Source organism: Bradyrhizobium sp. 2S1 (assembly GCF_011516625.5).
In the GTDB taxonomy this organism is placed as follows: domain Bacteria; phylum Pseudomonadota; class Alphaproteobacteria; order Rhizobiales; family Xanthobacteraceae; genus Bradyrhizobium; species Bradyrhizobium septentrionale.
The window spans coordinates 7152835-7268177 of record NZ_CP147717.1 but is presented as its reverse complement, the minus strand read 5'-3'; the positions used below and the strand labels follow the sequence as shown (position 1 = coordinate 7268177).

The window sequence follows — 115343 nt, the reverse complement described above, 5'->3', positions numbered from 1 at the left end:
CATCTAAGTGGGTGGTTTGGCAGAAAGGCGAAGCTAAAGACTATTCTCATTCTCCAAGATATCATAGCGCGCCTAAACACGATGCATTTAGCCCGTCTTATTCGTCAGAGGGCGCCAGAGAGGCTGGCGAGCGTGGTGTAAAGCGCTGATGCGGCGTAGGATTCGGTTGCAAAGCCAACCCCATCACCTCAACCGCGAACGCCACGCCCGCCATGACCGACGATACGATTCTGCCCTTCTCGTTTCCAGCCGTTCACGCCAAGAAAGTCACAGCTGCCTTCGATGGCGGTCGGCTGACCTCGAACGGGGGCGTGATGCTTCTGGCGATGGCCGAGCGGCGTCTCGGCTTGGCCGACAATCTGGCCCGGGTGTTCCCGGATCGGCGCGATCCGACGCGGGTCGTGCACAGCCTTGTCGATATGTTCCGCGCGCGCATGTTCGCGATCTGCTGCGGCTACGAGGACGCCGACGACCTCGATCATCTGCGGTCCGATCCCGCATTCAAGCTGGCCTGCGGACGGCTGCCGGACACGGGTCGCGATCTGTGTTCCCAACCGACGCTGTCGCGGCTGGAGAATGCTCCGCGCCTGCGCGACGTGATCCGACTGACCTACACTTTGGTCGACGCATGGATGGATAGCTACCCGCGCGAGCCGGCATCCGTCACGCTCGACATCGATGATACCTGCGATGTCGTCCACGGCCATCAGCAGCTCTCGCTGTTCAACGCTCATTATGACGAACGCTGCTTCCTGCCGATCCACGTCTACGACACGGAGAAGAGCCGGCCCGTGGCGGTCGTGCTGCGGCCCGGCAAGACGCCGGGCGGCGTCGAGGTGCGTGCCCATCTGCGCCGCCTGATACGGCATATCCGGACGCGGTGGCACAACACGCGAATCACGTTCCGTGGCGACGGGCACTATGCCCGGCCGGAGGCAATGGCGTGGTGCGAGACCAACGGCATCGACTACATCTTCGGTCTGTCCGGCACCAAGCCGCTCGCCAGAAAACTCGACGAGGCCGCCGACGACATCCGCACGCGACGCGCCATCGAGAACCTGCCGGTTCTGCGTGGCTATACCGAGACGCGCCACAAGGCCAAGTCCTGGGATCGCGAACGGCGTACCGTCGCCCGTATTGAGGCGACGATGCTCGGCCTCGACATCCGTTTCGTCGTCACCAGCCTCGATGTCGGCTCGGCCGAGTGGATCTACGACAGCCTGTATTGCGCGCGCGGCCAAGCCGAGAATCTGATCAAGCTGCATAAGACACAGCTCGCCTCCGATCGCACCAGCTGCCGTTCGGCGCTCGCCAATCAAGTCCGCCTCGTTCTCCACACCGCCGCTTATTGGCTGATGCTGACCGTGCGCGACGCGATTCCCAAAGCCCGGGAATTGGCCACAGCCGAGTTCGCGACGCTGCGTCTTCGTCTCTTGAAACTCGCTGCCCGTGTCGTCGAGACCACGAGCCGCATTCGCCTTGCGTTTGCCGCGGCATGTCCCGAAGCCGACCTGATCCGCGGCTTGCCAGGCGCGCTGCTGCCTCTCGGTCCTTGACCGGCGGGGCGTCCGCCCCCCGTTCGCCCAACCTACACCTCAAGCGCGTTGCAAAGTACGGGTCGGTCAGGCGGTGAAAAGCCGAAGGCAATCCCGCGCGCCTCGTCAGAGCAGATGTGCGGCCACATCAATCGGACTAAAAAAACGCACTCTCACGAATAGGACGGGTTAGCGCCCGACGAACAAGAAGAAGCGATAAAGCAAACCCAGTCGGGTGCATCCACTGAAGGGAATTCGTTCGAAGCAGAGACCGGCGCCGAGATCGCCCTACCCGGATCTGCGAAAGCGCAGGGGAAGACGAAATTCAAGATCGACGACTCGACGACAAGCAAGCAAGAAGTTGAACGAATCTACAAAACTCATCGCCAAAAGCTGCAGGAGCTCGACCTATGGTTACAGAATAATTCATCAGGCCGGTTCTGCGCTCACCCATAAGTCTACTCAAGGCAACTACCAAGCCTTTGCCATCGATATCGGCTGCTATGCACACTATCGAAAAATGGAAGGCCGATTTGTGGAGATCGACGTGTCGAGAGCCGAAGCGAAGGACAAGATGCGATCGGCGCCCATTCTCACGGAAACTGAGCTTGATCGATTGTTGAGAGGGGTTCCGCAGGACGCAGAAGACCAGCTTAAGCAGCCTCTCACTGAAATTGAGGACTAACTAGCCCGTCCTATTCGTGAGAGTGCTTTTTTTAGTCCGATTGATGTGGCCGCACATCTGCTCTGACGAGGCGCGCGGGATTGCCTTCGGCTTTTCACCGCCTGACCGACCCGTACTTTGCAACGCGCTTGAGGTGTAGGTTGGGCGAACGGGGGGCGGACGCCCCGCCGGTCAAGGACCGAGAGGCAGCAGCGCGCCTGGCAAGCCGCGGATCAGGTCGGCTTCGGGACATGCCGCGGCAAACGCAAGGCGAATGCGGCTCGTGGTCTCGACGACACGGGCAGCGAGTTTCAAGAGACGAAGACGCAGCGTCGCGAACTCGGCTGTGGCCAATTCCCGGGCTTTGGGAATCGCGTCGCGCACGGTCAGCATCAGCCAATAAGCGGCGGTGTGGAGAACGAGGCGGACTTGATTGGCGAGCGCCGAACGGCAGCTGGTGCGATCGGAGGCGAGCTGTGTCTTATGCAGCTTGATCAGATTCTCGGCTTGGCCGCGCGCGCAATACAGGCTGTCGTAGATCCACTCGGCCGAGCCGACATCGAGGCTGGTGACGACGAAACGGATGTCGAGGCCGAGCATCGTCGCCTCAATACGGGCGACGGTACGCCGTTCGCGATCCCAGGACTTGGCCTTGTGGCGCGTCTCGGTATAGCCACGCAGAACCGGCAGGTTCTCGATGGCGCGTCGCGTGCGGATGTCGTCGGCGGCCTCGTCGAGTTTTCTGGCGAGCGGCTTGGTGCCGGACAGACCGAAGATGTAGTCGATGCCGTTGGTCTCGCACCACGCCATTGCCTCCGGCCGGGCATAGTGCCCGTCGCCACGGAACGTAATTCGCGTGTTGTGCCACCGCGTCCGGATATGCCGTATCAGGCGGCGCAGATGGGCACGCACCTCGACGCCGCCCGGCGTCTTGCCGGGCCGCAACACGACCGCCACGGGCCGGCTCTTCTCCGTGTCGTAGACGTGGATCGGCAGGAAGCAGCGTTCGTCATAATGAGCGTTGAACAGCGAGAGCTGCTGATGGCCGTGGACGACATCGCAGGTATCATCGATGTCGAGCGTGACGGATGCCGGCTCGCGCGGGTAGCTATCCATCCATGCGTCGACCAAAGTGTAGGTCAGTCGGATCACGTCGCGCAGGCGCGGAGCATTCTCCAGCCGCGACAGCGTCGGTTGGGAACACAGATCGCGACCCGTGTCCGGCAGCCGTCCGCAGGCCAGCTTGAATGCGGGATCGGACCGCAGATGATCGAGGTCGTCGGCGTCCTCGTAGCCGCAGCAGATCGCGAACATGCGCGCGCGGAACATATCGACAAGGCTGTGCACGACCCGCGTCGGATCGCGCCGATCCGGGAACACCCGGGCCAAATTGTCGGCCAAGCCGAGACGCCGCTCGGCCATCGCCAGAAGCATCACGCCCCCGTTCGAGGTCAGCCGACCGCCATCGAAGGCAGCTGTGACTTTCTTGGCGTGAACGGCTGGAAACGAGAAGGGCAGAATCGTATCATCGGTCATGGCGGGCCTGGCGTTCGCGGTTGAGGTGATGGGGTTGGCTTTGCAACCGAATCCTACGCCGCATCAGCGCTTTACACCACGCTCGCCAGCCTCTCAGGCGCACTCTGACGAATAAGACGGGCTAGAGACCTGCGGAACGCCACCTTGGCACGAGAGGACCACTACGCCTTCTCCACCCCGCACCATTCCGCGATGAACAATGCGGTCGCCTTGGTCGACTTCCGCAGCGAGTCCAGCTCGACATATTCGTTGAAGCCATGCATCGCCGCGCCATTGGCGCCGAAGCAGAGGCTCGGGATGTTGTAGTTCAGGCCGTAGAAGCGCGTGTCGGTCAGCGCGGTGAAGGCGCGATCTTCCACCGCGCCGCCATAGACCGTCTGATGTGCCCTCGCGAAGGCGGCTTCCGGCGCTTCGGAATTCACCAGCTCATAGCCTTCCGACAGGAAGCCCGACCACTCGACCTGCGGCGGATTGTTGGAGAGGAAACGGTGGTCGCGCGCCGCGGCCGACACGCAGGCCAAAATCTCCTTCTGGCATTCGGCGATCGACCAGCCTGGCAGCACCGCGATGCGGCAGTCGACGTCGCACCAGGCCGGCACGCTGGAGGCCCAGTCGCCGCCCTTGATGATGCCGGGATTGAAGTTGATCGGATGATTGACGTCCTTGAAGTGGCGGTCGGCCTTGGCGCGCTCGTTCCAGGCGATCTCGAGCTTCTCCAGCGCATGCACCAGATGATACGCCGCCATGATCGCGTTCGAGCCGGCACCGGCCTCGAACACATGCACCGGGAAGCCGCGCACCTTCAGGCGGAACCAGATCACGCCGACCTGTGAACGGATCATCTTGCCGTTGGTCGGCTCGGGGATGAAGCAGGCATCGGCGCGATAGCCGCGCTGCAAGGTCGAGAGCGCGCCGACGCCGGTGCTCTCCTCCTCGATCACGGACTGGAAGTGGATCCGCGCCGTCGGCTTCAGGCCGGCCTTCCTGATCGCATCCAGCGCATAGAGCGCGCCGATCGTGCCGGACTTCATGTCGCAGGCGCCGCGGCCGTACATCTTGCCGTCCTTGATCACGGGCGAGAACGGCGGCGTCTCCCACATCTCGAGCGGACCGGTCGGCACCACGTCGCAGTGGCCCTGCAGGATCAGCGATTTGCCGGCATTGGTCGCCGGGCGGTAGGTGCCGACCACCGTGCGCGCCTTGGAGAAATCATGCTCGATCGGGCCGAAGCCGCGCAAATCCCTGAGCTCGTCGAGATTGATGTGCCAGTCGTCGACCTCATAGCCGCGCTCGCGCAAGAGATCGCCGATCATGTCCTGGCACGGCCCCTCGGCGCCGCGGGTCGAGGGGATCGCGACAAAGGCCTGCGTCGTCGCAAGCTGCGCATCGAATCCCTCGTCAACGGCAGCAAGGATTCGTTGTTGCGTCTCGGCAGTCATGCGGCAGCTCCATCGGGGAAATCAGACAGGCGGGAGCCGCACCGTAACCCGATTTCACTCCGCCTTGTATTGCGCAAAATAGGCATCCCGCAATGCATCTTCGAGCAGACGGCCTTCCGAATAGGCATCGAGTGTCGCAGGCCGCGACACGCCGTCGAGCAGCCGCGAACACGGCTCCGGCGCGCCGAGCACGGTGCGCACCGGAATACGCTCGGCATAGATCGGCAACTCGTAATCCTCGTCGTCATCGGCAACGCCCTTGGCGCGAACCTTGGCCGAGGCTTCGTCGATCTCCATCGCGATGAACGAGGTCGCCTTGATCTCCTGCTTGCTGCTGGCGCGCAGGCTCGCGGTGCGCTCGGGAAAGAAGCGGTCGACCATCGCAACGATGGCGCGCTCCTTCTCTTGCGGGTCGGTGACGAGATAGGCTGAGCCGAACGCCATCACCGCGCGATAATCGGCCGAGTGATTGAAGCCGCAGCGCGCCAGCACCAGGCTGTCGAGATGGGCGACCGTCAGGCACACGCGCTGCCCTTCCGACTGGTTCTCCAGCATCCGGCTCGCGCTCGAGCCGTGCCAGTAGAGCTTGGTGCCCTCGCGCCAGAAAAAGGTCGGCGTGCAATAGGGCTGGCCGTCGATCACGTATGAGACGTGGCACAGCATCGAGGCGTCCAGGATCTTGTGCACGGTGGCGTGGTCGTAGAAGCCGCGATCATGGCGGCGCTTCACTCGGTTGCGGGACGACATGGGGTAGGACGGAGTGGATGCGCCTTCGGTCACGGCAGTGCCTTTCGAAATCTGGAATCTGTCGAGAGTTGTAGCGGTCCATTTGGTCTGCGATAGTGCCAATTCCATGCGAAAAATTCCGACCAATTTGCGCAAGCCTTCGCCTGGCAAGGCCGAGCTGCCGCTCGACCTCGCCGGTCCCCACGTCGCGCAGGGCGCGGCCTCGCAGCAGCGGCTCTATCAGGCGCTGTGCCACACGATCGTCGGCGGCCTGGTCAAGCCGGGCGAGCCGCTGCCGCCCTCGCGCACGCTGGCAAAACAGACCGGCTTCCGACGCAACGCCGTCACCACGGCCTATGAGCGGCTGATCGCCGACGGATTTGCGGTGGCAACCACGGGCTCCGGCACCTTCGTCGCCGCGCGCATCCCGGCGCAGGCCACCGCACCGCGACGCGCGAAGATCGAGATCGAGTCGCCGCAGCACAACGCGCTGTCGCTCGGCTGCACGCATATCGACGAGCGCGCGCTGCAGCGCTTCCGCGCCTTCGCCGGCCGCAGGCTGCGCGCCTTCGGCTCCGAGCATCTGCATTACGGCGATCCCCGCGGAAACCGGGAGCTGCGCGCCGCCATATCAGATCATTTGCTGTCGGCGCGCGGGCTGCGCTGCGATCCCGACCAGATCATGCTGGCCTCGGGCACGCTGCATGCGCTGCGCATCGTGCTCGGCACGATCCTCAAGCCCGGCGATCAGGTCTGGTGCGAGGATCCCGGCTATCCGGCGGCGCGGCGCGCGATCGAGCATTGCGGCTATCGTCCGGTGTCGGTGCCGGTCGATGCCTCGGGCATGCGCGTCGACAAGGGCCGCGCATCGGCACCGCAGGCGCGCGCCGCCTATGTCACGCCGTCGCACCAATTTCCGCTCGGCGTGCAGATGTCGATGCCGCGCCGGCTCGAACTGCTCGACTGGGCCCGCGATGCCGGCGCCTTCGTGTTCGAGGACGATTACGACAGCGAGTTCCGCTATGACGGCGCGCCACTGTTGTCGCTCGCCGGCATCGATCATCTGCGCCGCGTGATCTACATGGGCACGTTTGCCAAGACGCTGTTTCCGGGCTTGCGGATCGGTTACTGCGCCCTGCCCGAAGCCTTGATCGGCCCGGTGACGGCGGCGCGCGCCGCGCTCGACCGCTTTCCCGCCACGTTGATGGAAGGCGCGGTCGCCGACATGCTGAACTCCGGCGCCTTCGCCGCCAATTTGCGCAAATCTCGAAAGCTCTATCGCGAGGCGCGCGATGTGCTGGCGTCGACGCTCGAGCGCACATCCGAGGGCGCGCTCACGGTTCCCGTGCCCTCGCAGGGCCTGCATCTCGTGGCCAGGCTCGATCCCGCGACCGATCCACTCATTGCCGCGGAGGCAAAAGCCGCCGCCGGCGTCGGCGGCTGGCTGCTCGCCGAGACCTATCATCGCGCGCGTCCATTGCCCGGCTTCGTGCTGGGATTTTCCGGTCATCCGGTTCCGCAACTCATCGCGTCGGCGGAACAGTTGGCGAAGGCAACGCTGATTGCGCTGCGCGCGACGCGCAAAGGACCAGTCAAGGGATCGATCAAGTCATCCGCCAAACCGCGGCGCGCTATGAGAATCGCAGCGACCTGACTAAGGTCGCGCGCGTTCAGTCAGTGCCAGCGTACGGAGATACCGGATGCCTGCCAATCGCAACGTCCTGTATCTCGTGATCGGCGGGTTGGTCCTGATCGTGGGCATGCTCGGCTACAATCTCTATCAGGCGAAGAAGCAGCCCGAAGGCCTGCAGATCAATGTCGGCCCCGACGGGGTCAAGATCCAGAACAAGTGAGGGAGGCCGCGATGCCGCGCATCGGATTCGTCGCGCTGATCGGCGCCGTCGCATGTGTCGCCCTGAGCGCCCCCGCCTCCGCGCAGCAGGCCTTGATGCGCGAGGGCGACATCGTCGACCTCCGGGTCGGTCAGCGCGTCCTGGTCGATGACGGCTCGTGCCCGGCCGGGCAGATCAAGCAGGTGATCGGCGCCAAGCTGAGCCAGAACGGCGTGGTGCGGACCCGCAGCTGCGTGCCGCGCCTCGCCAAAAAATAAACGCCCCGCTTCCGCGAGGCGCCTGCTTCTTCATTATTTGGCAACGCGCCGCTCAGTTCGAGATCGGCTCGAACATGCATTGCAGCGTCGGCTTGGCGATCTTGGTGAAGGTCGGGCCGATCTCGGCCTGCTTCGACGGCGGCACCCAATCGGTCTCGATGGTCGGCACGCCGGTCTCGCTGATCCCGCGCAGCAATGCCTGACGGAGGTCGGGATCATCCACCGTTGCTGCGGCGTGGTCGTGCAGGCAGCCGCAGACGGCTTCGGGATGCGCCCAGCGGCCAAGCATGTGCGGCGCGCACTGGCGAACGAATTCGTCGCGCGGCTCAGTTACCCGGTACAGCGACCGGATCTGCATCGATTCGAGTGGAAGCTGGGATTGGGCCTGCGCGGAACCCGCCAGGACGAGCAATGCGAACATCGCGGCGGAACAGATACGGAGCAACATGAGTGGCCTTTATCGGCTGTTCTGTTTTTCGCGTCGCGTTCAGTTGGCCTGCGCCATCACCATCGGGGCCACAGTGACCACCGACGAGCCGTTATAGGAGAAGGTGCCGATGCCGGGCAAACCGCTGTCCGGGGAACCAGCCATCGACGAACCGGCCATCACGAAGACGAAGGCGAGGATCAGGCTGATGGTCCGCATGTGACAGTCTCCGTTATTCCGGCCGGCGTCCGCGCCGTTGTGTTGACGGTTTGATAACGAACTGCCGTTTCCGGAGTTCTGCGGAACAAGTCGAAAATGGTTTCATCAACCGGAGAATTGTTTCGTCGGCTGGCGATCGACGAAACATTGGCCGGAAAACATCAATATTTTCAGTGATGGAGCGGCGGCGGAGCGCGTGTTCAAGATTTCGCGCGTCGAGGCCTGCCGTGGTGCCCGCCTTGGCGCCCGTCCTTGGCACCTGTTTTGGCCGCAGCCGGGGCGATGGCCGATTCTGCGTGCAAATTGAGCGGGCTACCGCGCTTTCTTAACTTTCCTCTGCTGAGACAGGAAGCAGCACAGCAGGTCGGCGGTGAACCGGGCGACGGTCCAGCCGACTCATATCGGCACCGTGCAACCATCTCCGCGGTGGCACGTTGTGGTGATTCCCTATCCAACGAAGGATGTCAGTCGTGGGCAATGGCAACATGGGCGTTGGCAATGAATCCGCGGCCACCAAATCCGGCCCGCAGAAGCAGATGACGGCCGCAATGTCGCAACAGGGCACCCATGTGATGGGCGACAATGAGTGCGCGCAGCAAAAGCTGGTCCGCCTCGTCGGCTGCCGCGACTCGAAGGTCAAGCCGGGCCTCAGCCTCGGCGCGAAGCAGTTCGGGCAAACCAACCGCTAGTTTACCCACCGCTTCAGCCGAACAGGCCAAGCCCATGCCGGGGCTATTGAATGAAGGCTGCCGAACAAAGCCTATTGAATAAACTCGCCGCACTTCTGGATGGCGGCGTCGGTCGGGCCCCACGGCATGATCGGCACCGACGAGGTCGAGTTCTTCGGCGAGCCCTCGATCAACCTGTCCGAATAGACCATGTAGACCAGCACGTTGCGCTTGGCGTCGCAGCCGCGCACGATCTGCATCTTCTTGAAGAACAGCGACCGGCGCTTGCTGAACATGTCGTCGCCCTGGCCGAGTTTGTTCTTGAAGCGGATCGGCCCGATCTGCCGGCAGGCCAGCGAGATATCGGAGACTTCCTCGGCAAGTCCAAGCCAGCCCTTGAAGCCGCCCTTCTCCGGCACCGTGAAGTGACAGGCAACACCTTCGACCTCGGGGTCGTCGACGCCATAGGTCGCGAGCTTGTCGTTGGGGCTCATCAATTTGAACACCGTGGAGCGGCGAAAGATCAGGTCCGGCTCATCCGCCGCGACCGCCGGACGGGCCAGCCCCAAACCCAGCACCATCAGCAGCATTGCGCACCCCGATCGAGACAACAGTCGCACGTCACACAAGCTCACACTTCTCGATGTCATTGAGGTCTCCGCGGGGTGGGTCCCGCCTATGTAGTGCGCAAACGCCGCACAGGAAGGCGCTGACGGCTCGGTGATCAGGCTGGGCGTTTAACCTCTTGTGAGGCTTTTTTGCTACGCTTTTGGCGAAAAATACGCGCCTCACGGAAGGGTTAATCGCATACGCTGGTGAACGCGTTCCACGTCTGCGACAACCAAGGAATAGTTTGGACTGGGATTCGGAATATGCACGGAACGGGACGGCGGATTTCGATTTTTGATTCTGCCAATAGGCGGTTCTGGCAGTTTGCAGTTTTGACTGCAGCCGGCACCGTCGCCGCCTCCTCACAGGCCGATGCTGCGCTGTTCTACTGGAACAGTGATTCCGGCTATTACGGTGATTACCAGCCGATGCCGCGGCCGGCCCGGCCGAAGCCGAAGCGCAATCTGACCAAGAAAAATCCGGCGCTCGAGAAGGAGGCCGGCGCCAAGCCGCAGGGTCCCCTGATCATCTCGGTCTCGATCGACCAGCAGCGCGTCAGCGTCTACGACGCCAACGGCCTCTATGCCGAGAGCCCGGTGTCGACGGGCATGAAGGGGCACTCGACCCCGATGGGTGTCTTCAGCGTCATCCAGAAGCAGAAGTATCACCAGTCCAACATCTATAGCGGCGCACCGATGCCGTACATGCAGCGCATCACCTGGTCGGGCATCGCCATGCACGCCGGTGTGCTGCCCGGCTATCCGGCCTCGCATGGCTGCATCCGCATGCCGATGTCGTTTGCGGTCAAGATGTACGGCTGGACGCGAATGGGCGCCCGCGTGTTCGTCACGCCGGGCACGATCACGCCGGAGAACTTCTCGCATCCATTGCTGGTGACGCAGAAGGTTGCACCGCAGCAGCCGGTTGCCGACGAGATCCTGAAGATGGATGCGCCGCTCGGCGTCAAGACCGACAAGGGCGCCGACAAGCAGTCCGGTCTCGATTTGCGCACCAGCGTCGGCCACGCCGCCCCGCCAGCTTCGCTGCGCGACAACACCCACACAGCCGACGCCAGCGGTGCGATGCCGGCGGCGAGCGCGTCGGTGACGATGTCCGACGCCTCCTCCTCGGCGACACGGGACGCGATCGCCGACAAGCTTGCAGCCGACAAGCCCGAGACGGTCCAAGCTGAGACCGCGACCGACCAGCCGCCCGAGACCAATTCCGCTACCGACGACAAGACGGTCGGCGAAACCACCGGCAGCACCGACACGCCGAAGACCGAGGTCTCCGCGAAAGCCCCGGTGAAGGCCGAAGGCAAAGCTGACGAGCCGAAAACGGACGCCGCCAAGCCCGGCATTGCCGAGGCTTCCAAGACCGATGCGAAGGCCGATGCGCCTAAGGCTGATGCCGGCAGGGACGCGAGCAAGGACGCGGCGAGCAAGGACGCTGCCAAGGCGGCGGATGCGGCCAAGACCGCTGACAAGCCCGCCGAGCCGGCAACCGCGGCCGACGCGCCCGATGCCAAGAAGGACGCTGCCAAGGATACGACACGGCTGCCGGGCGTCGCCAGGATCGACGTGTCGAAGCGCGCCGGCCAGATCGCGGTGTTCATCAGCCGCAAGGATTCCAAGCTCTATGTGCGGCAGAACTTTGCGCCGCTGTTCGACGTGCCGGTGACGATCGCCGCGAGCGACCGGCCGCTCGGCACGCATGTCTTCACCGCGGAAGCCGACAAGACCGATACCAACCTGCTGCGCTGGTCGGTGGTCACGCTGCCGACCCGCAATGCCGCCCGTGTCGACGCCGAGGAGCATGTCTCGCATCGCCGCAAGGTGGCGGCCGCACCGCCGGTCGAGGCCAAGCCGCAGCCAGCGACGAATACCCCCGCCGAGGCACTCGACCGCATCTCGATTCCATCAGACGTGATGGCGCGGATCAGCGAAGCGCTCGGCACCGGCGGCTCGATCATCGTCTCCGACCTCGGCGTCAACCAGGGCGAGACCGGCGAAGGCACCGACTTCATCCTGCCGCTGCGCTAAGCTTTCGGGCTGTACCTCTCCAACCCTCTTCCCGAGAGCGAAAGTCACTTTCCGTTGTGGCCGGGCGTAGCCGTCCGAAGGACGGCGTCGCTTCCGCTCGCCTATGTCCCGGCCATCCACGTCTTTCTCGCCCGTTGGAGCGAAGACGTGGATGCCCGGCACAAGGCCGGGCATGACGGCTAAGATGTTCCCTTCCGTAACGCCTTGTTGAAGGCTTGGGCCTGCGCTCTGGATTATCATGTCAGGCACATCCGATCCGGGGACATCATCATGATCAACCGCCGAACACTGATCGTGACGGCCTTGGCCGCGGCCGCGGGATCGCGTGCGCTGCATGCGGAGCAGCCCGCGATGAGCCGGATCACGGCCTACGCCTTCTCATTCCCCGCACTCTCGGGCGGCGATATCAGCCTTGCCGACTATGCCGGCCATCCCCTGATGATCGTGAACACGGCCTCGCTCTGTGGCTTCACGCCGCAATATGCCGGCCTGCAGCAATTGTGGACCGAATTCCGCGAGCGCGGCTTCGTCATCATCGGCGTGCCCTCGAATGATTTCGGCGGCCAGGAGCCCGGCGGCCCGACCGAGATCGCCGAGACCGCGCAGCATCAATACGGCGTCACCTTCCCGATCGCAGCGAAGGCTGTGGTCCGGGGCGCGACGCGCATCCTTTCTACCGCGCTGGGCGGCCGAGGCGCGGCCGAAGGACGTGCCGCGCTGGAATTTCCACAAATACCTGATCGGCCGCGACGGCTACATCGCCGACGTCTTCCCTGAGTCGGTCACGCCCGACGACACCCGCATCAAGACCGCAATCGCACGGACATTGGCGGCCGCCTGAGAAGCCAAGATAATCTCAAGATAATCCCCGGAATTAACTGATCCGACGAGGATTTTGGGCACGCGCCCGCCCACCTTCATTGCCTTGGCGTCGCGACTGCGACTAGGGTACGATCGGTTGGGGGTGAAGCGGTCCGGGTGCGGCAACGCCGGCACGGAAGCGCGATCAGCAGGGAACACGCCATGCGCATTGCGGCAGGTCTGATTTTCGCAGGGACCGTATCGTTGCTCGCGTCGAGCGCAGCTTGGTCGCAGACGCCGCCCGCCAAGGGCGCTGCGGCAGCGCCGGCCAAGGGCGCCGCCACAGCGCCGGCGGCAGCACCAGCGGCCGCAGCGCCAGCGCCCGCCACCGCAAACGCCGCACCAGTGCCGCCGAAGCAACCGCCGCAGCCGGCGCGCGCTGCCTGCAACAATCCGAACGCGCTCGGCGTCGGCCGCACCGTCGAGATCGACACCACCGGCGGGCCCGGCTTCGGCTTCGAGCATTTCAAGCAGCTCGACTTCCTGCGCGACCATGAAGTGGTGCTGACCTTCGACGACGGTCCGTGGCCGGCCAACACGCCCGCGGTGTTGAAGGCGCTCGCGGATGAATGCACCACGGGCATCTTCTTCCCGATCGGCAAGCACGCCACCTATCACCCTGAAATCCTGCGTCAGGTGTATGCCGCCGGCCACACGGTCGGCGCGCACACCTGGTCGCACGCCAATCTGAGCAACAAGAAGCTGACCGAGGATCAGAAGAAGGACGAGATCGAGCGCGGCTATGCCGCGGTCAAATGGGCGCTCGAGGTTTCACCCTCGCCGTTCTTCCGCTTCCCGGCGCTGCAGCACCCGCCGGAGATGGTGACCTATCTCGGCAACCGCAACATCGCGATCTTCTCCTGCGACCTCGACTCCTTCGACTTCAAATCGAGCAAGCCGCAGCAGGTGATCGACACGGTGATGAAGAAGCTGAACAAGCTCGGCAAGGGCATCATCCTGATGCACGACTTCCAGAAGCACACCGCGGAGGCGCTGCCCGCGCTGCTGCAGCAGCTCAAGGCCGGCGGTTACAAGGTGGTCGCGATGCGCGCCAAATTCCCCGTGACGGTGCTGCCGCAATACGAGCAGGGGCTCGCCAAGGACGTCAAGCTGCCGACCGTGAGCTCGCGGCCGGTGAACAGCGTCGTCACCACGGTCGATCAGCAATAGCGCGCGCGACAGTTCTAGCCCGTCCTATTCGTGAGAGTGCTTTTTTTAGTCCGATTGATGTGGCCGCACATCTGCTCTGACGAGGCGCGCGGGATTGCCTTCGGCTTTTCACCGCCTGACCGACCCGTACTTTGCAACGCGCTTGAGGTGTAGGTTGGGCGAACGGGGGGCGGACGCCCCGCCGGTCAAGGACCGAGCGGCAGCAGCGCGCCTGGCAAGCCGCGGATCAGGTCGGCTTCGGGACATGCCGCGGCAAACGCAAGGCGAATGCGGCTCGTGGTCTCGACGACACGGGCAGCGAGTTTCAAGAGACGAAGACGCAGCGTCGCGAACTCGGCTGTGGCCAATTCCCGGGCTTTGGGAATCGCGTCGCGCACGGTCAGCATCAGCCAATAAGCGGCGGTGTGGAGAACGAGGCGGACTTGATTGGCGAGCGCCGAACGGCAGCTGGTGCGATCGGAGGCGAGCTGTGTCTTATGCAGCTTGATCAGATTCTCGGCTTGGCCGCGCGCGCAATACAGGCTGTCGTAGATCCACTCGGCCGAGCCGACATCGAGGCTGGTGACGACGAAACGGATGTCGAGGCCGAGCATCGTCGCCTCAATACGGGCGACGGTACGCCGTTCGCGATCCCAGGACTTGGCCTTGTGGCGCGTCTCGGTATAGCCACGCAGAACCGGCAGGTTCTCGATGGCGCGTCGCGTGCGGATGTCGTCGGCGGCCTCGTCGAGTTTTCTGGCGAGCGGCTTGGTGCCGGACAGACCGAAGATGTAGTCGATGCCGTTGGTCTCGCACCACGCCATTGCCTCCGGCCGGGCATAGTGCTCGTCGCCACGGAACGTAATTCGCGTGTTGTGCCACCGCGTCCGGATATGCCGTATCAGGCGGCGCAGATGGGCACGCACCTCGACGCCGCCCGGCGTCTTGCCGGGCCGCAACACGACCGCCACGGGCCGGCTCTTCTCCGTGTCGTAGACGTGGATCGGCAGGAAGCAGCGTTCGTCATAATGAGCGTTGAACAGCGAGAGCTGCTGATGGCCGTGGACGACATCGCAGGTATCATCGATGTCGAGCGTGACGGATGCCGGCTCGCGCGGGTAGCTATCCATCCATGCGTCGACCAAAGTGTAGGTCAGTCGGATCACGTCGCGCAGGCGCGGAGCATTCTCCAGCCGCGACAGCGTCGGTTGGGAACACAGATCGCGACCCGTGTCCGGCAGCCGTCCGCAGGCCAGCTTGAATGCGGGATCGGACCGCAGATGATCGAGGTCGTCGGCGTCCTCGTAGCCGCAGCAGATCGCGAACATGCGCGCGCGGAACATATCGACAAGGCTGTGCACGACCCGCGTCGGATCGCGCCGATCCGGGAACACCCGGGCCAAATTGTCGGCCAAGCCGAGACGCCGCTCGGCCATCGCCAGAAGCATCACGCCCCCGTTCGAGGTCAGCCGACCGCCATCGAAGGCAGCTGTGACTTTCTTGGCGTGAACGGCTGGAAACGAGAAGGGCAGAATCGTATCATCGGTCATGGCGGGCCTGGCGTTCGCGGTTGAGGTGATGGGGTTGGCTTTGCAACCGAATCCTACGCCGCATCAGCGCTTTACACCACGCTCGCCAGCCTCTCAGGCGCACTCTGACGAATAAGACGGGCTAGGAGCTTGTCTGGATAGTCGCTGTTCAAATCTGGTCGGGTCAGATTCAACATTGGGCGATGAGCAAGTATTTTCGGCCTTGGAACATCGATCAGACGCTGCTTCTGCCGCCGAATGTGCAGGACTTCGTGCCGAAAGGCCATGTCTCGCGGTTTATGGTTGATCTGGTGCGGGAGAGCCTCGATCTCAGGGAGATCATGGGCAGCTATGTGAGCGGGCTTGGGCAGCCGCCGTTTGATCCGCGGATGATGGTGGCGCTGCTGCTGCATAGCTATGCGAGTGGGCTGTATTCGTCGCGTCGGATTGCCAAGGCCTGCCGGGAGCGGAACGATTTTGTGATGATCGTGGCGCTGGATGCGCCGGATTTTCGGACGATCAGCGACTTTCGCAAGCGACATTTGAAGGCGCTCGGCGCGCTATTCGTGCAGGTTCTGAAGTTGTGCGAGACGGCCGGGCTGGTCAAGCTCGGTCATGTCGCGCTGGATGGTACGAAGATCAAGGCGAACGCGTCGAAACACAAGGCGATGAGTTATGAGCGCATGAAGAAGCGCGAGGCGGAATTGAAGGCCGAGGTCGCTCGCATGCTGGCGGCCGCCGAGGCGGCGGATGCCTCGGAGGATGAGACTTTCGGCAACAGCGACGAACTGCCGGACTGGACCGTCGACAAGCAGAAACGGCTGGCGAAGATCCAGCAAGCGATGGCGGCGCTGGAAGCGGACGCCAAACTGGCGGCGGAGGAAGAGCGCCGCATCGAGGCCGAAAAGGAACAGCAGCGCCAGGCCGAAGGCCGCAAGAAGCCGGGCAAACCGGCGGCGCTGCCATCGGAGGAACCCAATCCCAAGGCGCAACGCAACTTCACCGATCCGGAAAGCCGCATCATGAAGTCGAAGGATGGCTTCGTTCAGGCCTATAATGCCCAGGCGGCCGTCGATGCACATGCCCAGATCATTGTCGCGCAAGAACTGACCCAGCACGGCAGCGATCAGGGCCAGTTGGTGCCCCTGATCGAGGCCATCGAGAGCAATCTTGGCCGCAAGCCGCGGCAGGCCTCAGCGGATTCCGGCTACTGCAGCGAAGCCAATCTCGAAGCGCTCGACACACGCAGCATCGATGGCTATGTCGCGCCCGGTCGCGCCAAGCACCCGACAGTAGCGAACGGAAAAGTCGGCGGCCCGCTGACACAGGCCATGCGAAAGAAGATCGACGATGGCGGCTTCGAAACACCCTACCGATTGCGAAAGCAAGTGGTGGAGCCGGTGTTCGGGCAGATCAAACAGGCAAGAGGCTTCCGCCAGTTCCTGTTGCGGGGCATCGAGAAAGTGCGCGCCGAGTGGACAATGATCTGCACCGTCCATAACCTCCTCAAGCTGTTCAACCTCGCAAACGCAGCCTGAGCCTGCTACTCTACAACAAATGCCCGTCACGAAAACATATCTGGACGGGCTCCTAGAGCGTTTTCGAGCGAAGTGGGTACCGGTTCGCGTGAAGAAAACGCGTCACAACAACAATCCAGAGCCCCGTTCCGATTCGATCGGAACGGAAATGGCTCTGGTGTCCGGGTTGCGTATCGAAGGGTTCGTCATCGTCTCCGCCGATGGCCGGCTGGCGAATGCTCACAATGTGATGCCCGACGATCTCAAGATCGAGGGCGACAAGCGGTTCTTCACCGCGGCTCTCGACCGCGCCGACCTCGTCGTGCATGGCCGTCACTCCCAGGAAGAGCAGCCGAACGCGCCGAAGCGGCGCCGCCTGATCCTGACCGGCAAGGTCGCGGCCACCGCACCCGATCCGGACAATCCGAAGGCGCTGTTGTGGAATCCGGCCGGCTGTCCGTTCGAGACCGCGAGCCGCGAGGCCGGCGTGACATCGGGCATGGTTGCCATCATCGGCGGCCCCGGCGTGTTCGGCATGTTCATGGACCGCTACGACACGTTCTGGCTGTCGGTCGCGCCAAGGGTGCGCATCCCCGACGGCGAGCCGTGCTTTCCGGGCGTCCCTGCCCGCACCCCGCAGCAGGTGCTTGCTGTGCACGGCCTTCACGCCGGCGCGCCGCAACTGATCGATGCCGCGCAGGATGTCAGCGTGACGCCGTGGCGGCGGGTGGGTTGATTGTTGCTGGTTAGATCGTAGGGCGGGTTAGCGTCAGCGTAACCCGCCGTCTTTCGTACCCGATGCTCAGATCGGCGGGTTACGCCTTCCGCCTTTGCTCGTTGAGCTACGGCGGACGTGGTCGGCTAACCCGCCCTACGCTACCGTCCTGTTTACACGTCCCCATACGCCGGCTCATCGCGGCGCGGGCCGCGGCCGTAGCCGGCGATGATGAACAATGCGCCGATCAGCGACAGGTTCTTCAGCGCCTCCATCAGGGTCTTGCCGTTGTCAGGCGCCGCCTGATTCCAGAAATCGTGGAAGTAGAAGGTCGTAAAGCAGACGAAGATGATCAAAAGGATCGCGAAGAACCGCGCCAGCACGTTCACAGCGATCATCAGGCCGGCGATGATCTCGAAGGCGCCGATCGTGATCGCCAGGAGCTGCATGAACGGCATGCCGGCGAAGGTTTCGATCTGCTGCGTATAGGGCGCGATCACGGCGGGAATGGTCACCTTGGCCATGAACAAATCCGCCGTCGCCTGGATGCCGAACAGCTTGGTCGCCCCCGAATACAGGAACAGCACGGCGAACAGAACGCGCCCGAAGGTGATCAACGCTGGCATGGGTCGGCCTCACTGGATGGCAGAATCGGACGAAGCAGGCGGAGCGATTATGGTCGCTCCACCTGCTTCGATCAAATCGAATCGGTCTCAGCCAAAGAGCGTCGGCTGCGCGCGGCCGGCGCGCTCCTGGGCTTCGACGGCGGCAACCGCCGTCATGTTGAGAATGCCGCGCGCCGTCACACCGGGGGTGAGGATGTGCGCCGGGCGCGCCGGACCGATCAGGATCGGCCCCACCGGCAGCGCGTTGGCGAGCGATTTGATCATCTGGTAGGCGATGTTGGCGGCGTCGAGGTTCGGCATGATCAGGATGTTGGCCTCGCCTTCCAGCCGCGATTGCGGCAGCACGAGCTTGCGCGCCACCGCCGACAGCGCGGTGTCGCCCTGCATTTCGCCGTCGGCCTCGATCTCCGGATGCTTGTCCTTCAGGAGCTGGGTGGCCCGCCGCATCTTGCGCGAGGAGTCCGTATCATAGCTGCCGAAGTCGGAATGTGACACGAAGGCGACCCTCGGCTTGAAGGCGAAGCGCTGGACATGGATCGCCGCGAGCGACGCCACTTCGGCGAGCTCCTCCGCACTCGGGTTCGGCCGCACCTGGGTGTCGGCGAGGAAATGCGCGCCGGTGGAGGTGATCATCAGCGCCAGCGCGGCATAGTCGCTGACCCCCGGCAGGAAGCCGATGATCTCGCGGACATGGCGCAGATGGCTCATGTAGCGGCCCTCGACACCGCACAGCATCGCATCGGCCTCGCCGCGCGACACCGCGAGCGCGGCGATGACCGTGTTGTTGGTGCGAACCACGGTCCGCGCGCCCTCGGGCGTCACCCCGCGCCGGCCGGCGACGTCGATATAGGACTGCACGTAGGAACGGTAGCGCGGATCGTCCTCGGGATTGACCAGGTCGAAATCGCGGCCGGCCTTGATCGACAGGCCGAAGCGCTTGATCCTCGTCTCGACCACCGATGGACGGCCGACCAGGATCGGCCGCGCCAGCTTCTCCTCGAGCACCACCTGGGTCGCGCGCAGCACGCGCTCATCCTCGCCTTCGGCGTAGATCACGCGCACCGGCTGGGTCTTCGCCTTGGCAAACACGGGCTTCATGGTGAGGCCGGAGCGGAACGAGAAGCGCTCGAGATTGGCCGCGTATTCGTCGAAATTGGTGATCGGCCGTGTCGCGACGCCGGACTCGATCGCGGCCTTGGCCACGGCCGGCGCAATGCGCAGGATCAGGCGCGGGTCGAACGGGCTCGGGATCAGCGAGCCCGGGCCGAACCCCTGCGTCTCGCCGGTCTCGAAGCCATGGGCCACCGCATCCGACGGCGGATCGCGCGCGAGCTGCGCGATCGCGTCGACCGCGGCGTGCTTCATCGCCTCGTTGATCGCGGTGGCGCCGACGTCGAGCGCGCCGCGGAAGATGAAGGGGAAGCAGAGCACGTTGTTGACCTGGTTCGGATAGTCCGACCGTCCCGTGCAGATCATCGCATCGGGTCGCGCCGCCCGCGCCTCTTCCGGCATGATCTCGGGCACCGGATTGGCGAGCGCCATCACCAGCGGCCCATCCCCCATCTGTTTGACCATCTCCGGCTTCAGCACGCCCGGCGCCGACAGCCCGATGAAGATGTCCGCGCCCGGAATCACGTCCGCCAGCACGCGCGCGTCGGTCTTCTGGACATAGACCGCCTTCCAGCGATCCATCGTGGTGTTGCGGCCTTCATAGACCACGCCGTCGATGTCGCAGACCCAGATGTTCTTGCGCTGCGCGCCCATCGAGACCAGCAGGTTGAGCGTCGCGATCGCCGCCGCGCCGGCACCCGAGCAGACGATCTTGACGTCGGGCAGCTTCTTGCCGTTCAGCAGCAGTGCGTTGACGATCGCGGCTGCGACGATGATGGCGGTGCCATGCTGGTCGTCGTGGAACACCGGGATATTCATGCGCTCCTTGAGCTGCGCCTCGATCTCGAAGCACTCCGGTCCGCGGATGTCTTCGAGATTGATGCCGCCGAAAGTCGGCTCCAGCGCGGCGACGGTCTCGACCACGCGCTCGATCGTGTCGGCCTTGATCTCGATATCGAACACGTCGATGCCGGCGAATTTCTTGAACAGCACCGCCTTGCCTTCCATGACGGGCTTGGAGGCAAGCGGACCGATATTGCCGAGACCGAGCACGGCCGTGCCGTTCGAGACCACGGCCACCAGATTGGCGCGGGCGGTCAGGGTCGCCGCCTCGGCGGGGTTCTTGGCGATCTCGGTGCAGGCGGCGGCGACGCCCGGCGAATAGGCCAGCGCCAGGTCGCGCTGGTTGGCAAGCGGCTTGATCGCCTGGATCTCGAGCTTGCCCGGCCGCGGCAGCCGGTGATAGGCGAGCGCCGCGTTATGGAGTTCTTCAGACGATGACGACATGCGTGCTCCCCGCGTTTCCGGCCCAAATTTCTTGTTTCTGTGCTAATCCAGGCGAAAGTCAGTTGTCCGGCAAACCGAGCCGGATGTGAAGCATGTCCAGCCGCTTGGATGCAACATCCGATAATATCCCCGTCAACAGGCCCGGGCGGGCCCGTTCAGTGATGCTGCACCTTCTGGCCGCGGATTGGCAATTTTTTTCCCTTGATGATCCGGAGTTGACCGAATGAAGAAAATTCTGCTCGGCCTGATCGCTGTCATTGTCATTGCGGTCGGCGGCTTCTTCGGCTTCGACCTCTATGCCCAGCGCCGGGTCACGCGCGAGGTCGAGGCCGCCTTCGAGCAGGTCCGCGCCACCGGCGCCAAGGCGAGCCACGGCAAGATCGCCTTCGACGTCAAGAGCCGCACCTTGACGATTGCAGACATCGCCACCGAGACGGGAGCGCAGTCCCCGGTCAGCGTCAAGATTGCCAGCCTCACGATGACAGGCCTCGGTCAAACGGAGGCGGCACGGGTCTCCGCCGACAAGCTCGAGTTCAGCGATGTCGAGATTGGCGTGGCGGGGCCGAGCCCGACGATCGCCTCCCTGACCTACAAGGCGCCGCGGATCACGGTGAAGGACTATTCCGCTCCCGCCGGCCTACCCCAGCTTCCGGCCTCGTCGTCCATCGTCGAGTTGTACCGGTTCGCGTTCGCCCAGCTCGCGAGCATCAATGCGTCGTCGGTGACCGCGCCCAGCTTGACCGGAGCGCTGACCTTCAGCGCCGCAGCACATGCCGGCGACGGCGCCGGCGGCACATTCGACTATTCGGGCCTTGCCATCGAAAACATGAAGGACGGAAAGATCGCGTCCAGCAAGACCGACAAGGTTGCGTTCAGGATCAATTCGCAGGCGGCAGGCAAGCCGGTCAAGATGACCGGCGACCTCGCCAATATCGCCGCGACCGATATCGACGTCGGTGCGATGGCAGCGATGTTCGATCCGGCCAAGGCCAATGACGACCGGGACTATCGGGTTCAGGGCCACGTTTCGGTCGGTCCCTATGTGATCACCGTGACGCCTGATGCCGTCGCCGCCACGCCCGGCCTGAACATGCGGATCGAGGGCGTCACGGTCGACGACGTCAGGATCAACCCGTCGCGGATGCAACTGCCGGCGCTGCTGGCGATGATCCCGCCGCCGGGCAGCGCGCCGCCGTCTCCGGCCCAGGCGCGCGAATTGCTTGAGAAGGTCGCCGGACTTTATTCGGGTGCCGGCATCGGAAATGCCGAGATACGTGGGCTCTCGGTTGAGACGCCGCAGGGCCCGCTCAAGCTGTCCTCGGTGCGCTTCAATTTCGAACACGGCAAGATCGGCGAGCTTGCCGTCGAGGGGCTCGATGGACGTGGACCACATGGTCCCATCAAGGTCGGACGCTTCGCGCTGAAGTCGCTCGACGTCGCCAACTTCATGCGGCTGTCGGCGCAGTTCTCCGCCGAGAAGCCGTCGGCGGAACAGGCGCTGGCGCTGTTTCCGCTGCTCGAGGGCATCGAGCTCAAGGGCGTCGCGACGCCGTACAAATCCACCGGCAAGCCGGTCAACATCGATGTGTTCAGCCTCGACTGGGGTCAGTTCGTCGGATCGATCCCGAGCAGACTGCGCCTGGTCGCGAAGTTGGCCGCACCGGTGGATGCCTCCGACCCGCGGCAGCAGCCGCTGATCGCGGCCGGGATCGACCGGATGGTCGTCGACGCCGATCTCGGCGCTGCCTGGACCGAGGCGTCGCGCTCGTTCGCGCTCGAGCCGGTCAAGTTCGACATGGCGGGGCTTGTGAAGGCGTCGGCGAAGGTCTCGCTCGGCAACGTGCCGCGCGAGGCATTTTCGGCCAACGCAGCCGAGGCCATGGGCGCGGCAGCGCAGATCGAGGCCAGCGCGATCGAGCTCACCGTCCATGACCTCGGCGTCATCGATCTCGCGGTCGCGCAGTACGCGCGCAGCCAGAATGTGGGCCGCGACGCTGCACGCAGCGCCATCCTCGAAACCATCAAGGCGCAGGGCGATGCAATCGGCGGCAGCAATCCCGACGCCACTGCCCTCATCACCGCCATCAGCCGGTTCATCGAGACGCCGGGGCAGACGCTGGTCGTCAAGCTGACGCCGCGCGCCAAAGCGCCGGCGCTTCAGCTGATGCAACTGCTCAAGATCGATCCGCAATCGGCGCTGGCGCAATTCCGGATCGAGGCCTCGACGGGGTTGTGATCTCCCTCGCTCCCCGTTCTCCCCGTTCTTACGGGGAGAGGGTCAGGGTGAGGGGCTGCCTCCGCGAATCCGAGAGATGAGTGTGCGCGGAGAGATGCCCCTCACCCGGCGCTTCGCGCCGACCTCTCCCCGCAAGAGCGGGGCGAGGTGACTTCGAAGGCTAGCTCTTGGCCGGCAGGTTGGTGCGGATGTGCAGCTCCTTGAGCTGCTTTGGCGTCGCTTCCGACGGCGCGCCCATCAGCAGATCCATGGCCTGCTGGTTCATCGGGAACAGCGAGATCTCGCGCAGATTGTTGGTGCCGCAGAGCAGCATCACGATGCGATCAAGACCGGCCGCCATGCCGCCATGCGGCGGCGCGCCATACTGGAACGCACGGTACATGCCGCCGAAGCGGTCGATGACCTCCTGCTCGCCATAGCCGGCGATCTCGAACGCCTTCACCATCGCTTCCGGCTTGTGGTTGCGGATGCCGCCGGAGGCGATCTCGTAGCCGTTGCAGGCGATGTCGTACTGGAACGCCTTGATGGTCAGCGGGTCCTGCGACTTCAGCGCATCGAGACCGCCCTGCGGCATCGAGAACGGGTTGTGCGAGAAGTCGACCTTCTTGTTCTCCTCGTCATACTCGTACATCGGGAAGTCGACGATCCAGGCGAGCTCGAACCGGTCCTTGTCGATCTGGTTCAGCTCCTCGCCGAGTTTCGTTCGGGCAAGGCCGGCGAATTTCCAGAACTTCTCCGGATCGCCGGCGACGAAGAACGCCGCGTCGCCCTCCTTGAGGCCGAGTTGGTCGCGGATCGCAGCGGTGCGTTCCGGGCCGATGTTGTTGGCAAGCGGACCCGCGCCCTCGCCGCCCTCGCGCCACATGATGTAGCCGAGGCCGGGCTGGCCCTCGCCCTGCGCCCACGAGTTCATGCGGTCGCAGAACGCGCGCGAGCCCCCGCCGGTGCCCGGGATCGCCCAGACCTGGTTCTTCGGGTCCTCGAGCATCCGCGCGAACACCTTGAAGCCGGAGCCGCGGAAGTGCTCGGAGACTTCCTGCATCACGATCTTGTTGCGCAGGTCGGGCTTGTCGGAACCGTATTTGCGCACGGCCTCGGCAAACGGAATCCGCGGCCAGTTCTTCGTCACCGGCTTGCCCTTGGCAAAGTCCTCGAACACGCCCGTGATCACGGGCTCCATCGCCGCGAACACGTCGTCCTGCTCGACGAAGCTCATCTCGACGTCGAGCTGATAGAACTCGCCCGGCAGGCGGTCGGCGCGCGGGTCCTCGTCGCGGAAGCACGGCGCGATCTGGAAGTAGCGGTCGAAGCCCGACATCATCAGCAGCTGCTTATACTGCTGCGGCGCCTGCGGCAGCGCGTAGAACTTGCCGGGATGGATCCGCGACGGCACCAGGAAGTCGCGCGCGCCTTCCGGCGAGGATGCCGTCAGGATCGGGGTCTGGAATTCGAAGAAGCCCTGCTCCTTCATCCGCTTGCGCATGGAATCGACCACCGCGCCGCGGGTCATGATGTTCTGGTGCAGCTTCTCGCGACGCAGGTCGAGGAAGCGGTACTTCAGCCTGATGTCCTCAGGATATTCCTGCTCGCCGAACACCGGCAGCGGCAGCTCGGCCGCCGGGCCAAGCACCTCGATCTCCTTGATGTAGACCTCGATCATGCCGGTCGGCAGTTCGGGATTGTCGGTGCCGGCGGGACGGCGGCGCACCTTGCCGTCGATCCGCACCACCCACTCCGAGCGGAACTTCTCGACCTCGGCGAACGCCGGCGAGTCCGGATCGGCCACGCATTGGGTGATGCCGTAATGGTCGCGCAAGTCGACGAACAGCACGCCGCCATGGTCTCGGACACGATGGACCCAGCCTGACAGCCTGGCCGTCTGTTCGATATCGCTCTCTCGGAGCGCGCCGCATGTGTGTGACCGGTAGCGATGCATATTCGTTCCAAAACTGATGTCGGAGGGTCGAATCGCGACAGGGCCAAAATGCCCTGTCCGAAGTTGCGGAGGGTTTACCCGACGGGGCCGGGTGCGGCAACCAATGGAACGGCCGGTTTTCGGGGCAAACGGCAGATTTTCCTGGCCGGAGCCGCCAATCGTTTGCCTATTCGGCCCGCAGGCCTATCTTCCCGACATGACCATCCATTTCCCGTTCCAGAACACCTATTCGGCGCTGCCGGCGAACTTTTTCGCCCGCGTCGCGCCGACCCCGGTGGCCTCCCCCCGGCTGATCAGGCTGAACCGGCCGCTCGCGCTCCAGCTCGGGCTGGACCCGGACCTGCTCTCGACGCCCGAGGGCGCCGAAATCCTCGCCGGCAAGCGCCTGCCTGACGGCGCCGACCCGATCGCGATGGCCTATGCCGGCCACCAGTTCGGGCACTTTGTTCCCCAGCTCGGCGACGGTCGCGCCATCCTGCTCGGCGAGGTCATCGACCGGGACGGCGTCCGCCGCGACATCCAGCTCAAGGGAAGTGGCCCGACCCCGTTCTCCCGCCGCGGCGACGGCCGCGCCGCGCTCGGCCCCGTGCTGCGCGAATACATCGTCAGCGAGGCGATGTTCGCATTGGGCATTCCGACCACCCGTTCGCTCGCCGCCGTCGTCACCGGCGAACCCGTGATGCGCGAGACCGCGCTGCCGGGCGCCGTGCTGACCCGCGTCGCCTCGAGCCACATCCGCGTCGGCACCTTCCAGTTCTTCGCCGCCCGCGGCGACACCGACGGCGTGCGTGCGCTGGCCGACCATGTCATCGTCAGGCACTATCCCGAGCTGAAGGACGCCGCCCAGCCCTATCACGCCCTGCTTGCGGGCGTCGTCGCGCGACAGGCCGCGCTGGTCGCGCGCTGGCTCCTCGTCGGCTTCATCCACGGCGTGATGAACACCGACAACACGTCGATCTCGGGCGAGACCATCGACTACGGCCCCTGCGCCTTCCTCGACGCCTACAACCCGGCGCAGGTGTTCTCCTCGATCGACGAGATGGGCCGCTACGCCTACGCCAACCAGCCGCGCATCGCTTTGTGGAATCTGACCCGGCTCGCCGAATGCCTGCTGCCGCTGTTCGCCGACGACCAGGAGAAGGCGATCGAACAGGCGCAAGTGATCCTCGGCGACTTCCCGGAAAAATTCACCGCGGCCTATCAGGCCGGGCTGCGTGCCAAGGTCGGCCTGTTCACCGCGCGCGACGGCGACGAGGCGCTGATCCAGGACCTGCTCGACGCGATGGCAAAGAACGGTGCCGACTTCACGCTGACCTTCCGCCATCTCGGCGAGGCGGCAAGCGACGACGCCGCCGACGTCCGCGCGCAGTTCCTCGAGCCCGCAGCGTTCGACGAATGGGCCCCCCGCTGGCGCGCCCGCCTCGCGCTGGAACAGCAGACGCCGGCGGAGCGCAAGGCCGCAATGCGCGCCGTCAACCCGGCCTTCATCCCGCGCAACCACCGCATCGAGGCGGTGATCCAGGCAGCCGTCACCAACGACGACTACGCGCCGTTCGAGGAGCTGCTGACGGTGCTGGCGAAGCCGTTCGAGGACCAACCACAGTTCGCGGCTTACGCCGATCCGCCGCTCCCCGAGCAGCGCGTGACGCAGACGTTCTGCGGGACGTGAGGTGCCCTCACACCGTCACGACGATCTTGCCGAACTGCACGTTTGACTCCAGGTACCGATGCGCCTCGACGATCTCCTCGAACGGAAACGTCCTGGCGATGATCGGCTTCAACGCACCGTCGGCAAGCCCATCGAGGGTGAACGCCTTTGCCGCGGCCAGCCGCGCCGGATCGCGGACGATCTCGTGCACGCGGTAGCCGCGCAGGATCAGGCTCTTGCTCAGCACGGTGAACAGCGGAAACGGCGTCGGCTCCGGACTGAGCCCGCCATACTCGATGAGGATGCCGCCGTGCGCCATCGCTGATGTCAGCGGCATGAAGGCGGGGCCACCGACTGCGTCGAGCACCACACGAACACCGTTCGGCCCCGCGATGCCCTCGAGCCGCAACTGTAAATCCTCCTCCGCCGACGCAATGACGTGGGCAGCGCCCGCCTCAAGCAGCGCCTGCTTCTTGATGGAGGTCCGCGTCACCGCGATCGGTATCGCACCAATACGATTGGCGATCTGGATCGCCGCTAGCCCGACGCTGCTCGAGGCCGCCGTGATCACGACGAACTCCGCACGGGCGAGCCTCGCAACATCGATCAAGGCGCCATATGCCGTGAGGTACTGCATCCACACTGCGGCCGCCGTCTCGAACCCCAGTGCCGGCGGATGCTTGACGACCAGTTCGGCCGGGAACGTCGCGAGTTCGCCATAAGCCGGCCAGCGCGCCATCGAGATCGGCGGCACGATGCTGACGGCATCCCCGGGCGCGAAACCGCCGGCGCCCTCGCCGATCGCCTCGACGATGCCGGCAGCTTCGAGGCCGAGGCCGGATGGCAGCGTCGGCGTCTCGATATAGGTCCCCGTACGCATCAAGGCCTCGGCGCGGTTCAGTTCGAGCGCCTTGATCCGGATCTGGATCTCGCCGCGCGCGGGTGGCGCGATCGCCACATCCTCGATCCGCAGCACCTCGGGACCACCATGTTGATGAAAACGAACGACGCGAGCCATTGGCAACACTCCAAAACAGTTGAATTGCAAAACCGCGCCAGCTGCTCACTCTTAGCGCATGTTCTTCGACGGCCGGCGCGCCGCCGGCATCGCCAGCACGACGAGGCACAGTATCAGCAAATAGGTCAGGTCCGGATGATCTGCGTAAGCTATGCCAAGGCAAATTCAGTAGATAAATCATCCCGCAGACTAAGCAGTCAAAACTGGGGGTTTCGAATGATGGACCGCTTGACCAGCATGGCCGTCTTTCTGTGGGCCACCAGCCTGCTGCCGGAATTTCTCACCGCGCTGTTGTTCTTCGCCGCGGTCGCGGTGTTTCGCGCCGCGCCGCCGGTCGTGCTGTTCTCCGGCTTCCAGTCGGAAGCGTTCTGGCTGGTGCTTGGCGGCTTCGTGATCGGCAGCGCAATCCGCAAGGTCGGGCTCGCCGACCGGATCGCGCGCGCCCTTGCCGGACATCTCACCGGCTCCTGGCTCCGGATGGTCGCCGGCGTCATTGTGCTGACCTATGCGCTGGCCTTCGTGATGCCCTCGAACATGGGCCGCATCGCGCTGTTGATGCCGATCATCCTGGCGCTGGCCGAGCGCGCCGGCCTCGCGGAGGGATCGCCGGGCCGTCATGCGCTCGCGCTCGCGGTGGGTTTTGGCACCTATCAGCTCTCGGCGTCGATCCTGCCGGCGAATGTGCCGAACCTGATCATGACCGGCGCCGCCGAGCGGGCCTATGGCGTGCGTTTCGATTACATGTCGTATCTCGTGCTGCACGCGCCCGTGATCGGCATCCTCAAGGGCATCGTGCTGATCGGCTGTCTGGTGTGGCTGTTTCCGGCATCGCCCAAGCCGATCGAGAGCAGCACCGAGACGACACCCATGAGCGCGGCGGAATGGCGGCTCTCGATCATCCTGCTTGCCACGCTCGCGTTCTGGATGACGGACAGCCTGCACGGCATCCGCCCGGCATGGGTCGGGCTTGTCTCCGCATGCCTCTGCCTGCTGCCGCGCGTGGGTTTCCTCAACGGCGAGGAATTCGCTGCCGGCGTCAACGTCCGCACCTGCATCTATCTCGGCGGCATCCTCGGGCTTGCCGCCGTCGTCGCCTGGTCCGGGCTCGGCACTGCGATCGGCGATCTCATCATTCCGCATCTGCCGCTCGATCCGGCGCGGCCGGCGGCGGATTTCGCATCGATGATCGGGCTCGCCAGCCTGCTCAACTTCGTGGTCACCGCCAACGGCGTGCCTGCGGTGTTCACGCCGCTGGCCTCCTCGCTCGCCGCACACACCGGCTTGAGCCTTCCGACCGTGCTGATGTCGCAGGTGTTCGCCTATGCGACGCCGCTGTTGCCGTATCAGGCGGCCCCGATCGTCGTCGCCGCCGGCATGGCGCGGGTGCCGGCCGGCGCGACGGTGAAGATGTGCCTCCTCGTCGGCCTGATCTCGTTCGTCGTGCTCGCGCCGCTCTATCTCGTCTGGTTCAGGTTGCTCGGCTGGATCGGCTGAGCGGCGTCGCAAGAAATATCGCGCTCAGGCGTCACCAAAGGGCGATATCCTTCGCTGATGAGTCCACTGACATGTGACGCAAGTCCGGGAATTGACAACGCTTGAACGACACCGATATGCAGCAATCCAGCACACCGCCCTCAACTGCGCGCGCCGGCCATTCGCCGCTCGAGGTGCTGCTCATTTTCCTCAAGCTCGGCGTCAGCTGCTTCGGCGGCCCGATCGCCCATATCGGCTATTTCCGCGACGAGTTCGTCACCCGCAGACGCTGGCTTGACGAGCAGGCCTATGCGGATCTGGTCGCGCTCTGCCAATTCCTGCCGGGCCCTGCGAGCAGCCAGGTCGGCTTCTCGCTCGGCCTGATGCGCGCCGGCTACCTCGGCGCGCTGGCGGCCTGGACCGGCTTCACGCTGCCGTCAGCGATTGCGCTCGTGCTGTTTGCCTTTGGCGCCGGCGGATTGAGCGGCCCGGCCGGCGCAGGCCTGGTGCATGGCCTCAAGCTCGTCGCGGTCGCGATCGTGGCGCAAGCCGTCTGGGGCATGGCGCGGTCGCTCTGTCCCGACCGCGAGCGCGCCTCGATTGCGACAGTGGCGGCACTGGTGATCCTCGCGAGCGCTTCGTCGATCGCGCAGATCGGCGCCATCATTCTCGGCGCGGTCGCCGGGCTCTGGCTCTGCCGGGCACAACCGGCCGACGGCGTCACCCACATCGCAATGCCGGTGTCGCGCCGCGTTGGCGTAGGCGCGCTGATCCTGTTCCTCGCGCTGCTCGTCGGACTGCCGCTGCTGGCCCGGACATGGCCCGGCCTCGGCCTGTTCGAGGCCTTCTACCGCTCCGGCGCACTGGTGTTCGGTGGCGGCCATGTCGTGCTGCCGCTTCTTCGCGAAGCCGTGGTGACGCCGGGCTGGATCGGCGACGATGCGTTCCTGACCGGCTACGGCGCCGCGCAGGCGGTGCCGGGCCCTCTGTTCACCTTCGCGGCCTATCTCGGCACCGTGATCGGCGGCGTGCCAGGCGCGATCGTTGGCCTCATCGGCATCTTCCTGCCGGGAATTCTCGTCCTGCTCGCGGCGCTGCCGTTCTGGGATGGTTTCCGCAAGCGGCCCTCGGCGCAGGCGATGATGCGCGGCGTCAACGCCGCCGTGGTCGGCATCCTCGGTGCGGCACTCTACGATCCGGTCTGGACCAGCAGCGTGCACCGTCCGCTCGATTTCGGCATCGCACTGGCGGGCTTCGTGTTGCTCACGGCATGGCGCGCCCCGCCGCTGCTCGTGGTCGCCCTCTGCGCGGCAGCCGGCGTCGCGACCGGGCTCCTGCAATCGTGAACAGCCGGGCTGGCCCTATCCCGGCCGGATTAAGGACGCCTTCATGCCTCGCCGCCAGAATGCCGGGCCTGTTCCCCGGAGCGGCTGATGCCGGAAGTTAATGAGCAACCGGGCCCGACCAGGGTTCCGATACTGGACCTGCTGCGGCTCGCCGCGGTCGGGGCTGTGATCCTGTATCATTACGGCTTCTGGGGCCCCGCATCGCACGGCGTTCAGCAGGTCGCGATGCCGTATCTCGCGCCGGTCGCGCAGTATGGATTCCTCGGCGTCCCCGTGTTCTTCGCGATCAGCGGCTTCGTCATTGCCTATTCGGCCGAAGGCCGCACGCCGGTCGGCTTCGCGATCGCCCGCTTCAGCCGCATCTATCCAACCTTCGTCATCTGCATGACGCTGACCTTCCTCGCGACGCTGCTCGTGGGCCACGCCTGGTTCGACGTAACGTGGGGGCAATGGCTGGCAAACCTGTTCATTGCGGCACCGATGTTCGGCCAGCCTTATATGGACGACGCCTACTGGTCGCTGGTGATCGAGGTCGTGTTCTACGTCTGGGTTGCGCTGTTCCTGGCTTGGGGCATCTTCCCGCGGCGGATCGACACGATCATCGTGGCATGGATCGCCATCACCTTCGTCAACGAACTGACCCTCGACATTCCCCTGTTCGAGAAACTCTTCATGGCCGACGACAGCGGCTTCTTCGCCGTCGGGCTCCTGATCTATGAACATTACCGGGGACGGCGCGACACCAGGCTCTACAGCCTGCTGACGCTGGCGATGGGAACGGCGACGTTCCAGGCCGTGCACAAGCTGGAACGGCTCGGCGTCCACACCCATGGCAGCTTCGATCCGCGCGTCGTGTCCGCGATCTGCATCGTCTCGCTCGGCATCGTGTTCGCCGCCACCCGCATCAAGTCCGTGCCACTGCCGGCTGGCCTCGTCAGCGCCGTGGGCGGCATCACCTATCCGCTCTATCTGCTGCATCTGCAGCTCGGTTACGTGATCCTGCTTGCGATGACGCCCACGCCGGATGCGCTTTTGACCGCGCTCGTTGTCACGGCCGTCGTCGTGCTGGCGTGGTTCGTCTGGCGGTTCCTCGAAGCTCCCGCGCATGGTCTCGTCAGGGACAGGCTCTCACTGCTGGCCTCTCGATACGGATGGCCGTCGCGCATTCGCGCGCGGGAGGCCCGGATCGACCAAGGCCGCGTCGCCGCGCCGGTCGAAGCCGGGCAGATCGCCAATCACTGAGTTGCCCGACGGCGCAAGCCCCCGCAGCAAAAATATTTCGCTTTATCAGAAATACAACTCGGTGTATGGTTCGCCCGTCTCACCCGATCGAGGGGCGCTTCGCGGTCGTCACGAACGCGGTGTGGGATGCTGTGGACGCTGAGTGTGGTGTTGACGAGAGCACGCGAAGCGGACGGTGAAGTCGTGAGGTCCTGACGCCCTAGGTGGTGTGGACACTAGCGCATCCATAGAACGATGGCTGCGAGAGTGACGACGGCCCGGTAGTTCCGGGCCGTTTTTTCGAAGCGGGTTGCGACGCGGCGGAACTGCTTGAGCTTTGAGAAGCAGCATTCGACGAGATGACGCTGGGCATAGAAATGCTTGTCGAGTGGATATTTGAGCGCGCGTGACGGGTTGTTGGGGATCACGGCGAGCGCGCCTTTGGCGGCGATGGCTTGGCGCAAGTGATCGGCGTCATAGGCCGTATCGGCCATGACGACCTCGGCGGATAAGCCTTCGATCAATGCGGCGGCTTGCGGTGCATCGCCCTTCTGACCTGCGGTGAGCGTGAACCGCACCGGACATCCCAAGCCTCGAACGGCCATATGTATCTTGGTGCTCAGGCCGCCGCGCGAGCGGCCGATCGCTTGATCTTCCGCTTGATCTTCAGACCCCCCTTTTTGGCGCCGGCGGCGTGCTGATGCGCCCGAACGATGGTGGAATCGACGATCAGATATTCGAAGTCCGGATCATCGGACATCGCCTCGAAGATCCGCCACCAAACACCCTTGATGCTCCATCGACTGAAGCGCCGGAACACGCTGTTCCAGTCCCCAAACACCTCCGGAAGATCGCGCCAGGGAGACCCCGTACGCACGATCCACAGCACACCTTCCACGAACATCCGGTTGTCGCGCCCGGTGGAGCCCTTCTGATCGGGGCGCCCTATGATCAGCGGCGCTATCCGCTCCCACGCCGCGTCGCTCAATACCAAACGGTCCATCACACCCAAGGCGGCCTCCCCAAAAGCAGCCTTGAATCTGATTTGCTCCTAAAAGGGAATCCTTAGAGTCCACACCACCTAGTGGCCGGTGTCCCCTTGCGAAACGCGCAGGCGTTTTTGCGAAGGCGGTGACAAACAAGCCCAGTCTCGCCGGGGAGAGCACGAAGTAAGCCGTAACCCATCGCGCAGGGAAAGCCGGAGTGTTTTCCGGTTACACCTGTGGTCCTACCCCCGAGCTTTCTACCTTTTGCTCGGGGCCCATGGGTGCGATCGGCACCCGGCTTTCCCTGCGCCCTCTGTTCAAGAGAGGGCGGAACGAAGAGCAAAGCTCGGGCAAATCATGTCGCGAGAACGCGAAGCTGCGTCCCCACCCACATCTGTCATCGCCCGGCTCGACCGGGCGATCCAGTACGCCGCGGCCTTTCGGCTCAAGCACTGGCGTCTCTGGAATACTGGATCACCCGCATGCGCGGGTGATGACACCGAATTTGCCCTGGATCGCGGTGAAATCGCCCTACGCCGCCCGCCGCCGTTCGCGCAGCGCGTCGCCGAAGGCTTCGAACAGCGCGCGGTTGATCGGATTGCGCTGCGGATCGTATTCGGCGTGCCACTGCACGCCCAGCGCAAAGCCGGGCGCATCCGCGATGCGGATCGCCTCGATGGTGCCGTCCTCGGCAATGCCCTCGATCACGACCCGCTTGCCCGGCTGAAGGATACCCTGGCCGTGCAGCGAATTGACCCGGATGGTCTCGCGGCCAAGGATCTTTGCGAAGGCGCCCCCCGGCGTCAGTGCGACATCGTGGCGGTCGGCGAACACCACGGTGGGATCGGGGTGGATTTCGCCGTTGTCCAGCCGCGGCATCCGGTGGTTCATGCGGCCTGGAATCTCTCGGATCTCCGGATGCAGCGAGCCGCCGAACGCGACGTTCATCTCCTGCAGGCCGCGGCAGATGCCGAAGATCGGCACGCCGCGCGCCACACAGGCCTCCGACAGCGCGAGCGCGACGTCATCGCGGTGGAGGTCATAGGGTTCGTGCGCGGCACAAGGTTCGGTATTGAAGCGCGTCGGATGGACGTTGGCGCGGGCCCCGGTCAGCACCACGCCGTCGACCACGTCGAGCAAGGCGCCGACGTCGGTGATGTCTGGGCTGCCAGCGAACATCAGCGGCACCGCACCCGACACATCGGCAACCGCGCGAAGATTGCGCTCCCCGACCATCTGGACTGTGAAACGATTTTCGATGCGATGGGCGTTTCCGATCACGCCGACCACGGGCCGTCTCATTATCGAAGTCTCGCGCAATGATTCTTCTAAGTTTGCGACGTTGCGGAGACGATCATGCCCTCGAGTTCCCGCCGGATCAACTGTCTATATCTGCACAGGGGGGCTTGCAGTCCTGCACAGTTGGGCACCGGGGGCCCAAAAATGCGGCCAGTTGCGCCCCGGCGCCGCGGCGCGTCAGCGGCAAACCGGCACGGTCCGCCCAGCTTGATCCCGGCGGGATTTTCGCCAATGACTGCTTCGGACACCGTCGCAAAGGGGAATTACCCGTGACAGAACCGGCTGACAATCGCCTGCAGGCCCGCAACGACATGGCATGGGCGATCGCCGTCGGAGGCATCGGCGCCGTGCTGTTCGCCGCGCTGCTGATGTTCGCCTGGCATTTCGCCGCGACCTTGTTCCTGCTGTTCGCCGGCATGCTGCTCGGCGTCGGCCTGAACGCGATGGCCGCCCTGCTCGGCCGGCTGACCGGGCTGCCTCACGCGTTGCGGCTTGCGATCGTCTGCCTGGCGATGGCCGGACTATTGTCCGGCATCGTGTTCCTCGGCGGCACCACGATCGCGCAGCAGGCCACGGTGTTGAGCAACACGATCAAATCGCAGCTCGGCAGCGTCAAGGAATTCCTCGAGCAGCATGGCGTCGACACCAGCTATCTCGATTTCACCAATGCGGCAGGCGAAGCGAAACCCGACGGCACCGGCGTGGCGACGACGACAACGGCGCCCGCAACGTCGCAGTCGCACGGCATCCCCGGGGCCGGCGCGCTGGCCTCGAGCGGCGGCGCCATCATCAGCCAGACGCTGAAGGTGCTGCTCGGCACCGTCAGCGTCGTCGGCAATTTCTTCATCGTGCTGTTTCTAGGCCTCGCCTTCGCGGCCCAGCCAAGCATCTACCGCGCCGGGCTGTTGTTCATCGCGCCGGCCAAATACCGCGCGCAGGCCACCATCATCGTCGATCGCATCGGCGAGACGCTGGAACGCTGGCTGATCGCGCAGATCATCACCATGGCGGCGGTGCTCCTCGTCACCTGGATCGGGCTTGCCATCATCGGCATTCCGAGCTCGTTCATTCTCGGCATCCAGGCCGGATTGCTGGCCTTCATTCCAACGGTCGGCGCGATCATCGCCGGACTGATCGTGGTGCTGGCAAGCCTCGCCTCGGGATGGATCGCCGCGCTGAGCGCGTTCATCCTGTTCCTTGGCGTGCACGCGCTGGAGAGTTACGTGATCACGCCGATCGTGCAGCGGCAGGCGCTCGACATCCCGCCGGCGACGCTGTTCGCGTTCCAGATCCTGCTCGGCGTCGTGTTCGGCATCTGGGGGCTGGCCTTGGCGCTGCCGCTGATGGCGATCGCCAAGGTGATGATCGACCATTTCAAGGCAGAGGATCAGGCGCCTGCGCAGGTCGCGTAAAATTAGACCGTTTTCGAGCGAAGTGAACACCGGTTCGCGTGAAGAAAACGCGTCAAGACAAGAATCCCTTGCCTTAGCTGGTCAGCACCGTCTCGGTGTGCTCGACCTCGGGCGCCGCCGCGAAATAGGGGCCGACCAGCGCGCGCCAGGCGGTGAAATCCTCGGAGCCGCGGAAATCGACGGTGTGGTTCTCCAGCGTCTCCCACTTCGCCACCAGCCGGTAGCGCGACGGCTTCTCGATCGAGCGGTGCAGCTCAAACCCCTTGCCGCCCTTGGCGCGCAGGAACAGCGGGCGCGCCTTGGCCACCGCGGCCTCAAAATCCTTCTCGCTGCCGGGCTTGACGTCGATCTGTGCGATTTCGGTGATCATTGGGCTGTCGCCTCCCTTGATTGGTTTCCCTTGGGAAAGGCCCCGTCTCTAGCCCAGCCGGCGAAAAAGCAAAAGGCGCCCCGCCCGGGGCGCCTCCTCTGTCGATCCTGCGGCGGTTCAGTTGAACAGCAATACGGTACCGGCAACGATCAGCATCGCGCCAAGCAGCATCACGACCGGCCAGCGGCTTCTGGGCTGTTGGTATCGGCCCTGCGCGCGCCGTTCGGCGATCAGCGCGGTCTCATATTCATCGGAGTTCGAGAACAGGCAGGCGAAGCCGCTGCGCGCCGAAACCGCGTCGGCTTCGAGCGACATCAGGGCTGACTGGGGATTGCGGGTGCGGATCGACTCCATGCCCGAAAGCATGGGATCGAATGGTTAACCGGTCGTTACCGCGCTCATGTCCGCACCGTCGCCGGCTTCTGCCGCGCCGCTGCGGGCAGGCCCGCGGTCTTGCGCCGCCAGTTCTCCAGCGACAGCGGCAACTCCTCCGCCGCCTCGACGCGGTTGCGGCCGCCGCGCTTGGCCTGGTAGAGCGCGGTGTCGGCCGAGGCCAGCAGCTACCTCGAGCTCGGTGCCGGCGGGGCCGCCGGCCACGCCGATGCTGACCGTGGTGTCGACCGGACCTTCTTCGCAGGCGATATTGCTGTTCTCGAAGGCCTCGCGCACGCGCTCGGCGACCAGCACGCCCTCATCGAGCGAACACGGCAGCAGCGCCGCGAATTCCTCGCCGCCGATCCGGCCCGACAGGTCGCTGATCCTGAGACTGTTGACCACGACGGCGGAGAACAGTTTCAGGATCTCGTCGCCGGCGGGATGACCGAAGCGGTCGTTGATCGACTTGAAATGATCGATGTCGAAGATCATCACCGTGACCGGCCGACCCGCATTGGCCTCGCGCTCGATCACCCGCGTGCAGGCCTCGGTGAAGCCGCGGCGGTTGAGCATGCCGCTCAGCGGGTCGACCGACGCGGCGGTCTTGTGCACGGCCACCGCGCGGTCCGATACCATCATGAAAATCACGAACACCGTGCCGATCGCGTACAGCACGAGCTCGATCGAGAACAGCGTGACCCAGAAGCTGCTGACGTAGTTCTGGCCGTTGAATCGCAGCAGGTCGCCGACCAGGATCGGCAGCATCAGCACGCAGCCGTGCGCGACCGGGATCACGATCGCGAGCCAGCGCCGCTGCAGCACGCGGCGGCGCTCGCTCCACAGCTCGGAGGCGGTCAGCGCGGCGTAGATCGCGACGATCCCGGCGCCGATCGTCAGGCGCAGCGCGTGATCGTCCAACGTCATCGCGGCACCGATCCACGCGATCGGACCGAGCACGAGGCCCGGCAGATTGGCCTTGCGGCCGTGGAAGATGCGCGCGGCATTCCAGACCATGCCGCAGGCCGCGAAGCCGATCGCATTCAACCCCATCAGGACCATGGCGTCGAGGGTCGAGCTGCCGACCGTCCAGAGTGCGACCGAGGCCGCGCCGAGCAGATAGGCGGTGCCCCACCATTTCAGCGCGGGAATGTTCTCCTGCCTGCCGAACAGCCACAGCATGGCGCCGAGCATGCCCGCAACCATGGTGGCGAACAAATAAAGTGTCGATGGATCGAACGACATAACTCACGCCAGCCCGGTGTGATGCAACGTTCGCAGGCGCAAATAAAAGGTGATGCAGCGCCAGTGCGAGCCCGCACGCTAGAAGGCCCGAGTTCCAATTTCGTTTGCACGCACACGCAAGTTTTCTTGAAAAACTGCGCTAATTCGCTTCGAAGCTCTCTCCATTGGGCGCAGCAAAAAGGGCGCCTCTCGGCGCCCTCTGCAACTCGATGCTCACGGCAATTGCCGCGAATTTTAGAACTCGAATTAGCGCTTCGAGAACTGGAAGGACTTGCGGGCCTTCGCCTTGCCGTACTTCTTGCGCTCGACCGTGCGAGAGTCGCGGGTCAGGAAGCCGCCCTTCTTGAGGACGCCGCGCAGCTCGGGCTCGAAATTGGTCAGCGCCTTCGAGATGCCGTGGCGGACAGCACCGGCCTGGCCGGACAGACCGCCGCCGGCGACGGTGCAGATCACGTCATACTGGCCGTTACGGGCGGCAGCGACCAGCGGCTGCTGGATCATCATGCGCAGCACCGGACGGGCGAAGTAGATTTCGATGTCGCGGGTGTTGACCGAGATCTTGCCGGCACCCGGCTTGATCCAGACGCGGGCGACGGCGTCCTTGCGCTTGCCGGTGGCGTAGGCGCGGTTGAACTTGTCGACCTTCTTGACATACTTCGGCGCGTCGGGCGCGGCCGGCTTGACCTGCGAGAGCTGGTCGAGGGACTGCAACGTTTCGGACATTTATGCGGCCCTCGTGTTCTTGCGATTCAGGGAAGCGATATCGACCTTCTCGGGGCTCTGCGCTTCATGCGGATGCTCGGCACCCGGATAGACGCGCAGATTGCTCATCTGCATGCGGCCGAGCGGACCGCGCGGGATCATGCGCTCGATCGCCTTCTCGACGACGCGCTCGGGGAAGCGACCCTCGAGGATCTGCTTCGCGGTGCGCTCCTTGATGCCACCGATGAAGCCGGTGTGCTTGTAGTAAGTCTTCTGGTCGCGCTTGCGGCCGGTCAGCACCACATGTGCGGCGTTGACGATGATGACATTGTCGCCGCAATCGACATGCGGGGTGTAGGTGGGCAGGTGTTTGCCGCGCAGGCGCATCGCGACGAGCGTGGCGAGACGACCGACGACCAGACCCTTGGCGTCGATCACGACCCACTTCTTCGTCACTTCGGCGGGCTTGGCCGAGAACGTGCTCATGTGTGAAATCCGTGAAAAGCAAATCGGCGCCGAATGCGCCGAACTGGGCGGCTTTCTAGAGAAGCCGCGGCCGCGCGTCAACGGCGACATGACACAATTACATCAGCAAAAACAACAGCTTGAAAATATGGTGCAATAATACCGCGAAAAAGCCTATTGATTTGGAATGGAATAGGTCGCCGTGACGTGGGCGATCGGATCGGGCGAAGTGCCGGACAGCAGGTTCACCTCGCCGACCGCAAGCCGCTTGCCGAGCTTGAGCAGCTTGGCGACCGCGAGCACATCCTGGCTCGGCTGGCCCTTGCGCAGGAAGTTGATGTTGAGGTTGGTGGTGACGGCAAGGCCGATCGGCCCGATGGCCGACAGCAGCACCACATACATCGCGAAATCCGCCAGTCCCATCAGGGTCGGGCCGGACACCGTGCCGCCGGGCCGCAACATGCGCTCGCTGAAGCGCTGGCGCAGCAGGGCCGTCTCGCCGTCGGCGCTTTCGATCCTGATGTCGTCGTGGGTGAACGCCTGCGGAAATTCCTTGCGCAGGAACTCCTCCAGCTCAGCCACGCTCATTTTCGCAATCGCCATGCCGTCCCTGCCCTCGCTTCAGCCTGCCTGTTACATTAAGTTGTCATAGAGACCAAAGTGGAATTTCACCATGTCCGCCCAAGCTGCCCGCGCCGAAGCGCCGCAACATCAGCCAATCCTGCTGCGCGAGACCGTCGGCAGTATCGCGTTACTGACGCTCAATCGCCCCGCGGCGCGCAACAGCCTCTCCGAAGGCCTGATCCGCGAGATGCACGCTGCGCTGAATGATATCCGTGACGACAAAGCCATCCGCGGCGTCGTGCTCGCAGCCAACGGCCCGGCCTACTCCGCCGGCCACGACATGAAGGAGCTGACCGCGCGCCGCAGCGATGCCGACCGCGGCCGCGCCTATTTCGCCGAGATCATGAACGCATGCAGCGCGATGATGCAGGCCATCGTGCACCTGCCGAAGCCGGTTGTCGCCGCCGTGCAGGGCGTCGCGACGGCGGCAGGCTGCCAGCTCGTCGCCAGCTGCGACCTCGCAATTGCATCCGAGGCCGCGACGTTTGCGACGCCCGGCGTCGACATCGGGCTGTTCTGCTCGACGCCGATGGTGGCGCTGTCGCGCAACGTGCCGCGCAAGCAGGCGATGGAGATGCTGCTCACGGGCGAGCCGATCTCAGCGGCAACGGCGCAGAGCATCGGCCTGATCAACCGCGTGGTATCAGCAGGTACCGAACGCGACGCCGCGATCGCGCTGGCCGAGAAGGTCGCGCTGAAATCGGCCTACACCGTCAAGCTCGGCAAGGAGGCGTTCTATCGCCAGGCCGAGATGAGCCTCACTGAGGCCTATCGCTTCGCCGCCGAGGTGATGACCGAGAACATGATGGCGCGCGACGCCGAGGAAGGCATCGGCGCCTTCATCGAGAAGCGCGATCCGAAGTGGCAGGACAAATAACGCCCTCTTTGGGCGTCATTCCGGGGCTCGCGAAGCGAGAACCCGGAATCTCGAGATTCCGGGTTCGATGCTCCGCATCGCCCCGGAATGACAAACCGGAAGAAAAATGAATCACGACGCTTACGACGACAACTACATCCGCAGCATCCTGAACAGCGTGAAGTCGATCGCGATGGTCGGCGCCTCGCCGGTCAACGTGCGGCCGAGCTATTTTGCCTTCAAATATCTGGCGCAGCGCGGCTACGACATGATCCCGGTCAATCCCGGCCATGTCGGCAAGTCGCTGATGGGCAAGCCGTTCGTCGCTTCGCTTGCGGACATCGGTCGCCCGATCGACATGATCGACATCTTCCGCAATTCGAGCCACATCATGCCCGTCGTCGACGAGGCGCTGAAATTGTCGCCGCCGCCGAAGGTGATCTGGATGCAGCTTGGCGCACGCGACGATGCCGCGGCCGAGAAGGCGGAAGCCGCGGGCCTCAAGGTGGTGATGAATCGCTGCCCGAAGATCGAATATGGCCGGCTGTCGTCTGAGATCTCCTGGATGGGCGTCAACTCGCGCACGCTCAGTTCCAAGCGCGCGCCGATCCCGACGCAGGGTATGCGGCTGTCGCTCAACCGCACGAGTTTTGGCGGCGGCCAGACCGCGGCATCCGACCGCGCGGCGAAGAACAAGACCGAGACGAGCTGACATCGCAGCGGAATATTCCTTCCGATTGCCCGGTATAGCGTGGGATGCCCCTCCCAAAACTGGCGGCGTGCCCAACTCGCTTGACGGCGGGCGCCGCCGCCATCAGCATGCCGCGCGTTTCGACCAGGCCAGAACAGGACAAAAAAGAATGACCGATCGCGTTCCGGGATTTTCCACCCTCGCCGTGCACGCCGGCGCACAGCCTGATCCCACCACCGGCGCGCGGGCGACGCCGATCTACCAGACCACGTCATTCGTCTTCAACGACGCCGACCACGCCGCCTCGCTGTTCGGCCTGCAGGCGTTCGGCAACATCTATACCCGCATCGGCAACCCGACCAACGCGGTGCTCGAGGAACGCGTCGCAGCGCTGGAGGGCGGCACCGCGGCACTTGCGGTTGCCTCCGGCCACGCCGCGCAGCTCGTCGTGCTGCAGCAGCTGCTCCGGCCCGGCGACGAGATCATTGCGGCACGCAAGCTCTATGGCGGCTCGATCAACCAGTTCACCCATGCCTTCAAGGCGTTCGGCTGGAACGTGGCCTGGGCCGATCCCGACGAGATCGAAAGCTTCGAGCGCGCGGTGACGCCGCACACCAAGGCGATCTTCATCGAGTCGATCGCCAACCCCGCCGGCAGCATCACCGATATCGAGGCGATCGCCGCCGTTGCGCGCAAGGCCGGCGTGCCGCTGATCGTCGACAACACGCTGGCCTCGCCCTATCTGATCAAGCCGATCGATCACGGCGCCGACATCGTCGTGCACTCCCTGACCAAGTTCCTCGGCGGTCACGGCAACTCGCTCGGCGGCATCATCGTCGACGCCGGCACCTTCGACTGGTCGAAGGACAACAAATATCCGATGCTGAGCGAGCCGCGCCCGGAATATCACGGCATCCGGATCCAGGAGACCTTTGGCAATTTCGCCTTCGCGATCGCCTGCCGGGTGCTCGGGCTGCGCGACCTTGGCCCCGCGCTGTCGCCGTTCAACGCCTTCATGATTCTGACCGGCATCGAGACGCTGCCGCTGCGCATGCAGAAGCACTGCGACAACGCCAAGGCGGTGGCGGAATTCCTCTCCACCCACCCGGCCGTGTCGGCGGTGAACTACGCCGGGCTGCCCGGTGACCGGTATAACGCCCTGCAGCGCAAATACGCGCCGAAGGGCGCCGGCGCGGTGTTCACCTTCAGCCTCAAGGGCGGCTATGACGCCGGCGTCAATCTGGTGTCGAACCTGAAACTGTTCTCGCATCTCGCCAATGTCGGCGACACCCGCTCGCTGGTGATCCACCCGGCCTCCACCACCCACAGCCAGCTCGACGACGCCGCCAAGGTGAAGTCGGGCGCGGCACCCGACGTGGTCCGGCTCTCGATCGGCATCGAGGACAAGGAAGACCTGATTGCGGACCTGGACGAGGCCCTGCGCGCCTGATCCCGCGCTTGTTCCGGAGCGGTGCACCGCATCGCTCCAGTAACCTTGCCTAAAACGACGGGTCTCTTGTTAACGCTCAATCCGGCATAAAGTGGCAGTGATAGGCTCCGGATGATTCGGGAGACCATTGATGCTGCGCTGGATATTGCCGCTCGCGATCGCCCTGCTTGCGATTCCGCCTGTTGACGCCGCCGACGGCCCTGTCGTCGCCAAGAGCACAACCGTCAAGGCCGCGCGCCAATTGCCGGCTGGCCTGCCGCGCCGGAACTACGCCTACCGCACCACCATCGCGCCGCCGACCTATGTGCGGCGCGGACGCCAGCTCGTGGTGGTCGAGCCTGAGGTGATCCCGCTGAACGCCGAGCCGTACATCCCGTACGTGGTGGGTGAACCGCTGCTGCCGGGATCGTCGTCGCTGCCCGGCTATTACGGCAACTGGCATTCCTACAACTATTTCGGCCCCTATTACGGCGGCGCCTATGTGACCTACTGGGACCGCCTGCCCTACGCCTGCGGCGTCTACGGCTACTGCTAGCGCGGGACGAGCGTGGCCAGATCGCCGCAGAAAACCAGCGCAGGCGCTTCGGGGAACTCGATCACCGCCGATCTCGTCGCGGTGCTGGTCGCCGTCACCGACGGCACGCCCAAGATCGTAACCATCGCCGGCGGCGCCGCGCTGCCGAGCGGCCCGTTCGAGTTCACCCACCGCTCGCTGCAGACCGCGTTGCGGGCCTGGGTCGAGGCCCAGACCGGCCACCCGCTCGGCTATGTCGAACAGCTCTACACCTTCGCCGACCGCGGCCGGTCCGGCGACGCCAGGTCGCCGCACAGCGTTTCGATCAGCTATCTCGGCCTGACCCGCGAGGACAAGGTCGGCGAAGGTTTCGAGGCGCACTGGTCCGGCTGGTACGACTACTTTCCCTGGGAGGATCATCGCGCCGGCGCGCCGGCGTTCGTCGCCAAACTGATTGCGCCGAAACTGAAAGCCTGGGCGAAAGCGGCGCCGTCACCGACGCTGCAGCGCGAGCGCTGGCAGCGCTGCGCCATCACCTTCGGCCTCGATGACCGCGACTGGAACGAAGAGCTGGTGCTGCAGCGCTACGAGCTGCTCTACGAGGCCGGGCTGATCCCGGAGGCGGGCCGTGCGCAAGCCCGCGAGGCATTGGTCATACCAGGAAAACCGATGACGGCGGATCATCGCCGCATTCTCGCAACCGGCATCGCGCGGCTGCGCGCCAAAATCAAATACCGCCCTGTGGTATTCGAGCTGATGCCCGCCGAGTTCACCCTGCTGCAACTGCAACGCAGTGTTGAGGCGCTCGCAGGCCGGCTGGTCCACAAGCAGAACTTCCGCCGGCTCATCGAGCAGCAGGAACTCGTTGAAGAAACTGGCGCAATGGCCGCCGATACCGTCGGACGGCCGGCCAAGCTGTTCCGCTTCCGCCATGCCGTGCTGGCCGAACGGGCCGTCGCCGGCACCAAGCTGCCGCTTTCGCGCACTTGACACGCCTTATGCTCAGGATAAGTATAAGCCATCTTATGCTCACGGAGAGTATAAATGGTTGCACTCGATACCGATCTGCTCGCCCGCACTGCACCGCTCTATGAGCGCGTCAAGCGCGTCATCCCGCCGTTCGAATGGGCCACTTTCGCCGAGGACGTCGATGCGATCCTCGCGCTGAAACGCCGCCGCAATGCGGTGGTGCTGGCGCACAATTACCAGACACCGGAAATCTTCCACGGCGTCGCCGATATCGTCGGCGACAGCCTCCTGCTCGCGCGCGAGGCGACCAAGGTCGACGCCGATGTCATCGTGCTCGCCGGCGTGCACTTCATGGCCGAGACGGCAAAGCTGCTCAATCCGGCCAAGACCGTGCTGATCCCCGACCTGAAGGCCGGCTGCTCGCTGGCGGATTCCATCACGCCGGCTGACGTGCGGCTGATGCGCGCGCGCTATCCAGACGCGCCCGTCGTCGCCTATGTCAACACCTCGACCGCGGTGAAGGCGGAGTCCGATATCTGCTGCACCTCGGGCAACGCGCTGAAGGTGGTAGAATCGCTCGGCGCCGAGCGCGTCATCATGCTGCCGGATGAATATCTGGCGCAGAACATCGCGAAACAGACCAGCAAGAAGATCATCGCCTGGAAAGGCCATTGCGAGGTGCACGAGCTGTTCACCGCCGACGACGTGCGCCAGCTGCGTGAAAATCACCCCGACGTCACCATCCTGGCGCATCCGGAATGCCCGCCCGAAGTCGTCGCCGAAGCTGACTTTTCGGGATCGACGGCAGCGATGCAGTCGTTCGTCGAGACCAAGCGACCGCCCCGCGTCGTGCTGCTGACGGAGTGCTCGATGAGCGACAACATCGCGGCGCGCAATCCGGATATCGACTTCGTCCGCCCCTGCAATCTCTGCCCGCACATGAAGCGGATCACGCTGAAGAACATCCGCCACGCACTGGAGACCAATCAGCACGAGGTCACGATCGACCCCGCGATCGCCGATCGTGCGCGCAGGAGTGTCGAAAGGATGCTGGCGATATGAGCACCGACATTTCCGATCTCGACGGCCGCCCGGTCATCATCGGCGGCGGCGCCGCGGGGCTGATGACCGCGCTTCAGCTCGCGCCCGAGCCGGTCGTGCTGCTGTCGAAATCGCCGCTCGGCGCGGAAGCCTCCAGCATGTGGGCGCAGGGCGGCCTCGCAGCGCCGGTCGGCGCAGACGACACCCCTGCCCTGCATCTGGCCGATACGCTTGCAGCCGGTGCCGGCCTCTGCGATGCGGCCGCAGCGTCCCGGATCGTTCATGCCGCACCCTCCGCCGTTGAGCACCTTGCCGAACTCGGCGTCGCATTCGACCGGCGCGCCGACGGCAGCTGGCGCCTCGGGCTCGAGGCCGCGCACGGCCGCAACCGCATCGTGCACGCCACCGGCGACGGCACCGGCCGCGAGATCATGCGCGCGCTGATTTCAGCGGTCCGCCGGACGCCATCGATCACGCTGCTTGAAGGCGTCGAGGCGCGCCGGCTGCTGGTCGAGGACAATGCGCTCAGGGGCGTGCTTGCAGCCAACGCAAGCGGCGCGCTGACGATCGTCACCAATCGCGTGGTGATTGCGACCGGCGGCATTGGCGGGCTGTTCGCCGACAGCACCAATCCGGGCGGATGCTTCGGTCAGGGGCTCGCGCTCGCGGCACATGCCGGCGCAACACTCTCGGATATCGAATTCGTCCAGTTTCATCCGACCGCCTTCGATGGGCCGTCACGGCCGATGCCGCTGTTAACCGAGGCGATCCGCGGCGACGGCGCAGTGCTGATCGACGAGACCGGGCAGCGCTTCATGGCCGACCAGCCCGGCGCCGAGCTCGCGCCACGCGACATCGTCGCGCGCGCGGTCTGGCGCCATCGTGCTGCAGGACATCGCACCTTCCTCGATGCGCGCAAACATCCGGGCGCGGATTTTGCGCCGCGCTATCCCGTGATCAGCGCGTTCTGCAAGATGGCCGGCATCGATCCGGCCTGCGATCCGATCCCGATCCGGCCGGCGGTGCACTATCACATGGGCGGCATCGCGGTGGACGGTTATGGACGCAGCACCGTGCAGGGCCTGTGGGCCTGCGGTGAAGCCGCGCGTACCGGACTGCACGGCGCCAACCGGCTCGCCAGCAACTCGCTGATGGAAGCGATCGTCTGCGCGCGCTGGGTCGCCGAAAGCATCGAAGGCGTGAGCGCGGGTCCGCGCGCGATGCTGCGCGACGAGGCGTTGCCGCCTGCCTCCGATCCCTCCGCCGTGCGGCCGATCCTCTCCCAGGGGCTCGGCGTGCTGCGCGACCACGACGGCATCGCACGCACGATCCGCGGCCTCACTCCGCTCGCGCGCGGTCAGAGTGCGGCATCCGACGCAGCGCTGGTCGGATTGATGATCGCGGTTGCCGCGATCCGACGCGAGGAAAGCCGTGGCGGTCATTTCCGCACCGATTTCCCGCACACCGCTTTGTCGGCGGCTCCGTCGTCCCTCACCCGTGACGAGGCGCTCGCCGCCGCGCGCGACATCGTCGAGTCCAAGCTGCCAGCCAGGAGTGCCCGCTCATGACCCTCAATCCCCTGTTGCCGCTGATCTACGAGCCGATCGTGCAGACCGCCCTGCGCGAGGACCTCGGCCGTGCGGGCGATATCACGGCAGATGCGATCGTACCGGCCACCCAGCAGGCGCGGCTGGTGATGCGGGCGCGGCAGCCCGGCGTGATCGCGGGGCTCGACGTGGCCCGCACCGCGTTCCAGACGGTGTCGCCTTCCATCACGCTGCGCGCCGAGCGGCCCGACGGCAGCGCGGTCGAACCCGACCAGGTCATCGCGATCATCGACGGCCCGGCCCGCAGCCTGCTCACCGCGGAACGAACCGCGCTCAACTTCCTCTGCCATCTGAGCGGCGTCTCGACCGCAACGGCGACGCTGGTCAAGGCGGTCGCAGGCACGCGCGCGCAAATCGTCTGCACCCGCAAGACCACGCCGGGACTGCGGGCGCTCGAGAAATATGCGGTGCGCGCCGGCGGCGGCGGCAATCACCGCTTCGGGCTCGATGATGCCGTGCTGATCAAGGACAACCACATTGCGCTTGCCGGCGGCATCCGCACCGCGATCGAGCGCGCCAAGGCCAATGCCGGTCATCTCGTCAAGATCGAGGTCGAGGTCGACACGCTGTCGCAGCTCGAGGAGGCGCTGGCGCTCGGCGTCGACGCGGTCCTGCTCGACAACATGACGACGGAGCAACTCAGCCAGGCGGTTCAGATGACGCGCGGCAAGGCGATCACCGAGGCCTCCGGCCGCATCACCGCAGCGACCGCCGCGGCGATTGCCGCGACCGGCGTCGATTTGATCTCGGTCGGCTGGGTGACCCACAGCTCGGCCGCGCTCGATATCGGGCTCGACTATCTCTCTTGATGGATCAGAGAGGTTGAAGGATCAACCGGGTTGAGGAATCAACCGGCCTGGCCGACCGGAACAAGGGTCGGCTGGTCCCGCTCGGTCCGGCGTACCGCGAAGCGCTCGGCCTGCAGCACCGCGAGCGTCAGCACGACGATCGCGACCGCCTGGTGCGTCAACGCCAGATCAATCGGCACCTGATGCAGCAGCGTCAGGATGCCGAGCGTCGCCTGTAGAGTGATCGCCGCAACCAGCCACCAGGCCCCCGCGATCACCGCCCCTCCGGCGCGCGCGCGCACGGCATCGATCGCATGTGCGATCGCCAGCGCGAACAGCAGATAGGCGGTCATGCGGTGCTCGAATTGCACCGTCAGCGTGTTGTCGAACAGGTTGCGCCACCACGGCGTCTCGAACCAGAGACGGTCAGCCGACGGAATCAAGCCGCCGTCGATCTCGGGCCAGGTGTTGTAGACCCTGCCCGCGCGCAGGCCCGCGACCAGCGCGCCGAAATAGAGCTGCACGAAGGTCAGCACCAGCAGCACCGCACTCGTGATCTTCAGCCTGAGCGGCGCGATCACGGACGGACGATCGGTCAATCGCCGCAGCGTCCAGACGATCGCCGCAAAGATCAACAGCGCCAGCACCAGGTGCGTCGCCAGACGATATTGCGACACCTCGAGGCGCTCCGAGAGACCGGACGCGACCATCCACCAGCCGACGCCGCCCTGCAGCGCGCCGAGGCCGAAGATGATCCACAGCCGCCGGCCAAGTTCGCCGCTCACCGCGCCGCGCCACAGGAAATACAGGAACGGCAGCAGATAGGCGGCGCCGATCACCCGACCGAGCAGCCGGTGGCTCCACTCCCACCAGAAGATCGTCTTGAACTGATCAAGCGTCATCCCGGCGTTGAGCTCGCGGTATTGCGGGATGGTCTTGTAGCCCTCGAAGGCCTGCGTCCACTGCGCCTCGGTCAGCGGCGGCAGCGCGCCGGTCACGGGCTTCCATTCGACGATCGACAGGCCAGACTCGGTGAGCCGCGTGGCACCGCCGACCAGCACCATCAGCGCGATCAGGGCAGCGACTGTGAACAGCCAGATCCTGACGGCGCGGAGCTGCGATGTCTTTGCGGAAGTACCGGCCATTTCGCCCTGACTTGATTGGATTTTCGCGCCCCTTATAGTCCGCCCTATCAGCGGCGCAAGCGCCGCCTGAAGCCTCGTTCCGATACTTCGGAACGAAGCTCCGGAATCTTGTTTTGACGCGTTTTCTTGACGCGAACCGGTGTCCACTTCGCTCGAAAACGCTCTCAATCACGAGTCATACATATCCGCCATGGCCATACGCACCCGCAAACTGCTCGGAACCATCGCCCTGCTCATCCTGGTCGTGGTGTGGTCGCTGCTTGGCATGACGATCGCCCAAACGCCGTGGCTCGCCAATTCGGGGCTGCTGCAGGCGATCTTCTACGTCGTCGCGGGTCTCGGCTGGGTGCTACCGGCGATGCCGATCGTCTCCTGGATGTCGCGGCCCGACCGCGCCTAGATCGCGGCCTGATCGCGCGCATGCCGCGTCGGCTGCACCGGCGGAAACATCACGCCGGACAGCAGCACCCGCATGATCCGCAGTGAGTGCACGCGGCCATCCCATGCGATGCGCGGCAGTGCATGGAGGTTGGTGCGTCCTTGCGCCTCGACGACACCCGATATGGTCGACACCGCGCTGGCAAAGCCGGCCTCCTCGGCCATCACCACATGCGGACGGCGGAACGCGTCGCGGTCCCCGAACGGATAGGCGAAATGCGGGACCGGCCGCCGCAGCGCGCTCTCGGCCACCGCCTTCCCCCATCGCCATCTCGCGATGTGCGTCGGCGTCGCGGAGGTTCGACAGCACGGAATAGTTCACCGTGGCGCTGCCGAACGTCACGTTTGGATCGGCCGCAAGCTTCGCGAGATCCTGCCAGTCGAGCGAGGTGCTGCGCGACATCTGCGCCGCGTCGGCCGCATAGCACCGGCCGAGATCATTCACCGCATACGACAAATCCGACGGCGGCAGCTTGCGCAGCCAGCCGGACAGAAAGTCGAACAGCTCATACTTGTCGGACAGCGTCGCGACCCCGAAGTGCCGTTCCCTGCCGTCGATCATCAGGCTGATGCGGCTTTCGCGCGCGATGATGTCCTCGAGCGCCAGCCACCACGCCACGCCCACGCCATCGGGAAACGCCGTCGGCAGATAGAGCGTGAAGGGGACGCCGTGCCGGGCGAGCACCGGATAGGCATGCGTGAGGATGTCTTTGCTGGCGCCGTCGAAAGTCAGGCAGGCAAAGCGCCGGTGCTCCGGCAAGGTCACCGCGCGGCGGCAGGCCTCCTCGATCCCGACGATGTCGTAGCGCCAGCGCTTCAGCGCACGGATCGTGCGATCGAGGAAGGCCGGCGTGACCTCCTGGGACTTCAGCGGCTGGAACCGGCCCCGGCGATTAGGGCGGACGCGCGCGAAGCGCAGGATCACTCCGGCGCCGCCGGCCTCGCGCTCGCGCAGGCGGAAGGCGCCACTGAAATACGCGAGCTCCATCCGGGCCCGTCGCAAAATCCCGTTGTCCGGCGCCAAGATTCCCGCCTCTGTCCGGCGGTTCCCACGCCCCGCCGCGGCATTGTTATTACTCTTTGTTGACATTTCCCTGCGAAGGTCGGCCCCAGCCGAGAACTGTAAATTAATACCTTAAGAAATTTGGGTTCCGAGATGGTCATGGCGGCGGCAATTGAAGGCCAGACGGCGGGGACGCGAACGTGGCCGAACGCAACCCGCGTCGCCGGCGTCGATATCTTTCATGATCTCACGGCGGCCGAGGCGACCTGGCGCAGTCTCGAGACACCGCAGCATTCCTACACCCCATATCAGCGCTTCGATTTCCTCGCCAACTGGCAGCGCCAGGTCGGCGAGCGCGAGGGCCTGCGGCCCTTCATCGTCGTCGCCCATGACAGCGAGCGCCGGCCGCTGCTGCTGTTGCCGCTCGCCATCGAGCAGCGCCTAGGCGCGAATTGCGCGAGCTTCATGGGCGGCAAGCACGCGACCTTCAACATGGCGCTGTGCGAGAAGGATTTCGCCGCCAACGCGACCGAGGCCGACATCACGGCCCTGATCGGCTCGATCGCCGAACGGTCCCGCGCCGATGCGCTGGTGCTGTGCCAGCAGCCGCTGCGCTGGCAGGAGCTGCCGAATCCGCTGGCGCTGCTGCCGCATCAACCCTCGGTCAACGACTGCCCGCTGCTGGTGATCGAGCCCGGCGCGGCACCCGCGACACTGATCAGCAACTCGTTCCGCCGCCGCCTCAAGGGCAAGGAGCGCAAGCTGCAGCCGCTGCCCGGCTACCGCTATCACGTCGCGGCCGACAGCGCCGACGTCTGCCGCCTGCTCGACTGGTTCTTCCGCGTCAAGCCGCAGCGCATGGCCGAACAGAAGCTGCCGAACGTGTTCGCCGAGCCGGGCATCGAGCAGTTCATCCGCACCGCCTGCCTGGCGCCGCGCGGCGACGGCAAGGGCTATGCGATCGACATCCACGCGCTGGAGTGCGACGAGGAAGTGATCGCGATCTTCGCCGGCGTGTCCGACGGTCATCGCTTCTCGATGATGTTCAACACCTACACGATATCGGCCAATGCCAAGTTCAGCCCCGGCCTGATCCTGATGCGCGACATCATCGATCGCCATGCCGGCCAGGACTACCGCGCCTTCGATCTCGGCATCGGCTCGGACGAGTACAAGCGGCTGTTCTGCAAGGACGACGAAGCGATCGTCGACAGCTTCATTCCGCTCAGCCTGCGCGGCAAGCCGGCGGCCAGCGCATTGTCGGCCATCAACCGCGCCAAGCGCGCGGTGAAGCACAATCCGGCGCTGTTCGAGATCGCCCAGAACCTGCGCAGCATGTTCCGCTGAGGACGGCTGCGGCCGACGTCAGGCGGACGACGCCTGCCGGCCGCTCTCGACGCCAAGCCGCATCATCGCATCGAACACCAGCATCGCGGCCGGCGACAGCGCGCGCCTGCGCAGCTTGATCAGCCCGTAGCTCTCGAGCATCAGCTGGTCGCGGATGCGCAGCATCTTGAAGCGCTGCGGATCGAGCAGATCGAAGATCAGCAACGGCACCGGCACGATCGCATCGATCCCCGCGGCAATTCCAATCGACGCGGAGAAGGATTCGGTGTTGATCATGCGCTGCGGCGGCGCGATGCCCCGGCTGTAGAACAGCCGCTCGAGCGCCTGGCGCATGAAGGATTCCCGCGGCTGGGAGATCCATTGCAGGTCGACCGTGTCTTCCAGATTGACGCTGTCGAGCGCGGCCAGCGGATGCTCGGCGCGAACCAGCAGGCCGGCCTGCTCGGCGCCGATCTCGTGATAGTCGAACTGCCCGGAATCGACGCCGGCGGGAATTCGCGCAACGACGAAATCCAGCTCGAGCGCGAGAAGCCGCGCAACCAGCGGTGGGCTCGTGCTGACATCGAGCGAAATGTTCACCCGGTGCAATTTCTCGCCGAGATACTGCATGACGTCGACGACGAGGTCGATGCTGGGCTTGGCGACCGTTCCGACCGAGACGGTGCCGAGCTCGCCCGACCTGTAACCGGCGAATTCATCGGTGACCCGGTCGAGGTCGGCCAGCACGCTCCGGCCGCCGCGGATCAGGATCGAGCCGTAGGCCGTCGGCTCGACGCCGCGCGCGGTTCGCTCGAACAACGGAACCCGCGCCACGGCCTCGATCTCGGCCAGCATCTTGGATGCCGCCGACTGGGTGATGTTGAGGCGTTCGGCGGCCAGCTGCAGCTTGCGCTCGCTGTCGAGCGCCACCAGCAGGCGCAACTGGCGCAATTTCAGATTATTGATCACGGCCCGCCACCATCCTGCCCGGCCAGAGCCTTGTCCGTTTCGATCAAATCGGAACGGACAAGGCTCTAGTACCCAGAATCAGAGCTGAGTGATACGGCGGCCTTTGAAACGGCGTTGACGGACCTTTTTCTTGGTCCAGACGAAGGGCTCGGCTCTGTCGTTGTATGCGTTGACGTAGGCATCGATGTGCTCCTGAAGCTGCGTGAGGCTTGTGAAGGAGGTGCCGCTGAGCGACTGCCCCTGCAAGATCGAAAACCATACCTCGACCTGATTGAGCCAAGACGCACTTGTCGGCGTGAAATGAAATTGCACGTTGGGGTGGGCCTTGAGCCAATGCTCGTTCTTCTTGTGGGTGTTGAGGTTGTCGAGGATGACGTGAAGCTTCCGGTTCGGAAAAGCCGCGGTGACGCTGTTCATGAAGTCGAGAAACTCGACGCGGCGTCGGCGTTTTGAATGCGCCGCGATGATCTTTCCGGTGGCGACTTCGAGCGCCGCAAACAATGTTGTGGTGCCATGCCGCTTGTAATCGTGGCTCTGGCCGGTCAAGGCGCGGCCATTGGGCAACTTCAGATAACCCTGCGCTCGCTCCAAAGCCTGGATCGAGGGCTTCTCGTCCACGCACAGCACAATGGCCTTCGCGGGCGGGGCGACATAGAGGCCGACAACATCGGCGGCTTTGGCCGTAAAGTTCGGGTCGTTGCTCTCACACCAGGACTTACGAGCCGCGAGGTCAATCTTGTGGCTGCGCAGGAACCGCCAGACATATTGGACGTCAACATCGCCCAGCGCCCCGGCCAGCAGGGGCCCGGTCCAGCGTGCGAACCCGTCCGGCGGCGGCTTGTCCAGCAGCTTCAGAATCCGCTTGTCGGTGGCCTTCGTATAGATTGGCTGCTTGCCCGGTCGCGGCTTGTCTTGCAGCCCTTCAAGGCCTTGGTCGGCATAGCGATGCCGCCAAAGGCTGACAATCCGCGGCTGGACCCCAACTTCCTTGGCGATCGACCGAGTGCTGCGTCCATCCGCCGCCAACAGAACTATCCGCGCCCGCTTCAAATCGCGCTGCAACGTCACCGGGGAGCGGCAACACGCCTCAAGCACCTTGCGATCTTTCCTCGAAAGGTGGACTTCTCTTGCTTCGGGTATCATCCCGACCTTGAATCACGACTCACGCTTTAAGAACAGTAGGTACTAGATTCTATTTTGACGCGTTTTCCTGACGCGAACCGAAATCCAGTTCGCTGGAAAACGCTCCAGAGTTCCCGCGTTTATACCGCGGTGCATCATGACAGTTTCGCCGTGGCTCCATTCCCAAATGCCATTAGTCACGCGGCGGTCGATTACACAACAATGAATGCAATACTTGCAAGGGCAAGGCGACGGACCGCTGCGGCTGCACCAGGTGCCGCCCGGACAGCGCGACCACCGTCCGCCGTATCGAAAAACCAGAAGGGATGGGAACGATGACCGACGATGTCGAGAAGCGCGCGATCGGGAAAATGATGCGGCGGCTGATTCCGTTCCTCATCCTGTGTTACTTCGTGGCCTATCTCGATCGCGTCAATGTCGGCTTTGCCAAGCTGCACATGAACACCGCGCTCGGGCTGAGCGAAGCCGCTTACGGGCTCGGCGCGGGACTGTTCTTCATCGGCTACTTCTTCTTCGAGGTGCCCTCCAACATCCTTCTGGAGCGGTTCGGCGCGCGGCGCTGGATCGCCCGTATCATGATCAGCTGGGGCATCGTCTCCGCGGCATTCGCCTTCATCCCGCAGATGTCCGCGGCCAGCGGCCTGTCGAGCGAGTGGATCTTCTACTTCCTGCGCCTGCTGCTCGGCGCCTGCGAGGCCGGCTTCTTCCCCGGCATCATCTTCTATCTGACGCTCTGGTTCCCGACGGTCTATCGGGCGCGCGTCATCAGCCTGTTCATGCTGGCGATCCCGATCTCCAGCATCATCGGCGCGCCGATCTCGGGCCTGCTGCTCAATGTGTCGGGTGCCGGTCTGGGCGGGTGGCAGTGGCTGTTCATCTTGGAAGCGCTGCCGTCGGTGCTGGTCGGCTTCGCCGTTCTGATCATGCTGCCCGACTTCCCGCGCCAGGCGACTTGGCTGCAACCCGACGAGATCAAGTGGGTCCAGAACACGCTCGAGATCGAGAGGCAGAAGAAGGAGGCGGTGGAGCACATCTCGGTGCTGCAGTCGCTCACCGATTCGCGGGTGCTCGCCTGCGCGCTGGTGTATTTCTGCCTCAACGCCGCAAGCTACGGCGTCGCGTTCTTCCTGCCGACCATCATCAAGGCGTTTGGCGTCACCGACACCCAGACCGGCCTGATCGCCGCCGTGCCCTTCGTGTTCGGCGCGATCGGCATGGTCCTGCTCGGCCGCCATTCCGACAAAACCGGCGAGCGGCGATACCATGTTGCCGGCGCGTTGACGCTGGCCGCAGTCGGCATCGGCCTCGCCGGACTGGTCTCTAGTCCGGTGCTGATCATCGGCCTGCTCTGCATCGCGCAGATCGGCGTTTCGTCGGTGCCGCCGATGTTCTGGCCGATGCCGGCCAGCATCCTGAATGGCGCCTCGGCCGCGGCGGGCATTGCCGCGATCAACTCACTCGGCAATCTCTCAGGCTTCGCCGGCCCGTTCGCGATGGGCTATCTGAAGGACCTGACCGGCGGATTCACCGCAGGCCTGCTGCTGCTTGCGGTCGTCGGACTGATCGGCGCGCTGGTCACGATCCGGCTGCGGATCGATCCGGTGCTCGAACGTTCGATGCGCGAGCCGATGATGGCGCACTAGTCTGACTGAGTCACAAAACCGCCGGCCAGAATCAGCGATGGATGAAGCACGGACCATCAGTCGAGAGGCCGACATGAGCGGGCGTGGCACCAAGACGAGCGAGAAGCGATTTGCGACGTATTTGGAAGGGCTTGCCAGTGTCATCGGTCATGCTGATCGGAAGGCGCCGCTGCGCGACTATTGCGTCGGCCTGATGGCCTGTGGCGGTCGCAAGAGCGTGGAGTCAATGGCGGCGGTGACAGCTCCGGAACGGACGGCCGCCCAGCATCAATCGCTGCTGCATTTCGTCGGCAGCGGCGCCTGGTCGGATGAGAAGGTGCTGGGCAAGGTACGTGAGATGGTCCTGCCGGCGATTGAACGCCAGGGCCCCATCGAAGCCTGGATCATCGACGATACCGGATTTCCCAAGCAGGGCCGACATTCAGTTGGAGTTGCACGGCAATATTGCGGGCAGCTCGGCAAGCAGGATAATTGTCAGGTGGCGGTGTCACTGTCGATTGCCAACCACCACGCCAGCCTGCCTGTCGCTTATCGCCTTTATCTTCCGAAGGAATGGACTGAGGACTGCGATCGGCGGCGCAAGGTGGGCATTCCTGCCGAAGTTGGCTTCCGGACCAAGCCGGAGATCGCGCTGGAGCAGTTGCGGTGGGCCTGCGCGAGCGGCCTTCCACGCGGTGTCGTACTGATGGACGCGGGCTATGGCAATAACAGCGACCTGCGCACGGAGATCACGGCGCTGGGATTGACCTATGTGGCGGGTCTTCTGTCGAGCACAACGGTATGGGCGCCCGGTACCGGTCCCTTGCCGCCGAAGCCATGGTCGGGCCGCGGCCGTCCACCGAAACTGATGCGCCGCAACCGTCAGCATCAGCCGGCCGCCGTCAAGGCGCTCGCGATCGGCCTGCCGGCCAAAGCTTGGCGCACCATCACGTGGCGGCAAGGAACGAACGAAAAGCTGACCTCGCGCTTTGCCCGCGTGCGGGTCCGTGCCGCGCATCGTGATTATTGGCAAACCACCCGGCGATTGGAGGAATGGTTGCTGATCGAATGGCCAAAAGGCGAGGACCAGCCTACCAAATACTGGCTCTCGACATTGCCGGAGGATGTGGCATTCCGGACTCTCGTTGAGACGGCTAAATTGCGCTGGCGCATCGAACGCGACTATCAGGAACTCAAGCAGGAGGTCGGGCTCGGCCACTTCGAGGGACGCGGCTGGCGCGGCTTTCATCATCACGCAACAATGTGCATCGCAGCCTACGGATTCCTGATCTCCGAGCGGGAGACGATTCCCCCCTCAGGCACTCGGCACGCCCGGCCGATCCTGCTCGATCGCATTCCCGCAGATTACAGACCCCGCGGATTTGCCGCTGCGGACCCAACGTCACATTCCAAATTCGATCGCGACGATGCGACGGCGCCTCGAACATGGGCTCGTCCGAACGCTGTCGAGATGTCCTTGTTGTGCGATCAAGTTCGACCACTAGGAGCTTGTCTGGATAGTCGCTGTTCAAATCTGGTCGGGTCTGATTCAACATTGGGCGATGAGCAAGTATTTTCGGCCTTGGAACATCGATCAGACGCTGCTTCTGCCGCCGAATGTGCAGGACTTCGTGCCGAAAGGCCATGTCTCGCGGTTTATGGTTGATCTGGTGCGGGAGAGCCTCGATCTCAGGGAGATCATGGGCAGCTATGTGAGCGGGCTTGGGCAGCCGCCGTTTGATCCGCGGATGATGGTGGCGCTGCTGCTGCATAGCTATGCGAGTGGGCTGTATTCGTCGCGTCGGATTGCCAAGGCCTGCCGGGAGCGGAACGATTTTGTGATGATCGTGGCGCTGGATGCGCCGGATTTTCGGACGATCAGCGACTTTCGCAAGCGACATTTGAAGGCGCTCGGCGCGCTATTCGTGCAGGTTCTGAAGTTGTGCGAGACGGCCGGGCTGGTCAAGCTCGGTCATGTCGCGCTGGATGGTACGAAGATCAAGGCGAACGCGTCGAAACACAAGGCGATGAGTTATGAGCGCATGAAGAAGCGCGAGGCGGAATTGAAGGCCGAGGTCGCTCGCATGCTGGCGGCCGCCGAGGCGGCGGATGCCTCGGAGGATGAGACTTTCGGCAACAGCGACGAACTGCCGGACTGGACCGTCGACAAGCAGAAACGGCTGGCGAAGATCCAGCAAGCGATGGCGGCGCTGGAAGCGGACGCCAAACTGGCGGCGGAGGAAGAGCGCCGCATCGAGGCCGAAAAGGAACAGCAGCGCCAGGCCGAAGGCCGCAAGAAGCCGGGCAAACCGGCGGCGCTGCCATCGGAGGAACCCAATCCCAAGGCGCAACGCAACTTCACCGATCCGGAAAGCCGCATCATGAAGTCGAAGGATGGCTTCGTTCAGGCCTATAATGCCCAGGCGGCCGTCGATGCACATGCCCAGATCATTGTCGCGCAAGAACTGACCCAGCACGGCAGCGATCAGGGCCAGTTGGTGCCCCTGATCGAGGCCATCGAGAGCAATCTTGGCCGCAAGCCGCGGCAGGCCTCAGCGGATTCCGGCTACTGCAGCGAAGCCAATCTCGAAGCGCTCGACACACGCAGCATCGATGGCTATGTCGCGCCCGGACGCGCCAAGCACCCGACAGTAGCGAACGGAAAAGTCGGCGGCCCGCTGACACAGGCCATGCGAAAGAAGATCGACGATGGCGGCTTCGAAACACCCTACCGATTGCGAAAGCAAGTGGTGGAGCCGGTGTTCGGACAGATCAAACAGGCAAGAGGCTTCCGCCAGTTCCTGTTGCGGGGCATCGAGAAAGTGCGCGCCGAGTGGACAATGATCTGCACCGTCCATAACCTCCTCAAGCTGTTCAACCTCGCAAACGCAGCCTGAGCCTGCTACTCTACAACAAATGCCCGTCACGAAAACATATCTGGACGGGCTCCTAGACAGATCATCGTTTGTGACGCAGTAGGACTAGCAGGCTGTTGAAGAAGTCGCTGGCGAAGCGGTTTAGATCGTGATTCCCTAGGATCTGGGCGTGGCGGGGGATTGCGATGCGAGGAAGCGACGAGCGGTCTGGCGCGCTATTCAGTTATATTGACCTGGAGGCTCGGGTTCGCGCCGACCACCCGCTACGGGTGATCAGGGAGCTGGCGAATGCTGCGCTGAGCGATCTGTCAGGCGAGTTCGGCAAGCTCTATACGGACTTCGGCCGGCCCTCGATTGCGCCAGAGAAGTTGCTTCGGGCGATGCTGCTGCAGGCGTTCTATGGGGTTCGCTCGGAGCGGCATCTGATGGAACGAATGGAGTTCGATCTTCTGTTCCGCTGGTTTGTCGGACTTGGGGTCGACGATGCGGTTTGGGACCATTCAACCTTCTCGAAGAACCGGGATCGGCTGCTTGAAGGCGAGATTGCGGCCAAGTTCTTAAACGCGCTTTTGGCGCAGCCGAAGGTGAAGCGTTTGCTGTCAAGCGATCACTTCTCAGTGGACGGCACGCTGATTGAAGCCTGGGCTTCGATCAAAAGCTTCCGGAGGAAGGGCGGCAGCGACAAGGACCATGACGGTCCGGGACGCAATGCCGAGCGTAGCTTCCACAAAGAGAAGCGATCCAACGAGACCCATGAGAGTACGACCGATCCCGAGGCCCGGCTCTACAGGAAGGGCGACGGCCAGCCGGCCAAGCTCTGCTACATGGGCCATGCGTTGATGGAGAATCGCAACGGTTTGGCGATTTTAGGCGGGGTGAGCCAAGCGACTGGCACAGCCGAACGGGAGGCCGCGCTCGCTATGATCGACGGGCGTGGATCCGCGAAACGGATTACTCTCGGAGCGGACAAAGCCTACGATGTCACCCAGTTCGTGTGCGACCTGAGAGAGCGGTCAGTCACTCCGCATATCGCGATCGACGGACATCTGAGCAAGACTGGCAAGCCACGCAAGACGGCGGTCGACGCCCGCACCACGCGTCACGCCGGCTATGACATCAGCCAGCGCTGCCGCAAACGCATCGAAGAAGTATTCGGCTGGATCAAGAGTTCCGCCGGTCTCGCCAAAATCAAGCTGCGCGGCCGTGCGCGTGTGGACGCCGCCTTCACACTTGCGCTGGCAGCTTATAACCTCATTCGCCTGCCCAAGCTTCTGACGGCGCCGGCATGAGCATCCGGGGTCGATGGCGCGTCGTCGAGACCCCGGGGCACGCACGAGATCGGCGGCGAATTCGCCTTCGATTGCCTCACGGGCTCCATCCACGGCTCCTTGCGACAGCGATGCCGTCCAGTTCAGTTGGGAAGGAAACGACGAAATGGAGCCAGCCGGCGGTGATGGCTGGGCCGAACTGCAGGATAACGGATCGCTCGAAGGTGAAATCTGCCTCGTCAACGGCGACGACATCCCATTCATCGCACGTCGTTCCGACATTTCTTCAACAGCCTGCTAGCCCGTCCTATTCGTGAGAGTGCTTTTTTTAGTCCGATTGATGTGGCCGCACATCTGCTCTGACGAGGCGCGCGGGATTGCCTTCGGCTTTTCACCGCCTGACCGACCCGTACTTTGCAACGCGCTTGAGGTGTAGGTTGGGCGAACGGGGGGCGGACGCCCCGCCGGTCAAGGACCGAGCGGCAGCAGCGCGCCTGGCAAGCCGCGGATCAGGTCGGCTTCGGGACATGCCGCGGCAAACGCAAGGCGAATGCGGCTCGTGGTCTCGACCACACGGGCAGCGAGTTTCAAGAGACGAAGACGCAGCGTCGCGAACTCGGCTGTGGCCAATTCCCGGGCTTTGGGAATCGCGTCGCGCACGGTCAGCATCAGCCAATAAGCGGCGGTGTGGAGAACGAGGCGGACTTGATTGGCGAGCGCCGAACGGCAGCTGGTGCGATCGGAGGCGAGCTGTGTCTTATGCAGCTTGATCAGATTCTCGGCTTGGCCGCGCGCGCAATACAGGCTGTCGTAGATCCACTCGGCCGAACCGACATCGAGGCTGGTGACGACGAAACGGATGTCGAGGCCGAGCATCGTCGCCTCAATACGGGCGACGGTACGCCGTTCGCGATCCCAGGACTTGGCCTTGTGGCGCGTCTCGGTATAGCCACGCAGAACCGGCAGGTTCTCGATGGCGCGTCGCGTGCGGATGTCGTCGGCGGCCTCGTCGAGTTTTCTGGCGAGCGGCTTGGTGCCGGACAGACCGAAGATGTAGTCGATGCCGTTGGTCTCGCACCACGCCATGGCCTCCGGCCGGGCATAGTGCCCGTCGCCACGGAACGTGATTCGCGTGTTGTGCCACCGCGTCCGGATATGCCGTATCAGGCGGCGCAGATGGGCACGCACCTCGACGCCGCCCGGCGTCTTGCCGGGCCGCAGCACGACCGCCACGGGCCGGCTCTTCTCCGTGTCGTAGACGTGGATCGGCAGGAAGCAGCGTTCGTCATAATGAGCGTTGAACAGCGAGAGCTGCTGATGGCCGTGGACGACATCGCAGGTATCATCGATGTCGAGCGTGACGGATGCCGGCTCGCGCGGGTAGCTATCCATCCATGCGTCGACCAAAGTGTAGGTCAGTCGGATCACGTCGCGCAGGCGCGGAGCATTCTCCAGCCGCGACAGCGTCGGTTGGGAACACAGATCGCGACCCGTGTCCGGCAGCCGTCCGCAGGCCAGCTTGAATGCGGGATCGGACCGCAGATGATCGAGGTCGTCGGCGTCCTCGTAGCCGCAGCAGATCGCGAACATGCGCGCGCGGAACATATCGACAAGGCTGTGCACGACCCGCGTCGGATCGCGCCGATCCGGGAACACCCGGGCCAAATTGTCGGCCAAGCCGAGACGCCGCTCGGCCATCGCCAGAAGCATCACGCCCCCGTTCGAGGTCAGCCGACCGCCATCGAAGGCAGCTGTGACTTTCTTGGCGTGAACGGCTGGAAACGAGAAGGGCAGAATCGTATCGTCGGTCATGGCGGGCGTGGCGTTCGCGGTTGAGGTGATGGGGTTGGCTTTGCAACCGAATCCTACGCCGCATCAGCGCTTTACACCACGCTCGCCAGCCTCTCAGGCGCACTCTGACGAATAAGACGGGCTAGGTGGTGTGGACTCTAAGGATTCCCTTTTAGGAGCAAATCAGATTCAAGGCTGCTTTTGGGGAGGCCGCCTTGGGTGTGATGGACCGTTTGGTATTGAGCGACGCGGCGTGGGAGCGGATAGCGCCGCTGATCATAGGGCGCCCCGATCAGAAGGGCTCCACCGGGCGCGACAACCGGATGTTCGTGGAAGGTGTGCTGTGGATCGTGCGTACGGGGTCTCCCTGGCGCGATCTTCCGGAGGTGTTTGGGGACTGGAACAGCGTGTTCCGGCGCTTCAGTCGATGGAGCATCAAGGGTGTTTGGTGGCGGATCTTCGAGGCGATGTCCGATGATCCGGACTTCGAATATCTGATCGTCGATTCCACCATCGTTCGGGCGCATCAGCACGCCGCCGGCGCCAAAAAGGGGGGTCTGAAGATCAAGCGGAAGATCAAGCGATCGGCCGCTCGCGCGGCGGCCTGAGCACCAAGATACATATGGCCGTTCGAGGCTTGGGATGTCCGGTGCGGTTCACGCTCACCGCAGGTCAGAAGGGCGATGCACCGCAAGCCGCCGCATTGATCGAAGGCTTATCCGCCGAGGTCGTCATGGCCGATACGGCCTATGACGCCGATCACTTGCGCCAAGCCATCGCCGCCAAAGGCGCGCTCGCCGTGATCCCCAACAACCCGTCACGCGCGCTCAAATATCCACTCGACAAGCATTTCTATGCCCAGCGTCATCTCGTCGAATGCTGCTTCTCAAAGCTCAAGCAGTTCCGCCGCGTCGCAACCCGCTTCGAAAAAACGGCCCGGAACTACCGGGCCGTCGTCACTCTCGCAGCCATCGTTCTATGGATGCGCTAGTGTCCACACCACCTAGAGCGTTTTCGAGCGAAGTGGGCGCCGGTTCGCGTGAAGAAAACGCGTCAAAACAAGAAGCTAGAGCTTCGGTTCTGATTCAATCAGAACCGAATATGCTCTAGACGGTGGCGGTCAGGCCGCCACCACCCGCGGGCCAGCAACGACTGCTTCCGACGGCGCGCAGGGCTTGCTCAGCATCGTCACTTCGGAGAAGCCGACGGCCCTGAGCTGAGCGACCATGGAGCGGCGCGCATCCTGCGCCATTCCGGCGTCGGGCACGACGACCGCCTGCGCCTTCGCGGTCAGCAGTTCGGCCGGCAGGTCGACCGCCGTGCCGGCGTCGAGCAGCACGTGGTCATAGACCCGCAGCAGCGCGTCGATCGCAAGCGCGAGCCGCGGCGATTGCAGATGGGCGCGATCGAAGCCCGGACGTCCGGCGCTGACGATCTGAACCCGCGACTGCCGGTCCTTGGTGATGATCTGCGCGAACGTCGCCTCGCCCTGCATCAGTTCGGCAAGCCCGGGTGCTGCGGGGTCGACGGTGGCCGCCGTCAGCACCGGCGAGGATGCGACCAGATCGACGACCACGACCTTGGCCTGGCGCGCCATCAGACGCGCCAGCGTCAGCGCGGTCATCGTGACGCTCTCGCCGGCGGCCGGGCCGAGCACCGTGACCTTGTGGGCGGCGGGACCGGCCGCGACAAAATGCTCGGCCAGTTCGTCGATCTCGTCGACGATCTCGGCGGGCGCAGGCTGCGGCTCGCTCAGAACAGGTTCATGCGCAACCGTGGGTTCCAGGGGCAGTTCAGGCTCCTGCGGCAGCCGGGGTGCGAGCGGCGATTCGAACTCGGGTTCAGCCGGCAGCGTCAGTGCCGGCTCATCCGGGGTCGCGGTCTCCATGATCGGCTCGCGGCGTCTGATTACCGCGGCTGCCGGCGCGAAGGCACGGCCAACCGCACCGGGCGTCGAGATGCGCAGCAGCTCGCCGGTGATGATGATGCCTGATGACAGCAACAGCGACGCCAGCGTCGCGATCAGCACGATCGGCAGCTTCTTCGGATAGGCCGGCGTGTTCGAGACCGTGGCGCGCGAGATGATGCGGCCGTCGGTCGGCGCGGCCTCGATGTTCTCGCGTGAGGTCGCCTCGCGATATTTGGCGAGATAGGCTTCCAGGAGATCACGCTGCGCCTTGGCTTCACGCTCCAGCCCGCGCAGCTGCACGTCCTGGCTGTTGCTCGACGACGCCTGCTTCTTCGACTGGTCCAGGCCCGCCTGCTGCGCCTGGACCCGGGCATCGGCGACGCGAGCATCGTTGTCCAGCGAGCGCGATATCTTGCCGGCCTCCTCGCGTAATTGCCGGTCGAGGTCGGCGATCTGCGCCTTCAATTCCTTGATGCGCGGATGGTTGTCGAGCAGCGTCGACGACTGCTCGGCGAGTTGCGCGCGCAGCGTGCCGCGCTGTTCGGCCAGCCGGCGGATCAGCTCGGAATTGAGCACTTCCGAAGCCTCGATCGGCTTGCCGCCCTGCAGCATCTCGCGAATCAACCGCGCCTTGGTCTCGGCATCCGCCTTCAGCGCGCGGGCATTGTTGAGCTGCGTGTTCAATTCACCCATCTGCTGGTTCGACAGCGGGATGTTGTTGGTGCCGACGAACAGGCTCGACTTCGAGCGAAATTCCTCGACCCGCGAATCCGCTTCCGCAACCTTCGTGCGCAGCTTGTCGATCTCGCCCAGCAGCCAGGTGCTGGCGGACTTGGCCTGGTCCTGCCGCGCTGCCTGCTGCAGCACGAGATAGCCGTCCGCGATCGAGTTGGCGACGCGCGCCGCAAGCTCGGGATCCTCCGACTGGAATTCGATCACCATGACGCGCGACTTGTCGACCGCATAGGCCTGGAAGCGCTCGTAATAGGAATCGAGCACCCGCTCTTCCGGCGTCAGGCTGAACGGGTCACGGCCGATGCCGAACAGCGCGAGCAGCGACTTCAGCGGGGAAAAGCCCCGCAGCACCGGATCGAACTCCGGACGCTCGGCGAGCTTGTTCTTCTTGATGATGTCGCGCGCAAGATCGCGCGACAGCAGCAGCTGCACCTGGCTCGTCACGGCCTCGGCGTCGAGCGAAGAGCGCTCCAGGTCGCGCTCGCCGTTCGGGCGCAGGAAAGCGTTCTCGCGATTGTCAATCAGGATTCGCGCTTCCGACTTGTAGCGCGGCGTCACGATATTGACGGCGGCAAGCGACAACGCGAACGCGAGGATGGTCGGCACGATGATCCAGCCGCGCTTGCGCGCCAGCGCGCGGCCGAGCACATGCAGATCGAGATCGGCCGCCTCGGACGGAGCCGCCGGCTTGTCGGGAGCAGGTTTTGGCGGGGCCGGCTTGACGCGGACCTCGTCGGCAGGCGCGGACTTCGGCAACGCCCGTTGCACGACGGCCTTTTCCTTGCCTCTACGCCAGAATGCAAAACGCATAACGAACTCCCGCGGACGCCGCGATTCCACCTCAATGGCCGCGATTACAGTCCATTAAGGTTGCTGCTGGGTTAATCGGCGCGTTTGACGGACATGGCCGCCGCCACCACGCCGTCATTCTTTGTTAACCACGCGTGCCGTTAATCGGGGACCGGTATTTTCTCGGGATTCCTGACATGCGCGATTTGCGCGCTCCCCTTGTTTGTCTGATTGCTGCGCTCGCGCTGTCGGGCTGCATGGGCCGGACGTCGCCGGTCGCCGGCGACCCCGGCCTCGATTCGATGGCCTATGCCCAGCCGCCCCTCGCAACTCCCGTGGCCTATGCCGAGCCCGTCCCGCAGCACAGCGGCTATAATCTCGGCCCCGGCGACAAGCTCCGCGTCGTGGTCTATGGCCAGGAAGGCCTGACCAACTCCTATGCGATCGGCGCGGCCGGCGCGATCACCATGCCGTTGATCGGTTCGGTGCCGTCGCGCGGCCGGACGCCTGCGGGGCTTGCCGCCGAGATCACCGCGCGGCTGCGCAACGGCTTCATCCGCGAGCCTTCGGTGGCGGTCGAGATCGAGTCCTATCGGCCGTTCTTCATCCTCGGTGAAGTCGCAGCCCCCGGCCAATATCCCTATGTGCCCAACATGACGGTGGAGAGCGCGGTCGCGATCGCCGGCGGCTTCTCGCCGCGCGCCAGGCGCGACCAGGTCACCCTCACCCACACCGATGCATCGGGCGCGGGCCGCTTCGTCGTGCCGCTGGGCACGCCGCTCGGCCCCGGTGACACCGTGTTCGTCGGCGAGCGCTGGTTCTGATCGATGGCACAGAATCAGGAACAGCCGCTGCGCATCCTGCATGTCGTCCGCGCCCCGGTCGGCGGCATCATTCGTCATATCCTCGATGTCGCCAACGGCCAGATCGAACGCGGCCATCATGTCGGCATCGTCGCCGACAGCCTGACCGGCGGCGCGCGTGCCGACGCGGTGCTGGCCGAGATCGAGCCGCGCCTCAAGCTCGGCGTCCACCGGGTGGCGATACGCCGCGAGCCGCGCTTCGCCGATTTCATGGTCTGGGCACACATCGCCGGCCTGATCCGCAAGCTGAAGCCGGATGTCGTGCACGGCCATGGCGCCAAGGCCGGCGCCTATGTCCGGCTGCGGCGGCGGTCGGACAAGGTGATCCGGGTCTACACGCCGCATGGCGGCTCACTGCATTACCCGCTCGACACCTGGAAAGGCCGCTTCTACAGCCAGCTCGAGCGCACACTGATGAACAGCACCGACCTGTTCCTGTTCGAGAGCGCGTTCGCCCGCGACACCTATCAGCGGACCGTAGGCAAGCCGGCGGGCCTCGTGCGCTGCGTCTTCAACGGCGTCACGGCAGAGGAATTCGAGCCGGTGCCCAGGGCCGACGACGCCACCGATGTGGCCTATGTCGGCGAGTTCCGGCGCATCAAGGGCGCCGATCTCCTGATCGACGCGGTGGCGAAGCTGCGCGCCGACGGCAAGCCGGTGACGCTGACGCTCGGCGGCGACGGCGAGGAGTTCGAGCGGCTCAAGGAGCAGGTGAAACGGCTGTCCCTCGGCGAGGCCGTCCGCTTCATCGGCCACGTCAAGGCGCGCTTCGGTTTCTCCAAGGGCAGCCTGCTGGTGGTTCCCTCACGCGGCGATTCGATGCCTTACGTGGTGATCGAGGCGAGCGCGGCCGGCGTTCCAATGATCGCCGCCAATGTCGGCGGCATCCCGGAGATCTTCGACACCCACACCGACGCCCTGTTCACGCCCAGCAATGCCGCCGCGATGGCCGACGCCATCAAGGCCGCACTCGACAATCCCACGGCAACCGCGGCGCGCGCGCAAAAACTGCGTGAGCGGATCTCCGAACATTTCTCGCAGAGCGCGATGGTCGAGGGCGTGCTGGCCGGTTACCGCGACGCATTTGCCAAACGTTAACCACTTCTTGCACACGTAACCGTTTCTTCCGATTTGTCCCCTTAAGTCACGTCCAGGGGAATTTCGCTGCGGCGCGCGGATGCCCATCTGCATGCGCAGGAATGGACGTGGACTCGTGGAACCGTTTAACGCACGCTCGATGCTGGATGCCGCTGCGTCTGCAACTGCTGCCAAGCCGCAGGTCGAACGCCGCCGGCGCCTGTCGCCGGCCGCACTCGCCGTTACCAATCAAAAAGTTCGCGGCGCCTATTCGCCGGTGGTGATCGCGGGCGTAGTCCGCGTCGCCGATTTCGTGCTGCTCAGCCTGGTCGGCGTCGGGCTCTATTTCGCCTATGTCCGCCCGCTCGCCGGCGGCATCCATTGGGGATACATCGCCTCGATCCTCGGCATGTCAGCCGCGGCCGTGGTCTGCTTCCAGGCCGCCGACATCTACCAGGTGCAGATCTTCCGCGGCCAGCTCCGCCAGATGACGCGGATGATCTCGTCATGGGCCTTCGTGTTCCTGCTGTTCATCGGCGTCTCCTTCCTGGCCAAGCTCGGCGGCGAGGTATCGCGCGTCTGGCTGTCGTCGTTCTTCTGCGTCGGCCTCGTGGTGCTGATCGCCGAGCGGGTGCTGCTGCGATCGATGGTGCGCGCCTGGGCGCATGACGGGCGGCTCGACCGCCGCACCATCATTGTCGGCGCCGACCAGAACGGCGAGCACCTGATCGAGGCGCTGAACGCCGACGATGATTCCGACATCCACGTGCTTGGCGTGTTCGATGACCGCAATGACTCCCGTGCCACGGATACCTGCGCCGGCTCACCGAAGCTCGGCAAGGTCGACGACATCGTCGAGTTCGCCCGCCGCACCCGCGTCGACCTCGTGCTGTTCGCGCTGCCGATCTCGGCGGAGACCCGCATCCTGGAAATGCTGAAAAAGCTCTGGGTGCTGCCGGTCGACATCCGGCTGTCGGCCCATACCAACAAGCTGCGCTTCCGCCCACGCTCCTACTCCTATGTCGGCAACGTGCCGACGCTCGATGTCTTCGAGGCGCCGATCACCGACTGGGATCTGGTGCTGAAATGGCTGTTCGACCGCGTGGTCGGCGGCCTCGCTTTGCTCGCCGCGCTGCCGGTGCTGGGACTGGTGGCGCTCGCGGTGAAGCTCGACAGCCCCGGCCCGGTGCTGTTCCGCCAGAAGCGCTTCGGCTTCAACAATGAGCGGATCGACGTCTACAAATTCCGTTCGCTCTACCACCACCAGGCCGATCCGACCGCCTCCAAGGTCGTGACCAAGAACGATCCGCGCGTCACCCGGGTCGGCCGCTTCATCCGCAAGTCCTCGCTCGACGAATTGCCACAGCTGTTCAATGTGGTGCTGAAGGGCAATCTTTCTCTGGTCGGTCCGCGCCCGCATGCCGTGCAGAGCAAGCTGCAGAACCAGCTGTTCGACGAGGCCGTCGACGGTTACTTCGCGCGCCACCGCGTCAAGCCCGGCATCACCGGCTGGGCGCAAATCAACGGCTGGCGCGGCGAGGTCGACACCGATGAGAAGATCCAGAAGCGCGTCGAATATGACCTCTATTACATCGAGAACTGGTCGGTGCTGTTCGACCTCTACATCCTGCTCAAGACGCCGCTCTCGCTGCTGACCAAGAACGAGAACGCGTACTGAGATCGATTGCCTGTCGCTGATACTCCTTCGCCGAGGCGAGCGTCAGCTTGTGTATCTGTTGCGTTGCGTGAGTATCCGATGGCCTATGCGGCGACAGCCGGGACGTCCCATTCGCTGACATCCGCGCCAGCGGGCGTGCTGGCGCTGCAGCGGGCGCTGGTGTGGCTGGCCGGCGCGTCAGGTGCCATCGTGTTCATCGAGCCGAGCCCGTATGAACTCGTCACGCTGACCGCCTGCGTGGTGTTCTTCGCCACGGGCCTGCGCATGCGGCTCGTGTTCATGCCGCTGTTGTTCACACTGATCGTGCTCAATGTCGGCTACAGCATCGGCGCGGTGCCGTTCCTCGACAAGCCGGAGGTGGTGAACTGGGTCCTCACCTCCTGGTACATGGCCGTCACCGTCATCTTTTTCGCGATGGTGATGTCGGAGGACACCGAAGCCCGCCTCGACATGCTGCGCCGGGGATTGATCGTCGGCGCGATGATCGCCTCGCTCGCCGGCATCGCCGGCTATTTCCGTCTGGTGCCCGGCGGCTACGATCTGCTGACGCTGTACGACCGCGCCCGCGGCACCTTCAAGGATCCGAACGTGCTCGGCGCGTTCCTGATCCTGCCGGCGCTGTTGACGCTGCAGAGCGTCGTCTCCGACCGCTTCGGCAAGGCGTTCCGCAACGCCATCGCCTTCGGCATCATCTCGCTTGCGATCCTGCTGTCGTTCTCCCGCGCCGCCTGGGGCGGCCTCGTCATCACCGCGGCCTTCATGCTGGCGATGATGGTGTTCACCAGCCGTACGCGGGCACAGCGCTCGCGCATCATCGTGATGACCCTGATCGCCGCGGTCCTGGCGGTTGCGCTGATCGCGGTGCTGCTCTCGATCGGCTCGGTCGCCGACATGTTCAAGCAGCGCGCGAGCTTCGACCAGAGCTATGACGAAGGCCGCTTCGGCCGGTTCGGCCGTCACATCCTCGGCGCCCAGATGGCGCTTGAGCTGCCGTTCGGCATCGGGCCGCTGCAATTCCACACCTACTTCCCCGAGGACACCCACAATTCCTATCTCAACGCCTTCATGTCGGGCGGCTGGATCTCGGGCATCTGCTATCCGGCGCTGGTGTTCGTCAGCGCGTTCATCGGCTTCCGCTACATCTACATGCGGGTGCCGTGGCAGCGCGCCTATCTCGCCATCTTCGCGGGGTTTCTCGGCTTCGTCGGCGAGAGCTTCATCATCGATACCGACCACTGGCGGCACTTCTGGATGATGCTGGGCACGATGTGGGGCATGTACGCGGCGGCCGAGCGCTACCGCGCGACGGCGGCGCAGGTCACCGGCGAGACTTCGGCGACATCTTGAGATTGGCGCGCTGCTCCGGCGGCGTATCGATCACGGTCTTCAGCGCCGCGGTCGCCTCCAATACGCCCTTGTAGCCGTCAATGGTGAAGCGCATCAGCAGGCGAAGCTCGTCCTCGCTATAGCGGCTGAAGACCTTCGCCATCGCTTGCTGCATCGGCACATAGAATTGCCCGATCCTCTCGACGGCCTCCGGCACGACCGCGATAAACACTTTGCGCCGGTCGCTCTCGTCACGCTCGCGGCGCACATAGCCGGCCTTCTCCAGCCGGTCGATCACGCCGGTGATGGCCCCCGTGGTCAATCCGGTGACCTCGGCAAGGCGGCCTGCCGTCACGCGTCCTTCCAGGAAGACGATGTCGATGCATTCGAGATCGGAACCGGAAATTCCAGCCACGTTCGCAACGGCTTGACCGTACAGCACGCCCTGCGCCGACGACCGCCGCAGCGCCTCTTCCAGCTCCTGCAGCAAGGCGGCGCGCGATTTCGCGCTTGACAAGCTTCACCTCGTACCTTAGTCGATAAATATCTTAGCATCTAAGATGATTAGCTGCTAACCGTTCCTACCCCACACGGATGCATGGAGCAAGGCATGACGTCACGTCCCCGTAAAGCTCTGATCATCGGCGCCGGCATCGCAGGTCCGGTGACCGCGATGTTTTTGACCCGCGCCGGTATCGAGGCCGAGCTCTATGAAGCCTGGCCCTATTCGACCGGGATCGGCGGCGGGCTGCAGATCGCGCCCAACGGCATGCACGTGCTGGCGGAGCTTGGCGTCGCTGACGAATTGATCCGTAACGGCTCGATCGCCGAATCTTTCGACTTCTATTCGCAGGGCGGCAAGAAGCTCGGCTCGCTCAACCAGAACATGCAGCAGCGCTTCGGCCAGCCCGCGGTGAACATGTGCCGCGCGACCCTGAACGAGACCTTGATCGACAAGGCCTGGGCCTCGAACGTCTCGGTGTTCTTCGAGAAGCGGCTGGTGAAGATCGAGGATCGCGGCGACCAGCCCGTAACAGCCTATTTCGCCGACGGCACCACCGCCGAGGGCGATTTCGTGATCGGCGCCGACGGCGTGCATTCGGCGGTGCGGCGGCATGTGATCCCTGACGGGCCGACGCCGTTCGACACCGGGCTGATCGGCTTCGGCGGCTTCGTGCCGCGCGCGATGATCGAGCGCCTGCCGATCGGCCAGAAGGTGGAGAGCACGTTCGGGCAAAGCGGCTTCTTCGGCTACGGGCTGTGCAGCCCCGATCCGGACACCGGTGCGATGTGGTGGAGCACGCAGCCGTCGCACGGCATGACCGCAGCGGCCTACCGGCTGCAAAGCCAGGACGCCATCAGGCAGCATCTGCGCGATTTCCACGCCGGCTGGCACGCACCGATCCCCGAGATCATCGAGGCCGCGGAGAACATCGTGGTGACCGACACGCTCGACGTCGCAACGCTGCCGACCTGGTCGCGCAAGCGCACGCTCTTGATCGGCGACGCCGCGCACGCCACCAGCCCGCATGCCGGCCAGGGTGCGTCGCTCGCGCTGGAAGATGCGCTGCGGCTCGCGGTGCTGATGCGCGACGGCCAGGAGCTTGGCCTGACCTTCCAGGCCTTCGAGCACGAGCGGCGCCCGCGCGCCGAGAAGATCGTCGCGATCGCCCGCCGCAACGGCAACAACAAGCGCGAGTTCAGCCCGACCGGCGCCTGGCTGCGCGATCACATGCTGAAGCTGATCCTGCCGGTGTCGTCCAAGGGCATGGATTTTATGTACGCGTATGATCCACGCGCAGCGGCGTAGCATGTGGCTGTCATGCCCCGCGAAAGCGGGGCATCCAGTACGCCGCGGCTTCTCCGCTGAGCACAGGCGTCTCTGGAATACTGGATCGCCCGGTCGAGCCGGGCGATGACACCGAAGAAGAAGGCGGCGCGAACTACTTCTCGACCTCGAACGTCAGCCCGGCGTGATCGACCAGGCGCTTGATCAGCTTGTGCTGCATCGCGGCTCCCGGGGTCCAGAAGCCGGGGGCGACATCGGGCGTATCGCGCAGCAGGCAGATCGCGCATTCCGAGATCATCTTCGAGGTCGAGCCGTAGCCCGGATCGCGATCGCCCTTGATGCCGGCGCGGACCATGCGGCCGTCGGGCGCGACCGCGAGATAGAGCAGATCGTAGCGGCCGTTCTCGCGCTCTTCCTTCGACGGCCCCTCGCCCGGCTTCGGCGCGCTCGGCCCGGTCTTTTCCGCATTCAGCGCCATCACGCGTTTTGCATTCGCCTCGCCCTTCTCGCCGGGACCGGTCAGAACCATCTCGTCGTAGATGAACTCCTTGCCGTACGGAAAGCCCATCAGCATGTTGGAGCGGTGGACGTTGCGCGTGTTGATCAGCGCCATCATGAACGGCGCGGTCCACGAGTGCAGATCGTCCTCATAGGCAGGCTTGCTGCCGCGCGGCTGCTTCGGGCCCTCGAAGCCCGGCGTCAGCGCAAACGGATTGTTGAGGATCGCAACCAGGCTGAGGTCCTTGGCGACCGCATCGAAAGTCGCCTTGGCGCTCGCGGCCGTGCCGCCGGACAGCGTGCCGCGCATGTCGCGCACCCGGCCCTTGACGCGCTGTGCGGCCGCGCCGAACACGCGTTTGGCCTCGTCCTGGACAAAGAAGGTGCCGAGCTCGAACGGCACCGAATCGAAGCCGCAGGAGAACACGATGCGCGCGCCGCTGGCCTTTGCCGCGGCTTCGTATTTGTCGATCATCTGCCGCATCCAGACCGGCTCGCCGCAGAGATCGAAATAGTCGGTGCCGCTTTCCACGCAGGCCGCGATCAGCTCATTGCCGTAGAGCTGATACGGACCGACCGTCGAGATCACCGATTTGGTCTGGGCCAGCATCGCCTTCAGCGACGCGGCGTCGCCGGCATCGGCCACGATCAGCGGCGTATCGGCAGGCGCGCCGATCGCGTCGCGAACCGAGGCGAGCTTGTCCTTGCTGCGCCCGGCCATCGCCCATTTCAGGCTGCCGTCGCGATAATGCGCGGCGAGATATTCGGCGACCAGCTGGCCGGTGAAGCCGGTTGCGCCATAGACGACGATATCGAGTTTCGACGAGGACATGGATCAGGCTCCCTGCGATTGGGCGCCCTTTTGTCATTGCGGGCGCGGCGACGCAATCAGCTATTTCTTGGCGTAGGACACGCCCATGCCGGCGCGCACGTCGGCCTGAATGCCATAGGGCGCGATCGGGTAGCGCAGGCCGTTCTTGGCGAGCTGCTTCATGCCGGTGATCGCCTTCACCAGATAGGCCGGCGGCAGCGCCATCAGCATCTCCTCGTCGGGCACGCCGCCATAACGGCGCTCGGCGAAGCACGGCAGCGACAGGCTCGGCTCGCCGGTCTTCAGCGCCCGCCCCCACGAATCCGCACAGGCGGTTTCGCCGACCACGCCCCATTCGAACTTCTTGTAGCCGGTGTACTGCAGCCCGTTGATCAGGATGATCATCTGTCCCGGCGTCGCATAGACGAGGCAGATGTCGGGCGGATTGAGCCGGCCGCTGGTCAGCGGGCTCACCGCCATCGCCTGGTACCGGCCGTACGGCACGACGTCGAGCGCCTCCTGGCGCTTGCGCGCGTCTTCGGCGGTGCCATGCCAGACGCCGACATAGCTTTCGCCGGCAAGCCACTTCTCGTCCTGCGGCGCGAGCCCGATCACCGCGCGGCATTGCGCACCGACGAGATCGTCGCCGGTGATGCCGACCGTCCAGCCGAGCCGCGAGGCCATGCTGACGATCTGGTCCGTGGTGTGGACCGCCGACGGACGCCGGATCTTCGGGATCGCCTCCATCTCCTCGACGCGGGCGAACATCTTGATGCCGATGACCGTGGTCTTCAGCCGCAGCAGGTTGTTGAGATCGGCAACGATTGCCGCGAGGTCGAACTGTTCCGGCGGTGTCTGCTGTTGCATGGCGAAAACTCCCGTGATCGGCGGCTTGCCGCCGCCTGTTGTGGCGATGTTAGCCGGATTGGCTGATGGACGACAGGCCTAGCGCGCCGCCGGTCCCGGCAGCAGATCATCGGTTTTGCCCGCCAGATGATAGGCCGCGAGCCCGATCCACTCCCGCGTGGCGACGTCGGTGCGCGACAGGCCGTCGATCGCAAACGTTGCGAAGCTCATGACATTGCCGGCGCGCCAGTCGACCGGATAGGCCTCGACGCTGAATCCCGCCTTGCGGAACAGCCCGACTGAGCGCGGCATGTGATAGGCCGAGGTCACCAGCAGCCAACGCTCGCCAGGCTTCGGATCGACCAGCGCCTTGGAGAATTCCGCGTTCTCCACCGTGTTGCGCGAGCGGCGCTCGATGATCAATCGCGATCTGGGAATGCCGAGGCCCTCGAACAGTTCGGCGGCATAGTCGGCTTCGCGCGCATCGTTCGAGATCAAATTCGCGCTGCCGCCGGTGAACACCAGGCGCGCGTTGGGGTATCTGCGCGCGAGCGCTGCCGCCGCGATGACGCGATCGGCTGCGCTGCGCACCACCGGCGTGCCATGCGCAACCGACAGATCGGCATCGATCGATCCGCCAAGCACAATGATGCCGTCAGGCGCGCCACGCGAGGCGTCCCATGGCGGAAAGCGCTGCTCCAGCGTGGCGATCAGGACATTGCCGAGCGGCGAGAGGCCGCAAATTGCGAGCAGCAGCAGCGTGCCCACCATCAGCCTGCGGCCAAGACGCGCAAACCGCGTCAGCAACAGCACGGCGCCGATCACGCCGATACCGATCAGGAAATTGATCGGCAGCAGCATGATGCCGAGCGTCTTGGAGAGCACAAAAAACAAGGGAAGCCTCTGCGAAGTTCTGCTACAGCGTCATACGCTGCCCGAAGCGCAATCAAAAGCCGTCACATGACCCATCATCATCTCAAGTCCAGTCCCGAAACCTGCCATTGGGGCTTCTTTGAAGCCAGACTGAAGCCGGTCCTGACTATTGCAAGCGGCGACGAGGTCACGATCGAGACCGTCAGCGGCGGCCCCGACGTGGTGCCCGACCGCGGCAAGTTTGTCGTGCCGCCGGAGCTCGACGACATCCACGCGAAGAATGAGCGGATGGTGCCCGGGCACATTCTGACTGGCCCGATCGCGGTCAGCGGCGCCGAGCCCGGTGATGTGCTCGAGATCGATATTCTCGACGTCCAGCTGCGCCAGGACTGGGGTTACAATCTGATCAAGCCATTGTCGGGCACCCTGCCAGACGATTTTCACGAGACGCGCATCCTCAACATCCCGCTCGATCGCGCGCGCATGGTCGGCCGCATGCCCTGGGGGCTCGACCTGCCGCTGAAGCCGTTCTTCGGGGTGATGGGCGTCTCGCCGCCGCCGGCCTGGGGCCGCATCTCCTCGCTGATCCCGCGCGCGATGGGCGGTAATCTCGACAACAAGGAGCTCGGCGCCGGCGCCAAGCTCTATCTGCCGGTGTTCTTGCCCGGCGCACTGTTCTCCTGCGGCGACGGCCATGGCGTGCAGGGCGACGGCGAGGTCTGCGTCACCGCGATCGAGACCGCGCTCACCGGCCGCTTCCGCCTGACCCTGCGCAAGGATCTCAAGCTCGCCTATCCGCGCGCCGAGACCGCTGATCATTACATGACCATGGCGATGGATCCCGACCTCGACCAGTGCGTGGTGCGGGCGCTGCGCGACATGATCGTGCTGCTCGGCGAGAAGCGCAATCTGTCCCGCGAGGACGCCTATACGCTGTGCAGCCTGGCCGCCGACCTGCGGGTGACGCAGACGGTCAACGGCTCCAAGGGCATTCACTGCATGATCGCCAAATCGGTGGTCCACGGCTGACAGGCGGTCGATAGGCCGCACTTGTTCCGCAGGCGCGGCTCGATACAATCCCCGTCCCAACGAACAAGAATGGACGGGGACGGATATGCTGAAGGACAGGCTTTCGCCGGCCGACGAGGCTATGCGCGACAAGGAGATGCAGGAGACGCTCGCCGCCTGCCCTCGCATCCTCGACCTCATTGCCCGTGGCCCGCAGGGCGCGCCGGACGCCGAAGCCGCGATCTATCTGCGTTCGCCGCTCGATCCCAATCCGGTCGTCATCTCGAACGATCAGCTGATGGGCTGCATCAAAGCCGCCGAGAACTATTTCCGCGCGCAAGGCATCGGCAAGGACGATCCGGTCGCGGTCCTGCTGCCGGCGTGTCCCGCGACTGTGGTCGCGATTTTCGGCGCAGCCGCCTGCGGCGTCGCCGAGCCCCTCAACCTCTTGTTCACGCGCGAGGCAATCGTCGCCCAGCTCAATGCGATCAACGCAAAACTCTTGCTGGCGCCGCCGCCGGGCATGCCTGGCGGGCTCTATGAGAAGGTCGAAGGCCTGCAGCGCGAGGTGCCATCGCTCCAGCGAATCGTGATCGTGCCGCTCGACGGCATCATTTCCTTCGATGGCGATGTGCTGCGACCGAATCCGGCCTGGCGCAACGACTACGGCAAGTCGACGGACATGAGCGAGGCCGACCGCGTCGCGGTGATGCTGCCGACCGGCGGCACCACCGGCCATCCCAAGGTGGCGCGGCTCACCAACCGCGCGATGGTCGCCTCCACCGTGTCCTCGCGGATGGCGCTCGACTTCCATCGTGGCGAGCGCGCCATGATCACGATGCCGCTGTTCCATGTCGGTGGCTTGTTCTGCACCACGGCCAACAGTCTCTCGGCGGGCACAACCATGCTCATCCCCGGCCCCGCCGGTGCGCGCGATCCGGCACTGGTTCGGAACTTCTGGCAAATCATCGAGACATACCGCGTCAACATCGCCGGCAACGCGCCGACGACGCTCGGCGCGCTTGCCGACGTTCCGGTTGCGGACAGCGACATCTCGAGCCTGCGCGTCACCGCCACCGGTGCCTCGATCTGCCCGCCGGAGATCGAGCGACGTTATCTCGCGACCTGGGGCGGCCCCTGCATCCAGCAGCTCTACGGCATGACCGAACTCGCCGGCGCGATCACGCATGACGTGCACGGCGTAAAGCCCCGCGCCGAGAGCGTCGGCACCCGCAATCCGCTGGTCGAGCTCGCGATCCTCGACGGCGGCAGGCTGCACACCGGGCCGTGGCCGTCACCGGTCGGCGAACTCCTGACCAGGGGCCCGCAGGTGTTTGCCGGCTACGTCGACAAGAAGCAGACCGAAGAGGCGTTCCGTGACGGCTGGCTGCGTACCGGCGACATCTGCCGGATCGACGCCGACGGCTTCGTCTACATCCTGGGCCGCGCCAAGGACGTCATCATCCGCGGCGGCCACAACATCGATCCGCGCGCGATCGAGGATGCCGCGTTGCAGTTCCCGGGCGTGGCGCTGGCGGCCGCGGTCGGACGTCCCGACAGCTATGCCGGCGAAGTGCCGATGCTGTTCGTCTCGGCGCAGCCCGGCGTCCATATCGATCCGCTGGCGCTGGCTGCCTTCGTGCAGGACAACATCCCGGAGCCGCCGGCGCGCCCGCGCGCGGTGTCGGTGATTGCGGAAATGCCGGTCACGCCGGTCGGCAAGATCTTCAAGCCGAAGCTGCGCGAGATTGCCGCCGGCGAGGCCGCGCGCGAGCTGCTGGCGCAGGAAGGGTTGTCCGGCTAGAGCATTTTCCGACCGGAATGAATCGGGTGGGGATTCCCAAAACGGCGCGAGTCAGATTCAAGCTGCATGCTGGCGAGGGAGGCCAGCATGTATGGCCAGGGCGCTTTCGGTTGATCTTCGTCAAAGGGTGATAGCCGCGATTGACGGTGGCATGTCCTGTCGACAGGCTGCTGAGCGCTTTGGTGTCAGCGCGGCCAGTGCGATCCGCTGGCGCGGTCGCCTCAAGGAAGTTGGCGACATCGTTCCTAAACGCCAGGGCGGTGACCGCAAATCGCAGCGCATCGAAGCGCATTCGCAATTGATTCTGGAGGCAGTGACAGCGAAGCCGGATATCACGCTCGCCGAGTTGCGAGAACTGTTGAAACGTCGTGGAATATCGACTGGCATCGCGTCGCTCTGGCGTTTTTTCCAGCGCAGAAAGATCACACTTAAAAAAAGACAGCGCACGCCGCCGAGCAACGGCGCGGCGATATAAATGCCGCGCGTGAGGAGTGGTTCGAAGGGCAAATCGATCTTGACCCTGAGCGTCTCGTCTTCATCGACGAAACCAGCGCCAACACCAAAATGGCGCGGCTTTACGGCCGCTCGCCACGCGGCGAGCGATGTCGTGCAGCTATCCCACACGGACATTGGAAGACGACGACATTCACCGCTGGATTGCGCTCCGACGGTCTGATCGCGCCGCTTGTTCTGGACGGTCCAATGGATGGCGACGCTTTCCTGGCCTACGTCGAGCAATTGCTCGCCCCATCGCTGCGGCCGGGCAATACCGTTATCATGGACAACTTGCCCGCTCACAAGGTCCATGGCGTTCGAGAGGCCATCCGGGCGGTCGGAGCAAGCCTGCTCTATCTTCCGCCCTACAGTCCAGACTTCAACCCGATCGAAATGGCCTTCTCTAAACTGAAAGCCCTGTTGCGGGCCGCCGCAGCGCGCACCATGCCCGATCTCTGGCAAGCAATCGCCAACGCTCTCAAGCGCTTCTCACCCGAGGAATGCCAAAATTATCTCGTCGCGGCTGGTTACGACGCAACGTGATCGGAAAATGCTCTAGGTCAGTGTCGACGCCATCACCGATCCATCCCGCGGGCTGTACCTGAGCGTGAGCGCGCCGCCTGGCAAGGCCGAAACGGCGGAGCGGCTTCTGAAGAAGTTCCCGGTCAAGGTCGAGATGCGATCCTAACGCCTTCATTTACCTGAATATTCTGACCCGAACATCACGCCGGAGTTGACCTCCGGCGTGCGTGGGCGCGGCTGGCCGCTCTCGCAGCTGACGGCTTGACGAACCACCTTATTCCTAAATAGACTCTAAATAGATACTTTTCAGTACAGGCGTTCAGGGTTAAGCGTTTTCTCATGGCTACAGAAAAGGCCGAAACCGACCGCGTCCCGGTCACGCTGGCGCTCTCGACCATTGGTTATCTCGAGAAGCTGGTGCGACAGGGCACCCACGGCACGAGCGTCCCGGGCGTTGCACGGACATTGATCGAGGAAGGCATTCGGCTCGCCATCAAGGACGGGTTGCTTGCAATCCGCGACAACGGCCGCACGCCCTGACGCGGGGGTGTGCCAGCGCGGCGGTTCAACACAGAACGTGGAACCGTCAGATGATTGCCATCGAACCGACCTGGACGCCGGAGCGCGTCGACCAACTCAAGATCTACTTTGAAGCCGGCCTCTCCTGCCGCGACATCGCCGTCAATATCGGCGTCAGCCGCAATGCGGTGATCGGCAAGCTGTCGCGGCTGAATCTCACGCGCACGACGCCGGACGAACGCCGCGCCCGGCGGAAGAGATCCAGCGCACATGCCGCGCAACGGGCGACGGCGAAGCAGCAGCTGCAGCTGCTGCAGACGGTCTACCAACAGGAAGCCGACGATGCGCCTGTTGTCAGCGCCAACAACTGCTCGCTGTTCGAACTGAGCGAGCAGCGCTGCCGCTGGCCGATCAGCACCCCGGGCGCCGACGATTTCTGCTTCTGCGGCAACACCCCGCTCGGCGGCATGCCCTATTGCTCAGGGCATTACCGCCTCGCCTATCAGGCCGGATCGCGCCAGCGCGCGATGCGTTAATCAGCCGACCTTCCAGCCGGTCGCCGCGACAAGGTTCTGATAAAACTCCGGCGTATAGGCCTGCTCGGGCGTGTTGCGCACCCGCTCGTCGAGCGTATGCGCGTCGTCGCCAACCAGGATGCGCCAGCGCTCGGCCTTGACGCCGTCGAGGATGATCTTGGCCGCGGCGGCGGCCGACGTCGGCGCCTCGTCGTGGAAGATGCGGGCGCGGTCGAGTGCGATCTGCTGGATGTCGGCATCCGACATTTTGGCGACGTCGATGCCCTGCCCTTGCAGGCGCTGGCGGGCCTGCTTGAGCTCGTCGGCATTCAGCTGGTCGGAGCCATTCTGCACCTTGCGCGAGTTCGACACGATCGAGGTGCCGATATGGCCGGGCATCACCACCGAGCATTTCACATGCGGCGCGTTGAGACGCAGATCGTTGATCATCGCCTCGGTGAATCCCTTCACCGCGAACTTCGCCGCGCTGTAGGCGGTGTGCGACACGCCCAGGCCGACCGAGGCCCAGAAGCCGTTGACGCTCGAGGTGTTGACGATGTGCGCCTCGTCAGCCTTCACCAAGAGCGGCAGGAAGGTGCGGACGCCGAGATAGACGCCGCCCCAGCAGATGTTGAAGGTGCGCTCCCATTGTTCACGCGTATTGGTGAACAGGCTGCCGCCACCGCCGATGCCGGCGTTGTTGAACAGCAGGTGGATCTTGTCGGTGGCCTGCTGCTCGATCAGCTCATCGCGGAAACGCTTGTAGTGATCCTCGATCGACACGTCGGCGATGTGGGTGGTGATGCGCAGGCCCTGCGGCAGCTTCTCGACCTCGCAAAGCCGCTTGGTCTCGGCCATCGCCTCGGCCGAAACGTCGCACATCGCGACATTGCATCCCTCGGCAACGAGCTGCCGCGCGAGTTCGCGTCCCATGCCCGTGCCGCCGCCCGTGATGACGGCAATCTTTCCAGCAAAATCCTTCATGCGAGATCCGTTCCTTCCCTGCTTCTTGTTCGTTTTGGCGGGAGCGCGGATCGCAGTCCCAGCCGCTTTGGCTGAGGCACTCTACATCACCGAATTATCGCCCAGCAACGGCGCCCGCCGGGCAGCCGGCCGTGCAACGAAATCATTCCGTGTTGCGAACAATATCCATTGATCAAAAGCGCTATTCGGCGGTCTCGATGTGCACAGGCGCGCGCCGCCGCAGCACCGCGCTGCCGGCGCTCAGGACCAGCTTGAGGAGGCCGCGCCACGAGAAGTCGATGACCACCTCATGGTGCCGCAATCCCTTGCCGCCCTTCACCAGCCCGAGATCCCGTATCAAGCAATAGTGGCCGCTGCTCATGCGCGCGAGGCGGCTGTTCTTGAAGCGTCCCATGAATGGCGAGAATGCACTGCGGATCGATTCCGTCAAATCTTGACGGCGTCGAATCGGCGAGACGATGTGAACCTGTGTGCGGTTGGCAGCCGGCAATGGCAGCGCGCCTCACGATCGGGCAGCAGCGGTCCAGCCTTAAATCAAAAACCTCCGGCAGGGCATTGCCGGAGGTTTGGGAGGCTTAGCAGCAAGCTAAGAGCCATCATTCAATGTGTTGTTGGCCACTGCATATATAGTTTAGTAGATCAGGTAAGTAAATAAGTTTGCGGCCAATAATCGCATGGCTCGTCTTCGTCGTTCGCGTGGACCGAGATGACGCAGCTCACCTTCCGCAATCGATCAGCAATCGATTTCGCATTCGATTCCTGCCAAAGAAAAACCCCGGCAGTTGCCTGCCGGGGTTCTGTAGGATCGTGATCAGATCAACCGGTATTACCAGTTGCGCTGAGCGCGGAAGAGCATCTGGACAGTGTCCTGATCCTTCAGCTCGTAGGTCGCAACCGGCTTGCCGATGCCAGTCGACGACGTGGTGATGACGCCCGAATACTTCTGATCGAGGTGAACATAGGTCACGTCGGCCGAGAAGGTCAGGTTCTTGACCGGGGTCCAACGGGTGATCACGCCGATCTGCGAGATGTTGTAGTCCGGGTTGCAGTTGGTCACGCCAGCGCCGCCACCAAAGGCGGTGCGGAAGGTACCACCCACGCCACCAACGCCGCAGATGAGCGCCTTGGAGGTGTCGTTGTACGAGACTGCGGCATAAGCGCCGTAGATCGCGGTGTTCCAGTAGGCATCCCAGTTGTGGGTGTAAGCACCGCGCATACCCCAGGTCTTGATGGACTGCTGCGCTCCGCCGGGGCCGAACACCGTGTCAGGTGCTGTACCGAAGCCAACGCTGCCATAGACGCCCGGCAGGCTCGAGCCACCGTAGATGGCGACCGAGCTGGCCTGGCTGGCCAGTTCCTGGATGTTGTAACGGGTCGCACCATCCGTGTAGACGCCCTGGATGTTGATGGTGTCGCCGGGACCGGTCGGGATGTTCTTGATCGACAGGGCCAACGCACCAGCCCAACCCCACTTGTCGTCGGGATGACCGGTCAACTCGGTACCGCCGTAGTAGGCGGCGTGGTTGTCATGCGCGGCGATCGACGCCTGGAAGATACCCCAAGCCTGGTCGACCTTCAGCGCAGCGACGAAGTCCGGCGCGATCGTGCCGGCGTAGTCGCTGGTGCCGTAAGCACCACCGGCGCCGAGGTTGTTCACGCCAGCCTGCATGTACGCCACCTGGTCCTGCGCCGACAGTGCGAGCTGCACGCCGTTGCCGAACTGAGCGGTGTAGGTGAACTGGTTGATGCCGTTGGTGGTGTTCACGCCACCGACGAGACCGTCGTAGTTGTTGCCCGGATAACCGTTCCAGGGAGCAGCGAACTGCGAGACCGCCTTACCCATGGTGAAGCCGGCGAACTGGATGAAGGCGTAGTAGACGCCGACCGCACCGGCAGCCACGTTGCCCGAACCAGCGTTGTTCGGCGCAGAAGCCGAGCCGATCGCCGAGTAGACGGTCGAGCCGTTGCCCTGACCGGTGTAGCTGTCGGAGGTCCAGGTGAACACCGCGTCGAAATAGGTGCGGACCACGCCGTACTCGGTCGCGGTGCGGGTGTCGATGTTGAAGTCTTCACGCGAACGCCAGGTGTAGCCGTTCGTGAAGCGGTTGTTGGCGCCGCTGGGGCCGTTGATGTTCGGGCCGTAAACGCTGTTGCCGTTCACCACAACGTCAGCGCGCAGGTAGCCGCCCAGCTTGATGCAGGTGTCGGTGCCGGGGATGTAGTAGAAGCCCGGACCATAAAGAGAGCAGATCTTCACGTACTCGACCGCTTTGGCCTTTACGGGAAGATCGGCCGCCTGTGCCCCGCCGACCGCGACCAGCGCAGCCGTCGAGCCCAGGATAAGGCTCTTCAAATTCATATTAAACCTCCAAGTTGCTCATATGCGTAGAGTCCGGAGCTGCGAGCGCCCCGTGATCCTCCCGCATTGTCCAAGACCGCTTTCCCCAAACCCCGCACCCGCAGATCAATCTGTGGAGTGCGACGGACTTGAACGATCACCGCAACGGGACGATCGAGATTCCCCTACCGCCGGGTTCAATATGCCTTGGCGAGTTCGCCAATCAAAATAGTTTATAAAGTCAGGAATGCGATTGCGGCCACACTGTGTCTCGCCGGCAACGCTGCCCGTAAGCCCTTTGGTTAGCAGGGAAAACTTGTCGCACTGCAAATGGTCCAATCGTCACAGGACCATCATAATTACTTTACGTTCACTTGCGTTCGTTGGCGGCTTACGAGAAAGATCGCGCTGCCGAGCGGGAAACAAGAATAAGTCAGCGCAAAGCTGAGTCGGCACCTAGCCCGTCTTATTCGTCAGAGTGCGCCTGAGAGGCTGGCGAGCGTGGTGTAAAGCGCTGATGCGGCGTAGGATTCGGTTGCAAAGCCAACCCCATCACCTCAACCGCGAACGCCAGGCCCGCCATGACCGATGATACGATTCTGCCCTTCTCGTTTCCAGCCGTTCACGCCAAGAAAGTCACAGCTGCCTTCGATGGCGGTCGGCTGACCTCGAACGGGGGCGTGATGCTTCTGGCGATGGCCGAGCGGCGTCTCGGCTTGGCCGACAATTTGGCCCGGGTGTTCCCGGATCGGCGCGATCCGACGCGGGTCGTGCACAGCCTTGTCGATATGTTCCGCGCGCGCATGTTCGCGATCTGCTGCGGCTACGAGGACGCCGACGACCTCGATCATCTGCGGTCCGATCCCGCATTCAAGCTGGCCTGCGGACGGCTGCCGGACACGGGTCGCGATCTGTGTTCCCAACCGACGCTGTCGCGGCTGGAGAATGCTCCGCGCCTGCGCGACGTGATCCGACTGACCTACACTTTGGTCGACGCATGGATGGATAGCTACCCGCGCGAGCCGGCATCCGTCACGCTCGACATCGATGATACCTGCGATGTCGTCCACGGCCATCAGCAGCTCTCGCTGTTCAACGCTCATTATGACGAACGCTGCTTCCTGCCGATCCACGTCTACGACACGGAGAAGAGCCGGCCCGTGGCGGTCGTGTTGCGGCCCGGCAAGACGCCGGGCGGCGTCGAGGTGCGTGCCCATCTGCGCCGCCTGATACGGCATATCCGGACGCGGTGGCACAACACGCGAATTACGTTCCGTGGCGACGGGCACTATGCCCGGCCGGAGGCAATGGCGTGGTGCGAGACCAACGGCATCGACTACATCTTCGGTCTGTCCGGCACCAAGCCGCTCGCCAGAAAACTCGACGAGGCCGCCGACGACATCCGCACGCGACGCGCCATCGAGAACCTGCCGGTTCTGCGTGGCTATACCGAGACGCGCCACAAGGCCAAGTCCTGGGATCGCGAACGGCGTACCGTCGCCCGTATTGAGGCGACGATGCTCGGCCTCGACATCCGTTTCGTCGTCACCAGCCTCGATGTCGGCTCGGCCGAGTGGATCTACGACAGCCTGTATTGCGCGCGCGGCCAAGCCGAGAATCTGATCAAGCTGCATAAGACACAGCTCGCCTCCGATCGCACCAGCTGCCGTTCGGCGCTCGCCAATCAAGTCCGCCTCGTTCTCCACACCGCCGCTTATTGGCTGATGCTGACCGTGCGCGACGCGATTCCCAAAGCCCGGGAATTGGCCACAGCCGAGTTCGCGACGCTGCGTCTTCGTCTCTTGAAACTCGCTGCCCGTGTCGTCGAGACCACGAGCCGCATTCGCCTTGCGTTTGCCGCGGCCTGTCCCGAAGCCGACCTGATCCGCGGCTTGCCAGGCGCGCTGCTGCCGCTCGGTCCTTGACCGGCGGGGCGTCCGCCCCCCGTTCGCCCAACCTACACCTCAAGCGCGTTGCAAAGTACCGGTCGTCAGGCGGTGAAAAGCCGAAGGCAATCCCGCGCGCCTCGTCAGAGCAGATGTGCGGCCACATCAATCGGACTAAAAAAACGCACTCTCACGAATAGGACGGGCTAACGATCCCGTAAAGGAACTGAAGCATGTCGTTCTTTCGGGGGACATTGCGGCTTGGTCCACGGCCCCATATGCTAACGACAGGAGGCCGCCCATGTCAGGTCCACCGCCTATCCCGCTCAGGCTAAAAGTGCTGCGGGGGAATCCGGGCCATCAGAAGCTGCGGCCTCAACCGGAGCCGACCATCCCCGCGAGCTGCCCCGAACCGCCACCGCATCTCACAGGCTATGCCGCCGATGAATGGTGGCAGACCGGCCCCGAGCTGCACCGGCTCGGCTTGCTGAGCAGGATCGATGTCCCCGCGCTCGCCTGCTACTGCCACGCCTTCGGGCAATGGCGCATGGCCGCCGAAGCGCTGGCGCGGATGCAGAGCAATGATCCGCTGATGAATGGCATGATCATCAAGACCAAGTACGGCGATGCCGCCGTCAATCCGTTGGTCTCCATCGTCCGCAAGCACGCGGGCGATGTGGTGCGCTATGCGGGCGAGTTCGGCCTGACCGCCGCTGCTCGCAGCCGAATGACCGCTGTCCCCAACGCACCGCAACCGCCCGGAAAGTTCGACGGTTTGCTCGGGCGCTGAACCGGACGTGACGGATAAGGATAATTTCGGTCGCGGTGTTGTGTTGTCGAATTATCCGAGTAGAATCGACATCGGCGGGCTACGTCGGAACACTCTCTTGGTCGAGGATGACATCTTCGACCTTTCACCGATACGGCTGTCCTTTGGATGATAGTCTATCCGCTCGGTGGATCAACGGAGACCGAGGCCCGCCGCCTTCACGGCCAAAATTTATAGCCGTAGGCCTCGAAAATCTCTTTTTGTCGATCATTCAATTTCGCCTTCCATGGCGGCGTCGGTTGAAGAGCGACCCCATAACCCATAGGAGAGCCATTCTCATTCGCCATGATAGGTCTCAGTAATTTGGCAAATTCATTGTTCCATTTTGTCGGCGGCAGAGTGTCAACAGCCTGAAAAAAAGCACTTGCCACAACATCGGCCAGCTGAGCACCTGCGCTTGTCTTGTGTGAGGCGGCTTCGGCGAGCCGCCAGTCCAACACTTCCCACATGATCCGACGCTTGGAAAGCACGAGCGCGCCTCCCTTCGCTTGCATCTTAAGTAGCTCCTGGTAGGCCGTTGTCTGTGCGTAAGAATGGCCACCGCGCTCGCTGTAAATAATCTTTACTAGCCCGTCTTATTCGTCAGAGTGCGCCTGAGAGGCTGGCGAGCGTGGTGTAAAGCGCTGATGCGGCGTAGGATTCGGTTGCAAAGCCAACCCCATCACCTCAACCGCGAACGCCAGGCCCGCCATGACCGATGATACGATTCTGCCCTTCTCGTTTCCAGCCGTTCACGCCAAGAAAGTCACAGCTGCCTTCGATGGCGGTCGGCTGACCTCGAACGGGGCGTGATGCTTCTGGCGATGGCCGAGCGGCGTCTCGGCTTGGCCGACAATTTGGCCCGGGTGTTCCCGGATCGGCGCGATCCGACGCGGGTCGTGCACAGCCTTGTCGATATGTTCCGCGCGCGCATGTTCGCGATCTGCTGCGGCTACGAGGACGCCGACGACCTCGATCATCTGCGGTCCGATCCCGCATTCAAGCTGGCCTGCGGACGGCTGCCGGACACGGGTCGCGATCTGTGTTCCCAACCGACGCTGTCGCGGCTGGAGAATGCTCCGCGCCTGCGCGACGTGATCCGACTGACCTACACTTTGGTCGACGCATGGATGGATAGCTACCCGCGCGAGCCGGCATCCGTCACGCTCGACATCGATGATACCTGCGATGTCGTCCACGGCCATCAGCAGCTCTCGCTGTTCAACGCTCATTATGACGAACGCTGCTTCCTGCCGATCCACGTCTACGACACGGAGAAGAGCCGGCCCGTGGCGGTCGTGTTGCGGCCCGGCAAGACGCCGGGCGGCGTCGAGGTGCGTGCCCATCTGCGCCGCCTGATACGGCATATCCGGACGCGGTGGCACAACACGCGAATTACGTTCCGTGGCGACGGGCACTATGCCCGGCCGGAGGCAATGGCGTGGTGCGAGACCAACGGCATCGACTACATCTTCGGTCTGTCCGGCACCAAGCCGCTCGCCAGAAAACTCGACGAGGCCGCCGACGACATCCGCACGCGACGCGCCATCGAGAACCTGCCGGTTCTGCGTGGCTATACCGAGACGCGCCACAAGGCCAAGTCCTGGGATCGCGAACGGCGTACCGTCGCCCGTATTGAGGCGACGATGCTCGGCCTCGACATCCGTTTCGTCGTCACCAGCCTCGATGTCGGCTCGGCCGAGTGGATCTACGACAGCCTGTATTGCGCGCGCGGCCAAGCCGAGAATCTGATCAAGCTGCATAAGACACAGCTCGCCTCCGATCGCACCAGCTGCCGTTCGGCGCTCGCCAATCAAGTCCGCCTCGTTCTCCACACCGCCGCTTATTGGCTGATGCTGACCGTGCGCGACGCGATTCCCAAAGCCCGGGAATTGGCCACAGCCGAGTTCGCGACGCTGCGTCTTCGTCTCTTGAAACTCGCTGCCCGTGTCGTCGAGACCACGAGCCGCATTCGCCTTGCGTTTGCCGCGGCATGTCCCGAAGCCGACCTGATCCGCGGCTTGCCAGGCGCGCTGCTGCCGCTCGGTCCTTGACCGGCGGGGCGTCCGCCCCCCGTTCGCCCAACCCATCCCTCAAGCGCGTTGCAAAGTACGGGTCGTCAGGCGGTGAAAAGCCGAAGGCAATCCCGCGCGCCTCGTCAGAGCAGATGTGCGGCCACATCAATCGGACTAAAAAAAGCACTCTCACGAATAGGACGGGCTAGGCGGCCTGTCGCGCCTTCGCGGGCTGCATGTTGATAGCAAAAGTCTGTGACGCGCTCCAAAAGAAGGCGGAGGCAGAAGTTGTAGAACCATTGCTGAGACCGGATGCGCTCCGCTCGCATGTTTCGGTACCCGCGCATGTTCTTCTTGTTAGAAGCCACCACGAATGCGCGAATAGGAAGCTGGGCGAGCTCGCTGACCACAATACGTTTTCGGTAGTCGGCCAGCGTTCGGTAGTGGAGATCGGAGCGGTTACGGACGCCAGACTTCAATAAAATTGCCCGCACCCAATTCACGAGGTCGGCGTCATGTTTTGCCCGAACGACCACGGCGCTTAGGCAAAGCCATTCCGTACCGCCCACGGGGTCAATCGGGCGCACGGTCTTCAGGCCGGGGTCGCCCGCCTCGTCAATAAAGGCGAAGTAATAGGGATCGGGTGTACCCGCTGCCATTGCACTTTCGGCCTAACCTAAAATAAGGTCCCAGAATCTCTTTGCAGTTCGCGCACTACATAATCCGCTCCCTGATCAGTCAGTAGCTTGGTCAGTTCAGCGCGCGGAATCTTTTCAGTCTCATAAACGAACTTGCAGAACGCTGAAAAACTGTGCGCTCCGGGCAAGTCTGCGCCCTCGTTGGTCCGAGCTGTCAATATCCGTCGCACCTCCGCTTCGGAGAGCGAGGAAAGAAGCGGATCAACTGCATGATAATTGACATTGGCCCAGTCCCAAGACTTTGAAGAACAATAGAGGTCGACCGCTGCTTTGATAACAATGGGGTGTTTTGACTGTTGCGCTACGAATGCCAGCTCTTTGAATCCTAGTACCCAGAATCAGAGCTGAGTGATACGGCGGCCTTTGAAACGGCGTTGACGGACCTTTTTCTTGGTCCAGACGAAGGGCTCGGCTCTGTCGTTGTATGCGTTGACGTAGGCATCGATGTGCTCCTGAAGCTGCGTGAGGCTTGTGAAGGAGGTGCCGCTGAGCGACTGCCCCTGCAAGATCGAAAACCATACCTCGACCTGATTGAGCCAAGACGCACTTGTCGGCGTGAAATGAAATTGCACGTTGGGGTGGGCCTTGAGCCAATGCTCGTTCTTCTTGTGGGTGTTGAGGTTGTCGAGGATGACGTGAAGCTTCCGGTTCGGAAAAGCCGCGGTGACGCTGTTCATGAAGTCGAGAAACTCGACGCGGCGTCGGCGTTTTGAATGCGCCGCGATGATCTTTCCGGTGGCGACTTCGAGCGCCGCAAACAATGTTGTGGTGCCATGCCGCTTGTAATCGTGGCTCTGGCCGGTCAAGGCGCGGCCATTGGGCAACTTCAGATAACCCTGCGCTCGCTCCAAAGCCTGGATCGAGGGCTTCTCGTCCACGCACAGCACAATGGCCTTCGCGGGCGGGGCGACATAGAGGCCGACAACATCGGCGGCTTTGGCCGTAAAGTTCGGGTCGTTGCTCTCACACCAGGACTTACGAGCCGCGAGGTCAATCTTGTGGCTGCGCAGGAACCGCCAGACATATTGGACGTCAACATCGCCCAGCGCCCCGGCCAGCAGGGGCCCGGTCCAGCGTGCGAACCCGTCCGGCGGCGGCTTGTCCAGCAGCTTCAGAATCCGCTTGTCGGTGGCCTTCGTATAGATTGGCTGCTTGCCCGGTCGCGGCTTGTCTTGCAGCCCTTCAAGGCCTTGGTCGGCATAGCGATGCCGCCAAAGGCTGACAATCCGCGGCTGGACCCCAACTTCCTTGGCGATCGACCGAGTGCTGCGTCCATCCGCCGCCAACAGAACTATCCGCGCCCGCTTCAAATCGCGCTGCAACGTCACCGGGGAGCGGCAACACGCCTCAAGCACCTTGCGATCTTTCCTCGAAAGGTGGACTTCTCTTGCTTCGGGTATCATCCCGACCTTGAATCACGACTCACGCTTTAAGAACAGTAGGTACTAGGCGCGACGACCTATCGCGGCAGACATCTTGCATCTCGGGGACTTCCACGCAGATCGGAATGGCGTGCTGCGCGATATCGTCGGTGCATTGACGGACAACCTCGATCAACCTCGCTCGGTTATCTAAGTCGAGGAGCGACCACATCTGGGAATATGACTTCTGCAGTCCGATGAAGAAGAGAAGTTCCGTATCAGGCGCTCGCCGACAAAGGGTGTTGAGAGCACGCTTGATGCGAGGTTCGCAAATTTCAGGGTACATCTCCGCTATGGCCCTAACCGCACAAGCCGTTTGCGGTCGGCCCTTCAAGGAAGGCGCGCCCTCCAAATAGCCGAAGACAAGTTGATCAACGATGGCCCGAATAAGACTTTCGCGGGCGCGATCAAGCCCGGCAGACTTAAATTGTACCTTAGCCTTCTCGACTTCCGTGGGGAAGAACGAGGACTCAACAAGTCGGATAATTTGAGCCGCAGCTGCTTTCCCTTGCACCGGCGCTTGCGACAAAACGTGGCGCACCGCGTGAACGAGGTGGGTGCGCGCGAGTTCTGCACTGGGGGCATATGGCTGTTCTGTGCCTTGATAGGTGGGATGCGCGCATCTATTCCGGTCCGCATGCAGCCGCTCCAGATCGATAAGCTGCATACCTTCGAAGAATCCAAATTGATCATTCGCTATGTTGGCAATCGTGCGTTCTAGGTCGAGAGAACTTTTGATCGCACTTTGATCTCCCCGCGAGATTCCCGGTTGCCATTTGCTCAGATCATCCACAATGACCTGTGCGGCCTGGTCGCCGGACATCGCCAGCTCGCGAACTTTCGCCAGTAAATCGTAAACAACCGCGATCCATGTCGAAACGATGCACGCGCGGTACGCTCCAGCCTTGTAGCAGGCGACCGCTTCGGCAATGTATTGTCGCCCCTCCTCGTTTCGACAACTTAGAACGAGTTCGTCCAGATCCCCCAAACCCACCAGCGACTCCCCGATGAAAACTGCTACCATTGCTTGCACGCGGGTGCGCTTGTGGGCAAGCCATCGCGGGAAAGGAGTGGGAGAATTGTCGAGATATAGCCACCATCTCCGGCTTGAAGGCTCCGCTGAGGCGCCAATTACGGCCCCGGTGACGCGCCTGATCTCGTGCATGGCTGGCGCTTTTCGCCGAGCCATGGGTCATGATCGTAATACTTGCTGGTCGCCGCCGACCGTTGAAACAATCTCCAGCTTGACAGAGCCCTACCTCAGATCACAGGCTTTCACAGAATTTCTGGCCAGTCAGCGCCCGCCGCGCGGGTCTTGATACTGGTGGGGCACCAAAGCTGCTTCGCCTTGATATCATTGGCATTTTGAGGTGATCCCTTCTCCCACAAGGGGAGAATGTACGGACGCCAGAGAGCCCGCCTCGATCTGGGGCGGGCTCTCTGCTGCGAAGATCAGGCACTTAGCGGCGGCTTACGAGTTGAGTGGTGGCAGCTTGTTAAAGGCGCGGCGGGAGGCGATACTTTCATATTGGTCTCGCTGCAGCTCTTCCTTGACGGTTGCGACATGGCGCTGCGCTGCTTCAATCGAACCGTCCAAGCCATCGGACAGCAAGACGGTATGCAGCGCCTCTTGAAGGTCGGCCAGCTTCAGCACGACGATGCTGGAGACGCCCGTCGCGGCGGCGATTTCACGCATGATATGCATGGCCATGAACTCGTCGTAAGCGACGGCCCCCTCGACGTTGGAGTCCGGGATTGCGCAAATTAGCTTGCGATAGGTTTCGCCGCGCGCGAACAGGCTGTGATGCAGCGCTCGAACGGCAGTGACGGCGTCGTCGGTGGTCGTCATAGTGATTGCTCCTCCGTTGTCAGTTATTTCCATGCGTCATGCTGCCAGCCGCACCCCAGCATCAGCGGCTTCCATCGGCTCGGCGACGATGCGCCTGACCTCGTCAGCCAGCTTCCGCAGGGCCTCGCGTTTTTCGCCGATGCGCGGGTCCTGATCGTAGACCTTGCCGGTGATCGCCGAGACATCGCCATGCTCGTCCTTTGCGACGGTATGATCGAGGCAGAGCGAGATAATCGAGCGCGGGATGCCGATGTACCCCATCAGGCTGGCAGCGGTGCGGCGAAGATCATGCGGGGTGAACGGCTTGATGCCGAACTGCTCGCAAAGCCCGATGGATCGCACCAATACCTTGCCGTTCCGCTTGGTCCTGTTGCCCCGCAGAGCGCACGCCATCGCTTTACGGTTCAGCGGCTCGTTGCCAAAGCGGCCCGTGAACATCCATGGGTAATTGCCCATGGCTTCCTTGGCGATCTCGACGGCCAGATCGGAGAGCGGCTGGTGTATCTCCCGGCCTGCCTTCACCCGCTCCTCGGGGATCACTACCAGCGGCGCGGCGTTGTTCAGATCGTGCCCGGCCAGCTCATCGCGGTGGATATGCAGCAGCTCGACCGAACGGAGCATGCTGACCAGCGCAAATTTGATCGCGAGGCAGATGCGCCGATCCACGGCGAGGTCTGGCCGGTCGAGGCCATGCCAGAGCACCCTGATCTCGTCAGGGCTCAGCTTGCGCCTGCGCGGCTCCTCGGCGGGCAGCAGCGGCAAGTTCACGCAGGGCGATGCGCTGACATAGTCACGGCCAGCCTCAGCCGCCCAGTTGAAGAGCCCCGAGACAGCCTTGCGCATATGCCGTGCGCTGGAAACCGATGCCTTCAGCGGCTTGCCGTGTAGGATCAGTTTGCCTGCGAGTATATCGGCCTGCAGCTGCGAGATGTCGTGCTTGGTAACATCGCCTGCAATCATCCTGCCGAGGCGCGGACGCACGAATCGGTTTAGATGGCGGCTTTGTTCTTCCCAGCTCTTCATGCGCGGCGATTTTTTTATGACGACGCCATGCTCAGTGTGGCGGCGCGTCGGGACCTCCTCGCTGATCCAAGCGATGCGCTTGTCGATGATCTCGCCGACCGTGATGCCTGCCTGCTTGGCCTGCAGCCTGCGGACCTGCCGTGCGGTCTGCGCTACATCCTCGCCGTTGGCGATCCTCAGCTTCAGCTTCCACGCTTCCTTCCGCCAGAATGCAACGTCATGCTCGGGCATTTGGTAGATGCCCAGGCGATGCGTGCCGCGCTTCTTAGTGATCGGGCAGGTATATTTGATGGAGAAGGTCGGCGGCGCTGTCGGGCTCAGGCTGACGTAGAAGCCAGCGCAAGAGGCGTCATAGATTTTGCGGCGCTGTTTGACTTGTGCGCGGCAAATTTTCTCGGTGATGTTGGGCATGGGATGCTCTCAGGGCGGATCGAGGGCGGGTACCGCGCCGGGGCCTAGCCCCAGCAGCGGCGGTTCAGCGGCGCGCCTCAGCAGCTTGCTGGAAAAGCATATTTCCAAAAGAGCCTATATTTGAAGGGTTTTCATAGGCTCGATGGAGGCCATTGGGGCTCGCCTAAGATCAAAATAGAGCCCACACGATTTCGCCGTCCGCCTGACATGCATTTCGTCTCCCGCATGCTCAGCGTCCACCGCATCCCACCGCAACACTCGTGACGACCGCGACGCGCCCCTCAATCGGGTGAGACGGCCAGATTGAACATCTGAGTTGGGTCAAACGCCAAGCGGAAAATTTTCCGCCGAGGGACTGGACAGGGTCGATCGCGTTGATTGGATTTATGAATTTCGCGCTTTGGCGCAGAGCGACGCCCGTTGAACAAGTTCTCTCAACACTGAAACCCGCACTCACCTCGCTACGTAGCTATCGTCACTCGGCGGATCGAACATGGGCGCTTACTTGACGGCTCCAGCGCTGTCCGTCCCGGTCAAGTGCTGGAGCCCTTTTTTCGTCGCCGTGAACTGAAGGCATCAGAGCAGCTTGCGCGGCGCAGCCGTCGCCGCGTTGCCCGTGTTCGGTGTCCCCGTCGGCTCGATCAGCAGCAGATGCACCTCTTCCCTTGCAACGGGCCGATGCTCGACGCCCTTCGGCACGATGTACATCTGGCCCTCCCTCAGCGTCACGGTGCGGTCGCGCAGCTCGATGTCGAGCACGCCTTTCAGCACAAGGAAGAAGTCGTCGGTGTCGTCGTGCTTGTGCCAGACGAACTCACCCTGCACCTTCACGACCATGACGTCGCAGGCGTTGAATTGTGCGACGGTGCGCGGCGACCAGTGATCGGTGAAGGTCGACAGCTTTTGTGAAAGATCGATCGCGTCGCTCATGGATGCCTCCTGGCCCGCCAGATTGAAGGCGATAAACGGCAGCCTGAAGGCGACAAATGAAAGAGGCCGCTTACTCGGGCGGCCTCTTTGATTACTTGTCTGTTGCGCTCGGCGGTTTCTGTCCCTGCCCCTGTCCAGTCGTGGCGGGCGAAGCCTGGCTGCTGCCAGCAGCGCTCGAATTCTTGCTCGAACTCGCGCTGCCGCTGGAGCTTGCGCTGCCGCTGGAGCTCGCGCTGCCACCGGAGCTTGCGCTGCCGCTGGAGCTTGCTTGCGCGAAGGCAAGGGATGTCGAGGCGATGAGAACTGAAAGAGCAACGGCAATCGGTCGGATCATTGGTTTCCTCCGTCGTATGGGACACCGATGTCAATGTCCGCGGCAGAGAGACGTTCCAAGCGCCGGTGGGTTGCGTCGCCGGCTTCGAGGTGATCTCGAAGCATATCGCCGGGAGCAAGACGCGATCGCCGCGCCCGATGGACGCGGCGATCGCATGCCGTTGCTTGCGTCGAGCTCGATCCGGCGCTCTACTGGACTGACGTCGGCTTGTGATGGCCGTTCATTCCGCAGGGCGTCTCGCCGTTGGCGGCCTTGCGCGCGAGCAACTCCTTTTCGGCCTTATACCAGAGCTGATCCATATTGCCGTGCGGTTCGCCGGCGTCCTTCCACAGTTCGTAGGCTCGGGTCCTGATCTCCTGCTCGGTGGGACCTGTCATGAGCGGCTCCCTGAATCGCGAATATCAAATCGTTTGAAAGGGGAACTTCCAGTTCGGCGCAATGTTCCAAAACGCGCGCGATATGGTGCGCCGCCGCAGTCTGCGACGCGGCGCGGCCCGGAGCAATCAGATTGTGTGGTGCCGGGCGCCGGGTCGCGCGATTACCCCACGCGCCGGCGGGCGGGTAGCCCCCTACTCCGCCGCCTGCCGCAGTCCGCTCAGCGCAGGTTCGCGCTGAAGAAATCGCGCGCAAGGCTGATGGTCTCGGCATGGACCGCGTCGCGATCGGTGCCATCGGGATCGCGGCATACGGCCCCCCCGATGACCAGGCGCCCTATCGCGGTACAGGTCCCGAAGAAGACAAAGTGGCCCGCGTGCGGAAACAGCTTCAGCGTCGCATGGGGGACAGCCTTGCCGAGCGCCTCGGCGCCTGAGGCCGTCGGCGTGATCTCGTCGGCGCTTCCCGCGACGATCGCGACCGGGATCGATATGGCGGCAAGGCTCTCCAGCGTGAAGGCCGGCACTGGCCCCGGCGCCATCGCAAACACGGCGCGAACGCGCTCGTCGCGATAGGACTGGCCGGCCAGACTATAGCGCTGCCGGAAATCAGGATCCGCCGTCAAGCGCAACTGGCTCTTCTGGCGCAGCTCTGTCGCGCCTGACTGCGACGTGCACAGCGCATCGGCGGCGGGCGAGCGGCAGAATGCCGGAGTCCGTTCCGGATCGGTGATGCCGCCGGCGATAGCGATCACTGTGTAGCCGCCATACGAATGGCCGGCGGCGCCGATCCGCGCCGGGTCGATCCGGTCGCCGAACGTGCTGTCGGCGCGCATGGCGTCGATCAGCGCGCTGAGATCGACCGCGCGCAACCACGTCAGCGTATAACCGTCGACCGTCGTGCGCTCGGATCCGTTGTTGCCGGGGTGGTTGACCGCAACGGCGATGAATCCGTGCGCCGCAAGCCCCGCGCCGAGCCAGGCGAGATTGGACGCCGAGCCACCAAAACCGTGGGACAGCAGGATCAGCGGGTGGCGGAGCCCCGCCGCAGGCGCCGCATCAGGCGCGGCGATGCCGGTGCTGATGAACGGGACGATGCGCGGCCCGATCCATTGTGGTTGCTCGCGCGCATCTGCCGCGGCCGGGTACCAGATGGTGGCGCGGAGCGCATGCATGCTGGCGCCGCGCCAATCGTAAGGCTCGGCCGGAGTGAAATCGCGCGTGGTGACGCCGGCCTTGAACACGGCATCCTCGGCCCACGCGAGGCCCGGTGCTGCGACGAGGATCAGCCACAGCACCAGAAACCTCATCGGGACGCTTCCCTCTGATGCGCGAGAAATCTCGCGACGGCAGCCGCCTACTCCGCCGCCTGGCGCACGTGGCGCGCGGTTGGGGTGCGCATCGTCACCAGCTCTTCGGACGCGGTCGGATGCAGCGCAACGGTGGCGTCGAAATCGGCCTTGGTCGCCTTCATCTTCACGGCGATCGCGACCGCCTGGGTGATCTCGGCGGCGCAGTCGCCGACGATGTGGCAGCCGAGCACGCGGTCGCTCACGCCATCGACCACGAGCTTCATCAGCACGCGGGTGTCGCGGCCGGACATCGTCGCCTTGATCGGGCGGAAATCGGTCTTGTAGATGTCGACGTGGGAAAACTGCGCCCGCGCCTCTTGTTCCGTGAGGCCGACGGTGCCGACCTCGGGCTGCGAGAACACCGCGGTCGGGATCGTCGCGTGGTCGACCGCGACCTGCCGCCTGCCGAACACGGTGTCGGCGAAGGCATGGCCCTCGCGGATCGCGACCGGAGTCAGATTGGTGCGGTGGGTGACGTCGCCGACCGCATAGATGTTGTCGACCGAGGTCTTCGACCAGGCATCGACCTGAATGCCGCCATTGGCGGGATTGATGGCAACGCCGGCGGCCTCGAGCCCGAGATGGCCGACGTTCGGATGCCGGCCGATCGCGAACATCACCTGGTCGGAGCCGATGCTCGAACCACTTGACAGATGCGCGGTGAAGTCACGGCCGTGCTTGTCGACCTTCGCCACCGTGCAGCCGGTGATGATGGTGATGCCCTTCTTCTCCATCTCGGCGCGGACATGCTTGCGCACGTCCTCATCGAACCCGCGCAGGATGTTGTCGCCGCGGTAAATCACGGTCACATCGGAGCCGTAGCCATTGAAGATGCCTGCGAACTCCAGCGCGATATAGCCGCCGCCCTGGATCACGATCCGCTTCGGCAGCTCCTTGAGGTGGAACGCCTCGTTGGAGGAGATCACGTGCTCGATACCGGGCACGGCCGGCCCGTGATTGGGCGCGCCGCCGGTCGCGATCAGGATGTATTTCGCGGTCACCTTCTCGCCGGTGGCGAGGCGGAGCGTGTGGGCATCCTCCAGCACCGCGCGGGTCTTCACAATTTTGGCGCCGGACTTCTCGACATTGGTGGTGTAGGCGGCCTCGAGCCGGGCGATCTCCTTGTCCTTGTTGGCGACGAGCGTGGCCCAGTCGAACGAGACCTGGCCGATGCGCCAGCCGAAGCCGGCGGCGTCCTCGATCTCGTCGTGGACGTGGCTGCCGATCACGAACAGCTTCTTCGGCACGCAGCCGCGGATCACGCAGGTGCCGCCCATCCGGTACTCTTCGGCGACCATGACCCTGGCGCCATAATTGGCCGCGATGCGCGCGGCGCGAACCCCGCCCGAACCGCCACCGATGACAAACAGGTCGACGTCAAACTCGGCCATGGCAACCCTCTCTACTTCTCCCGCGCCCAGCGACAGCGTCCCCACTGCTCATCATGCCCGGGCTTGTCCCGGGCATCCACGTCTAGGCTTCCGCAGCAAGAAGACGTGGATGGCCGGGACAAGCCCGGCCATGACGGATGCGGTAACGTCAGCGCCAAGCTCCTAAGCAGCGCGCTTAGATATCCTTGCCGCGCTTCTTCATCTCGGCCTTGAACTGGGCGTTGACCTGCACGCCAAACTGCTGCGCCCACTGCTGCATATATTGCAGGGAGTCGTTGATTGCCTTGGGCTCCGAGGTCAAAAGTTTCTGACCGAGCGGCGTCTTGTAGAACGTCACGAGGTCCTTCAGCTCCTGCTCGGTGAACTCGGCGGCGTAGATCTGCGCCATGCCGTCGCCGATCTCCTTCTCGCGGCCGGCGTAGGCCTTGGCGACGATCACCGCGACCTCGTCGAGATCCTTCTGGTAGTTCAGGTACTGCTGCAGCAGACCGGTCTTGGTCTTCTCGATGATGCCGGGAACGGCGCCGGCATACATCACCTGCACGTTCTTCATCGCCAGGATTTCCTTGGCGTACCCAATCGCCGCAGGGGTCGACTGCTTGACGCTGGGCGCAGCGGGCGGCTGCTGCGCCATCGCCGGCGCGGCCGCGAACGCGAGGCCGGTCGACAGGGCCACAGCCGACAAAAGTCCCGAAAAACGCTTCATTCCAAGTCTCCTTGCTTGCGGCGTCATCGCCGTTCAACAACCCGAATTCCCTGTGCGCCGGCCAGAACGGCGACGCTGCCAAGCCCGATGAACAGGCCGTGTTCGACCACGCCCGGTATAACGCTGAGCAAACCGGCCAGACGCGGCGGGTCGCCGATCCGGCCGAGATGGGCATCGATGATCCAGTGGCCGCCATCGGTGACAAAAGCGTGACCGTCCTTGCCCTTGCGGATGACCATTTCGCCGGACACGCCGGCATCAGTGAACGCCCGCGCCATCGCGGCCTGCGTCGCGGCCAGTCCGAACGGGATCACCTCGACCGGCAGCGGAAAGCGGCCGAGCACGTCGACCCATTTGCTGTCGTCGGCGATCACGATCATGCGATCACTGGCGGCCGCCACGATCTTCTCGCGCAACAGCGCGCCGCCGCCGCCCTTGATCAGATTGAGCGCCGGGTCGATCTCGTCGGCGCCGTCGATGGTGAGGTCGAGATGGTCGATCTCATCCAGCGTGGTCAGCGGCACGCCGCAACGGATCGCGTCCGCGCGGGTCGCCTCCGAGGTTGGCACGCCGATCACCTTCATGCCGGCGCGGACCTTGTCGCCGAGCAGCTCGACGAAATGCTTGGCGGTCGAGCCGGTGCCGAGCCCGAGCTTCATGCCGTCGCGCACCTCTTCGAGCGCGCGCGCCGCCGCCTGGCGTTTCAGTGCGTCCATGTCCACGTGCCGCTAGCCCCCGGTTTCGCCGTCCCGGACACGCCAATGGGCGGCCCGGCGGGCGCATATCTAGCCTCGATTCACGGGCAGGAATAGCGGCATCCGGAGCTGTCTTCAGGCCGAAACGGCATCCATCGCGGCCAAAATCGCCGAAAAGCGCTCTTCGACCTCGGCCCGCATCCCTGGATGGGTGAAAACGTAGAACTGATCGTCGTGAATCGCGCTCACGACGCGGTCCGCAACCGACGCCGGATCGAGACCGGCTTCCAGGCGGCGTGCGATCTCGGCGATGATCGCGGCCGCGGGGCTGTCCGGAGCGAACTGGCGGGACGGGCCGTACTGCTCGGGGCGGTTGCGCCCGCTTTCGCCGATCCGGGTCCGCACATAGCTCGGACACAGCACGCTGACGCCGATGCCGAGCGGCCTGAGTTGCGCCGCGAGCCCCTCCGACATGCTGACGACGGCGAACTTGGTGGCCGAATAGGGGCTGAGACCGAGCCCGGCATTCATCCCGGCCATCGATGCGGTGTTGACGATATGGCCGCCCTCGCCGTGGCCGCGGATATGCGGCAGGAAGCTCCTCAAGCCGTGCACGACGCCCATCAGATTGACGTCGATCACCCAGCGCCAGTCGTCGAGCGAGATCGGGTCGATGCCGCCGCCGCCCGCGACGCCCGCATTGTTGCAGAGGACATGAACGTTGCCGAAGGCCAGGAATGAAGCCTGCGCTGCACCCTGGACGCTGTCGGGATCGGCGACGTCGCAGACGACGCCTTGAACGTCGGCGCCGGTGGCACGCAGCGCATCGACCGCCTTGTCCAGCGCGCCGGTTTCGATATCGGCCAGCATCACCTTCATGCCCTCGCGGGCGAAGGCGGTTGCCATGGCCAATCCTATGCCGCTGGCCGCCCCGGTGACAAAAGCGGCTTTTCCGGCAAGTTCCCGCATCTCAAGCCTCCCCAATTTCATCACGCGCGCACATCTACTCTTGCATCGCGGCGCCGAGCCCGATAGCGAAAAGCGTGATGTCCGCCTCCTCTCCCCCCATCATCGTGTTCGATCTCGACGGCACGCTGGTCGACACCGCGCCTGATCTGATCAGCGCGCTAAACCACGTGCTCGCCCGCGAAGATCTGCCGCCGGTGCCGCTGGCTGCCGCCCGCAACATGATCGGCGCCGGCGCGCGCAAGCTGCTGGAACGCGGCCTCGAGGTGGACGGACGCGCGGTCAGCGTTGGCGAACTCGACCGTTTGACCAAGGTCTTCGTCGACTATTACGCCGAGCACATCGCCGACGGCTCGCGCCCGTTCGACGGGCTGGAGGCCGCGCTCGACCGGCTCGCGGCCAAGGGCCATCGCTTCGCGGTCTGCACCAACAAGCTGGAATGGCTGTCGAAGCTTTTGCTCGACCGGCTCGGCCTGACCTCGCGCTTTGCCGCGATCTGCGGCCAGGACACGTTCGGCGTCGCCAAGCCCGATCCGGCGTTCCTGCGCGAGACGGTAGCGCGCGCCGGCGGCCGGCTGCCCGGCGCCATCATGGTCGGCGATGCCGGCCCCGATGTCGGGGTTGCGCGGCGGGCCCAGGTCCCGGTGATCGGCGTCGATTTCGGCTATACCGACGTACCGATGACCGAGCTGAAGCCCGACCGGCTGATCAGCCATATGCGCGACCTGCCGGACGCCGTCGCCAGCCTCGGCGCGGCATAAATCTTCTGCAACGTATTGATATCACTTGGCAATATTTTGCCATGCGATATTGCTGTTAACCATCCTTTAACGAACAGACCTCCCCCGGTTGCGCCCCTGTTCCGACGCTCCTATGGTCGCGCCGGGGATTGTGGCTGATTGCCGCAGTAGAGTGTGGATCATGCGTCGTATCATCGTCATTGCGGCCGCCGGGCTGAGCCTGGCCGGCTGCTCCTCCTTCTCATTGGATTCGTTCAAGTCGGCGCCACCGCCGGTACCGGTGCAGCTGGATTCGAACCCGCAGGGCGCGGACGCCGTGACCTCGCTCGGTCCGGGCTGCAAGACGCCCTGCACCGTGTCGATCCCGGCGCCGGAGGCGAACTTCACGGTCACCTTCAACATGCCGAAGTTCCAGCCGGCGACGGTGCCGGTGACGGTGACCCGCACACCGGGCGACTTCACGAGCCCGGCCACCACCGCGCTCGATCCGAGCCCGGTGTTCGCCGAGTTGCAGCCCGCCGGCCCGCCGCCGCGTGCGGCACGCAAGCCGATGCGGCCGAAAAAGAAGAAGCCGAAGCCAGCCGCCGCAGCTCCTGCTGCCGCTCCGGACGCGGCGTTCCCCGCTCCCGCCGCGGCGCCGCCGCCGCCAGCTGCGGCTCCGAAAAGCTAGCGCGCAAGCGCGTCGAACATCGCAAACGATTGCACTGCACAAGAACCCGGCCCAAAGCCTGGTTTCTGGTGTTTGTGGAGACACATCGGCGATTGCGATCATGCATCACGCGATATGGCTCGCCTATCGCGCGCAATCGGCGTTACATGTTGCGGATCATCCTTAGGGACGCATTGTGACAACGAGCCAACATGCATAGATTGTCAGTGCAGAGCCGATCACGGCGCGGCACGCAGGGAACAGGTCGCAAGACCTAGTTGAAGGCTTGGGTTGAATGAACGGATCCACGCAAGCGCATTCTGACTCGCTGTTTCGTCCGATGACCGATCCGTTCGGCCGGACGATCCGCTATCTGCGCGTCTCCGTCACCGACCGCTGCGACCTGCGCTGCTTCTACTGCATGTCGGAGGACATGACCTTCCTGCCGAAGGCCGATCTCCTGACGCTGGAAGAGCTCGACCGTCTCTGCTCGGCGTTCGTAGCCAAGGGCGTGCGCAAGATCCGCCTCACCGGCGGCGAGCCGCTGGTCCGCCGCAACGTGATGGGCCTGGTGCGCTCGCTGTCGCGCCATCTGGCAACGGGCGCGCTCGACGAATTGACGCTGACCACCAACGGCTCGCAGCTCGCCCGCTTCGCCCAGGAGCTGGCCGATTGCGGCGTGCGCCGCGTCAACGTCTCGCTCGACACGCTCGACCCCGTAAAATTCCGGGCCATCACCCGCTGGGGCGACATCGATAAGGTGCTGTCGGGCATCGAGGCGGCGCGATCGGCGGGGCTCGCGGTCAAGATCAACGCGGTCGCGCTGAAGAACATGAACGAGGACGAGATCCCCGCGCTGATGCAATGGGCACACGGCAAGGCAATGGGCCTGACCTTGATCGAGGTGATGCCGATGGGCGACATCGGCGAAGGCCGCATCGATCAGTACGTGCCGCTGTCGCTGCTGCGCGCGCGGCTCGAGAAGCATTACACGCTGACCGATCTCGCCGACGACACCGGCGGCCCTGCCCGCTATGTCCGGGTCGCCGAGACCGGCGGCAAGCTCGGCTTCATCACGCCGATGACCCATAATTTCTGCGAATCCTGCAACCGGGTGCGGATCACGTGCACCGGCACGCTGCACACCTGCCTCGGCCACGAGGACGCCTCCGACCTGCGCCGGCCGCTGCGCGCCTCCGACGACAACGAGCTGCTGTCGGCGACGATCGACCGCGCCATCGGGCTGAAGCCGAAGGGGCACGATTTCATCATCGACCGCCGCCACAATCGTCCGAGCGTCAGCCGCCATATGAGCGTGACCGGCGGCTAGACTCCGGCCCCTCCCCGACGCCCTGAGTGCCGCCTGATTGCCAAGGCGGGACAACGATTTGCCGTAGCGTCAATTTGCCCATTTTCCGATTGACGGCGTTCCACGGCGCTGATTTGGTGCCTTAGCTTCCACGCTAGTCTGGCCAGGATAGGCCGCTGCCCCCGGCAGCCAAGAACGGCTGAAGCGGATTTCGGGGGAGGACGAACGTTTGCAACTGCTCCTGAAAGTGAGCCGTGGCTCCGCGCGCATGCGCGCGGCGGCCAGATGATGGTTGAGAACGTATTCGGCGCGCAGAGGGCGCGACCGTGGAGATCGTGATGCGCCCATTGCTGGCACTAAGTACGGTTATCGATCTGCTTAATGAGAAATTGGGCGGCATCTGTAATTGGCTCGTGCTCGCCGCCTGCGTGGTGAGCGCCGCCAACGCGATGATCCGCTACGCGTTCGGCTACAGCTCCAACAGCTGGCTCGAATTGCAGTGGTACATGTTCGCCGTCTTCGTGATGTTCGGCGCCTCCTATACCTTCAAAAAGAACGAGCATGTTCGCGTCGAAATTCTTTATCTCATGCTGTCCGAGCGCGGCCAACTCTGGCTCGACATGATCGGAACGCTGTTCTTCCTGATCCCGTCCTGCCTGTTGCTCAGCTATCTGTCCTGGCCGTTCTTCTATCAAGCCTACGAAGTGGGTGAGATTTCGAGTAATGCCGGCGGGCTGGTTCGCTGGCCGATCAAGCTCGTTGTTCCCGTGGGCTTCGTTTTCCTGGCGCTGCAAGGCGTCTCCGAAGTGATCAAGCGCATCGCTGCACTGAAGGGTTACGTCGTGATCGACGCGAAGTATGAGAGGCCGACCCAATGATCACGCTGGAAATGATGCCGCCACTGATGTTCGGCGGCTTGATTCTGGCCATGTTGATCGGATTCCCGGTAGCCTTCACGCTGGCCGCGCTCGGGCTGTCGTTCGGCTTCCTATCGATCTATCTCGGCTTCTTCGACATGAACTTCCTGCAGGCCATTCCGGGCCGCATTTTCGGCAGCGTGCTCTCCAACGAATTGCTGTTGGCGATTCCCTTCTTCACCTTCATGGGCGCGATATTGGAGCGATGCGGGCTGGCCGAGGACATGCTGGATTCGATGGGCCAGCTGTTCGGCCCGATCCGCGGCGGCCTCGGCTACTCGGTGATCATCGTCGGATTCATCCTCGGCGCAATCACCGGCACAGTGGCGGCGCAAGTCATCGCGATGGCGCTGATCTCGATGCCGGTGATGCTTCGTTACGGTTACAATGTGCGCTACATCACCGGCGTGCTGGCCGCCTCCGGCACCATCACCCAATTGGTGCCGCCCTCGCTGGTGCTGATCGTGATGGCCGACCAGCTCGGCAAGTCGGTCGGCGACATGTATCTCGGCGCCTGGGGACCGTCGGTGCTCCAGATCGCCCTGTTCGCCGGCTACACGTTCCTGCTCGGCATCTTCAAGCCAAGTCACGTCCCTGCGGTTCCAAAGGAAGCGCGGACGCTGACGGGCTGGCCGCTCTGGCGCAAATGCCTGATGGGCATCATTCCGTCGGCCGTGCTGATCTTCGTGGTGCTGGGCACCATGATGCTCGGCCTGGCGACGCCGACGGAAGCCGGCGCGATGGGTGCGATCGGCGCCATCGTTCTCGCCGCGATCCACCACAAGGATCTGAGCAACAAGGGCCACAAGATGCTGCTGATCGGCATCGCCGCCACGGGCATCGGCACGATCATCGGAATGCTCATCGGCGATGGAAAACTGTTCAAGCTGACTTTCGCGGTGGTCTATCTCGCCGTCGTCTGGCTCTGTCTCGAAGCCGTCCGCATCCCCGACCTGCGCGGCCTGATCAAGCAGGGCTACGAGTCGACCATGCGCCTCTCCACCATGGTGGTGTTCATCCTGATCGGCTCGACCTGCTTCTCGGTGGTGTTCCTCGGCGTCTCCGGCGGCGTCTGGCTCGAGCACCATCTGACCTCGCTGCCCGGCGGCGTCTGGGGCTTCCTGATCTTCATCAACCTCTTCATCTTCTTCCTGGCGTTCTTCCTCGACTTCTTCGAGATCGCCTTCATCATCCTGCCGATGATCGCGCCGATCGCGCAGAAGGTATTGGGGCCGGTCGTGGGACCTGATGCCGCGCTGATCTGGTTCGGCGTGATGCTTTGCGTCAACATGCAGACCTCGTTCCTGCATCCGCCGTTCGGCTTCGCGCTGTTCTATTTGCGCGGCGTCGCGCCGAAAGAGGTCAAGAGCTCCGACATCTATTGGGGCGCCCTGCCCTGGATCGGCCTGCAGGCGATCATGGTGGCGATCGTGATCGCTTTCCCGATCGTGGTGACCGCCCTGCTCGACAAGCCGCTCGACGTCGATCTCAGCAAGATCAAGATCGAGGTGCCGCAGATCGAGCTGCCGCCGCTCGATTTCGGCCAACCGAAGCAATAGCGCGCCTCGCTTCTTCAGAAGGAAAAACCCCGGGGCTTTCGCGCCGGGGTTTTCGCTTGTTTTGGCGGTCGCGAGACAGGTCGGCCTTGACGCGCTCGGAGCAACCACCGATCGGCTAGAGCACTTTCGGTTCTGATTGAATCAGAACCGACGCTCTAGCTTTTTGTTTTGACGCGTTTTCTTCACGCGAACCGGCGTCCACTTCGCTCGAAAACGCTTAGGTGGCAGACAACAGCGCCCGGACCATCGGATGACGGTGATCGGCAAGACCGTCAATGACGTCGAAATGATGCCGGCCGGGTTCCTCGATGATGCAGGTCCGCGCCCCGAGGCCGGTCCAGATGTTGGCCAGCAGGGCATTCTGACGGATGAACTCCGGACGCTCCGCGCCGCCGACCCAGCAGGTTACCCGTGCCTCGGGCAATGGCTGCAGCAATGCCGGGCTTTCGGCCCATGCTTCCGCCTCATCAATCCTGAGATCGGCGGTCATGGCGGTCTTCATGAGCGGCCGCAAGTCATGGAGGCCGGAAATCGAGAGCGTGTGTTGTATGCGCGCCCGCACCTGATCCGGCAGCGGCGACGTCGCCGAGATCATGCGCGTGACCAGGTGGCCGCCCGCGGAGTGGCCTGTCAGAAATAGTGGCCCCTCGACCATCGAGGCGGCCCGCTCGACCGCGGCGCCGACCTCACGCGTGATGTCCGCGATGCGAACGGCAGGGCACAGCGTGTAGGACGGCATCGCCACCGCATAGCCGCTGTCGACGGAGCCGCGCGCCAGGTTCGACCAGTAGCTCTTGTCGAGCGCGCGCCAGAAGCCACCATGGACAAACACGACCAGGCCCTGGGGCGAACCTTGCGGGAGGAACAGGTCAAACCGGTTCCGTGCGTTCTCGCCATAGCTGATGTCGAGCCTGGCGCGGGCGGTGCCCTGGAGTTCATCACGATAGGCCTCGGCCGGCTGCACCCACGCCCCCGGCCAGCGTTCGCCGCCGGGGATGTTGGCGGCGTTGGCATAGGCATCATTCCAGTCGGAAACCTGATGGAAAATCATGGGCCGATGTCCGTTCGGGGACCTGCGGGTCAGCGCCGATAAATACGACGCAGGTTGACGGAATCTAATAGCATGGAGGCCCGAGGCACAGCGGGAATATATTTCATGCCTATAAATTTTAGGCTTGAAGTAAATGGCTCGCATGGCAGAATTTGCCGTTGCGCGTGAGGAAAACGGATGACCGATTTCAAACGAACGCAATCGCTGTTCAGCCTGCCGGATGGCGTGATCTACCTGGACGGCAATTCGCTCGGCCCGTTGCCCGTTGCGGTCTCGGAACGCGTCCACCGCATGATATCGGAGGAATGGGGAAAGCAACTGATCGGAGGCTGGAACAGCGCCGGCTGGATGGTCCAGCCGCGCCGGATCGGCGACCGCATCGGCCGCTTGATTGGTGCGCCGGAGGGCACGGTGGTGGTCGGCGACACGCTCTCGATCAAGATCTACCAGGCGCTGGCTTCGGCGCTCGAACTCAACCCGTCGCGGCGCACGGTGTTGACCGACAACGGAAACTTTCCGTCCGATCTCTACATGGCCGAAGGTCTGCTCAGGACGCTCGACCGGGGATATGCGCTCAAGGTCGTCGCGCCTGAGGACGTCGAAGCCGCCATCGACGACACGATCGCTGCGACGATGCTGACCGAGGTCGACTACCGCACCGGCCGGGTTCACGACATGGCCGCGCTGACGCAGAAGGCGCACAGCGCCGGCGCCATCACGATCTGGGATCTGGCACATTCCGCGGGCGCGATCCCGGTTGACGTGCTGGGCGCGAAAGCGGATTTCGCGGTTGGCTGCACCTACAAATATCTCAATGCCGGTCCCGGCGCGCCGGCCTTCATCTACGTGGCGCCTCAGCATGCCGAGAACGCACGGCCGGCGCTGTCGGGATGGATGGGACATCAGTCGCCGTTTGCGTTCGATCTCGACTACCGGCCCGGCTCGGGGATCGAGCGGATGCGGGTCGGAACGCCGCCGGTGATTGCGATGGCCGCGCTGGACGCCGCGCTCGATGTCTGGGACGGCGTCAGCATGAACGACGTGCGTCAGGCGTCGATCGTGCTCGCCGATTTGTTCATCCGCGAAGTGGAGGCGCGCTGCCAGGAGCTGAAGCTGGCCTCACCGCGCGACGGAAGCAAACGCGGCAGCCAGGTCTCGTTCCGTCACGACAATGGGTACGCGATCATGCAGGCACTGATCGCGCGCGGCGTGATCGGCGATTTCCGGGCGCCGGACGCGATACGCTTCGGCTTCACGCCGCTTTACATCGGGGAAACGGAGGTTCGCGCCGCGGTCGACGTGATCGCTGACGTCATCGCCAACCGACGGTGGGACACCGCCGAATATCGCAAAAGGGCCCTGGTGACATGACCGACAAACCCTACGACCCCTCCCAGGAAGGCGCCCAGATGTCGTTTGCGGGACGCATGTCTTACAGCGACTATCTGAATCTGGAACTTGTGCTGGGAGCCCAGAAGCCGCTCTCGGGCGCGCATGACGAACTGCTGTTCATCATCCAGCACCAAACGTCCGAGCTCTGGATGAAGCTTGCGATACACGAAATCTGCTCGGCGATCAGTGCCATTCGCCAGGATCAGCTTCAGTCCGCCTTCAAGATGCTATCGCGCATGGCGCGGATCTTCGAACAACTCAATAATGCCTGGGACGTGTTGCGGACGATGACGCCGAGCGAATACACCAAGTTTCGCGACCGGCTCGGACAGTCCTCCGGCTTCCAGTCATACCAGTACCGGGCGATCGAATTCCTGGCCGGCAACCGCAACCTGGCGATGCTGCGCCCGCACGATCATCGCGGCGACATCGTTGCGAGGTTGGAGGAGATTCTTGCCGCACCCAGCCTCTACGACGAGGCCTTGCTTCTGCTCGGACGCAATGGCTTCGATATCGGCGAGGATGCGCATCGCACCGATTGGCGCGCGACGCGGAGCGAAAATGACAAGGTTCTGGCCGCCTGGAAGACGATCTACGCATCTCCCGGAACCTACTGGATGTTCTACGAACTGGCGGAGAAACTGGTCGATTTCGAGGATTATTTCCGCCGCTGGCGCTTCAACCACGTCACCACGGTCGAGCGGATCATCGGCCTGAAGCAAGGTACCGGCGGCACCTCCGGCGTCTCCTATCTGCGCAGGATGCTCGAGGTCGTGCTGTTCCCGGAGCTCTGGAAGGTGAGAACAGAGCTGTAGGATCCCGGGCCAGCCGAAGCAGTCGCGGGCTTCAGCGCTTTCGGCGTGCCTTGCGGCAGCAAGGCACGCCGCGACTGTTGACGGCGGCCGTGAGGCCTGTGAAGACAGCGGACACCGATCGTCCTCGAACTCACAGACCCCACCCATGCCACAATTGCGTCCCGCCCGCTCGTTCGTTCGCCCGCTGATCATGTCGCTCGGCCTGGCCGTTGCCGCGCCCGTGGCGCATGCGGCGCCGGAGGCCGACCTTCGCGCGCTGGCACAGCAGGAGCAGCAGCCGCTCCTCGACACCCTGCGCGACCTCGTGCAGATCGAATCCGGCAGCAAGGACATCGAGGGGCTCAACCAGATCGCCGAGCGCATCGCCGGCCAGCTCAAGCAGATCGGCGGCGCGGTGGAGATCCTGCAAACCACCGACATCTACCGGCTGGACGACACGCCCGAGAAGATCGGCCCGGCCGTGCAGGCCGTATTCACCGGCACCGGCAGCGCGAAGATCATGCTGATCGCGCACATGGACACGGTGTATCTCAAGGGCATGCTGAAGGACCAACCGTTCCGCATCGATGGCGACAAGGCCTATGGGCTCGGCATCGCCGACGACAAGCAGGGCATTGCCACTATCCTCCATGCCGTGGCGCTGCTGCAGAAGCTCAACTTCAAGGACTACGGCACCCTGACCGTGCTCATCAACGGCGACGAGGAAATCAGTTCGCCCGGCTGGCGCAGCACCATCACCCGCGTCGCCGCGGAGCAGGATGCCGTGTTCTCGTTCGAGGGCAGCGACGCCAGCGGCACGCTCCGCCTCGCCACCAGCGGCATCGGCTCGGCCTACCTGACGGTGCAAGGTAAATCGTCGCATGCGGGCGCCAGGCCCGAAGGCGGCGTCAATGCGCTCTATGAGCTGTCACACCAGGTGCTGCAAATGAAGGACCTCTCCAAGCCGGAGCAGGGCCTGAAGCTGAACTGGACGGTTTCCAAGTCCGGCACCAACCGCAACGTGATCCCCGCCGAAGCCACTGCCCAGGCCGATGCGCGCGCGCTCAAGGTTGCGGATTTCGACGAGCTCGAGAAGGCGCTACAGGACAAGATCAGGAACCGCCTGCTGCCCGACTCCAAGGTGGACGTGAAATTCGAGGTGCGCCGCCCGCCACTCGAAGCCAACGATGCCTCGCGCCGCGTGGCAGGCCACGGCAAGACGATCTATCAGGACCTGGGCATGACGCTGAACGTGGCCGAAAGGGCTACCGGCGGCGGCACCGACGCTGCGTTTGCCGCCCTCAAGACCAAAGGGGCCGTGGTGGAAGGCATGGGCCTGTCCGGCTTCGGCGCACACTCCAACGATGCGGAGTACGTGCAGATCAACAGCGTCGTGCCGCGTCTGTACCTGGCCACCCGCATGATCATGGACCTGTCCGACGGCAAGGTGAAATAGACCGGCAGGCTTACTGCAGGGCGTTTGCGCAGGGCCTGAAATGGCAGCCGCTGTGATTGCGGTGACTGCGCACTGTCCCTAAGCTGGCGCACCGCAAACCGCTCCTGGGGAGGTCGGTGTGATGTACAAGCACCTGATCGGACTGCTTTGCTCGATCCTGCTCTCGGTCGTCCTGGCGACCCCGGGGTCGGCGCTCGATCTCGGACGTCGCGGACTGCTCGGCATTACGGCCACGCCGCTGCCGGCAGGAGCCGGCTCGATCGGACCTGGCGTGCTCGCCGCGCGCGTCATCGCCGGCTCGCCGGCCGCTCAAGCCGGCGTCGTCTCCGGTGATGTCGTGGTGTCGGTGGACGGCACGCCGCTCGCCGCAGTTGACGACTTCTTGCGCGAGGTGCGGGTGCACCGCGCCGGCGACACCATCCGCGTCGAGCTGCGCCGCGCCGGCCAATCGCTCACACTGGCGATCACGCTCGGCGCTGTACCGTTCGAGACTGCCTCCGGCGTCGATTTCACCTATGACGCCGTCACAACCCCGACCGGACTTCGGCGCACGATCATGACCACGCCGCAGGCGCCTGCTGCCGGTCGGCGACCGGCGGTGCTGCTGATCGGCGGCATCGGCAGCTACAGCGTCGACTATTCCTTCGATCCCGATCACGACGTCGCCGAGCCCTACCGGCGCCTGCTCACCGCCCTCACCCGCCGCGGCTTCGTCACCCTCAGGGTTGAGAAGAGCGGCGTCGGCGACAGCGAAGGACCGCCGGCCAAGGAAGTGGATCTCGAAGGCGAGCTCGCCGGTTACGTCGCCGGCCTGCGGATGCTCAAGCAGCGGCCTGAGGTCGATCCCGAGCGGGTCTTCATTCTGGGCCACAGCATCGGCAGCGTGGAAGCGCCGATGGCCGCGGCACGCGACCCGGTGCGTGGCATCGTCGTCATGCAAGGCGTGGGCACGACGTGGTTCGAGTACGAACTCGTCAATGTGCGCCGGCAATTGCAACTGGAAGGGCTGGCGCCCGCCGCGGTGGCCGACCGCATGGCGCTCAAGGAATGGGCGATGCATCGCCTCCTGATCGAGGGCCAGCCACGCGCGGCGCTGCTGGCTGAACGGCCGGCCGCTGCGGCGATGATCAAGTATCCGGCTTCGGACGCTTACCTGCGCCAGGTCGCCGCTCTCAACCTGCCGGCATTGTGGGCGCCGCTCGACCTACCCGTGCTGGTGGTTTACGGAAACGCGGATTTCATCACCGGTGAAGCCGACAGCCGGGCGATTCTGCAGAACATCAACAGCGTCCACCCCGGCCGCGGCGAGCTCAGGATCATCGACCACATGGACCACTACCTGACTGATGCCGCCGACCAGGCAACAAGCTTCAAGGCTCCGCGGGCGTGGGATCTGACGCCGGCGCGGCATCCGGCCTACCAAACAGCGATCGAGTCAGTCGTCGGCGATTGGCTGGTGGCCCAAGCCGGCCACAGCGGTTGAAGGCTACAGCTTGAAGCGTGAGACGTCTGCTTTCGGGTGCATCACGACTTCGCTCAAAACGCTCTGTTCAGCCGCAGGCGGTCTCACGAAGCCGGCTTCGCCTCGGCAAGGCGGAAGCGCAGCGTGAACTGGGCACCGCCGGCCGGCAGGTTCTCCACCCTCACCGTCGCATCGTGATCGTCGACGACGCCGCGCACGATCGAGAGCCCGAGCCCCGCGCCGTCGGTGCGCTGCCGATCGCCGCGCCAGAAGCGCTGGAAGATCAGGCCCTGCTCGGCGGGCGCAATCCCCGGCCCGCAGTCGCGCACCCGCACCGAGCCATCTTCGTGCACCTCGACATCGACTGAGGTCGCATCGGCGGTGTACTTGATGGCGTTCTCCGCCAGATTGAAGATCGCCCGCTGCAGCATCTCGGCATTGCCCCTGACCCGGACCGCACTGTCCGTGCCGCGCAGCGCGATGTCCTTCTGCTGCGCCAGCGCATAGGGCGCGATCGAGCCGACCACCTCGGCGCACACCGCGCGCAGGTCCGCGGTCTCGCCGGGATCCAGCACCAGCGTATCGAGCTCGGCGATCTCGAGCAGCTGGTTGACGATCCGGCTCATGCTCTCGATGTCGGCATGCAGCTCGCTGGTCCCCTTGGCTGCGTCCAGCGTTTCGATCCGGGTCCTGAGGATCGCGAGCGGGGTGCGAAGCTGATGCGCGGCGTCGGCGGTGAACTGGCGCTGCACGTGAAAGCCGTCCTCCAGCCGGTCGAAGGCCTGGTTGACGGCGGTCACCAGCGGCAGGATCTCGCTCGGAATCCCCTCGGTCGGCAGGCGGATATCGGTCCTGGCCGGCCCGATGCTCCTGGCCTCCTCCGAGGCGCGCAACAGCGGGACAATCGCGCGGCGAAAGATCAGGATATCGGCGGCAAGCAGGATCAGCAGGATCGGGATGGTGATCCAGCCTACCCGCCGGAAGAAGTTGGTGACGATGTCATCGATGATGACGTCGCGATGCGACAGGTCCTCGGCGACCTGGATCCGCAGCGTCTGGCCGCCGAGCAGCCTGGTGACGCTGGCACCGGATATCCGGTCGACCGAGGCCGGCAGTGGCGGCGCCTCGCGATGCGACGAAAACAGCACGTGGCCGTCCGCATCGTAGATGTCGTAGCGGTAGCGGCCATAGGCGTCGGAATAGAGCCCCCTCAGGCTATCAGGCAGGTTCAGCGATACCTTGCCGCTGGAATCGACGGAGAGGTTTTGGCCGAGATCGGCGGCCTGATCGCGCATTGCCTCGCGATGCAGATGGTTGATCTCCGTATTCAACAGCCATAGCAGCAAGAGCGGCAGGAAGATCGCGGCGACCGCAACCGCCACGATGTGCAGGAACACGATCCGCGAGGTCAGCGACTTGAAGCGGAACACCGCTACTTCTCCTCCGCCATCAGATAGCCGACGCCGCGAATGGTGTGGATGATGATCCTGGCGTGGTGCTCGGCGAGCAGCTTGCGCAGGCGCGACACATAGACCTCGACCGCGTTCGAGGCCACCTCGCCCGACAGCCCGAAGATGTGGTCCTCGACGTTCTTCTTCGGCACCACCCGACCCTGCCGCCGCAGCAGGATCTCCAGCACCGACGTCTCACGCGCCGAGAACACGTGCGGCGCACCGTCGACGAACACCTGCTTGCTCTCGGTGTCGTAGACAAGATTGGCGAGCTTCAGCGACGAGCCGAGCAGCTGGCCGGGCCGGCGCAGGATGGCTTCGAGCCGTGCCACCAGCTCTTCCAGCGCGAACGGTTTCGTCAGATAGTCGTCCGCGCCGCTGCGCAGGCCGTTGACCCGATCCTGCAGGCCGTTGCGCGCGGTCAGCACCAGCACCGGCAGCGGGTCGGTCTTGCGGCGAAGCTCCGACAGCACCGACAGACCGTCGCCGTCGGGCAGACCGAGATCGAGGATCATGGCGGCATAGGTGACGCTGCGCAGCGCATCGCGCGCCTCGGCAACGCTGTTGACGACATCGGATTCATATCCCGCCGCCATCAGCCCGCTGGCGAGAAGTCTCGAGAGCTCGACATTGTCCTCGACGATCAGAAGGCGCATCGCAGCAGTCCTGTCTTCATTCGATGTCTTCCGTTTGCACATCTTGTCGCGATGCGCCAGCCACGAAACGAATCGCGCGACGGATCGCGCCTTGATCAATCGCCTTGGGCAATCACCTTGGGCAATCACGATATGCAAACGACACGCATTTGAGCACAACGCCTCGATTGCGCGACCCGCGCTATGTTTTCGCTATGGCCGGTCCCACCGGCCATGACGTGAAAATAGATAAACGCCTACCGGCTGCAATCAAAATCGGCGCACCCCCCGCATGAATGGGCCGGCCAGCGTAAGGCTGGCGTCAGCAAGCCCTGATAACAGATTGGTCGTTCTCGCCGAGAGCTCGACGACTGCCCAATATGCGGCAGGACCTCGATCCTCGCGCGACGCTTTTCATGCAGAATTGGCCGGGCGGACGATGTCATTTCGAATGAAGCATATGGGCTTTGCGGCGATGCCGGTGCTGGCCGTGCTGCTCGCCGGCGCGTGGCTGATGACGCGCGCCGACGGCGTCGTGAGCGCCAAGGCTGCACAGAGAATGGCTGCGCAGAGGGTGGCAGCGCAGGAGACCGCGCCGCAGGATGTCAACGTCGAGCAGCAATATGTCGCGCTGAGCGACAAGCAGGCCGCCTCGCTAAAGGTCCTGGCGGCGGAGCAACGTTCGTTCCGGACACTGAAGAACGCGGTCGGCTCGATCGACTTCAACCAGAACATGCTGGTGCAGGCCTTCACGCCGAACCCCGGCAGGATCGTCGACACGCCGCTCAATGTCGGTGACGAGGTTGCCAAGGGCGACACGCTGTTCACGATCGACAGCCCCGACCTGCTGCAGGCGGAATCGTCGCTGCTCGCCTCGTCCGGCGTGCTCGAGCTGCAGATCAGGACGCTGGCGCGGGTCAGGCAGTTGCTGAAGACCGGCGGCGGTGCGCAGAAGGACGTCGACCAGGCGACATCGGATCAGCAGACCGCCGAAGGCAACTACAAGGCCGCCCGCGACGCGGTGCGCATCTTCGGCAAGACCGACGCCGAGATCGACCGCATCGTCGCCGACCGCAAGGTCGATTCCATCCTGGTTGTTCCGAGCCCGATCTCCGGGCGGATCATCGCGCGCAACGCCGCGCCGGGGCTCTACGTGCAGCCCGGCAATGCCCCGGCGCCCTACTCACTGGCCGACATCTCGACGATGTGGATGGTCGCCAATGTGATCGAGACCGATGCCCCCTCGTATCGGATCGGCCAATCGGTCGAGGTCCGCCTGCCCGCCTATCCGAACGAGGTGTTTCGCGGCCGCGTGACGACGCTCGGCCTCAACATCGATCCGACCTCGCACCGTCAGCTGGTGCGCTCGGTGATCGACGATCCCCAGCACAAGCTGCGCGCCGGCATGCTGGCGAGCTTCACCATCGAAACCGAGCCGCCGAAACTGTCGGTCAGCGTGCCCTCGGACGCGATCGTGCGCGAGGGCGACGGAACGATGACGGTCTGGGTCACGACCGACGGCCGCAAATTCGACCGCCGCACGGTTGTGATCGGCATGGAGCAGGACGGCTGGCGGCAGATCCTCTCAGGCCTCGGCGCGGGCGAAAAGGTCGCGTCGTCAGGCGCGATCTTCCTCAGCAACAAGTTCGCCAATGCGGCCACCGGATAGCACGCCGGATACGACGCTGACCGCGCGCTCGTCGCCTCAAGAGGAAGTGCAGCACCTTGATCAAGAGCCTCCTCCAGTTCGGCCTGACCCGAAGCGCCGTCATCGTGCTTGGCCTCATCGTGTTCTGCGCCGCCGGGTTCGCGGCGTTCGCCAAGCTGAACATCGAGGCCTATCCGAACCCGGCGCCTGTGATCATCGAGATCACGGCGCAGGCCGCCGGGCTTTCCGCCGAGGAAATGGAGAAGTACTACACGATCCCGATGGAGGTCGGGTTGTACTCGACGCCCGGTGTCGTCAACATCCGCTCGACCTCGTTCTACGGCCTGTCCTTCGTGCGGGTCACCTTCAAATATGGCGTCGACTATTATTTCGCGCTGACCCAGGCCACCAACAGCCTCACGCAGAACGTCCAGCTGCCCGGCAGTCAGGTCCCGCAGATCCAGCAATCGAGCCTGGTCGGCGAGATCTACCGCTACCAGCTGGTCGGGCCGCCGAATTTCGGCCTGACCAATTTGCGGACCTTGCAGGACTATGTCGTTGCCCGCCGGCTCATGACGCTTCCGGGCGTGGTGCAGATCAACTCCTGGGGCGGCACCACCAAGCAGTTCAACGTCGACGCTGATCTCGCCAAGCTCGAGGCCTACAACATCACCGTGCCGCAGCTGATCAGCGCGCTCGGCAATTCCAACGTCAATGTCGGCGGCCGCGAGATCGCGATCGGCCAGCAATCCGTCAACATCCGCGGCATCGGCCTGATCAATTCCGGCAGCGATGACGACGTCACCAAGGGCTACAAGGTCCAGGACATCGAGAACATCGTCCTGACCCAGTCGAACGGGCTGCCGGTCCAGATCAAGGACGTCGCCAAGGTGTCGATCGGCTATGTGCCGCGGCTCGGGATCGCCGGCAAGGACGGCCATGACGACGTCGCCGCCGCGATCGTGGTGATGGGACGCACCCAGCACACCAACGACATCATCCCCAGGGTCGAGGAAGAGGTCGCCAGCATCAACAGCGACGGCACCCTGCCCCCTGGTGTCAAGATCGTACCCTATTACGATCGCTCTTCGCTGGTCAGCGTGACGACCCACACGGTGCTGCACAATCTGCTGTTCGGCTGCCTTTTGGTGTTCGTGATCCAGTGGGTCTTCCTCGGCGACCTCAGAAGCGCGCTGATCGTCAGCGCCAACATCCCGTTTGCGCTGTTCTTCGCCATCATCATCCTGGTGCTGCAGGGCGAGGACGCCAATCTGCTGTCGCTCGGCGCGGTCGATTTCGGCATCATCGTCGATTCCGCCGTCATCATGATGGAGAACATCTTCCGCAACTTCCAGTCCAGCCCCGAGAACCGGCTGCGCGTGCTGCAGAACCTCGCCGAAGGCTATTGGGGGAGCGACCCGAC

99 protein-coding genes and 7 pseudogenes (1 of these 106 running past the window's edge) are annotated in these 115343 nt (G+C 64.1%); 58 read left to right on the top strand and 48 right to left on the bottom strand.

From position 1 onward, the window contains the following. Positions 1–212: 212 nt before the first annotated feature. The gene (locus HAP54_RS34175; RefSeq protein WP_166204320.1) at positions 213–1556 is read left to right on the top strand and encodes an IS1380-like element ISBdi2 family transposase; all 1344 of its coding nucleotides are present in this window, start codon (positions 213–215) and stop codon (positions 1554–1556) included. Between the two features lie 340 nt (positions 1557–1896). Next, positions 1897–2220, top strand: coding sequence for a hypothetical protein (locus HAP54_RS34170; RefSeq protein WP_175619264.1), 324 nt, complete (start codon positions 1897–1899; stop codon positions 2218–2220). A gap of 171 nt (positions 2221–2391) precedes the next feature. On the opposite strand, the gene HAP54_RS34165 is transcribed toward HAP54_RS34170, so the two are convergent. The 3 genes from HAP54_RS34165 to HAP54_RS34155 all read right to left on the bottom strand — a co-directional run bounded on the left by HAP54_RS34165 (position 2392) and on the right by HAP54_RS34155 (position 5921). Beyond that, positions 2392–3735: an IS1380-like element ISBdi2 family transposase gene (locus tag HAP54_RS34165; protein WP_166204320.1), complete on the bottom strand. Its 1344-nt coding sequence runs from the start codon at positions 3733–3735 to the stop codon at positions 2392–2394. Between the two features lie 161 nt (positions 3736–3896). After that, on the bottom strand, positions 3897–5174 hold the full coding sequence (locus HAP54_RS34160) for an ArgE/DapE family deacylase (RefSeq protein WP_166294753.1): 1278 nt from the start codon (positions 5172–5174) through the stop codon (positions 3897–3899). Positions 5175–5228: 54 nt separating this feature from the next. Beyond that, positions 5229–5921 carry a pyridoxamine 5'-phosphate oxidase family protein gene (locus HAP54_RS34155; protein WP_249817909.1) on the bottom strand — a complete coding sequence of 231 codons (693 nt, stop codon included), beginning with the start codon at positions 5919–5921 and terminating at the stop codon, positions 5229–5231. A gap of 106 nt (positions 5922–6027) precedes the next feature. Between HAP54_RS34155 and HAP54_RS34150 the strand changes: the two genes are divergently transcribed. The 3 genes from HAP54_RS34150 to HAP54_RS34140 are packed head-to-tail and all read left to right on the top strand — an operon-like array spanning position 6028 to position 8010. Next, positions 6028–7554: a PLP-dependent aminotransferase family protein gene (locus tag HAP54_RS34150; RefSeq protein WP_166294749.1), complete on the top strand. Its 1527-nt coding sequence runs from the start codon at positions 6028–6030 to the stop codon at positions 7552–7554. 46 nt (positions 7555–7600) lie between these two features. Continuing rightward, positions 7601–7753 (top strand): hypothetical protein, encoded by a 153-nt coding sequence (locus HAP54_RS34145; protein ID WP_166294747.1) that lies wholly within the window; start codon positions 7601–7603, stop codon positions 7751–7753. Between the two features lie 11 nt (positions 7754–7764). Beyond that, the gene (locus HAP54_RS34140; RefSeq protein ID WP_166294745.1) at positions 7765–8010 is read left to right on the top strand and encodes a DUF6719 family protein; all 246 of its coding nucleotides are present in this window, start codon (positions 7765–7767) and stop codon (positions 8008–8010) included. Between the two features lie 52 nt (positions 8011–8062). On the opposite strand, the gene HAP54_RS34135 is transcribed toward HAP54_RS34140, so the two are convergent. Next, positions 8063–8458 (bottom strand): hypothetical protein, encoded by a 396-nt coding sequence (locus HAP54_RS34135; RefSeq protein ID WP_029082262.1) that lies wholly within the window; start codon positions 8456–8458, stop codon positions 8063–8065. Between the two features lie 39 nt (positions 8459–8497). Then, complete coding sequence (locus tag HAP54_RS34130) at positions 8498–8656, bottom strand: hypothetical protein (RefSeq protein ID WP_166294743.1); 159 nt, start codon at positions 8654–8656, stop codon at positions 8498–8500. A 461-nt stretch (positions 8657–9117) separates the two neighbouring features. Between HAP54_RS34130 and HAP54_RS34125 the strand changes: the two genes are divergently transcribed. Next, positions 9118–9345, top strand: a complete 228-nt coding sequence (locus tag HAP54_RS34125) for a hypothetical protein (RefSeq protein ID WP_029082263.1) — start codon at positions 9118–9120, stop codon at positions 9343–9345. Positions 9346–9416: 71 nt separating this feature from the next. On the opposite strand, the gene HAP54_RS34120 is transcribed toward HAP54_RS34125, so the two are convergent. Further along, positions 9417–9914, bottom strand: coding sequence for a CreA family protein (locus HAP54_RS34120; RefSeq protein WP_166294742.1), 498 nt, complete (start codon positions 9912–9914; stop codon positions 9417–9419). A gap of 282 nt (positions 9915–10196) precedes the next feature. Between HAP54_RS34120 and HAP54_RS34115 the strand changes: the two genes are divergently transcribed. The 3 genes and pseudogenes from HAP54_RS34115 (at position 10197) to HAP54_RS34105 (ending at position 14006) form a co-directional block, all read left to right on the top strand. Beyond that, entirely contained in the window at positions 10197–11975 is a 1779-nt protein-coding gene (locus HAP54_RS34115; protein WP_166294740.1) for a L,D-transpeptidase, read from the top strand. 270 nt (positions 11976–12245) lie between these two features. Beyond that, positions 12246–12816 (top strand): annotated as a pseudogene (locus HAP54_RS34110) (glutathione peroxidase). Positions 12817–12998: 182 nt separating this feature from the next. Continuing rightward, entirely contained in the window at positions 12999–14006 is a 1008-nt protein-coding gene (locus HAP54_RS34105) for a polysaccharide deacetylase family protein (protein WP_166294738.1), read from the top strand. A 185-nt stretch (positions 14007–14191) separates the two neighbouring features. Here the strand turns inward: HAP54_RS34105 and HAP54_RS34100 are convergent, their stop codons facing one another. Further along, on the bottom strand, positions 14192–15535 hold the full coding sequence (locus HAP54_RS34100) for an IS1380-like element ISBdi2 family transposase (protein WP_166294736.1): 1344 nt from the start codon (positions 15533–15535) through the stop codon (positions 14192–14194). 182 nt (positions 15536–15717) lie between these two features. On the opposite strand from HAP54_RS34100, the gene HAP54_RS34095 reads away from it, so the two are divergent. Together HAP54_RS34095 and HAP54_RS34090 are read left to right on the top strand one after the other, a co-directional pair. Beyond that, positions 15718–17052: an IS1182 family transposase gene (locus HAP54_RS34095; RefSeq protein WP_166202952.1), complete on the top strand. Its 1335-nt coding sequence runs from the start codon at positions 15718–15720 to the stop codon at positions 17050–17052. 148 nt (positions 17053–17200) lie between these two features. Continuing rightward, positions 17201–17767, top strand: coding sequence for a dihydrofolate reductase (locus HAP54_RS34090; protein WP_166294734.1), 567 nt, complete (start codon positions 17201–17203; stop codon positions 17765–17767). 152 nt (positions 17768–17919) lie between these two features. On the opposite strand, the gene HAP54_RS34085 is transcribed toward HAP54_RS34090, so the two are convergent. After that, positions 17920–18372, bottom strand: coding sequence for a DoxX family protein (locus HAP54_RS34085; RefSeq protein ID WP_166294732.1), 453 nt, complete (start codon positions 18370–18372; stop codon positions 17920–17922). Between the two features lie 87 nt (positions 18373–18459). Beyond that, positions 18460–20769 (bottom strand): NADP-dependent malic enzyme, encoded by a 2310-nt coding sequence (locus tag HAP54_RS34080; RefSeq protein ID WP_166204562.1) that lies wholly within the window; start codon positions 20767–20769, stop codon positions 18460–18462. A gap of 223 nt (positions 20770–20992) precedes the next feature. Between HAP54_RS34080 and HAP54_RS34075 the strand changes: the two genes are divergently transcribed. Next, positions 20993–23005: a hypothetical protein gene (locus HAP54_RS34075; protein WP_166294730.1), complete on the top strand. Its 2013-nt coding sequence runs from the start codon at positions 20993–20995 to the stop codon at positions 23003–23005. Between the two features lie 160 nt (positions 23006–23165). On the opposite strand, the gene aspS is transcribed toward HAP54_RS34075, so the two are convergent. After that, a complete protein-coding gene (gene aspS, locus HAP54_RS34070; protein WP_166294728.1) occupies positions 23166–24941 on the bottom strand; it encodes an aspartate--tRNA ligase in 1776 nt (591 codons plus the stop codon). 196 nt (positions 24942–25137) lie between these two features. On the opposite strand from aspS, the gene HAP54_RS34065 reads away from it, so the two are divergent. Then, on the top strand, positions 25138–26610 hold the full coding sequence (locus HAP54_RS34065) for a protein adenylyltransferase SelO (RefSeq protein WP_166306672.1): 1473 nt from the start codon (positions 25138–25140) through the stop codon (positions 26608–26610). Positions 26611–26617: 7 nt separating this feature from the next. Here the strand turns inward: HAP54_RS34065 and HAP54_RS34060 are convergent, their stop codons facing one another. Beyond that, the gene (locus HAP54_RS34060; RefSeq protein ID WP_166294727.1) at positions 26618–27607 is read right to left on the bottom strand and encodes a zinc-dependent alcohol dehydrogenase family protein; all 990 of its coding nucleotides are present in this window, start codon (positions 27605–27607) and stop codon (positions 26618–26620) included. A gap of 216 nt (positions 27608–27823) precedes the next feature. Between HAP54_RS34060 and HAP54_RS34055 the strand changes: the two genes are divergently transcribed. From HAP54_RS34055 to HAP54_RS34045, 3 genes are all read left to right on the top strand, one after another. Next, positions 27824–29101, top strand: a complete 1278-nt coding sequence (locus HAP54_RS34055) for an SLC13 family permease (protein ID WP_166294725.1) — start codon at positions 27824–27826, stop codon at positions 29099–29101. A 116-nt stretch (positions 29102–29217) separates the two neighbouring features. Continuing rightward, positions 29218–30426: a chromate efflux transporter gene (gene chrA, locus HAP54_RS34050; RefSeq protein ID WP_166306669.1), complete on the top strand. Its 1209-nt coding sequence runs from the start codon at positions 29218–29220 to the stop codon at positions 30424–30426. Between the two features lie 87 nt (positions 30427–30513). Beyond that, a complete protein-coding gene (locus HAP54_RS34045; protein WP_175619261.1) occupies positions 30514–31668 on the top strand; it encodes an acyltransferase family protein in 1155 nt (384 codons plus the stop codon). A 215-nt stretch (positions 31669–31883) separates the two neighbouring features. Here the strand turns inward: HAP54_RS34045 and HAP54_RS34040 are convergent. Together HAP54_RS34040 and HAP54_RS34035 are read right to left on the bottom strand one after the other, a co-directional pair. Continuing rightward, positions 31884–32650, bottom strand: a pseudogene (locus HAP54_RS34040) (IS5 family transposase). Between the two features lie 514 nt (positions 32651–33164). Beyond that, positions 33165–33935 carry a gamma-glutamyl-gamma-aminobutyrate hydrolase family protein gene (locus tag HAP54_RS34035; protein WP_166294723.1) on the bottom strand — a complete coding sequence of 257 codons (771 nt, stop codon included), beginning with the start codon at positions 33933–33935 and terminating at the stop codon, positions 33165–33167. A 266-nt stretch (positions 33936–34201) separates the two neighbouring features. Here HAP54_RS34035 and HAP54_RS34030 point away from each other — a divergent pair, with 266 nt between their 5' ends. After that, positions 34202–35344, top strand: a complete 1143-nt coding sequence (locus HAP54_RS34030; protein ID WP_166294721.1) for an AI-2E family transporter — start codon at positions 34202–34204, stop codon at positions 35342–35344. Positions 35345–35417: 73 nt separating this feature from the next. On the opposite strand, the gene HAP54_RS34025 is transcribed toward HAP54_RS34030, so the two are convergent. The 5 genes and pseudogenes from HAP54_RS34025 to rplM all read right to left on the bottom strand — a co-directional run bounded on the left by HAP54_RS34025 (position 35418) and on the right by rplM (position 38519). After that, a complete protein-coding gene (locus HAP54_RS34025; protein ID WP_166294719.1) occupies positions 35418–35714 on the bottom strand; it encodes an antibiotic biosynthesis monooxygenase family protein in 297 nt (98 codons plus the stop codon). A 117-nt stretch (positions 35715–35831) separates the two neighbouring features. Next, positions 35832–36068, bottom strand: a complete 237-nt coding sequence (locus tag HAP54_RS34020; protein ID WP_166294717.1) for a hypothetical protein — start codon at positions 36066–36068, stop codon at positions 35832–35834. A gap of 44 nt (positions 36069–36112) precedes the next feature. Next, positions 36113–37331: pseudogene (locus tag HAP54_RS34015) on the bottom strand (diguanylate cyclase). A 246-nt stretch (positions 37332–37577) separates the two neighbouring features. Continuing rightward, positions 37578–38054 carry a 30S ribosomal protein S9 gene (gene rpsI / locus HAP54_RS34010; protein ID WP_029082849.1) on the bottom strand — a complete coding sequence of 159 codons (477 nt, stop codon included), beginning with the start codon at positions 38052–38054 and terminating at the stop codon, positions 37578–37580. Beyond that, positions 38055–38519, bottom strand: coding sequence for a 50S ribosomal protein L13 (gene rplM, locus HAP54_RS34005; RefSeq protein ID WP_029082848.1), 465 nt, complete (start codon positions 38517–38519; stop codon positions 38055–38057). Between rplM and HAP54_RS34000 the strand changes: the two genes are divergently transcribed. Then, positions 38458–38658 (top strand): hypothetical protein, encoded by a 201-nt coding sequence (locus tag HAP54_RS34000; RefSeq protein ID WP_166293422.1) that lies wholly within the window; start codon positions 38458–38460, stop codon positions 38656–38658. The genes rplM and HAP54_RS34000 overlap by 62 nt on opposite strands. A 14-nt stretch (positions 38659–38672) precedes the next feature. Here the strand turns inward: HAP54_RS34000 and HAP54_RS33995 are convergent, their stop codons facing one another. Further along, positions 38673–39101: a PaaI family thioesterase gene (locus HAP54_RS33995; protein ID WP_166294715.1), complete on the bottom strand. Its 429-nt coding sequence runs from the start codon at positions 39099–39101 to the stop codon at positions 38673–38675. Between the two features lie 70 nt (positions 39102–39171). On the opposite strand from HAP54_RS33995, the gene HAP54_RS33990 reads away from it, so the two are divergent. The 8 genes from HAP54_RS33990 (at position 39172) to nadC (ending at position 47059) form a co-directional block, all read left to right on the top strand. Next, on the top strand, positions 39172–39999 hold the full coding sequence (locus tag HAP54_RS33990) for an enoyl-CoA hydratase (RefSeq protein ID WP_166294714.1): 828 nt from the start codon (positions 39172–39174) through the stop codon (positions 39997–39999). A gap of 106 nt (positions 40000–40105) precedes the next feature. Next, the gene (locus HAP54_RS33985) at positions 40106–40690 is read left to right on the top strand and encodes a CoA-binding protein (RefSeq protein ID WP_166294712.1); all 585 of its coding nucleotides are present in this window, start codon (positions 40106–40108) and stop codon (positions 40688–40690) included. 148 nt (positions 40691–40838) lie between these two features. Next, positions 40839–42119, top strand: a complete 1281-nt coding sequence (locus tag HAP54_RS33980; RefSeq protein ID WP_166294710.1) for an O-acetylhomoserine aminocarboxypropyltransferase — start codon at positions 40839–40841, stop codon at positions 42117–42119. Positions 42120–42249: 130 nt separating this feature from the next. Beyond that, the gene (locus tag HAP54_RS33975; protein WP_166294708.1) at positions 42250–42654 is read left to right on the top strand and encodes a hypothetical protein; all 405 of its coding nucleotides are present in this window, start codon (positions 42250–42252) and stop codon (positions 42652–42654) included. A gap of 12 nt (positions 42655–42666) precedes the next feature. Further along, positions 42667–43623, top strand: a complete 957-nt coding sequence (locus HAP54_RS33970) for an NUDIX hydrolase (RefSeq protein WP_166294706.1) — start codon at positions 42667–42669, stop codon at positions 43621–43623. Positions 43624–43677: 54 nt separating this feature from the next. Then, positions 43678–44664, top strand: a complete 987-nt coding sequence (gene nadA / locus HAP54_RS33965; protein WP_166294704.1) for a quinolinate synthase NadA — start codon at positions 43678–43680, stop codon at positions 44662–44664. Next, positions 44661–46211, top strand: coding sequence for an L-aspartate oxidase (locus HAP54_RS33960; RefSeq protein WP_166294703.1), 1551 nt, complete (start codon positions 44661–44663; stop codon positions 46209–46211). Before nadA ends, HAP54_RS33960 begins: the two co-directional genes overlap by 4 nt. Next, entirely contained in the window at positions 46208–47059 is an 852-nt protein-coding gene (gene nadC, locus HAP54_RS33955) for a carboxylating nicotinate-nucleotide diphosphorylase (RefSeq protein ID WP_166294701.1), read from the top strand. The genes HAP54_RS33960 and nadC overlap by 4 nt, the downstream gene beginning before the upstream one ends. Before the next feature lie 38 nt (positions 47060–47097). Here nadC and HAP54_RS33950 read toward each other — a convergent pair whose 3' ends face one another. Beyond that, entirely contained in the window at positions 47098–48183 is a 1086-nt protein-coding gene (locus HAP54_RS33950) for a COX15/CtaA family protein (RefSeq protein ID WP_166294699.1), read from the bottom strand. Positions 48184–48373: 190 nt separating this feature from the next. On the opposite strand from HAP54_RS33950, the gene HAP54_RS33945 reads away from it, so the two are divergent. Continuing rightward, on the top strand, positions 48374–48583 hold the full coding sequence (locus tag HAP54_RS33945; RefSeq protein ID WP_029082837.1) for a DUF2842 domain-containing protein: 210 nt from the start codon (positions 48374–48376) through the stop codon (positions 48581–48583). Here HAP54_RS33945 and HAP54_RS33940 read toward each other — a convergent pair. Continuing rightward, positions 48580–49645 (bottom strand): annotated as a pseudogene (locus HAP54_RS33940) (polysaccharide deacetylase family protein). The gene HAP54_RS33945 and the pseudogene HAP54_RS33940 sit on opposite strands and share 4 nt — an antisense overlap. A 132-nt stretch (positions 49646–49777) precedes the next feature. Between HAP54_RS33940 and HAP54_RS33935 the strand changes: the two are divergent. Further along, complete coding sequence (locus HAP54_RS33935; RefSeq protein ID WP_166294697.1) at positions 49778–50971, top strand: GNAT family N-acetyltransferase; 1194 nt, start codon at positions 49778–49780, stop codon at positions 50969–50971. Between the two features lie 18 nt (positions 50972–50989). Here the strand turns inward: HAP54_RS33935 and HAP54_RS33930 are convergent, their stop codons facing one another. Both HAP54_RS33930 and HAP54_RS33925 read right to left on the bottom strand, forming a co-directional pair. Next, positions 50990–51919, bottom strand: a complete 930-nt coding sequence (locus HAP54_RS33930) for a LysR family transcriptional regulator (RefSeq protein WP_166294695.1) — start codon at positions 51917–51919, stop codon at positions 50990–50992. A 78-nt stretch (positions 51920–51997) separates the two neighbouring features. Then, positions 51998–53062, bottom strand: coding sequence for an IS630 family transposase (locus HAP54_RS33925; RefSeq protein WP_166204319.1), 1065 nt, complete (start codon positions 53060–53062; stop codon positions 51998–52000). A gap of 305 nt (positions 53063–53367) precedes the next feature. Between HAP54_RS33925 and HAP54_RS33920 the strand changes: the two genes are divergently transcribed. The 5 genes and pseudogenes from HAP54_RS33920 to HAP54_RS33900 all read left to right on the top strand — a co-directional run bounded on the left by HAP54_RS33920 (position 53368) and on the right by HAP54_RS33900 (position 59129). After that, positions 53368–54705: an MFS transporter gene (locus HAP54_RS33920; protein WP_166294693.1), complete on the top strand. Its 1338-nt coding sequence runs from the start codon at positions 53368–53370 to the stop codon at positions 54703–54705. Between the two features lie 73 nt (positions 54706–54778). Beyond that, positions 54779–56074 (top strand): annotated as a pseudogene (locus HAP54_RS33915) (IS701 family transposase); the annotation flags it as partial. Between the two features lie 172 nt (positions 56075–56246). Continuing rightward, positions 56247–57581: an IS1182 family transposase gene (locus HAP54_RS33910; protein WP_166202952.1), complete on the top strand. Its 1335-nt coding sequence runs from the start codon at positions 56247–56249 to the stop codon at positions 57579–57581. A gap of 164 nt (positions 57582–57745) precedes the next feature. Then, positions 57746–58849: an IS5 family transposase gene (locus tag HAP54_RS33905; RefSeq protein WP_166294692.1), complete on the top strand. Its 1104-nt coding sequence runs from the start codon at positions 57746–57748 to the stop codon at positions 58847–58849. A gap of 145 nt (positions 58850–58994) precedes the next feature. Beyond that, a complete protein-coding gene (locus HAP54_RS33900) occupies positions 58995–59129 on the top strand; it encodes a hypothetical protein (protein ID WP_283843061.1) in 135 nt (44 codons plus the stop codon). Positions 59130–59296: 167 nt separating this feature from the next. On the opposite strand, the gene HAP54_RS33895 is transcribed toward HAP54_RS33900, so the two are convergent. Then, on the bottom strand, positions 59297–60640 hold the full coding sequence (locus tag HAP54_RS33895) for an IS1380-like element ISBdi2 family transposase (protein ID WP_166204320.1): 1344 nt from the start codon (positions 60638–60640) through the stop codon (positions 59297–59299). Between the two features lie 203 nt (positions 60641–60843). On the opposite strand from HAP54_RS33895, the pseudogene HAP54_RS33890 reads away from it, so the two are divergent. Further along, a pseudogene (locus HAP54_RS33890) lies at positions 60844–61610 on the top strand (IS5 family transposase). Between the two features lie 129 nt (positions 61611–61739). Here HAP54_RS33890 and HAP54_RS33885 read toward each other — a convergent pair. Next, positions 61740–64073 carry a GumC family protein gene (locus tag HAP54_RS33885; RefSeq protein WP_166294690.1) on the bottom strand — a complete coding sequence of 778 codons (2334 nt, stop codon included), beginning with the start codon at positions 64071–64073 and terminating at the stop codon, positions 61740–61742. Positions 64074–64249: 176 nt separating this feature from the next. Here HAP54_RS33885 and HAP54_RS33880 point away from each other — a divergent pair, with 176 nt between their 5' ends. The 4 genes from HAP54_RS33880 (at position 64250) to HAP54_RS33865 (ending at position 69017) form a co-directional block, all read left to right on the top strand. Then, positions 64250–64876 (top strand): polysaccharide biosynthesis/export family protein, encoded by a 627-nt coding sequence (locus tag HAP54_RS33880; RefSeq protein ID WP_166294688.1) that lies wholly within the window; start codon positions 64250–64252, stop codon positions 64874–64876. A gap of 3 nt (positions 64877–64879) precedes the next feature. Further along, positions 64880–66013 carry a glycosyltransferase family 4 protein gene (locus HAP54_RS33875; RefSeq protein ID WP_166294686.1) on the top strand — a complete coding sequence of 378 codons (1134 nt, stop codon included), beginning with the start codon at positions 64880–64882 and terminating at the stop codon, positions 66011–66013. Between the two features lie 115 nt (positions 66014–66128). Further along, entirely contained in the window at positions 66129–67670 is a 1542-nt protein-coding gene (locus HAP54_RS33870; protein WP_166294684.1) for an undecaprenyl-phosphate glucose phosphotransferase, read from the top strand. A gap of 78 nt (positions 67671–67748) precedes the next feature. Then, positions 67749–69017, top strand: coding sequence for an O-antigen ligase family protein (locus tag HAP54_RS33865; RefSeq protein ID WP_166306663.1), 1269 nt, complete (start codon positions 67749–67751; stop codon positions 69015–69017). Here the strand turns inward: HAP54_RS33865 and HAP54_RS33860 are convergent. After that, entirely contained in the window at positions 68989–69513 is a 525-nt protein-coding gene (locus HAP54_RS33860; protein WP_166294682.1) for a MarR family winged helix-turn-helix transcriptional regulator, read from the bottom strand. The genes HAP54_RS33865 and HAP54_RS33860 overlap by 29 nt on opposite strands. Positions 69514–69606: 93 nt before the next feature. Here HAP54_RS33860 and HAP54_RS33855 point away from each other — a divergent pair, with 93 nt between their 5' ends. Next, positions 69607–70806, top strand: a complete 1200-nt coding sequence (locus HAP54_RS33855; RefSeq protein WP_166294680.1) for an FAD-dependent monooxygenase — start codon at positions 69607–69609, stop codon at positions 70804–70806. Between the two features lie 133 nt (positions 70807–70939). On the opposite strand, the gene HAP54_RS33850 is transcribed toward HAP54_RS33855, so the two are convergent. From HAP54_RS33850 to HAP54_RS33840, 3 genes are all read right to left on the bottom strand, one after another. After that, a complete protein-coding gene (locus HAP54_RS33850; protein ID WP_166294678.1) occupies positions 70940–72115 on the bottom strand; it encodes a saccharopine dehydrogenase family protein in 1176 nt (391 codons plus the stop codon). Between the two features lie 60 nt (positions 72116–72175). Further along, positions 72176–72961 (bottom strand): DUF169 domain-containing protein, encoded by a 786-nt coding sequence (locus HAP54_RS33845; protein WP_166294676.1) that lies wholly within the window; start codon positions 72959–72961, stop codon positions 72176–72178. A gap of 78 nt (positions 72962–73039) precedes the next feature. Continuing rightward, the gene (locus tag HAP54_RS33840) at positions 73040–73834 is read right to left on the bottom strand and encodes a YdcF family protein (protein ID WP_175619260.1); all 795 of its coding nucleotides are present in this window, start codon (positions 73832–73834) and stop codon (positions 73040–73042) included. Positions 73835–73900: 66 nt separating this feature from the next. On the opposite strand from HAP54_RS33840, the gene HAP54_RS33835 reads away from it, so the two are divergent. The 5 genes from HAP54_RS33835 to HAP54_RS33815 all read left to right on the top strand — a co-directional run bounded on the left by HAP54_RS33835 (position 73901) and on the right by HAP54_RS33815 (position 78697). Next, complete coding sequence (locus HAP54_RS33835) at positions 73901–74842, top strand: acetamidase/formamidase family protein (protein ID WP_166294674.1); 942 nt, start codon at positions 73901–73903, stop codon at positions 74840–74842. 85 nt (positions 74843–74927) lie between these two features. Continuing rightward, a complete protein-coding gene (locus tag HAP54_RS33830) occupies positions 74928–76625 on the top strand; it encodes an AMP-binding protein (protein WP_224741658.1) in 1698 nt (565 codons plus the stop codon). A gap of 91 nt (positions 76626–76716) precedes the next feature. Next, positions 76717–77663, top strand: a protein-coding gene (locus tag HAP54_RS33825) for an IS630 family transposase (protein WP_166294672.1) whose coding sequence is annotated in 2 segments (ribosomal slippage) — positions 76717–77056 and positions 77056–77663 — 948 coding nt in all. Because the reading frame shifts where the segments join, the coding sequence is not laid out codon by codon here. Positions 77664–77981: 318 nt separating this feature from the next. After that, positions 77982–78182 carry a hypothetical protein gene (locus HAP54_RS33820; RefSeq protein ID WP_016844973.1) on the top strand — a complete coding sequence of 67 codons (201 nt, stop codon included), beginning with the start codon at positions 77982–77984 and terminating at the stop codon, positions 78180–78182. A gap of 50 nt (positions 78183–78232) precedes the next feature. Further along, positions 78233–78697: a GcrA family cell cycle regulator gene (locus HAP54_RS33815; RefSeq protein ID WP_166294670.1), complete on the top strand. Its 465-nt coding sequence runs from the start codon at positions 78233–78235 to the stop codon at positions 78695–78697. On the opposite strand, the gene HAP54_RS33810 is transcribed toward HAP54_RS33815, so the two are convergent. The 3 genes from HAP54_RS33810 to HAP54_RS33800 all read right to left on the bottom strand — a co-directional run bounded on the left by HAP54_RS33810 (position 78698) and on the right by HAP54_RS33800 (position 82019). Next, positions 78698–79660, bottom strand: a complete 963-nt coding sequence (locus tag HAP54_RS33810) for an SDR family oxidoreductase (RefSeq protein WP_029082819.1) — start codon at positions 79658–79660, stop codon at positions 78698–78700. Between the two features lie 181 nt (positions 79661–79841). Further along, entirely contained in the window at positions 79842–80021 is a 180-nt protein-coding gene (locus HAP54_RS33805; RefSeq protein ID WP_051346515.1) for a hypothetical protein, read from the bottom strand. Between the two features lie 465 nt (positions 80022–80486). Then, entirely contained in the window at positions 80487–82019 is a 1533-nt protein-coding gene (locus tag HAP54_RS33800; protein WP_166294668.1) for a porin, read from the bottom strand. Positions 82020–82579: 560 nt separating this feature from the next. On the opposite strand from HAP54_RS33800, the gene HAP54_RS33795 reads away from it, so the two are divergent. Together HAP54_RS33795 and HAP54_RS33790 are read left to right on the top strand one after the other, a co-directional pair. Beyond that, a complete protein-coding gene (locus HAP54_RS33795; protein WP_166204320.1) occupies positions 82580–83923 on the top strand; it encodes an IS1380-like element ISBdi2 family transposase in 1344 nt (447 codons plus the stop codon). 298 nt (positions 83924–84221) lie between these two features. Continuing rightward, positions 84222–84674, top strand: coding sequence for a phage terminase small subunit P27 family (locus HAP54_RS33790; RefSeq protein ID WP_166294666.1), 453 nt, complete (start codon positions 84222–84224; stop codon positions 84672–84674). 197 nt (positions 84675–84871) lie between these two features. On the opposite strand, the gene HAP54_RS33785 is transcribed toward HAP54_RS33790, so the two are convergent. Beyond that, positions 84872–85207, bottom strand: coding sequence for a hypothetical protein (locus HAP54_RS33785; protein ID WP_166294665.1), 336 nt, complete (start codon positions 85205–85207; stop codon positions 84872–84874). Between the two features lie 196 nt (positions 85208–85403). Between HAP54_RS33785 and HAP54_RS33780 the strand changes: the two are divergent. Beyond that, positions 85404–86746 (top strand): annotated as a pseudogene (locus HAP54_RS33780) (IS1380-like element ISBdi2 family transposase). 104 nt (positions 86747–86850) lie between these two features. Here HAP54_RS33780 and HAP54_RS33775 read toward each other — a convergent pair. From HAP54_RS33775 to HAP54_RS33720, 12 genes are all read right to left on the bottom strand, one after another. After that, positions 86851–87366 (bottom strand): DUF3800 domain-containing protein, encoded by a 516-nt coding sequence (locus tag HAP54_RS33775; RefSeq protein WP_166294663.1) that lies wholly within the window; start codon positions 87364–87366, stop codon positions 86851–86853. A gap of 377 nt (positions 87367–87743) precedes the next feature. Next, positions 87744–88808: an IS630 family transposase gene (locus HAP54_RS33770; protein WP_166204319.1), complete on the bottom strand. Its 1065-nt coding sequence runs from the start codon at positions 88806–88808 to the stop codon at positions 87744–87746. A 19-nt stretch (positions 88809–88827) separates the two neighbouring features. Continuing rightward, complete coding sequence (locus HAP54_RS33765) at positions 88828–89859, bottom strand: hypothetical protein (protein WP_166294661.1); 1032 nt, start codon at positions 89857–89859, stop codon at positions 88828–88830. 438 nt (positions 89860–90297) lie between these two features. After that, complete coding sequence (locus HAP54_RS33760; protein WP_166294660.1) at positions 90298–90675, bottom strand: hypothetical protein; 378 nt, start codon at positions 90673–90675, stop codon at positions 90298–90300. Between the two features lie 36 nt (positions 90676–90711). Then, a complete protein-coding gene (locus HAP54_RS33755; RefSeq protein WP_166294658.1) occupies positions 90712–92109 on the bottom strand; it encodes a tyrosine-type recombinase/integrase in 1398 nt (465 codons plus the stop codon). Between the two features lie 576 nt (positions 92110–92685). Continuing rightward, entirely contained in the window at positions 92686–93039 is a 354-nt protein-coding gene (locus HAP54_RS33750; protein ID WP_166294656.1) for a cupin domain-containing protein, read from the bottom strand. Between the two features lie 522 nt (positions 93040–93561). After that, positions 93562–93750, bottom strand: a complete 189-nt coding sequence (locus HAP54_RS33745) for a DUF2934 domain-containing protein (RefSeq protein ID WP_166294654.1) — start codon at positions 93748–93750, stop codon at positions 93562–93564. A gap of 218 nt (positions 93751–93968) precedes the next feature. Further along, positions 93969–95045 (bottom strand): alpha/beta hydrolase family protein, encoded by a 1077-nt coding sequence (locus HAP54_RS33740; protein ID WP_176422174.1) that lies wholly within the window; start codon positions 95043–95045, stop codon positions 93969–93971. Between the two features lie 59 nt (positions 95046–95104). After that, positions 95105–96490 (bottom strand): glutathione-disulfide reductase, encoded by a 1386-nt coding sequence (gene gor / locus HAP54_RS33735; RefSeq protein ID WP_166294650.1) that lies wholly within the window; start codon positions 96488–96490, stop codon positions 95105–95107. 175 nt (positions 96491–96665) lie between these two features. Then, positions 96666–97196 carry a DUF2059 domain-containing protein gene (locus HAP54_RS33730; protein WP_166294648.1) on the bottom strand — a complete coding sequence of 177 codons (531 nt, stop codon included), beginning with the start codon at positions 97194–97196 and terminating at the stop codon, positions 96666–96668. Positions 97197–97219: 23 nt separating this feature from the next. Further along, positions 97220–97918: a ribose-5-phosphate isomerase RpiA gene (rpiA, locus tag HAP54_RS33725; protein ID WP_166294646.1), complete on the bottom strand. Its 699-nt coding sequence runs from the start codon at positions 97916–97918 to the stop codon at positions 97220–97222. A gap of 108 nt (positions 97919–98026) precedes the next feature. Then, positions 98027–98797 (bottom strand): SDR family NAD(P)-dependent oxidoreductase, encoded by a 771-nt coding sequence (locus tag HAP54_RS33720; RefSeq protein ID WP_248114410.1) that lies wholly within the window; start codon positions 98795–98797, stop codon positions 98027–98029. A gap of 140 nt (positions 98798–98937) precedes the next feature. Between HAP54_RS33720 and HAP54_RS33715 the strand changes: the two genes are divergently transcribed. The 5 genes from HAP54_RS33715 to HAP54_RS33695 all read left to right on the top strand — a co-directional run bounded on the left by HAP54_RS33715 (position 98938) and on the right by HAP54_RS33695 (position 104031). After that, entirely contained in the window at positions 98938–99618 is a 681-nt protein-coding gene (locus tag HAP54_RS33715) for an HAD hydrolase-like protein (protein WP_166294642.1), read from the top strand. 160 nt (positions 99619–99778) lie between these two features. Continuing rightward, a complete protein-coding gene (locus HAP54_RS33710; RefSeq protein ID WP_166294641.1) occupies positions 99779–100267 on the top strand; it encodes a hypothetical protein in 489 nt (162 codons plus the stop codon). Between the two features lie 274 nt (positions 100268–100541). Continuing rightward, a complete protein-coding gene (gene moaA / locus HAP54_RS33705; RefSeq protein WP_166294639.1) occupies positions 100542–101576 on the top strand; it encodes a GTP 3',8-cyclase MoaA in 1035 nt (344 codons plus the stop codon). 317 nt (positions 101577–101893) lie between these two features. Further along, positions 101894–102433, top strand: coding sequence for a TRAP transporter small permease subunit (locus HAP54_RS33700; RefSeq protein WP_029078537.1), 540 nt, complete (start codon positions 101894–101896; stop codon positions 102431–102433). After that, the gene (locus tag HAP54_RS33695; protein ID WP_166294637.1) at positions 102430–104031 is read left to right on the top strand and encodes a TRAP transporter large permease; all 1602 of its coding nucleotides are present in this window, start codon (positions 102430–102432) and stop codon (positions 104029–104031) included. Before HAP54_RS33700 ends, HAP54_RS33695 begins: the two co-directional genes overlap by 4 nt. A gap of 217 nt (positions 104032–104248) precedes the next feature. Here the strand turns inward: HAP54_RS33695 and HAP54_RS33690 are convergent, their stop codons facing one another. Then, positions 104249–105082 (bottom strand): alpha/beta hydrolase, encoded by an 834-nt coding sequence (locus HAP54_RS33690; RefSeq protein ID WP_166294635.1) that lies wholly within the window; start codon positions 105080–105082, stop codon positions 104249–104251. Between the two features lie 177 nt (positions 105083–105259). On the opposite strand from HAP54_RS33690, the gene kynU reads away from it, so the two are divergent. The 4 genes from kynU to HAP54_RS33670 all read left to right on the top strand — a co-directional run bounded on the left by kynU (position 105260) and on the right by HAP54_RS33670 (position 110207). Continuing rightward, entirely contained in the window at positions 105260–106453 is a 1194-nt protein-coding gene (kynU, locus tag HAP54_RS33685; protein ID WP_166294633.1) for a kynureninase, read from the top strand. After that, positions 106450–107289: a tryptophan 2,3-dioxygenase gene (gene kynA / locus HAP54_RS33680; protein ID WP_166294631.1), complete on the top strand. Its 840-nt coding sequence runs from the start codon at positions 106450–106452 to the stop codon at positions 107287–107289. The genes kynU and kynA overlap by 4 nt, the downstream gene beginning before the upstream one ends. A 145-nt stretch (positions 107290–107434) precedes the next feature. After that, positions 107435–108724, top strand: a complete 1290-nt coding sequence (locus HAP54_RS33675) for a M20/M25/M40 family metallo-hydrolase (RefSeq protein ID WP_166294629.1) — start codon at positions 107435–107437, stop codon at positions 108722–108724. A gap of 121 nt (positions 108725–108845) precedes the next feature. Next, a complete protein-coding gene (locus HAP54_RS33670; protein WP_166294627.1) occupies positions 108846–110207 on the top strand; it encodes a PDZ domain-containing protein in 1362 nt (453 codons plus the stop codon). 83 nt (positions 110208–110290) lie between these two features. Here HAP54_RS33670 and HAP54_RS33665 read toward each other — a convergent pair whose 3' ends face one another. Beyond that, complete coding sequence (locus HAP54_RS33665) at positions 110291–111616, bottom strand: sensor histidine kinase (protein ID WP_166294626.1); 1326 nt, start codon at positions 111614–111616, stop codon at positions 110291–110293. Positions 111617–111618: 2 nt separating this feature from the next. Further along, complete coding sequence (locus HAP54_RS33660; protein ID WP_166294624.1) at positions 111619–112293, bottom strand: response regulator transcription factor; 675 nt, start codon at positions 112291–112293, stop codon at positions 111619–111621. Positions 112294–112723: 430 nt separating this feature from the next. Between HAP54_RS33660 and HAP54_RS33655 the strand changes: the two genes are divergently transcribed. Together HAP54_RS33655 and HAP54_RS33650 are read left to right on the top strand one after the other, a co-directional pair. Next, positions 112724–113941 (top strand): efflux RND transporter periplasmic adaptor subunit, encoded by a 1218-nt coding sequence (locus tag HAP54_RS33655; protein ID WP_248114411.1) that lies wholly within the window; start codon positions 112724–112726, stop codon positions 113939–113941. 56 nt (positions 113942–113997) lie between these two features. Further along, positions 113998–115343, top strand: partial view of an efflux RND transporter permease subunit gene (locus HAP54_RS33650; RefSeq protein ID WP_166294622.1) — the beginning only. Its footprint extends 1900 nt past the window's final position; only the first 1346 of its 3246 coding nucleotides appear in the window; it begins with the start codon at positions 113998–114000; its stop codon lies off the right edge, out of view.

Coding starts and splice junctions, on each gene's coding strand:
- HAP54_RS33880 (WP_166294688.1), top strand. CDS start 64,250: ATGCGCGATTTGCGCGCTCCCCTTGTTTGTCTGATTGCTGCGCTCGCG.
- HAP54_RS33945 (WP_029082837.1), top strand. CDS start 48,374: ATGGCCATACGCACCCGCAAACTGCTCGGAACCATCGCCCTGCTCATC.
- rplM (WP_029082848.1), bottom strand. CDS start 38,519: ATGAGCACGTTCTCGGCCAAGCCCGCCGAAGTGACGAAGAAGTGGGTC.
- HAP54_RS34090 (WP_166294734.1), top strand. CDS start 17,201: ATGGCTCTGGTGTCCGGGTTGCGTATCGAAGGGTTCGTCATCGTCTCC.
- HAP54_RS34130 (WP_166294743.1), bottom strand. CDS start 8,656: ATGCGGACCATCAGCCTGATCCTCGCCTTCGTCTTCGTGATGGCCGGT.
- HAP54_RS33925 (WP_166204319.1), bottom strand. CDS start 53,062: ATGATACCCGAAGCAAGAGAAGTCCACCTTTCGAGGAAAGATCGCAAG.
- nadC (WP_166294701.1), top strand. CDS start 46,208: ATGACCCTCAATCCCCTGTTGCCGCTGATCTACGAGCCGATCGTGCAG.
- HAP54_RS34175 (WP_166204320.1), top strand. CDS start 213: ATGACCGACGATACGATTCTGCCCTTCTCGTTTCCAGCCGTTCACGCC.
- HAP54_RS34065 (WP_166306672.1), top strand. CDS start 25,138: ATGACCATCCATTTCCCGTTCCAGAACACCTATTCGGCGCTGCCGGCG.
- HAP54_RS33985 (WP_166294712.1), top strand. CDS start 40,106: ATGAATCACGACGCTTACGACGACAACTACATCCGCAGCATCCTGAAC.
- HAP54_RS33975 (WP_166294708.1), top strand. CDS start 42,250: ATGCTGCGCTGGATATTGCCGCTCGCGATCGCCCTGCTTGCGATTCCG.
- gor (WP_166294650.1), bottom strand. CDS start 96,490: ATGGCCGAGTTTGACGTCGACCTGTTTGTCATCGGTGGCGGTTCGGGC.
- HAP54_RS33710 (WP_166294641.1), top strand. CDS start 99,779: ATGCGTCGTATCATCGTCATTGCGGCCGCCGGGCTGAGCCTGGCCGGC.
- HAP54_RS34055 (WP_166294725.1), top strand. CDS start 27,824: ATGATGGACCGCTTGACCAGCATGGCCGTCTTTCTGTGGGCCACCAGC.
- HAP54_RS33810 (WP_029082819.1), bottom strand. CDS start 79,660: ATGAAGGATTTTGCTGGAAAGATTGCCGTCATCACGGGCGGCGGCACG.
- rpsI (WP_029082849.1), bottom strand. CDS start 38,054: ATGTCCGAAACGTTGCAGTCCCTCGACCAGCTCTCGCAGGTCAAGCCG.
- aspS (WP_166294728.1), bottom strand. CDS start 24,941: ATGCATCGCTACCGGTCACACACATGCGGCGCGCTCCGAGAGAGCGAT.
- chrA (WP_166306669.1), top strand. CDS start 29,218: ATGCAGCAATCCAGCACACCGCCCTCAACTGCGCGCGCCGGCCATTCG.
- HAP54_RS34115 (WP_166294740.1), top strand. CDS start 10,197: ATGCACGGAACGGGACGGCGGATTTCGATTTTTGATTCTGCCAATAGG.
- HAP54_RS33935 (WP_166294697.1), top strand. CDS start 49,778: ATGGTCATGGCGGCGGCAATTGAAGGCCAGACGGCGGGGACGCGAACG.
- HAP54_RS33770 (WP_166204319.1), bottom strand. CDS start 88,808: ATGATACCCGAAGCAAGAGAAGTCCACCTTTCGAGGAAAGATCGCAAG.
- HAP54_RS33660 (WP_166294624.1), bottom strand. CDS start 112,293: ATGCGCCTTCTGATCGTCGAGGACAATGTCGAGCTCTCGAGACTTCTC.
- HAP54_RS33755 (WP_166294658.1), bottom strand. CDS start 92,109: ATGCCCAACATCACCGAGAAAATTTGCCGCGCACAAGTCAAACAGCGC.
- HAP54_RS33875 (WP_166294686.1), top strand. CDS start 64,880: ATGGCACAGAATCAGGAACAGCCGCTGCGCATCCTGCATGTCGTCCGC.
- HAP54_RS33750 (WP_166294656.1), bottom strand. CDS start 93,039: ATGAGCGACGCGATCGATCTTTCACAAAAGCTGTCGACCTTCACCGAT.
- HAP54_RS33960 (WP_166294703.1), top strand. CDS start 44,661: ATGAGCACCGACATTTCCGATCTCGACGGCCGCCCGGTCATCATCGGC.
- HAP54_RS33865 (WP_166306663.1), top strand. CDS start 67,749: ATGGCCTATGCGGCGACAGCCGGGACGTCCCATTCGCTGACATCCGCG.
- HAP54_RS33695 (WP_166294637.1), top strand. CDS start 102,430: ATGATCACGCTGGAAATGATGCCGCCACTGATGTTCGGCGGCTTGATT.
- HAP54_RS33920 (WP_166294693.1), top strand. CDS start 53,368: ATGGGAACGATGACCGACGATGTCGAGAAGCGCGCGATCGGGAAAATG.
- HAP54_RS34025 (WP_166294719.1), bottom strand. CDS start 35,714: ATGATCACCGAAATCGCACAGATCGACGTCAAGCCCGGCAGCGAGAAG.
- HAP54_RS33980 (WP_166294710.1), top strand. CDS start 40,839: ATGACCGATCGCGTTCCGGGATTTTCCACCCTCGCCGTGCACGCCGGC.
- HAP54_RS34075 (WP_166294730.1), top strand. CDS start 20,993: ATGAAGAAAATTCTGCTCGGCCTGATCGCTGTCATTGTCATTGCGGTC.
- HAP54_RS34035 (WP_166294723.1), bottom strand. CDS start 33,935: ATGAGACGGCCCGTGGTCGGCGTGATCGGAAACGCCCATCGCATCGAA.
- HAP54_RS34045 (WP_175619261.1), top strand. CDS start 30,514: ATGCCGGAAGTTAATGAGCAACCGGGCCCGACCAGGGTTCCGATACTG.
- HAP54_RS33670 (WP_166294627.1), top strand. CDS start 108,846: ATGTACAAGCACCTGATCGGACTGCTTTGCTCGATCCTGCTCTCGGTC.
- HAP54_RS33720 (WP_248114410.1), bottom strand. CDS start 98,797: ATGGCAACCGCCTTCGCCCGCGAGGGCATGAAGGTGATGCTGGCCGAT.
- HAP54_RS33950 (WP_166294699.1), bottom strand. CDS start 48,183: ATGGCCGGTACTTCCGCAAAGACATCGCAGCTCCGCGCCGTCAGGATC.
- nadA (WP_166294704.1), top strand. CDS start 43,678: ATGGTTGCACTCGATACCGATCTGCTCGCCCGCACTGCACCGCTCTAT.
- HAP54_RS34095 (WP_166202952.1), top strand. CDS start 15,718: ATGAGCAAGTATTTTCGGCCTTGGAACATCGATCAGACGCTGCTTCTG.
- HAP54_RS33855 (WP_166294680.1), top strand. CDS start 69,607: ATGACGTCACGTCCCCGTAAAGCTCTGATCATCGGCGCCGGCATCGCA.
- HAP54_RS33715 (WP_166294642.1), top strand. CDS start 98,938: ATGTCCGCCTCCTCTCCCCCCATCATCGTGTTCGATCTCGACGGCACG.
- HAP54_RS33700 (WP_029078537.1), top strand. CDS start 101,894: ATGCGCCCATTGCTGGCACTAAGTACGGTTATCGATCTGCTTAATGAG.
- HAP54_RS33820 (WP_016844973.1), top strand. CDS start 77,982: ATGGCTACAGAAAAGGCCGAAACCGACCGCGTCCCGGTCACGCTGGCG.
- HAP54_RS34120 (WP_166294742.1), bottom strand. CDS start 9,914: ATGCTGCTGATGGTGCTGGGTTTGGGGCTGGCCCGTCCGGCGGTCGCG.
- HAP54_RS34020 (WP_166294717.1), bottom strand. CDS start 36,068: ATGGAGTCGATCCGCACCCGCAATCCCCAGTCAGCCCTGATGTCGCTC.
- HAP54_RS33655 (WP_248114411.1), top strand. CDS start 112,724: ATGAAGCATATGGGCTTTGCGGCGATGCCGGTGCTGGCCGTGCTGCTC.
- HAP54_RS33805 (WP_051346515.1), bottom strand. CDS start 80,021: ATGAGCAGCGGCCACTATTGCTTGATACGGGATCTCGGGCTGGTGAAG.
- HAP54_RS33675 (WP_166294629.1), top strand. CDS start 107,435: ATGCCACAATTGCGTCCCGCCCGCTCGTTCGTTCGCCCGCTGATCATG.
- HAP54_RS33815 (WP_166294670.1), top strand. CDS start 78,233: ATGATTGCCATCGAACCGACCTGGACGCCGGAGCGCGTCGACCAACTC.
- HAP54_RS33830 (WP_224741658.1), top strand. CDS start 74,928: ATGCTGAAGGACAGGCTTTCGCCGGCCGACGAGGCTATGCGCGACAAG.
- moaA (WP_166294639.1), top strand. CDS start 100,542: ATGAACGGATCCACGCAAGCGCATTCTGACTCGCTGTTTCGTCCGATG.
- HAP54_RS33910 (WP_166202952.1), top strand. CDS start 56,247: ATGAGCAAGTATTTTCGGCCTTGGAACATCGATCAGACGCTGCTTCTG.
- HAP54_RS33885 (WP_166294690.1), bottom strand. CDS start 64,073: ATGCGTTTTGCATTCTGGCGTAGAGGCAAGGAAAAGGCCGTCGTGCAA.
- HAP54_RS34165 (WP_166204320.1), bottom strand. CDS start 3,735: ATGACCGATGATACGATTCTGCCCTTCTCGTTTCCAGCCGTTCACGCC.
- HAP54_RS33760 (WP_166294660.1), bottom strand. CDS start 90,675: ATGACGACCACCGACGACGCCGTCACTGCCGTTCGAGCGCTGCATCAC.
- HAP54_RS34125 (WP_029082263.1), top strand. CDS start 9,118: ATGTCAGTCGTGGGCAATGGCAACATGGGCGTTGGCAATGAATCCGCG.
- HAP54_RS34160 (WP_166294753.1), bottom strand. CDS start 5,174: ATGACTGCCGAGACGCAACAACGAATCCTTGCTGCCGTTGACGAGGGA.
- HAP54_RS34140 (WP_166294745.1), top strand. CDS start 7,765: ATGCCGCGCATCGGATTCGTCGCGCTGATCGGCGCCGTCGCATGTGTC.
- HAP54_RS33835 (WP_166294674.1), top strand. CDS start 73,901: ATGACCCATCATCATCTCAAGTCCAGTCCCGAAACCTGCCATTGGGGC.
- HAP54_RS34060 (WP_166294727.1), bottom strand. CDS start 27,607: ATGGCTCGCGTCGTTCGTTTTCATCAACATGGTGGTCCCGAGGTGCTG.
- HAP54_RS34080 (WP_166204562.1), bottom strand. CDS start 20,769: ATGTCGTCATCGTCTGAAGAACTCCATAACGCGGCGCTCGCCTATCAC.
- kynA (WP_166294631.1), top strand. CDS start 106,450: ATGACCGACAAACCCTACGACCCCTCCCAGGAAGGCGCCCAGATGTCG.
- kynU (WP_166294633.1), top strand. CDS start 105,260: ATGACCGATTTCAAACGAACGCAATCGCTGTTCAGCCTGCCGGATGGC.
- HAP54_RS33895 (WP_166204320.1), bottom strand. CDS start 60,640: ATGACCGACGATACGATTCTGCCCTTCTCGTTTCCAGCCGTTCACGCC.
- HAP54_RS33690 (WP_166294635.1), bottom strand. CDS start 105,082: ATGATTTTCCATCAGGTTTCCGACTGGAATGATGCCTATGCCAACGCC.
- HAP54_RS33845 (WP_166294676.1), bottom strand. CDS start 72,961: ATGCAACAGCAGACACCGCCGGAACAGTTCGACCTCGCGGCAATCGTT.
- HAP54_RS33995 (WP_166294715.1), bottom strand. CDS start 39,101: ATGGCGATTGCGAAAATGAGCGTGGCTGAGCTGGAGGAGTTCCTGCGC.
- HAP54_RS34155 (WP_249817909.1), bottom strand. CDS start 5,921: ATGTCGTCCCGCAACCGAGTGAAGCGCCGCCATGATCGCGGCTTCTAC.
- HAP54_RS33850 (WP_166294678.1), bottom strand. CDS start 72,115: ATGTCCTCGTCGAAACTCGATATCGTCGTCTATGGCGCAACCGGCTTC.
- HAP54_RS34085 (WP_166294732.1), bottom strand. CDS start 18,372: ATGCCAGCGTTGATCACCTTCGGGCGCGTTCTGTTCGCCGTGCTGTTC.
- HAP54_RS34145 (WP_166294747.1), top strand. CDS start 7,601: ATGCCTGCCAATCGCAACGTCCTGTATCTCGTGATCGGCGGGTTGGTC.
- HAP54_RS33990 (WP_166294714.1), top strand. CDS start 39,172: ATGTCCGCCCAAGCTGCCCGCGCCGAAGCGCCGCAACATCAGCCAATC.
- HAP54_RS34150 (WP_166294749.1), top strand. CDS start 6,028: ATGCGAAAAATTCCGACCAATTTGCGCAAGCCTTCGCCTGGCAAGGCC.
- HAP54_RS33905 (WP_166294692.1), top strand. CDS start 57,746: ATGCGAGGAAGCGACGAGCGGTCTGGCGCGCTATTCAGTTATATTGAC.
- HAP54_RS33730 (WP_166294648.1), bottom strand. CDS start 97,196: ATGAAGCGTTTTTCGGGACTTTTGTCGGCTGTGGCCCTGTCGACCGGC.
- HAP54_RS33800 (WP_166294668.1), bottom strand. CDS start 82,019: ATGAATTTGAAGAGCCTTATCCTGGGCTCGACGGCTGCGCTGGTCGCG.
- HAP54_RS33785 (WP_166294665.1), bottom strand. CDS start 85,207: ATGCAAGCGAAGGGAGGCGCGCTCGTGCTTTCCAAGCGTCGGATCATG.
- HAP54_RS34135 (WP_029082262.1), bottom strand. CDS start 8,458: ATGTTGCTCCGTATCTGTTCCGCCGCGATGTTCGCATTGCTCGTCCTG.
- HAP54_RS34105 (WP_166294738.1), top strand. CDS start 12,999: ATGCGCATTGCGGCAGGTCTGATTTTCGCAGGGACCGTATCGTTGCTC.
- HAP54_RS33775 (WP_166294663.1), bottom strand. CDS start 87,366: ATGGCAGCGGGTACACCCGATCCCTATTACTTCGCCTTTATTGACGAG.
- HAP54_RS34100 (WP_166294736.1), bottom strand. CDS start 15,535: ATGACCGATGATACGATTCTGCCCTTCTCGTTTCCAGCCGTTCACGCC.
- HAP54_RS33795 (WP_166204320.1), top strand. CDS start 82,580: ATGACCGATGATACGATTCTGCCCTTCTCGTTTCCAGCCGTTCACGCC.
- HAP54_RS33745 (WP_166294654.1), bottom strand. CDS start 93,750: ATGACAGGTCCCACCGAGCAGGAGATCAGGACCCGAGCCTACGAACTG.
- HAP54_RS33900 (WP_283843061.1), top strand. CDS start 58,995: ATGGAGCCAGCCGGCGGTGATGGCTGGGCCGAACTGCAGGATAACGGA.